Below are 115,343 nucleotides of genomic sequence, written 5' to 3'. Positions count from 1 at the left end.
CGCTGACCCGGATCGAAGCGAAGAAAGGCCAGTCCCTGCGGATCGTCTACACGCCGCGCATCGCCGACCCGTTACCCGCCGATCGCGAGTCCGTGTTCTACCTCAACGTGCTGGAGATTCCGCCTGTTTCCGACGAGGCGTCCGGCAGCAACCACCTGCAGCTGGCGATCCGCACGCGGATCAAGCTGTTCTTCCGCCCGGGCCAGATGGAAGGCAAGCCGCGCGACGCCGCTGCCGCGCTGACTTGGCGACTGCTGCAGGATGGCGACGCCAGCTATCTGGTGGCGCACAACCCGTCCCGCTACCACGTGTCCATCAGCAGCGCCGAGATCGGCAGCGCTAAGACCGAAACGCCCGGCATGGTCGCCCCCGGCGACGAGCTGAAGCTGAAGCTCGGCGCACGCGCGAGCCAGGCCGGTCCGGTGAAGTTCGAATGGATCGACGACTACGGCGCGGCGGTCGAAGCCACCGCCACCGCCAACTGATGCCGAATTTTCCCGCCGAACCGACGCTGCCATGATCCTCGTGAATCACATGCTCCGCGCCATCGCGGCCTGCCTGGTCGGCGCGTGCTCGCAGGCGGCCTACGCGGACTGCACGACCAACCCCTACGAATGGACCTATGGGCAGTTCGACATCGATCCGTCAAATCCCGTATCGCAGTACCAGAAGCTGGAGACCACCCGCCAATTTTACTGCGCGGGTCCCGCATCATCCTTGTGGTTCGATTTGGGGGGAACCGGCGATTGGGTGCACAACGGGAACTTCGGATCCGGCTCGCGCTTCGTCCATCGTCAATACGCGGGCCTGGAGATCGGCTTGGGCTTCGAAGTGGGAGGGAGGCTCTATCCTATGATGGATAGGACCTTCCAGCTGATACACACGGGCCAGGGATCTGTCGTGCTTAGGTACGAGATCTGGTACCGGCCCGGCGTGGGTACGCCACTACCGCCGGGAATGAGCTACATCCCGGGTTTCAGGCTGCGCGGCGGTGGCGACTCGAGCGACAGCGGGCTCGCCCCGCGACTGACGTTCGGCAACCCGAGCACGTGCACGCTCGCCAACGTCAACCAGGCGCTCAAGGACATCCAGCCGACCAGCCTGTCCGCCGTCGGCGCCACCGTGGACGCCGCAGCCGACTTCACCATGTCGCTCAACTGCACCCTAGGCGCGGCGCGCCCGATCCGTCTCACGCTGACCGACGCCTCGAACGCGGCGAACACCGGCGAGGACCTGTCGCCGGCGTCGGGCTCCACCGCCAGTGGCGTGCGCCTGCAACTGCTGCGCAACGGCGTGCCGGTGCGCATGGGCGCCAACTGGACGCAGCGCTCCAGCGATGCCGCGCCCGCGTTCGGCGTGCGCTACAAGCGGGTAGGCGCGCTGTCGCCCGGCTCGGTCAACGCACGCGCGATCCTGCGCCTGGACCATCTGTAGCGCCGGCCTCAGGCCGGTCCTGGCGACGACGCGTCCGCCATTGCGCCTGCAGGCATCGCGGAGGCGCGGCCAGCGGCCCGCGCAAGATCGGGCATAGGCCGGCCGCGCCAGCGTGTCGCCGCCCAACAGTGGCATTGGATCCTGGCTGGAACCGGATTTCCCGCGGAAGTTCTTTCTTTGCGTGGGGCCGCCCGCTGCTCGCCGGCATTCGGCGAGTCCGCCGCCCGCGTGCCCCGATGAAGCCGCGATCGGCGCATCGCGCCGGCGTTCCGCGCTACGTCCGCCGCGCGCGGATTCCCGCGATGCTTGCAAACTCTTGTATGGCCCGGCGTGCGCCACGTGGGAAGACTGCTTCACCTCCAATCCCACGAAACCGCCTGCCATGCTTGCCGCTGCTAAGAAACTACTGCTGCTGATCACCGTGCTGTTCGCTTCCGACGCGCTCGCGCAATCCCGGCCTTGGTGGGAGCCGTACCGCGGGCATCGTGGATTCGAGGACGCGCTGTCGGTGTACGGCTTGAATAGCGCCGACCTCGATGCCGACCCGGAGCAGGCGGTCGATTGGTCCGGCGACACCGCCCACCCGCTGCATTGGCTGCACCGGACGCTACGCATATACGGGCAGGCGCACGCCGGCGCTTACCGGATCCCGGTCACCGAGCGCGCCGAGGACGAGCGCGCGCGGACCACCTCCAATCCGAGGAGCGGGCGCTTCCTCACCGAGGTGTACATGCAGCCCGGGGAAACCGCGCAGATTCGCCTGCCGGCGTCGCTGCCCAGGACCATCGCCTGTTACGCATCGCTTACTTCGAACTTCGACGAGGCGGCCAGCATCGCCGACACCAGAATGCTCGGGCCGGGGACGACCTGGTATACGGCGACCCGGCAGGGCATGCTGCTGATCGACTGCCGCGACGGAAGCAAGCGCATGGCGCACAGCGGCGAAGAGGTGCCGGTGGAGATCGGCACCGGGTCCCTGCGTCACGACGCATTCGTGTTCGGGCTCACGCCCTTCGAGGAGTGGCCGTCCATCGCCCGGCGCCCGAATCCGCTGGGTCAGGTGTTCATGTTCAACGGCCGCACCCGGTTCTACGTCCCCAAAGAGAAGGCCGCTGCGGCCGCCGGCATCGACATCGGCCGGCTCATGCGCGAGCACCTGGCGATGACCCTGGCATACGACCGCCTCAACGGGCTGGACGGCCATGCAACCGATCGCCTGCACTGGCCGAGCGCCGGGCTCATCACCGCTTCCTACGAGGGCTGCTGCAGCGCGACTTCCAGCGAAGGATTCGTGCGCATCGGCTTCAGAGGATATCCGGCCTCGGCCACCGACTGGGGCGACTGGCACGAGTACGGGCACCAGTACCAGATGGGCTGGTCGTGGCGGAACGCGTTGACCGAAGTGTCGGTCAACCTCTACTCGATCGCCGCGTGCCACTCTATCCACGGCGAGCGCGACGCTTGCCATCCGAACAGCCATGTTCGCCGTCTGGGGTGGAGCCGGGAGGCGGTCGGGGCTTATCTGCAGAGTGGCAAGCAGAGCAACTTCGACCAGATGGCCGGGGGCACGGAATTTGAACGCTTCACCCTGTTCGGCCAGTTGTGGCTGAGCCATCCCGACCTGTTCCGCCGCCTCGGCCGCGCCTATCGCGAAGCCTACGCGCGTGGGCAGGGCGCATCGCTGTTCGATACGGTCGCCAAGAAGAAGGACTGGTTTGTGCGCGAGACCAGCCGTGGCGCCGGGCGTGACCTGCGCCCGTACTACCAGCGCTGGGGTCTGGGATTCAGCACGGATACTCATCGGCAGGTCGCCGAGCTGCGGCTGCCGGCGCCGGTGCTGCCGGCGTTCGCGGCGCGGCACGCGCTGGCCAGCGCCGGTGGTCCCGCGCAGGCGGGCGGCACCGCGGTCAACACGTGGCTCAAGTGGGTCGGCTTCGTCACCTATGGCCAGAGCGAGGGCGACAGCGCGCTGGCGTGGTATTCGCGAGACGCCGAATCGATTCTCTTCGTGGATGCGCGCTCCTCCTCCGGAGTGAAGCAGCAGGTCGTCCTGATCGGCCAGCGCACGCAGGGAGGCTGCGCGAAGCCGCTGCACGTGACCCACCTGTGCTACGGCCAGCCCGGTCGTTTCGCTTACTCGGTCCGCTACGAGCCCGCGCTCAACGGCCACCTTCCACCCGGGCGCTACCAGGGAACCCTTCGGCTCGCCGCACGCGACCACATCGAGCGCTGGTGGGGAGGCGAGGTGACCATGGACCTCGACATCCGTGTGCCGTCGCGCCCGACGCCCTAGCGGGCCGGCCCGGCGCGAAGCCGTGGCGGCGCGCACGGCAAAGATCCGATCGGATGTTCGCAAGCGGCGGTGTCGATGTGCCGAGTCGAACTCGATGGAACTGACGCTAGCGAGATGACCGTGTCGACGGATCGCACAGTGCCCAACAGGCTATGCTCTGCTGGGGCCACATGACACCGGATGGCGTGGTGCAGTGGGAGGGGCCCGCCGACTACGGCGGCTACCAAGAGGCCCACGTTCGTTTCCGCTACAAGATCGAGGGTCTGCCGGCATGGACGAGCGACTCCACGTTTCGCGCCGCCTTCCGGGAGGTAATGAAAGTCATTGATGGGGCGGAAACGGAGGAGCCTGTCCGCAAGGTCAAGCTCACAAGCAACGGTGGGGAGACGGTGGGCCTTCGGCGTGCCAGTATCTTTTGAGGGTTGGCCGATGCGCGTTCTTCTTGCAGTAATCCTTTCCTAATTGGCGTTCTATGCCATCGGGCGACCAGTCAGCGGCTTGGTCCGCCTGCTGCTCCAACTCACCGTGCTGGGATGGCCTCCTGGCGCAATCTGGGACGGCTATGCCCTGGGTCGCTATGAGACGGACCAGAAGACCCGGAAGGCGCTCTCACGCTACGAGCTCCCAGTTCGCCGGCGCTAATTGGGATAGCGGCGCCATATTGGGTGATCTGTTAAGGGGCGGGACAAGGGCGCCCGCCCATTTTAAGCAACGCCTAGTGCAGCTGTTGACATGGACCCATGGCTACCCAAAAGAAATTCCCGGTTGCTGACTTCCAGGTCCGTGCCCGCGTGCCGAAGCAGGCTCAACGCAACGCGTTCGTTCGTAGCGCCACGACGTCTGTTCTGAGCACCTCGAAGGCCAAGAAGCGCCCCGATGGCGCCCCCGCGAAGAAGTTCATTCGGAAGAAGAAGCAGGCTGCAGTGTCGACGCCGAAAAAGGACGCAAAGGGGGCCACGGGAGAATTAATCAATTGTCCGTTCACGGCAGACTTCCATCCGCTCATGAACGCGATGATCTTTACCGTCATCGCCTGCGGATTCCGACCTCGCGCTGCACTTGAGGCCTGTGCTACCGGCGAAATCAGGGTGGGTAAGATCATCAAGCTAGGGCACACAGGTCTCGGCGCACAGACGGGCATTGCGGCAGTAGAGCGCTGGACTTTGAATCCGCGCGTATCGCCGGATTACCCCGTGATTGGAAATCCAATGCCACGGTGCTAGATAGCACCGCGCACCGGGCACCGCGCACCGAGCCACAAACACAGATACGGGCGAGCCTGCTTGCTGACATGCATGACCATCTCTGCGTAGCGGTCGCTCGTGAGTCCCTCGCTACAGACCCACACATGCTGCACGTGAACGATGGAGATTCCTAGCATAGATCTTTCAGTCGCACCCATGCGAGTTGTATAGCACTCACAAGCTTCGACGCGGGACGGCAATCGTCCACAAGAGCACGCCCGAGGCTATAGCCCCGGGCGGAACTTCTCCTTAGAATCGCCTACCTAGGCTAACCCCATAGATCAGCAAGTTCTGTTTTTCATCGGTAAGGCGTGCGGCCTGCAGGGTTGATGTCCCCGTCCAGGTGAGCCTGCGAGCATCACCGCGCAAGAACCAACGCTCCCCTAGTGCAAGGTCCATACCCAACACTAGCGCAAGCCCGTTGCTGCCCTCGACCTCAAGACTTCCATATCCGAGCTGAGCATTGGAACTGACATTGCTGACACTCACTTTGCCATAGCCAACGCCCACAAAGGGCGTAGCGACGATTCTTTCGCCGTCAATGGCTTTAAGAAAGTGATACTGCACACTTAGTGAGGCGTGGCGCGTACTGTAACGCGCCACGCCGACGTCCGGCCCGTTCTCCACGTCGATCTCTACAGAGCTTTCCGATGAACCTTTGCCCCACAATTCCAGTGCAACCCGAGGTGTCATATACCAGCTGATACTTGCGGCTGCCGAGCCGCGGTTTCCGCCGCGTTCGATCTCTGAGCCTGGCGGATACCCGTCACCCAACTGCACGGGGATCAAAGAGCTCTCGCCAGACTGTGACGCGTAACCAATGGTTGCAGCGAAGCGATGGGGGTCATCTTCCGTTGCCCAGCATGTTGGCGACGTCAAAAGAAGCGAAAGTGCGACAAGCGTGGATTTCATACGTGTCCTCAAGAAATGAATCGGCCTTTTCCCGTTCAACGCATCTTGTTTGCGAGCCAAGGAAAAGAAGGGTCGAGCTTGGGGACATGCGGCCGCTCAGCCGCACCTTACGCATCTTGGTACGGGTCCATAGGCCGGATTTGAATGCTTGAATGTAGCTAAGCGCGCATACCCCATCCAACAAAGTATGCCCGTCGGTAGACGCAAGCTATAAGATAAGTACGAATTGGCGAAACATGCAGGGGCCACGCGCAGGGTGTTTGCCCACGCACACGGCGGCGTGATCGATCACCTGCTTGGCCGTTTCGATTTTGGCTGTATTCGATAGTGCTTACCGTCCGTACGCAGCTCCGTGACGGCCGTAAAGCACGATTTGTAGATGTTCACTGAATCCGAAGCGATGCAACTTGGGCTCTAGAGCACTCCACTGCCAATGGCTGCATAGTGTCGAGCCGCGAGTCGATCACGCTAGCCGCTTAAGCCGGGGCGATAGAGTGCGACTGTCGACCTAACCATGGCATCTATGGTGAAGCGGTGCTGTTGAGTGGCACGCGCGGCCTGGCCCAGGGCTTGGCGTAGTGCGGGATCGGCTAGTGACCGAAGGCAGCTTGCCAGCTCAGCTTGACAGCCTGAAGAGAATAGAAGTCCATTGTAGCCGTGTTCAATCAACTCAGGTATGCCGTCGGTTCGTGAAGCAACGACTGGAATAGCCAATGACATAGCTTCCAATATTGGGAGAGCCGCTTTATCGGTCTGAGAGATATGCACAACAACATCCATTCCCTTTATTACTGAGATCACGTCATCCCGATAACCGCAGAGCGTTAGCTGGTCGAGCAGACCAGCCTTGTCTGCAAGACGGATAATGTGGTAAGCGTCATCTAGGTCCTGCGGCTCAATAATGTATAAACGAAAACGATCTCCCGCATCCCCCAAAGAACTCAAGGCTCGTAGTAGTAACCCGTAGTCGGCGGGAGATGACATTCGCCCTTGTAGCGCAAGAGCTACCTCTTCTTTTCTTATACCGAGCCGATTGCGTGATCTCGCGCGCTCGTAAATGGTAATCGGCGGAAAGCACGCCACGCCGCTGTCAATGCGACTAATCCTTGTCGGGGAAAGCCCCCTAAGGATGAGGTCACTATAAATTGCGTCTGAGGTGGCAACTAATTTCTGCTGTCGATACAGTCCTTTCAAGCTATCAAGCATATGTACTGTACACATGGAAGTGGATTGCGCTAGGCGCGCAACTATCGCGCCATACATCGCGCCACGATTGCAATGGGCGTGGATCACGTCGAATTGCCGAGCACGCGCGAGCTTGTAAAGCGTCCAGTATGCATTGGGGTCAAAGACGCCACGGAGCGCCAGTGTGACCACCTCTAAGCCCGCTTGCTCTGCACAATCATGTAGCCAAGCATTTGGTCGGAGAGCAAGGCAGACTTGATGGCCAAGGCTTCGCAAGCCTGAACTGAGCGATAGCACATGACGCCCCACATCACCCGTGGCGCCTGCGTGCTGGATCTGCAGGACGTTAAGCCGCTTTATAGACATTTAACCACCGAGTGTGAAAGCAAGACTTTGCTCGAGACATCTCTCGCGCTCCATACGAATCCTTGGAGATCTACATGCTCGTGGCTACTTTGCGCGAACCTACTAGATATGGCTACAGAGGAGGCATGAGCACGGTTTCCGTCCGCGAAGTACCCCTGCTTGTAGTGGTCTATGCAAGCAGATGTGAATCGCCCGCCTGCAGTCTTCCGAACTGGTAGGTCTGATTCATGAGCTCTCGGAAGGACTGCTCGGCGAAACGCGTGATACTCTATGTCTGGCGGTGGGCGCCGCACTCAAGCAGGGCAAGGCAGTGATCGACGTGGCGTTGATCCGGTGCCTCAAATGGATCAAGCCCTCCCGCCGGCTAAAGCGTCCGACCCGCACGCACGCCGGCCGACGAGCAGCGCGCCGCCGCATGTGGTGCACTCATTCCCAGCCGCTGCGTGGCGAGATTTGTTCCTCTTAGCTAGCCCGCCGCGCGCATGCCGATGGTGTGGGACTGCATGTGTTTGTGCAGCGCACCTTCGGGACGTGGCAGATCTGGAATCGGGACATCGATCGGAACTCACCCGCGGAGGCGGTCAGGCTCGCCTCGGCGCTCATGGGCGTGCCGATTTGCTGCCTGGAGGAACTCCTCGTGCGACGGTTTTCCGGGCTTCTCTATCCGCCAGTTTCTGCCGACGGCACCCTGCCATGGCTGGCCCCGGCAGGGATTTAACACCTGACCCGCGGGCACCACGGGTCAGCCTTTTGCCCACAGTGCCTACAAGAGTGAGGTTATGCGCGCCTGGTGAGGCGTTTGGCGTGGATGGTGCATTGTCTGCCGCATGAGGTAGCGCTGAGCGATGCCTGTCCCCGTCGCGCCTCCGTACCGAGCTGAGGCGCTAACCCGCTAGTAGCGCTTCTCCACATTGAGCAAAACGCCATGGTCAGTATCACCTCCTGTGCCGAAGAGGCCTCGATACTCCACACGTAGACTGAAATCGCGCTGGAGCACGAAGCGGGCGCCCAACCCAATCACTGCGCGAGTGCGGTCAAAGCCGAGGAGTCTTAAACTGTACATGTCCTCATCTGCGGCTTCGGCATAGTTCAGCCTTGCTGTGCTGTCGGATTCAATATCTCTCTGGATCTCTAAGCGCACTTGGGGGCTGAAAGACCCCCAGCCGACATCGTTTCGCCATTCCATTCGTGAACCAAGGCTTGTAGTGAGGGCGCCTATGTTCTGGGGTGCAAATGTCAGCGCATAGAGCGCGTCTGCTCGTTCTGTAAATGTATCCAAGCGGGCTCTTTGTCCATCAAGCCTCGCGTAACTCGTCACAGAATAGGCGTCTCTCCGACGCTCAATTCCTGCCGACAAAGATACAAGCCTTTGTGAGCCACTACGCGAGCTGACAGCGAGCGCACCGCTGTCTAGGGCACGCCTGATGTCAAAGCTGAGGCTCTGGTAGCCCAGTAGGCCGCTCAGGTAAACCTCATCCGTTACGTGAAACTTGAAGTACCCGGCGACGGTGGCTGCGTCACCTTCCACCTGACTGCCATTGAATCCCACCTCTGCGGTTTCCCGACCGAAGCCGAGTACGGCGCCGAGGGCAAGGCGGTCGGTGAAATAGTAGTCGGCCCCTAGCGTAATGCCGTCCGTTTCAAAGGCCACATTGCTTGCGCCGCGTCCATCTGCATTGCCTGACCTGATACTGCCCGCTGACCACAGGTGCAGCGAACTTGGCGTACTGTCGTCCTCGTAGACTTCAGGCGGGAGGTCCGGCGGCGCGTATGGCACGGGAGCAGAACACCTCAGGCCATCGCCTGCACGGTCAATGCACGGGCTGCTCTGAGAAAATGCAATGCCGTTACTGAACATTGCAGCGGACGACGAGGGGCCAGACAAGCCTTCAATCCGTCTCTGGATGTTGTCAGCTTGCGTCATTGCAAATCTGCGAACCGACTGAACTTGCGCTTCCAGCACGCCTCGGACTTCCGGGTCCCTGGAAGGATCTGGTCGACTGTGGACGTCTAGTTGGTAGGACCTTGAGCCTGTGAATCCCAAGGCATCAATTGCCATGATTACCAAGGTGTAAGCTCCACTTACCCTCGGCGAACCGTAAAGTCGGCCATCCGAATCGAGTTGAAGTCCTTCTGGAAGCATTCCACTCTCAAGTGCGTAAACGTAAGGTGCCGAGCCGCCGCTAGCGACAAATTTCTGTTCATAAGGCGCTAATACTGTTCCATCCGGCAATCGCTCGGGCGTGATCACTATGACAGGCGCGAGAATCGTTAGCACATAGGGGTGCGAGACCACCCCAGCTGAACCAGTAGTACTATCGTTCACCATGATGGTGAAAGCGAAGGAGCCAGCCTCGGTCGGGACGCCTGTGAGTATTCCGTTTGCTTCATCTAAACTCAGCCCGGTAGGGAGTTCCCCCCTGGCGACAATGTAGCGATAAGGCGACAGTCCGCCGGATGCGACGAACGTCTGTGAGTACGCCAGCCCGGCTTGTCCAGATGTCAGTACGTCAGGCATCAGAATTAGGGTCGGTGCAGCTACCTCTAATGCGAAGCGACCGGTACCCACTTGTCCGTTGGCGTCGGCAGCACTGATTTCAAACACGAAGGAGCCGGCTTGTGTCGGGGTCCCGCTAAGCGTGCCCGAGGCCTCTAGCAGAAGGCCGGCTGGGAGCTCACCCGAGCTGACCACGAATGTATAGGGCGCCAATCCGCCGAACGCCGTAATGAGCTGCGCATAGGGCGCGCCGGACGAACTAGGCGGTAGAACGTTCGGCGACAGAATAATGCTCGGTGGACTTATGGTGAGGGTATAGGTTTGACCGATCACGACCGAGGGAGAAGTGCCAGTATCCGTCGCTGCAACCTGAATCGGGTAATCTCCGACGCCCAGAGGCGTACCCGACAGCACATTGCCACTAAAACTCATACCCGGGGGGAGCGGCCCGGTTAGAGAGTACGTATAGGGGCCGATGCCGCCGGACGCGCTGAATACTTGTGCATAGGCAACGCCATAGGCTGAGGTCAGCACGCCAGAGGCTGGCGATAAGGCTAGCGTTGGCGCTTCCACCGTGAGCGTGAACGTCCGGCTCGCGGTGAAGGGTCCGTCGCCGATACTTGCATCGGTCACCTCCACTTCCAGCATGAACGTTCCAGCCGCAATTGGGGTGCCCGATATGATAAGGCTATCTGAGTTGACATCGCTCAGCAGAAGCCCCGCCGGCAATCCCCTGACGGATTGGCCGCCGTAGGGTTCAGATCCGCCTTGCACCGAGAAGATGAGAGAGTAAGGATCCCCGACGCGAGTGGTCAGTGGACCAGTTGCTTGGATGGTAATGTTAGGCGGCTGCACATCGATCGTGATCAGCGCAGCCGCTGATGTACCAATGGCATTACTGGCGCTGTAAGTAAATGTGTCCCTGCCAGCAAAGTCGCCGACTGGCTGATAATAAACTTGGAGTCCATCGACCCGGACCGTGCCGTTGCTAGGTGGTGCCACCACCGCAACAGAAGTGGGACTTCCACCCGTGATAGGTAGTGGCACGAGAGTCGTTGATGCGCCGTACGCTAGAGTCAACGAAGCCGGATTAGCCACCGGCGCCCGATCGACAACCTCAATTGTGAAGTTCTGTGTAGCGGTGTAGGGCCCCTGGCCCTGCGTGGAATCTCTTACCTCAACCGTGAAGGTAAATGATCCTTGCGAGTCCGGAGTTCCGGAGACGACTCGTGTGGCGCCTTCAAGGCTGAGGCCGCCAGGCAGGGCTCCGGATATGACCCGATATATATAAGGGGCCGACCCGCCGGTAGCTTCGGGCAGCTGGGTCGCATAATTAATACCTATTTGCGCCGCCGGGAGCGGGCTGCCAGCGAACACGATACTGGGTGAATCGACAGAGAGAGTATAGCTACGCGAACCGACGACCCCGTTGGCATCCGTAGCACTTGCCGTGAAGCTGAACACTCCATCAGCCCGGGCAACCCCCTCTATTCTGTTGTCCACAAGTGAGAGGCCGACAGGGAGTGAGCCAGAAGAAATCTGGAACACATAGGGAGCAATGCCTCCATTCGCAGCGAGCACTTGCGAGTAAGCAACCCCGACAGTCGCGGAAGAGATAACGTCCGGAGTAACAATTACGGCAAAATCGTCGTTGATGATAGTTACCGCACTGGTGCCGGAGGCGATAGTGGCATTGACTGGATCGCTCAGCTGGATCTGGAAGGCCTCATCTGCTTCGACATTCGTGTCACCGAGGATGTCCACGACCAGGCTTTGGGAGGTTTGGCCTGATGCGAAGGTCAGCCTGCCGCTGGTAGCCACGTAATCCGACCCTGCCGAGGCGGCACCATCAAGGGTGTCGTAGCCAACACTGATTGGCTGGGCGCTGGGTGCGCTGAGTGTCACGGCAAGGGATTGGCTCTGAGTTCCACTATCGCCCTCGGTGACCGAGCGGCTCTCAATGCTTAAGGTCGGCGCGTCGTCGTCATCCACGATGGTCCCTTGGGCTTGAGCATCGATCACCGTAGCCCCGATCACATTGGTGATGTTGACGGTGAAAAATTCCGTCGGCTCATTCAGCAGATCGCCGTTGATCTGCACGTTGAAGTCCAGACTGGTCTGTCCCTGGGGGATGGCCTGTCCGGAAAGGCCGTTAGCGACGTAATCCTCTCCTGCGGTAGCTGTTAGGTCGGCAGTTGCGATGTCAAAGCTCACTCCCCCCGGCCCTGCCGGCTGGGATAGGGTGACAGTGAACTGGAGGTTGGTGGTGCCGGCGTCGCCCTCGGAGGTAGACGCATCGGCGATGGACAGGGCCGGCACATCATCATTAGCGATGGTGCCTGTCGCCTGAGCAGGCGTACCGAGCAGGTATCCGGTGCCGCTGCCCACCGTGACGATGACCGTCTCATCGGGTTCGATGACAGCGTCGGCCGTAGGTGTCAGATCCAGGTTCACTGAGCTGGCGCCGGCCGGGATCAGCAGGGAGGTGGGCGCGGTGTAGTCGCTACCACTGGTCGCGCTTCCGCTGTAGTCAAGAGGGAACGTCAGCGCGGCCGGTGTCGGTTGGTCTAAGGCAATCGTATAGACCAATGGAATGCCAGCATTCTCAACCACGGAGTTGGGTGCTACTGAGATCGTCGCGGCCGGGAGATCGGTGTCGGTGATCGTAGACACGACGGTGTCCGGACTACCTATGAAGTAGGAATCGCCTTGGAGAAGTGATACCTCCACCGATTCACTCGATTCGACGATCGAATCGTTGAGTACGTCGACCACAAATGTGGCTGAGAGTGCGCCAGCGGGGATCGCAACTATTGCTGGGCCGCTAATGTCGTCGCCCGCGGATGCCGATCCGGCGTAGCCTAAGTTGACACTAATCGGCACGATCGGCGGCCGGTCCATATTAATTGTATAGTAGAATCCGACTCCCTCATTCTCATCCACCGTCTGGCGATCCACCTGAAGCGTCAGGGTCGGCTGGGGGTCGTCGTTTAGTAGTGTAATGATGCCTTCAGAATTTCCTACGGTCGCGTTAATTGCCGCGCTAATACTCACAGAAAAGAACTCGTCAGGCTCAACTCGTGTGTCGCCTACGATGGGCACGAAGACAATCGCGAAGTCGTCGCCTTCCGATATGACGGGCTGGCTATTCACTTCCACATAATCGCCATCAGCGAGAGTCGCGGTGCCGTCTGAAGATCGTATGGAAAACCTTACGCCGCCTGGAGGAGCGGGGGCGCTTAGTCTGACGATCAACAACAACGGTTGAGTCCTGTCACCTTCGGCGCGGGTAACATCAGCGACATTAAGCTCGGGAACTTGTGCGAGCGCTTCCGCCGGCATGTTCGCTACGAGTAAAGCAGCCATGAGAAAGGGCACAAATCTCAATGCACGCGCTACGACTTCCATAGCTATTCCTTGAGCACGACAACTGTTGCGATTCGGCCGCTATTCCGGCCGCCCCATTACCGCGATAACGTCATTGCGGAGCACCATGCTAAGCAGAGCGGAGACTAGCGCGCTCTACTACGATTCACCATCCTGCGTGGCAGACGAGCACGCACATGCCGCATGCAATGAGACTTTGGTCCGCTCATAAGTCAATTATTGGACTGAATTAGGGACATCGTCACATTATGTGGCCGAGTCTTAAACGCCGCCAATTGGTGTGCCTGAGGCTGCGGACACACACGTGACGCTCTCATTGCAAGCGGCGTTTCTGGGGCCCTTTAGCCCCGCAACATAGCGGCATCATGATCAAAGGCGGCGCCCGGCGCCCGGCGCGCTCAAGCGGTGGGGTGGACGAGCAAGGCCACTCAGTCGCACTTCTCTGAGCGAGTCGCATCCTCTTCGAACAGTGTCACCCGCCTCAACCCGGCCCAAATCTCCGCCAGTTCACGGCATTGGGAATCGGTCAGGATGGAAAAAAGCCGCGAAGTCATCCTCTGACCCAGGGTACACGCGTCATTGCCGTTCCAGAGGGCGGACGTGATACCGAGTGCGTCCCAGAATCGAGCCAGCCTGCGGTGTTGCACAGTCCCAGTGTCTCCGGTCCCAATGGCGCGCCCGCCGCAAGCTTTTCGACGGCACGCACGTCCGACACTGCATTGTGGGCGGCCTTGGGGTCGTACCTCAGTTTGGGCTTGATGACGCCCCTGGCGGCCGACACGGTTGCCTCGGTCGCACCCGCCTGTGTATAAGTGGCGGGCGACCCCGCTCCGGGCAACAGCGACTAGACCGTGATCGAATGCTTTAGCCTCAGCATCACCGTCAGCTGCGGGGAGGCTTCGAAGTCGCCCGGGCAGCGCTCGCCAAGGGAAATTTCCACTCAAGTGTCACGACGCGATACGGCCTGCCATCTATCAACAGTGCGGAATCAGAAACGTCGCTTGGTCGGATGTGCACGTGCGTACGGAGTAATGAACAAGAGGGTCAAGAGTAGAGCCGGCTCTGTAGCTCGATCCGCGGCGAACGAGTGCGAGCGTCTGATGACGATCAATCCTCACTGGGATGCAGGGATGAGGAAGGTGTCTGAGCAATCGCATAGTTAGAGAAATCAGCGTCCGCGCGTTCTGAGCAATGGCGGGATGTTGACACGCGCCGGGAATGGAGCGCGCCAAATACCTCGCCGTTGTCCACTGCGTTGGCACATCGCCATTCAACTCCGATAACCGAAACTGCGTAAGCAGGGCTAGGTACCCGTACAAATCGCCCCTCCAAAGGAGTGATGCAGGGTCTCTCGCGGGGAAGAAAATTACTTGCCCGTCGCTACAGGCGGGCAGTTCGACGCGCCGATGCGACAGTAGGTATGACGGCTCACATTCGTAGGTCTCTATGAGCTCGCGAAGTCTAGATGGTGTATAGCTCCTCGTCTCCAGCAAGTGAAACGGCCATCGGCTTGCTTCAGCAAAGACTGGGCAGTGATCGGCGATGCGGGCCTCGCGCTTTCGAGTAAGGACGCCGCCGCGAAGCGCAGCGCTCCTGTCAGATCGACACTGTGACGCGTCACTAGGGAGCTGTGCGAGCACGGCCAGGAGCACGCGCTCCCTAAATAAATCGACCTTTGACTTGGGTGGACGCCCTCGCCGAGCAGGGGCCAACTCGGTGAGTTCCGAATGCACCGTATTCATCAAATAAATGCACCTCAAAAGGCGAATTAATTCTGGGTGCGGAAGATGAAGCTTTGCAACTAGGCTGGGCTCAACGGCGGGCGACACGAAATGTCTGGTGCTCGTGTCTGCACGCTTGGCATGTGGCTGCGCTATCCAGCGGACATCGTCGAGCTAGCTAGCGCTTTGGAAAGCTTAAGGAAAACAGGAGGATAGCGTGGATACGAGCTGAGACACCCCGTCGCGGGGAAAAAGAAAGCCCGCAAGGCGCCAACCGAGCGGGCAATCTGATTTCGTACACATTCGCTAAGTCCGGAATCTCCCCCTTATTGAACGCCCTGTCAAGCGCTTCTAGCGCTTGGCACGGGCTCCCTATGCCTAAGCCGGCTAGACCGGTGGGAGGTCGTTGTGGACAAGATGGAGATTGGTGGACCAGATGAGCATACGCGCCGTGGCATCTACGCCGCTGCGGGCCTTACACACGAGAATGTCCGAAGCGTGGAGGAGGCAATCAATGGGTCGTGCCAGAAGCGTGTAGGCGCGGGCGCGCTGACCAACGTCGTAACCAGGTTCGACTTCGCAAAGAACCGCCGTCATAGAACGGTCGAGAGCCACACGTGTGAGCTCATTCATGCCTACGAACTTGAGCAAGACCCCAATGTCCTGGGCTACTACACGCAGGTGCCATGTGTAGGGATAACCAGGGTAAGACCGGATGGACGATCACACGTAAGCTCCGCTCACATCGACTTTCTCGTAGTCAGAAAGTGCGCAATCGAGCTCGTTGAGTGCAAGCAGGAAGAGTGGCTCCACAAGGCGCTCAGCGCGCATCATCCCGACTGGTCTCAAGTACAGGGAGGATGGACATGCACGCCTTACGAGGAGTGGGCGAAAGCACGAGGAATCCAGTTCAAAGTTTGGGTAGGACCAAGACACCCGGCCATCTATCTGCAGAATCTGACCGCAATCTACGATGCAAAGCGCCTGGATTGCACCGACTATGAGATGCGAGCCTGTGACACAGCGAGACGTCTCATCGAGAAGAGGCCTCAAAGCATTGCTGAGCTTCAGAACATATCGGCTGGCTTCACCAGTAGAGTCGCACTCCTAATGCTGGCGCAGGCTTATGCATTCGGCCCCTGCAAGTCAGTGTCCATCAGCCAGCAATCGAAGTTCTATCTCTTTCCGACGTTAAGCCAAGCTGAGATGTATGCAAACGCTGTCGCCGCCAAAGTGTCGGACCGGCTCAGATCGCTTGAGGAGCTTGGCGATGAAACACTGACCGCATCACGGACAGATCTGGAGAAGGCAAGGCTGCGCCTGGAGAGGGTTGATCGGTATATTGGTGGGCTGGATCTTGCGCCGACCAAGAGCGTAAAGCGGCTCGCGAAGATCGTTCAGCAGGCGAGGAGTGAGGGTGCGTCAGCCCTTGCCGCATGTCTGACCCGGTACCACGCCTCTGGCAACAAGATTCCGAGGCTGCCCGACCAGTACGTCGCTCTTAGAAGGAAAGTTGTCGATGAGTACTGGAACAGGGGGCGGTTAAGTTGCCAAAGAGACGCATGCCATATCTACTCTGGCGAGTGTGAGCGACTGGGAATTCCGGTTGCCGGCCTCACGGCGCTTATGAAAGAAATAAGGGAGCAGAACCCTCAGCGGCATGCACTCGCGTCTGGGGGCATGCGGTCGTTCCAGCGTGTCCGAAGGAACACGGATCCAAGGTACACGTCCGCAGCACCACTTGGTTATGGCGAGATTGCCCATATCGATTCAACGCCGATCGATATGAGAATGGTCGACGGATCCACCGGCGACATACTGCATCTCAGTGCAACTTTCTACATTGCGATCGATGGCTGTTCTGGCTATCCACTCGCATTCGTCTTGATCTTCGGCCCCTCTCGAACCGAGGGCTTGGCGATCTTGATGCGGCAGATCGTACGCCGTCACGGCTTCCTTCCCAGAACCATTCACGTCGACCGAGGGCCGGAAAACACGTCGAAGTGGATGGAGAAGTTCTGCGAGGGAACGATATCCGTGCGCTACTCGCCAACCGCTGGAAGTGCATGGAATCAACTTGCCGAGTCAGCGAACAAATATGCAAACACTCAGGTGTCACATCGCCTATTTGGAAGCACCCTTCCGGACAGCAAGGGGAGATCGGTTGATGGAAAGTACAAGAGTCTCAAGACGGCGAGAATGAGCTTTCTTGAGGTGAACGAGCTCATCGAGAAGTATGTCTATGGCGATATGCCTCACTCTCCGGGCGGTGACAACCTTTCACCCATTGAGCGGCGTCAAGCAAGCTTGGATCAATTTGGCTGCATGGGCGCGAAGCGACAGATCAATGACGCTTTCCTTCTTTCCACTGCTATTCCCTTGGGAGGGGCTATCAGGCTGACTGAAAGAGGATCGATCAGGATCGAGGAGGGGGTCTATACCAGCATGGAGCTTCAAACCGAGATTAAGGGGCGCCGAAAAGTTGAAGAAGCGCTAATCGACTGTGAGGATCCTGCAATCTTATACATCAGGATCGGTGACCGCTGGCTAAAAGCCTTCCATCGACGTGTACAGAGTGTGGCGAGCGAGGATCGCTTAGAGAGGATCTTTGATATGTGCTACGCACCAACTGCGCGTAGGCTGAGTAGAGAGGTTAAGAGGCTACTTCGGAAGCAGCTCCACGACAGAATTGAGCAAGCTAAGACGAATAGCTTGGCGAAGGTCGATGATGCGATTCGTCCGAAGAATACACCAGGGAACATAAAGGAAAAGACGTGTAAGCCCGATCTAGATGGCCCCCTCTTTGACAGTGAGGGCTGAGTCATGGCGCTTACCCTTCATCCGCACTACAGTCGCCCACGGAAGCGGTTTGGTGCGGCGTTGGACAATCTAATGCCGGGCCGAATGATATTCATAATCGGCCCCACGGGTGTCGGAAAGACCACGCTTCGCCGCTCTGTCATGCGGGAAGTATATGGACATCCAAAGCATTGGCCGAAGGGCAAGATCCCCGCCATTGAATGCAGCGCAAGACTTCCTTCAGAGTCTTACTTCAGCTCTTTCTCTCTAGCGAAGTCCCTACTCAAGCAGTTGCGTGTGCCGACCCTGCGTTGGTTTGAAGACAACGGAAAGTCGACGCTTCCGGCAGATGTCCTGAAGGGGCTTGAAGCGGCGGGCGACTGGTGGGGCGCCAGAGAGGGGCGAAAGCTTACTGAGTCGGACACATGGGACTGTGTCGAACAGATGCTCCGAGCAAGAGCATGCGGCGTGATATCAATCGATCAGGCGAACTCGTTTCTTAAGAATCGGGCAAACAAACGGCCCACCGATCATACGCTACATCTTATGGCATTTGCTGAGGAGGCCAACATAAGCTTCATCATGACGGGCGTGCCAGAAGTAGTGAGGATGTGGTCGATTCACTCTGAGCTAAGACGTCGCGTAGATGTCATCTGGGTGCCGCCATACAGTGAGAGACGGCCAGAGGATAGACAGGCTTTCGCGACGCTGATCCGCTCACGTGCCTCGCACTACCCGAACTGTGATGTGCGAGCGCTGCTGCGCTACGACGCGGAAGTTCTTGCCGCCACCGGGGGCGTCATCGGAGAGCTCGACAAGCTTCTTGAGCGTGCGTCGGCACTCGCTTTGGAGGAAGGTGGTGGTGCAATAAACTGGTCCCGTGTAGAGCGCTCGATCTACTCCCAGAACGACCTCGAAACCATGTGGAACGACATCCACATGTTTGAGGAGGCTATGGCCGCTGGTTCAGTTTCTGCCCGGTCATCTCAGATCAAGGAATTCTGGGAGTGAAGAGCCCAGGGCGCGGATATTCTTGGACGCCACTTCCTCCACTCGAGCTGCATGGCCTCGGCACCAGTGCGGTCGAGTCGCTCGATCACTATTTGGCGAGGCTCACATGGATTGCCGGGATTCGGGCATGCGATGTCTTGGCTGGCTGGCGTGCCAGCGGTATGCCTCCTGTCTCGGCAATCTGTGGACCAGGGTATGTGTATCTGTCATCCATAGCAGATCTTAAGAGAGCTACCGGCGTCGAGAGTTTGCACTGCGGCACTGTCTACAACCTCGGCGGGATCACTGAGCGCGGACTACGGGGTTTGGCTCAAAGAGAAAGGCGCTGGTGCCCAGTGTGCTTGAGGGACTGGGATCACGAAACCTCGTATGAGATGTTGGCATGGCATTTCCATCTTGTGACCCGCTGTCCTTTACATGACTGCATTCTTCTTGCGAAATGCCAGTGGTGCGGCCAGCCGCAAGGTACAAGGATTTCGTACGCATCGAGACGTCACTGTGTTCACTGCAGAGCGTCGCTAAGCGGGAAAGGGGCATGGTCAAAGATGTCGTCGGAGCAAGCCTGGGCGCAATCACAAATGCTCGACATCTTGCAGTTCTGTGGCGACCCGAACTCGGCGAGATTGAAGGACTCGTCATTCACGATGCTGGCGTCGACAATCCTAACGGGAGTTCTCTTGGCTGATGATGCATCAGAGAAAGCAAGGCAAGTAGTTGCCAGGGTGGGGGCCGCAACAAATGCTCCTTCGCTCGACTTCGAGCTCTTGCTTAACATGTGCGCGCTGCAGGGGGTCCGGCTGTGTGAAGCTCTCCATGACCCGCTAGGGGGCTCATCTAAGCCTTTCCTGTCTATGTGGGAGACCTTCCGGCTCATCGATCTAAGGGTCGATAGCAGAAAGGTTCGCTCGCAGGTGTTTGAAGCCCTCCTCAGCGAGCTTATAGAGTCCCCTAATAGCCGGCCGTTGCCCTCCCTGTGGCTTCTAGCCCAGGAGCTTGGGTTAAGCGAACATGCTGAAGCTCGCTATCGAACGGCTAACTGGCGACGGTACGGTCTATCCTGCCTCGCGAGATCAAAAGAAAAGGAGGTGCAACAGCGCGTCGATGCGGCCTTTGCAAAGATCTCTAGGTTGGCTGGTAAAGATGGACGCTTGACGGCCGACTCGCTGACGCGTGAGAGGGTTGCGCGCCAAGCCATTGACGATAAGAAGCTCAGCCGGGAACTAAAGCTTGCGATCGTGAACTCCTACTGGGAAATCAGAGAGCGATGCCTTTCGATGCTGCAGACGGCTACTGCTTCTCCTCGGGGCAATGTCTAGCGCTGCACTTCAGGGCAGACAGCGCCGGCTCAGCGCGGCTCACGCTGCGCTGAGCATGGTTTGAGGTGCTCAATAGTCACGGCAGCTTCCGAGCTAAAGCGGACATCGGACCTTCAAACGTTAGACGCGGGAGCCGCGTCTACTAAGATTCGGACTTTGCAGATAGCCAGCTTGATAGCGCTTGATCTGCGAGACTGCCAGCATCGGACGCCGAAGGCTGGCTTTGGTCTGTACCGCCATCCCATGAAGCACAGCGATAACGAAAGTAGCCAGTACTTCGGCGTCGGCTGACTTAGGCAGATCGCTTCGATCAGCTTCGGGTCAGTATAGGGCCTCATCTCGCCTAATCGCGTACCTGATCCGTGGCAGGCAGCGCCGCTATGCGAGTCGGCTTGAGGAATGCGTCATCTTACTGGTTGGCGACGATCCAAGTGCAGTCGCAAGCGAGAACCCGCATATCCGCCGCCAAGGAACAGGAGAAGTGCGTCCGTCAGGCGCCAGCTCATTTCGCGCGAGATGACGCAGACCTTGGCGAGCCCTCGCAGGCGCTTGAGCTTTGCCGGGACGAGGAAGGTGACCGGGCTATCCCGGTAGTACTTGGACAACACCACTGCAGGGCACCGGCGGCGTGGCGATTCCAGCGAATTCAGCATCGCTTTGAGCGCCGGAACGCTGTCTACGACCGTTGCCTCTGCAAACCACTGTTCGTTGGCCTCTACGTCGAGCAGGCCAACCTCAGCGATGAGGTCGGGGACCAGGCCCGGTACGCTGACCGGCGGGGGAGGCTGATCAGCGTGCGCGATCGCCGTGAGGCGGATGGCCACCCCTGGCGTAGGTTGAGCTTGTACCAACACCATCTCTACGCGCCAACGCCGGCCCGGCAGGCTGCTATCAGCCGTCTCCACCTGCAGGGCCCACACCCCTGCCCACGCCACCGCTATGGCCGTGTTCTTGCCATCGGCGGAGCGTAATTCGAAGCCGTCTTGTCCGCCGTCGGCGACTCTTATCCCTTTGCGGGCGAGCCAGTCGATGGCCACCGTTCTAGCCCGGTCGAGACTGTCCGGGATCGCCAGCCGAGCCTCCAACGCCATGACCGGATCGGCGCGGGTTGAGTGCGTTGCGGTGCGGGGCGTGGGGGACAGCTTGCGCCAAGTGGGCTTGCGAGCCTGCGGCGTGATGGGCTCTACAGCCGCAGCAGGTGGCTCTGCCACGCGGTCAACGGGAAGGTCCAGCACCGGGTCGGCAGGAAGTGCCGCCGCCACGGGCAACGATGCAGAAATCAGCCCCTGAATGGCGTGAGCCAGCGGATGGCGAGCAAATTTGAGCGCATCGGCCGCTTCGCCCGCGTTGGGCGTGTAAACGCCCTCCCAGAGGGTGCGGTCGGAAATCAGGCGCCGTCTGGCGTGCCGGGTTTGCCGCAGCTGCAGCTGCAGCTGAAAGCGCTGCAAGCGCCGAATCAACGCGCTCTTGCCGTGCCACGGCACATCCCGAATCTGTTGGGCCAGTTGGACCGACTGATGGGCCCACTGTTTGATCGCTGCATCTGTTGGCGGCAGGGCCAGAGATTCGCGCTCAAAGTGAGCTATGAGCTCGTCCAAGGCGCGAGTAAGCGCAGCCTTGGCAGCTTTCGGGTCCGTGCCAGAGGTAGCAGCATTTTCCAGGGCCATGCGCTCCCTCGCAGATGACCTCTAACATCCCAAAGATAGCCGCTTCCCGTCACGACTCAAGACGGGCCCCTTGACGGCTAGCCTAAATCAAGTGGAAGCATTCTAGGCGAGTTGCATTTGCTTTGGAAACGAGCCCGCGGGGGTATAACTCTCCACTCAGAGCCCACCAGGTTGCGCAATTCCGGCCGTGTCTCGACCGCGGGCGCGTGTCGGAACGGACTAGGGCGTCTGAAGGTTTTTCAAATGGTTAAGAACGCGCTGGGCGCGCAGCATATCGGTGGAGTATTTGCTTACAACCGCTGCACAGATCTTGGGCTCGCGGGGCGTAAGCTCTTGCAGCTCCACCCACAGCGCCAGCTTCTTTGCCCGAAATTCGTCCACCTGAGCATTTTCTTGGCGCTGGCGTGCTTTTTCCTGCTCATGGCCTAGACCTGACATGCGCGTGAGAATGGCCGAACGTGCCAGGTCATACAGCCTGTAATCGACTTGCCTGCTCATATCTGATCCACGACCCTAGCGGCCCAATTGGACAAGTCTACTCCTGCCGCGGGCGCGCATCGGACATTCGGCCCGGCTAGAGACTCAGTCCCCCATCCTCAAACACTGCCTCGCTGAGATCTGGACTATTCTCGTTGGCGTGGTCAGGTCGCCTAAACCTACCATCAGTCGTCAGGCGGGGAGCTTGAGGAATCCGAACGGTAGTAGGAGAACGGATGGACGTTGAGGTAGCAGCAAAGCTTTCCGCAATAGGCTTTGGCGGCATCACAGCATGGGTAACGATCCTAGGACTGCTTAAGGCCAGACGCAGTCAACTGCGCGAGGACTATTGTTTCGCGCGCGAATTCATGGGTGACCTGCGAACAGTACCCTCAGACTCAGAATTTCTGAAGCAGCGCGGCTGTCATGCGCTGACTGGAAATTCAACGCTCGAATACCGGACGCTCAAATATTTGTGGGGCCTGGAGAATCCGTCCCAGGCCAGCAACGATTACTCACTTGGTTTCAAGTAGTTGGAACATCTCCGGACCATAACTCCCCACGATTCTTTGCAGTTCAAAGCGCCGTACCATTTGGCCTGGCGGCGTAGAGCGCGGAAGCTGGTTTATCTGGGTCGTTACATGGTCATGTACACATTGGCCTGCAGCCCGTTACTGCTAAGCGTTTTTGGCGTTTGGCACGGGACATCGCCCTTCATCGACCTGCTCGTCACCATCCCAGTATTCCTGCCCCTGGCGTTCATGGAATTGAAAGAGCGCGTCCGTATTCAACGAGCGGAGCGATTAGTCAGGAATCAGAAGCGCGTCACCCCGACATCGGCGGAGTAGGCCGTTAACGTAAGGCCCCAGTAGATCTTCAGCTATGGCCGAAAGCACATCTGAGGCCTGCGACACTTTGTCAGGTCGGGCAGGCGCCGTCAGCTGAGTCCAATTACCTCTCAATCGGGGGCAGCTTCGGTATCACCGCCTGAACCCGCCAAGAGAACTGACCCCGCGATACCGAGCTCTATAGCAGCGCCTGTCAACGGTCGTGGACCATAGTTTGGTCCTCCCGGATTGACCATAGTTGGGCCCTTTGGTCGCAACTATGGTCTTCCGTTCACGGGAAAATCCCGATCTTGTTTTGTGGGTGAGTCCCCTTATACTCCCCCCCACTATAGTTGGTCGTCGCCATGCCGCATTCGCCCGCCGACAAGAAGAAAGCGCTCACGCGCGTGAGGCGCATCCGCGGTCAGCTGGATGCGCTGGAGCGCGCGCTGGAGGAAGGCGCCGACTGCGCACCCGTGCTTCAGCAGCTCGCCGCCGTGCGCGGTGCGGTCAACGGCTTGATGTCGGAAATCCTGGAAAGCCACCTGCGCGAGGAGTTCGCGCATCCCGCCTCGACGCCCGAACGGCGCCAGGCCGGCATCGATGCCGCCGTCGCGCTGGTGCGGTCCTATCTCAAGTAAGCCCCTTTCAAGCAAGCAGGAGTGCCGCCCATGAAATCCCGTGCCGCCGTCGCCTTCGCCGCAGGCGAACCGCTGAAGATCGTCGAGATCGATGTCGCCCCGCCGCAGAAGGGCGAAGTGCTGGTGAAGATCACCCACACCGGCGTCTGCCACACCGATGCGTTCACCCTGTCGGGCGAGGATCCGGAGGGCCTGTTTCCGGTCGTGCTGGGCCATGAAGGCGCCGGCATCGTCGTGGAAGTGGGTGAAGGCGTCACCAGCGTGAAGCCGGGCGACCACGTGATCCCGCTGTACACCGCCGAGTGCGGCGAATGCCTGTTCTGCACGAGTGGCAAGACCAACCTGTGCACCTCGGTGCGCGCCACGCAGGGCAAGGGCGTGATGCCGGACGGCACGTCTCGCTTCTCCTACGAAGGCCAGCCGCTGTACCACTACATGGGCTGCTCCACCTTCAGCGAGTACACGGTGGTCGCCGAGGTGTCGCTGGCGAAGATCCATCCCGAGGCGAATCCCGAGCACGTCTGCCTGCTCGGCTGCGGCGTCACCACGGGCATCGGCGCCGTGCACAACACCGCCAAGGTGCAGGAAGGCGATTCGGTCGCCGTGTTCGGCCTGGGCGGCATCGGCCTGGCGGTGATCCAGGGCGCACGCCAGGCGAAGGCCGGCCGCATCATCGCCATCGACACCAATCCGTCGAAGTTCGAGATGGCCCGCCAGTTCGGCGCGACCGACTGCGTCAATCCGAAGGACCACGACAAGCCGATCCAGCAGGTCGTCGTCGAGATGACCGGCTGGGGCGTCGACCATTCCTTCGAGTGCATCGGCAACGTCAACGTCATGCGCGCCGCGCTGGAATGCGCGCACCGCGGCTGGGGCCAGAGCGTCATCATCGGCGTGGCCGGCGCGGGACAGGAGATCAGCACGCGCCCGTTCCAGCTGGTGACGGGACGGAAGTGGATGGGCACCGCGTTCGGCGGGGTGAAGGGCCGTTCGCAGTTGCCGGGCATGGTCGAGGACGCGATGAAGGGCGAGATCGAACTCGCGCCGTTCGTCACGCACACCATGCCGCTGGACGACATCAACGACGCCTTCGACCTGATGCATGAGGGCAAGTCGATCCGGTCGGTCGTGCATTACTGACGCTCGAGCCCCTCTCGCTTCGGGAGAGGGGTTGGGATGAGGGTCCGGCGGCTTCGCGGCGCTCGGACCTCGCGCCTGCTGCAGCGTCCACGGATGTTCGCCCTTCCCGCTTCGCCCACCCTCATCCGGCGCTTCGCGCCACCTTCTCCCGGCGGGAGAAGAGAACACGGGAACCACCATGACACTCCAGCGCATCGAACACCGCGCCATGCACGGCGGCTGGCAGGACGTCTACGAACACGCATCCCGCACCCTCGGCTGCACGATGCGGTTCGCCGTCTACCTGCCCCCGCAGGCCGCAACGCAGACCCTGCCGGTGCTCTACTGGCTGTCCGGCCTGACCTGCACCGAACAGAATTTCATCACCAAGGCGGGCGCGCAGCGCTACGCCGCCGAGCATGGCGTGATCCTGGTCGCGCCGGATACCAGTCCCCGGGGCGATGACGTGGCCGATGCCGACGGCTACGACCTCGGCAAGGGTGCCGGCTTCTACGTCAATGCCACACAGGCGCCGTGGGCCGCGCACTACCGGATGTACGACTACCTCGTCAATGAACTGCCGGCGCTGGTCGAGGCGAACTTTCCGGTCAACGACGCGCGCGCGATCAGCGGTCATTCGATGGGCGGGCACGGTGCATTGATGATCGCGCTGAAGAATCCCGGCCGCTATCGCAGCATCTCGGCGTTCTCGCCGATCGTCGCGCCTTCGCAGGTGCCGTGGGGCGAGAAGGCGTTGGGTGCCTATCTCGGCGAAGATCGCGAGACATGGAAGGCGTACGACACCGTCGCCCTGATCGCCGGAGCGCCGGAACGCTTGCCGCTGCTGGTCGACCAGGGCGACGCCGACGAATTCCTGCAGACCCAGTTGAAGCCGGAACTGCTGCAGGCGGCAGCCGACGTCGCAGGCCATCCGCTGACGCTGCGCCTGCAGCCTGGCTACGACCACAGCTATTACTTCATCGCCAGCTTCATCGGCGAGCACATCGCGCACCACGCGAAGGCGCTCCACGCGTAGGGCGGGCTCAAGCCCGCCGTCGGGGTCATTGCCTCCCCCGTGATGGCGACGGTGGGCCAAGGCCCACCCTACGATGCGTAGCGTGCGCCATGCGCATGACCGCAACGATCCGACACCCGTGCCCACGTGCGCGCGGCGCACGCTACGTGTAGTCGGTGTAGGCGAAGCGTCCGTCGCGCAGTTCGGTGTCGCCCTGGGTCAGCGTCAGTGGCGTGGCGAACATCGGGCCGGCCGACACGCAGGTGTGGAATTCGCCGTTCTCACCGCAGGGGTCGACGGTGGGTGGCAGCGCGCGGAGCAGGGTTCCATCGAATGCACGGCCGGCGAAGCGGGCGTCGAGCTGCCGCGTATCCACGCAACACAGGTGCGCGGTCAAGCCGCCTTCGATCATCTCTTTCGCCAGCGCCGCCGTGTCGGCGCCGAACAGCGGCGTCATCGCCTCCCAGCCGATTCCGGCCAGGTGGCGCACGCGGTACGTGCGGATGTCTTCCAGGAACAGGTCGCCGAACGCCACCGTGCGCAGGGTGGGCCAGCGTCGTGCGGCGTCGGCCAAGGCATCGGCCATTGCGCGTTCGTAGTCGTCGTTGCCGCAGGCGGCTGGAATCATCGCCTCGATCAGCGGCAGGCCGGTGGCGCCGGCCTGCGCGTGCAGCACGCTGCGGCGGATGCCCTGCATGGAGACGCGGTCGTACTCGCGGGTGATCGTGGTCAGCAGGCCGACCACCTCGACATCATCGCGCTGGCGAAGGACGTGCAGCGTCCACGCCGCGTCCTTGCCGCCGCTCCACGCAAGCAGGACCGGCAGTCGCGCGCCGCTCACGCGGCCGAGACGTCGCGAAGCTCCCACGCGTGCCCGGCCAGCAGACGCAGGCGATGCTTCAGCACCTGGCCGGGAATCGACGAAGTCGCCACCAGCAGGATGCTCAGGTCGTCCTGCTGTCCGCGCACGGTGGCGCCGTCGTCGGTCACGCCGAGGCCGGGATCCACTTCGTCGGGTTCTTCCTGCCGCGCGCGCCAGCGCTCGAACAGCTGGCTGGTGCGCAGCGCGTGCTGCAACTGCGCGGCGAACTCGTCCGCGCCATGCGCGTCGAAACTGAAAGCCGGATCGCCGCCGCGTGCGCGGCCGGGATCGGGCAGGCTGATGTAGTAACGGACGGCCATGGCACCCCCGGTTGAAACCCGGGGGATAGCGTATCGCCGGCGCGTTAGCCGGCCGTTACGCCACCTTGAACGGAGCCGGCGGCGCGGCGAAGGCGGCGACCACCGCCCCCTTGCCCACGTTGACCATGCCGGTGAGGCTCATCACGCTCTCGAACACCTCGACCTTGTTGTTCTCGCAGATGTCGCGCAGGCGCTGGTAGCCGGGCAGGGCGCGCAGTTCCGACAGTTCGCCGCCGTAGCTCAGGCACAGGGTGGGCGTCATCAGGCCGGCCATCACCCGGTTGCCGGTGAACTTGAACATCTGTTCCACCGCATTCTCGAAGCCCTTGATCTTGGCCACCGGCTCCGTGTTGCCGGCATGGCCGTACAGCACCGGCTTGATGTCCAGCGCGCTGCCCAGCGCGGCACTGAGCAGGCCGACGCTGCGGTCGCCCTTGGTGCGGGCGCGGTTGCGCAGGTAGTAGAGGTCGCGCGGGATCATGTAGCCGTGCGTGTTGTTGGCCAGTTCCTCCAGGCGCTCGCGGATCTGCTGCACGCCGGCGCCGGCGTCGCGCATGCGCACGGCTTCCACAGCGGTGATGCCCTGCGCGGCGAACAGGTTCTGCGTGTCGATCACGCGCAGGGCGAACGGCGAGTTGTGGCCCGCGGCCTGCCGCACCGGCTTGTAGTCGTTGAGGATGGCGAAGCTGGCCTGCATCGCGTTCTCGTGGATCGGCGAGCGCGTCTTGGTGATCGTCATGCAGAACACGTGGTCGTAGTCGATCACCAGCCGGCCGAGGAACAGGTCGCGGATCTGGTTGACGGTGAACGGCGTGGTCTCGGCCTCGTGGCCGCGCTCGGCCACGTGCGCGTGCAGGAAGCTCAGCGTGGCCTGCTCGTCGCGATGGTCGGCCAGCACGGCCTCGCCGATGCGCACGGTGATCGGCAGGATGACGATGTTGTGTTGTTCCAGATACTCGAGCGGCAGGTCGCACGCCGAGTCCACGACGATTCCAATGCGCATCTAGCCCCTCCCGGCATTCGTCGCATGTGCATATGTAGCCAACGCCGGAAAACTAGCGGAGAACAGCGGGCAAGTCGCTGGATAAACGCATGAAGTGTGCGGCGCGTCACTCTTTCCGGGCGCCGGTCCGCTCGCAAAACGAGCCGATGGTCAGGTGCGCGACGGGGTACAGCCCGCACTGCTTGTGTGAGCCGGGTCACAGATCGATCCGGCCATGGCTTGTTCCGTCCGGGACCCGGCCCGACACTCGCCGCATAGGGAAGGGGCAACATGACGCAGCGGTGGGGGTGGTTACTGCTGCTGCTGGCCCTGCTGCCGGTGGGCGCGCGTGGGCAGGACATCGCGCGGATCGACCGCATCCAGCCAGGGGCGCTGGAACAGCAGGCCGGGCAGCGTGCCGGATTGTTTTCGGAACGTCGCTTCGACGGCGCCGCCGCCGAGGTGCGCGCGGTCGGCAACGGCGAGTGGCGGGTGCATCCGCGGCCCGGCGTTGTCGAGCCGTTGCTGGTCTTCTACCACCCGTACACCGCGCGCGTGACCGTGCAGGACCCCGCCGGCGGCCCGCCGCTACGGCAGGACATCTTCCGTCCCGACCTCGATCCCCGCTACAGCCGGCGTGCGCTGGTGTTCCCGCTGGCCGGCGACGGGCCGGTCGACGTGAAGGTGGAAGGCGCGCGTTATCCGCTGCGGATCGCGGTGGAATCCGCCCCCGCCTACGCGGCTGCCGACCTGTGGCACGTGCGCCTGGTTCTGCCGGCCATCGGCATGGTGCTGGGCGTGTCGATGGTGATGCTGCTGTTCTGGGCCATGCTGCGCGAGCGGGTCTACCTGCTGTACGCCGGCGCCATGCTGTTCCAGTGGCTGTATGCGATGTGCTCCTACGGCGAAGCGTATGCCTGGCCCGGCCTGTCGGTGCTGGCGGGCCTGGGCGCGCAGGGCATCTGGCTCTCCGGCACGCTGGCCACCATCCTGCTGGTGCTGCTGTGGCTGGACTACGCCGCCCTGCGCCAGGCCGCGCCGCGGCTCTCCCTGGCGATGCGCACCATCGGCGTCTACGGCTGCGGTGCCACGCTCGTGCTGCTGCTGTCGCCGTGGCCCGCCGACAAGGCCTGGTTCCCGAGCGTCGCCAACGCCCTGTTCCTGCTGACCAATGCCGTCGCGCTGGTCACGCTGGTGGTGGCCTGGTGGCGAGGACAGCGCCACGCCGCCTACGTGCTGATCGCCTGGGTGCCGTTGCTGGTCTTCACCATGACGCGCGCGTTCCGCTTCAGCGGCGGCGAACGGCCCGAACCGTGGCTCGAATACGGCCTGCCGTGGGTACTGGCGTTCACCGCCGTCGTGCTCGCGCTGGGCCTGGCCGACCGCATGCTGACCTTCCGCCGCGAGCGCGACAGCGCCAAGGCGCATGCCGAGCGCGATGGCCTGACCGGCATGCTCAATCGCGCCGCGATCGAGCACCGTCTCGACTGGGCGCTGATCGAACGCCTGCGCGAACACATCCCGGTCTCGTTGCTGTTCATCGACCTGGACCACTTCAAGCAGGTCAACGACCGCCATGGGCATGCCATCGGCGACGCCTGCCTGCGCGCGGTGACGCGCGCGGTCAGCCAGCAGTTCCAGTACGGCGACCAGCTCGGCCGGCTGGGGGGCGAGGAGTTCGTACTGGTGCTGTCCGGCGTCGAGCTGCGCACCGCCATGCGCATCGGCGAAGACGTCTGCGCGCGCATCCGCCACGACTGCGCGCATGTGGAGGGCGTGGCCGTGCACGTGACCGCCAGCATCGGCGCCGCGCAGGCGCGCGACGGCGATACCGTGGCGTCGCTGATCGCGCGCGCCGACCAGGCGATGTACGTGGCCAAGCGCGCCGGCGGCGACCGCGTCGTCGCCGAGGACGCGCCGGCGCATGGCGGCGAGCGCCTGCAGGCGCCCGTGGACGCCACCGTCGACTGAGGCGCCGCGCCTACTTCGTGTACGCGCGCGGCAGCGGTCCGGCCTGTTGCAGGTAGCGGTCGCGCAGTTCGGTCTGGCGCGAGCGCATCGGAATGGCCCGTCCGCCCAGCCACAGCTGTTCCGCCGTGTGGGCCACGTCCAGCGGATCGCCGCTCCACAACACCAGGTCGGCCAACTTGCCCGGCGCGATGATGCCCACGCGGTCGCCCACGCCGAACGCCTCCGCCGGCACGCGCGTGAGTCCGGCCAGGCCGTCTTCCCATGGCAGGCCGTTGGCCACGGCATTGCCCGCCAGCTGGCGGATCTTGCGTGCGTTGTGCGAGGCGTCGCCGGCCTGCGAAAAGCTGACGCTCACGCCGGCGGCATCCAGCCGCGCCGCGTTCTCCAGCGACGCGCCGATCTGGTCGAAGTCGGCCGGCAGCGCGGCCAGCGCGTCCACGAACACCGGCACCTTCGCCTGCGCCAGTTGCGGCGCCAGCTTCCACGCTTCCGCACCGCCGGCGATGGCGATGCGCACGTTCTCGCGTTGCGCCCAGCGCAGCAACTGGCGGATGTCGGCCGCGCGGTGCACCTGCGCCACGATGCGGCCATTGCCGGCCAGGTAGCGCGCCAGCGTGGCGCGGCCTGCGGGCGTCAGCAGCGCATGCGGCGAATCCACCGGCACGCGGCCGCGCGCTTCGGCCACCATCTGGTCCAGCAGCATCCACTGCGCCGCGCGCGACTTGCCGGCCAGCTCCGCACCGCCGCTGCCCAGCCGCACGAACAGCGCGCGCGGACCGACCGGATCGGCACTGCCGTCCAGCCGCATCACCCCGCCCTGGCCGGCGATGAAGGAACCGCCGGTCGACGCGGCCAGCAACGTGAAGCCAATGCCTTCCACCCGCGACACCGGAATCAGCACCGACGCCGGGTTGTAGGCCAGCGTCACGTCGAACTCGGGACGCATCGGCTGGTCTTCCAGCGTCACCGCGGCATCGACGGTGGACGACTCGCCGGACACTTCCTCCACACCGATCTCGGTGATGCCGCCGAAGAACGCGGGCGTCAGCGGACGGCCGTTCGCCTCCACCACCGTCGCACCGGCGACGGCCAGCCCCGTGCCGACCGCCTGCACCACCCCATTGCGCACCAGCACGTCCGCGTTCTTCAACGTGCCCTGCGGACCGGCGGTGTGCACGGTGGCGTTGCGGATCAGGATGTTCTGGGCGAAGGCGGTGAGAGAGGTCGACGCCAGTGCGATTGCGACGGCGAGTGATCTCACCGTCATCCCGGCGAAAGCCGGGACCCAGTGCCTTTTGCTGTCAGTACCGCAGCACCCATCGAAAGTCGCTGGGTCCCGGCCTGCGCCGGGATGACGGGAGGAAAGATCATGGATGCGCTTCACGGCATCACCTCCTGCCCCAGCATGAAGTCCGACACCGGTTGCCTGCTTCGGTCGTTACGGTCGTAGAGGCGCGCGCCGTCGATGTAGACCTGCTCGGCCTTGGCGTACACGCTGAAGGGATTCTGGTTCCACACCACCACGTCGGCCATCTTGCCGGCCTCCAGCGTGCCGGTGCGCTCGGCGATGCCCAGCGACTTGGCCGCATTGCTGGTCACCCAGCGGATCGCGCGCTCGGGCGCGATCTCGCCCATGCCGGCGCGGCGCGCGTTGGCCATCACCTTCGCCGCCTCCTGGTTGAGGCGCTGGATGCCCTCGTCCGAATCCGAATGCACGATCGCGCAGCCGTTGGCGGGACGGTCGACCAGCGCAATGTTCTCCTGGATGCCGTCGAAGGCCTCCATCTTGAAGCCCCACCAGTCGGCCCACAGCGCGCCGCACACGCCGTCCTGCGCCAGCCGGTCGGCCAGCTTGTACGCCTCCACGCCGTGGTGGAACGCGGCCACCTTGAAGCCGAACTCCTTCGCCAGGTCGAGCATCGTCGCCATCTCGTCGGCGCGGTAGCAGTGGATGTGCACCAGGATCTCGCCGTTGATCGCGCCGGCCAGCGTGTCCAGCTTCAGGTCGCGCTTGCCGCCACTGTCGCCGCCGCTGTCGGCCTTGTCGTCGCCGCTGGCGCGTTCCCACCAGCGCTTCTTCTTCGGCTGCTGCGGCTTGGGCGCGTTCTTCTTCAGGTATTCGCTGGCATCGATGAAGGCCGCGCGGTACCCGGCCACGTTGCCCATGCGCGTGGCCGGGCCGGCCTTGCCGCCGTACACGCGCTTGGGGTTCTCGCCGCAGGCCATCTTCAGGCCCCACGGCGCGCCCGGGAACTTCATGCCCTGGTAGCTGGTGGACGGCACGTTCTTCAGCGTCACGCCGCGACCGCCGACCAGGTTGGCCGAGCCGGGCAGGATCTGCATCGACGTCACGCCGCCGGCCAGCGCGGTGTGGAAGCCCGGGTCCTGCGCCCAGATCGAATGCTCGGCCCACACGTTCGCCGTCACCGGCGCGGTCATCTCGTTGCCGTCGCTGTGCGCCTTCACCCCGGGGCTGGGGTATACGCCCAGGTGCGAGTGCACGTCGATCAGGCCCGGCGTCACCCACTTGCCGGTCGCATCGATGCGCGTGGCGCCTTCGGGCGCGGACAGGCCGCGTCCCACCGCCGCCACCTTGCCGTCGGCCAGCAGCACATCGGCGCCGTCCAGGCGTTCGCCGGTGCCGGTCAGCACGGTGGCGTTGGCCAGCAGCACGGGACCGGACGCGAGCGGCGTGTAGGTGCTGGGGTAGGGATCCTGGGTGAAGCGGGACGTCGGTGTGGCGGCCAGGGCGCTACCGCCCAGTGAGGCCAGGACCAGCCCGGCCAGCAAGGTCATTCGCATGGTGTATCCCCCGGAACAGACCGGGAACCTAACCGGCGGAGCCGCCGCTTGCCAAGTGCGTGCGTCGCAGTCGTGCCAGAATCGCCGCACAACAACAAGAAAAAGAGGGTTCCATGAAGGACAAGAGCGAGATCGTCGACAACTGGCTGCCGCGCTACACCGGCGTGCCCCTGGACCGGTTCGGCGAGCATGTGCTGCTGACCAATTTCGGCGGCTACCTCAACGTGTTTTCGCAGCTCACCGGTGCGCCCATCGTGGGCCTGGACCGGCCGATGGCCAGCGCCACCGCCGACGGCATCACCATGATCAACTTCGGCATGGGCAGCCCCAACGCCGCCACCATGATGGACCTGCTGTCGGCCATCATGCCCAAGGCGGTGCTGTTCCTCGGCAAGTGCGGCGGGCTGAAGCGCAAGAACCAGCTGGGCGACCTGGTGCTGCCCATCGCGGCGATCCGCGGCGAGGGCACCAGCAACGACTACCTGCTGCCGGAAGTGCCGGCGCTGCCCGCGTTCGCGCTGCAGCGCGCGGTGTCCACGATGATCCGCGACCTGGGCCACGACTACTGGACCGGCACGGTCTACACCACCAACCGCCGCGTGTGGGAGCACGACACCGCGTTCAAGGAGCGCCTGCGCGCGATGCGCTGCATGGCCATCGACATGGAAACGGCCACCGTCTTCGCCGCCGGCTTCGCCAACCGCATCCCCGTGGGCGCGCTGCTGCTGGTCAGCGACCAGCCGATGATCCCGGAAGGCGTCAAGACCGAAGCCAGCGACGCGAAGGTCAGTTCCTCGTTCGTGGAGAACCACATCACCGTGGGCATCGAGGCGCTGAAGTTGATCCGCCGCAATGGGAAGTCGGTGCGGCATCTTCGGTTCGATGAGTGAGTAGAGCAGTGGTCAGCGAGCTGTACAACCCCATCACTGTTGTAGGGGTTGATTGCGCAACAAAGCCGTCAAAAGTGGGAATGGCCCTCGGCTCTTTTGACGGACAACACCTAACGTTGGTTGACGCGAAGGTTGGCTCGTCCAGTGTCAAGCCGGTCGACGTTGTCGCAACATGGATCAAAGGAAAAGCTCAATCCCTAATCTGTCTCGATGCACCTTTAGGCTGGCCAGTGAGGTTGCGAGAGGCTCTCCATGATCATCAGGCGGGTGCCACGCTCAACCATTCGGCGAACGATCTTTTTCAGCGACTTACCGACAAAGAGATTTGCGAGCGATTGAAAAAGCGCCCCCTTGAAGTGGGTGCTGATCGCATTGCCAGAACGTCGAAGTCGGCGTTGGATTTTCTCGGTGAGCTATCAATCTCCGTTGGACGCTCTATTGAACTCGCGTGGGACCAAAATCCGTGGCAAGGCGTGCGAGCAATTGAGGTGTATCCAGCAGCGACACGTCTTTCCTGGGGGCTTAAGCATGCATCAAGCGACGTTTTGGCCCAGCACTGTTGCTTTGGGGGCATCGACGTCAATCTGCTGAACAATGGTCACATCAATGATGCGGTCGTTTGTGCCATTGCAGGCAAAGAGTTTCTTCTTCATGAGGCAGTCCGCCCTTCCGAGGAGCAGAAGGAAATAGCGATGCGTGAGGGTTGGATATGGGCTGGCCGTAAGCCAGATGAGATTAAGAGGTAGGATGCGGTCCATGAACGAAGCCAACGACGTCATCACCTTCTGGAAGAACGCCGGCTACGAGAAGTGGTTCGCCAACGACGATGCGTTCGACGCCGAGTTCGACCAGCGTTTCCGCGGGCTGCACTTCCGCGCGGCGCGGCGCGAGCTGGAAGGCTGGATGGGCGATGCGGACGGCGCGCTGGCGTTGATCCTGCTGCTGGACCAGTTTCCGCGCAACTGCTTCCGCCAGAGCGCGCATTCCTACGCCACCGACGGGCTGGCGCGTCACTACGCCGCGCGGGCCATCGAGGCGGGGTTCGACACGCAGGTCGATCCGGCGCTGAAGATCTTCTTCTACATGCCGTACGAACACTCGGAAGCGCTGGAGGACCAGCAGCGGTCGCTGGACCTGTTCCATGCCACCAGCGACGCCAACTACATCAAGTACGCGCAGCTGCACTACGACCTGATCGCCCGCTTCGGCCGTTTCCCGCATCGCAACGAGGCGATGGGGCGCATCTCCACGCAGGAAGAGCGCGACTACCTCGCCAGTGGCGGGTTCTCCGGCTGACGTAGGGTGGGCCTTGGCCCACCGGTGCCATGCGGGGCGAGGTACGTGGTGCGCGTTCCGTGGCGGTGGGCCAAGGCCCACCCTACGCGGCTGGCGGCGGGCGGATTCGCCGGGTGAAGTAAGGTGGGCCAGGGCCCACCCTACGAGGCATCTTTCCGTTGTGGGAGCGACGTCAGTCGCGACCGGGGCGAACGGTGGGGCCGTCGCGACTTACGTCGCTCCCACACCTTCCAGGCTCCCACACCTTCCAAGGTGCCGCGCCCAACAAATGAAAAGGCGGGCCAGAGCCCGCCCTTCCGGGTCCTGCCCGACGCGACTCAGTACTTGCTGATCGTGCCGTCCACGTCGTCGGCCCAGGCGTTGATGCCGCCGGTGATGTTGTGGACGTTCGAGAAGCCGAGCGCGCGGAACTCTTCCGCCGCCTGCTGGCTGCGGCCGCCGCTGCGGCACAGGAAGGCGAGGGCGGTGTCCTTCGGCAGCGCTTCCAGCTCGGCGCGGCCGTTGCCGTCGAAGGTCTTGAAGGGAAGCTTCACCGAGGCGATGGCGCGCTCGTCGGCCGGGCGCACGTCGACCAGCAGCACCTCGCTGGCACGGACCTTGGCATCGGCGTCCATCGGCGACAGCGCCTGCACCGGCCTGGGCGCATTCGGGTTGTCGATGGCCAGGCCCTTGCCGCGGATGTCGTCGACCCAGTCGATGGTGATGCCGTCGGCGCGGCGCGCGCTGGCCAGGTCGAACTGCACGCGCACGCCCGCGGATTCGGCGGCGATGGCGTTGGCGTCGAACTGCGCCAGCTGGAAGTTGGGCTGGAACTGCGCGTTGATCGACAGCGCCAGCGCGGCACCCGGGCCGGCGTCGGCCACGGCGTTCTGCAGCATCCCGGCCGCGGCCGGGGTGATGGTGATCGCCGGCGGCGTACGGTCCGGCGCTTCCAGCCCCAGCAGCGTGGCCAGTTCGCCGGAGTTGGTCATCTGCTCGATGATGTCGCTGCCGCCGACCAGTTCGCCGTCGATGTACAGCTGCGGGATGGTCGGCCAGTCGCCGTAGACCTTGATGCCTTCGCGGATTTCCTGGTCGGCCAGCACGTTGACGTGGGCGTAGTCCACGCCCAGCGCCGATAGCGCGCCCACCGCCTTGGCCGAGAAGCCGCACTGCGGCATGGTCGGCTGGCCCTTCATGAAGAGCACCACGCGGTTGGACTGCAAGAGGGATTCGATGCGCGAGCGCAGGGCGGGGTCGAGGGACATGAACGGCTACCGGTAAGCGGGAAGGGGATTTTACGCCCCGTGGCATCATGGGGCATGAGCACGCCAGGAACACTGCATCGTCCGCCGCGCCATCCCGGACTGATATTGGGCCTGCTGGCGCTGTCGCAAGTGGGCGTGGCCTGGCTGTGGTGGCGGTCCGGCTGGACGGTCGGCCTGCCCGCGATGATGGCCACGCACCTGCTGGTGGTCTGGGCCACGCTGTATCCGCGCGCCACCGTGTTCTGCCCGGCCCTGTCGCGGCTGCCGACCGCCGAGGCCGTGGTGTGGCTGACCATCGACGACGGTCCGTCGGCCGACACCCCGGCGATGCTCGACCTGCTGGACCGGCATGGGGCGAAGGCGACCTTCTTCCTGGTCGGCGAACGCGCACTGGCGCACCCTGAGGTGGTGCAGGCCATTCACGACCGCGGGCACGGCATCGGAAACCACAGCGCGACGCATCCGGACAGGCGGTTCTGGCGGCTGGGGCCGGGCGCGCTGGAAGCGGAGATCGGACGCAACCAGTCGATCCTGACCGCGATCACCGGCGAGACGCCGCGCTGGTACCGCAGCGTGGTGGGCATGACCAACCCCTTCGTCGGCCTGTCGCTGAAGCGCCACGGCCTGGCGCGCGTGGCATGGAGCGCGCGCGGCTTCGACGGCGTCGACTGCCAGCCGGATCACGTGTTCGCGCGGATCACCCGCGACATCGCCCCCGGCGCCATCGTCCTGCTGCATGAAGGCGCCGCGCACGGACACAACGTGGCCATCCTGGCGCAGCTGCTGGCGTGGCTGGATGCGCAGGGCTATCGCACCGTGTTGCCGGAACCGGATCCGGTACCCATGACGGATATTGCGGCCGCGTAGCGTGCGCCGTGCGCACGACCCGCGATGACAGGTTCACGCGCGGCGGTCATGGCGCGGTGAGAGTCCATGCGTTAGCGGTCGATCCACGCGTCGTGCGCATGGCGCACGCTACGTGGGCGATCGCGCAGCCCGTGGGCCCTAACCCTTCTCCCTCCGGGAGAAGGTGGCGCGAAGCGCCGGATGAGGGTGTGCGCGCCGCCGGACCATCACCACTCCGCCAGCCCTCACCCCAACCCCTCTCCCGGTGGGAGAGGGGCTCAAACGCTGCGCGCACGGCGCATGGATCTGTCAGCGCTGCGCATGAATCCATCACCTCGCGTCGTGCGCATGGCGCACGCTGCGTGGGCGATCGCGCAGCCTGCGGTCCCTAACCCTTCTCCCTTCGGGAGAAGGTGGCGCGCAGCGCCGGATGAGGGTGTGCGGGCCGCCGAACTGTCGCCACTCCGCCGACCCTCACCCCAACCCCCCTCTCCCGCAGGGACTTCCTACGGTCGCCGGTGGGAGAGGGGCTCAAGCGAGCAAATGATGCGCGATCGGGAACGCGAGCCGCGTCCATTCGGTATACATGGCGGCGGACGGGTGCAGGCCGTCGGCGGCGAGCATCGCCGGTTCGGCGCCGCGCGCGCGGCTGACCGGGGTGATGTCGACGAAGGCGACGCCGCGTTGCGCGCAGACCTCGCGTGCGGCGAGGTTGTAGGCATCCAGCTCGCGCGCGATCTGCGCCAGGTCGCGGCCGGACTGTGCGGCGAACGGCGTGACGCCCCAGTCGGGGATCGACAGCACCAGCACGCGGTCGGGGCGGTTGCGGGCGAAGCCGACGGCGCGCCACAGCAGCGCAGCGAACTGGGTGCGGTACTCCTCCACGCTGCGGCCACGATACTGGTTGTTCACGCCGATCAGCAGGCTGACGAAATCGTGCTCGCCCAGCGGCTCGGCGGCGGTGATGGCCGCCTCCAGCTCGTCGGTGGTCCAGCCGGTGGTGGCGATGATGCGCGGATCAGCAACAAGGATGCCCTCCATGCGCAGCTGCCGCGCCAGCTGCATCGGCCAGCGGCCAGCGTCGTCCACGCCTTCGCCGATGGTGTAGGAATCGCCGAGCGCCAGGTAGCGCAGCTCGGTGGTGAGGGCGGTGGTATGGGGGGCGGCGATGGTCGTCATGGAGCCTGCCTGTGGGAGCGACGTAAGTCGCGATGGACCCTCCGGATGCCGTCTCGCGACTTACGTCGCTCCCACAGCAACCCCACGACCGACATCCGGCTTACGCCGCCGCCGGCCGCGACTTGCCCTTGATCGGCACGACCTTGGTGGCGGCGTCGGCGCGACGCGACAGGGCGCGGTCGATGCGGGCGAAGACGTCGTGCATCGTGGCCGCTTCCGGCAGCAGGGTGACGCGGAAATGGTGGCGGTAGGGCACATTGAAGCTGGACCCCGGCACCACCAGCACGCCTTCGGTATCCATCAGTTCCAGCGCGAACGCGTGGTCGTCGAAATTCTTCGCGGCATCGCCGATCACCGCCGGGAACGCGTACAGCGCGCCGGCCGGGTTCACCAGTTCCAGGTGCGGGCTCGCGTCGCACGCCTCGATCACCGCACGACGGGTCTCGTACAGGCGGCCGCCGGCTCCGCACAACGCGCTGATCGTGTCGGGGCCGTTCACGGCGGCCTCGATGGCGTACTGGCCGGGCACGTTGGCGCACAGGCGCAGCGCGCTGAGCAGGTCCATCGCATGCAGGAAGTCGCGCACCACGTCGCCGTGGCCGGAGACCACGCCCCAGCCCACGCGCCAGCCGCAGGCGCGGTGCACCTTGCTCAGGCCGCTGAAGGTGATGCAAGGCACGTCGCCGGCCAGCGGCGCCACCGGCACGAAGGTCGCGCCGTCGTACAGCACCTGGTCGTAGATCTCGTCGACCATCAGCAGCAGGCGGTGCTTCGCGGCGATGGCCACGATGCGTTCCAGCAGCTCGCGCGGATAGGTCGCGCCGGTGGGGTTGTTCGGGTTGATCAGCACGATGGCGCGCGTGCGCGAACTCACCAGCTGTTCGATCTCGCTGGGATCGGGCAGGAAGTCGTTGTCCGGATCGCAGCGGTAGTACACCGGGCGGCCGTCGTTGAGGATGGTGGCGGCCGACCACAGCGGGTAGTCGGGCGACGGCACCAGCACTTCGTCGCCGGGATTGAGCAGCGCCCGCAGCGACAGGTCGATCAGTTCCGACACGCCGTTGCCGACGAACACGCGGTCCGGGTGCGCGTCCGGCGTGCCGCGCTTGGCGTAGGCCGCCGCGATGGCCTCGCGCGCCGAGGGCAGGCCCTGCTGGTGCGTGTACGGGTCGGTGCGGCCCATGTCGTCGGCGATCGCGCGCTGCAGGTGTTCCGGTGCGCGGAAACCGAATGCGCCCGGGTTGCCGATGTTGAGCTTGATCAGCTTCTGCCCCTGCGCTTCCAACTCGCGGGCCCGCCGTGCCAGTTCGCCCCGGATCTCGTAGCGGACTTCGGACAGGCGCTCGCGGGTGGCGAGCGGTTTGACGGGCGGAGTGGACATGGCGGCGACCGCAGGCGGGCGGAAAACGGAAGGAGGGGCAGCTTAACGGATATTTCGCCCGCCTTGGCCCGCTGCCGCCGGCCCGCGTCTAGAATGCGCGCCATGCCCGAAACCCCCCTCCCCAACGTGTCCGACGTCACCCTTCTACGCGCCATCGGCTGGCCGTACACGGGGGAACCGACGGATGCGGCATGGCGCGAGGCGATGGCCGCGCATCCGCACGCCACTCCGGCGCGGGTGAGCGAGCAGCACCGCTCCGGCTACGTGGTCGCCGATGCGCCCGGCGTGGGGGTGAAGGCCGAATCGCTGCCGGAGTGGCAGCGCCCGCGGTTTCCCGCCCACGAGCGCCCGGCCGTCGGCGACTGGGTGTTACTGGAAGACGCGGCGTCGAAGCGCCCGCGCATCGTCGCGCTGCTGCCGCGCCACACCGGCATCAAGCGCGGTGCCGCCGGCGAGCATTACCACCAGCAGGTGATCGCGGCGAACATCGATACGGTGTTCATCGTCTGCGGCCTGGATGCCGACTTCAATCCGCGCCGCATCGAGCGCTACCTGCTGCTGGTCGGCGGTGGCGGTGCGCAGCCGGTCGTCGTGCTGACCAAGGCCGACCGTACCGAGTACGCCGACGACGCGATCGAGGTGCTGGCCGACCTCACCGCGCAGGGCGTGCCGGTGTTCACCGTCAACGCCAAGGACCCCCAGAGCGTCGCGCAGCTGGCGCCGTGGCTGGCGCCGGGCCATACCGTGGTGCTGGTGGGCTCGTCGGGCGCGGGCAAGTCCACGCTGACCAACACCCTGCTCGGCGACGAGCGCATGAAGACCGGCGAAGTGCGCGAGAGCGATTCGCGCGGCCGCCACACCACCACGTACCGCGCGCTGATTCCGTTGCCGGCGGGCGCCTGCCTGATCGACACGCCCGGCATGCGCGAGCTCAAGCCCACGGGCGAGGAAGACCTGGCCGACGGCGGCTTCGCCGACATCGAGGCGCTGGCCGAGCAGTGCAAATTCCGCGACTGCTCGCACGACCGCGAACCCGGCTGCGCCGTGCGCGCGGCGATCGAACGCGAGGAACTGGACGAAGGCCGCTTCCTCAATTACCTCAAGCTGCGCGACGAAGTCGCCGCGGCGGCCGACAAGCTCGCTTCGCGCCTGGCCGACAAGGCGAATGCCAAGGTGCAGAACAAGGCGTTGAACAGGCGGCTGACGGACAAGTACGGGAAGCGATAGCCCGTCGTAGCCGAGCTTGCTCGGCTGCGCGATGTCTGGCCTCAAGGGTGACGGTTCGAGGATCAGCGGAGCAAGCTCCGCTCTACGAGAGCAAAGGCCGCTTCAATCCCACAGATTGATGAACCCCGTGATGATCAGCGCATTGGTGAAGTCGATGAAGAACGCACCCACCAGCGGTGCGACGAGAAACGCACGCGGGGCCATGCCGTAGCGTTCGACCAGGGTGCGCATCACCGCCATCGCATTGGCGGTCGTGCCGAGCATGAAGCCGATGAAGCCGCCGCCCATCACTGCCGCGTCGTAGTCGCGGCCCATCACCCGGAACACCACGCCGCAGAACAGCGCCACCAGCACCACCTGCAGGACCAGGTTGACCAGCAGCGGCGCGGCCAGGCCGGCCAGTTCCCACAGCTTGAGGTTCATCAGCGCCACCGCCAGGAACAGCGCCAGGCAGACGTTGCCGATCAGGTCGGTGGTCGCCACCGGCAGGCCGATCCAGCCGGTGCGGTCGTCGAGGTAGCGGATCGCCGCGCCGACCATCATCGCGCCGACGGTGGCCGGCAGGGTCAGGCCGATCGCGGCCAGGCCCTGACTGACGCCGGCGCCGGCCCACATGGCCACCAGGATCACCACGATGCTCTTCAGCGCGGCGTGCTCGCGCGTGGCGAAGTCCACCGTGTCGCGCGCACCGGCGGGTTCGGCCGAGGATTCGTCCGGTGCGCCCAGGCGCACGCCGCCGTACAGCTTGTGGCGGCGGATCAGCACCGTGGCCACCGGCCCGCCGAGCAGGCCGCCGCAGAGGATGCCGGCCATCGCGGCCGCCACCGCGATCGTGGCGGCGCCTTCCACGCCGGCCTGTTCGAACAGCGGCGCGAACGCCAGTCCGGTCGCCGGGCCGCCGGTCAGCGTGGTGGACCCGGCCAGCACGCCGAACAGCGGATGCAGGCCGAAGCCCATCGCCACCGCCATGCCCAGCAGGTTCTGCGCCACGGCGAACGCACTGGCCAACAGCAGGAACATCACCACCTGCCGGCCGCTGAGTTTCAGCAGGGCCACGCTGGCGTTGACGCCGATGGTGGTGAAGAAGGCGATCATCAGCGGCGTCTGCAGGCTGGTGTCCAGCGTGAACAGCGTCACCTCGTAGCGGCGCGCGACCAGTACCGCCAGCGCCACCACCAGCCCGCCGATCACCGGCGCGGGCAGGTTGTACTTCGAGAACAGCGGGACCACGCGGCAGAGCGCATAACCCAGGAGGAGCGCCAGGCCGGCGAAGGCCAGCGTCTGCACTGCATCGAGCTCCAGCATGCTGCCCCCGCAACCGTTGAAGAGCCCCGAGCATAGTCGAGCTTCCACCGCTTGTGCGGACCGGCGCGCTAGAGTGGCGGCAGGGAGGAGCCCCATGCAGCCTGACATCGCCCATCACGCCGCGCTCGATGCGCGCCTGGTCAAGGCCGTGCGCGGCATCAAGCTGCTCAGCCTGGCGAGCTGGCCGGCGGACGTGCAGGCGCCGTTCCTCGACGGATTCGCGCGCGGACAGCCGCAGCTGCCGGTGATCGCGTATCCGCGCCTGGACTTCGGCGAGGCGCGCCGCGAGCTGGCCGCCATCGCCGCCGCGGCCGACGCGCAGCATCCGCTGGGCGGCTACCTGCGCGATTCCGTACACAGCTGGGACATCGCCGCCCAGTTGCTGGAATCGCTGGGCACCTCGGCCGTCACCACGCACTCGATCGCGCTGTTCGGTACGCCGGAAGCCTGCCTGCCCGGCGGCGGGCCGACCACGCGCGACGCGGCCGGCCACTTCATCGCCATCGCCAACGAGCTGGACCACGAACTGCTGGCGCCGGAAGAACAGGTGCCGGTGTCCGCCACCGCGCTGCAGCTGCAGTTGCAGGCCGACCTGGACGATTTCTTCGACGGCCGCGTCATCACCGTGGAACTGGACCGCCAGCTGATCGCCAAGGCCGCGGCCGGCGCCACGCGCATCCGGCTTCGCCACGGCGCCGCCTTCAGCGACTACGACCGCCGCCAGCTGCTGCAGCACGAAGCACTGGTGCATTCGCTGACCGCGCTGAACGGTCGCCAGCAGACCGTGCTGCCGAGCCTGGCGCTGGCCTCGCCGCGCGTCACCGCCACCCAGGAAGGACTGGCGACGTTCGCCGAGCAGATCACCGGCAGCATCGACATCGAACGGATGAAGCGCATCAGCCTGCGCATCGAAGCGGTGGCGATGGCGCTGGCCGGCGCCGATTTCATCGAGGTGTTCCGCTACTTCACCGATGCGGGCCAGAACCCGGCCGAGAGTTTTTCCTCAGCGCAGCGCGTGTTCCGCGGCGTGCCCACGTCGGGCGGCGCGGCGTTCACCAAGGACACGGTCTACCTGCGCGGATTGATCGGCGTGCACACGTTCTTCCGCCGTTCCCTGCAGCAGGACCGGCTGCGGCTGTGCCGGCGGCTGTTCGCCGGCAAGATGACGCTGGAGGACGTGGCGACGTTCGAGCCGATGTTCGAGGCCGGCGTGCTGGCGGCGCCGCGCTGGCTGCCCGACTGGGTGAGCCGGGCCAACGGGCTGGCCGGCATGCTGGCGTTCTCGCTGTTCGCCAACCGCATCCGCCTGGACAAGCTGTCGGAAGACGCGCCCACGCTGTCGTGAGCCACACACCGCGATGCCGGCATTCCCGCCGATGCCTCGGTCGCCGGCCCGGCCCTAGCGACAAAGTGCTAGCCGCGCCCGTGCGTGCCGATGGCACACTGGCGGCATGAGCGCGCCCGCCATCCTCGTTGCCGACGACCACCCGCTGTTCCGCACCGCGGTGATCCACGCGCTGCGCGAGGCATTGCCCGGCGCGTCGGTGACCGAAGCCGCCAGCGCCGCCAGCCTGGGCCAGGCCCTGGAGGCGCGGCCCGACACCGACCTGGTGCTGCTGGACCTGAGCATGCCGGGCGCGCACGGATTCTCCGCGCTGCTGCATGTGCGCGGCGAACATCCAGAAGTGCCGGTGGTGGTGATCTCGTCGAACGAACATCCGCGGGTGATCCGGCGCGCGCAGCAGTTCGGCGCGGCGGGCTTCATTCCCAAGTCCTCGCCGGCCGAGACCATCGGCGAGGCGGTGGCGGCGGTGCTCGACGGCGGCGCGTGGTTTCCGCCGCTGACGGTCGAACGCTCGGAGCAGGACGCAGCGCTCGCCGCGCGGCTGGCGCAGCTGACGCCGCAGCAGTTCCGCGTGCTGCTGTGCCTGGCCGACGGCCTGCTCAACAAGCAGATCGCGCACGAGCTAGGCCTGGCCGAGAACACGGTGAAGGTGCATGTCACCGCCATCCTGAAGAAACTGGAATGCCACAGCCGCACCCAGGCGGCGGTGCTGGTGAAGTCGCTGGAACCGGAAGGTCCGCCGGTCGAGTGAGGCGGCTCAGCGCGCGCGGCGCACGTGCAGCTGGGTCATCAGCGCACGCAATGCCGCCGGCTTCACCGGCTTGGCCAGGAAACCCCAGCCGCGCTCCAGCGCCAGCGCGCGCAGCGCCTCGTCGCGCTCGGCGGTCACCAGGATCACCGGCGGCGCACTCCCCCAGCGTTCGCACAGGCGCGTGTAGAGCGTCGGTCCGTCGGTGTCGCCCAGGCGTACGTCGAGCAGCAGCAGGTCGGGCGATCCGCCGGCGGTCGCCGCCTCCAGCGCGGCGTCGGGACCGGCCGCCAGTCCGACCTCGCATTCCCAGCGCTCGAGCAGCGCGCGCGTGGCGTCGCAGACGCGCGGGTCGTCGTCCACGCACCACACGTGGCGGCCGCGCAATGGCGAGCCATCGTCGACCTCGGCCGGTGGCGATGTCGCATCGGCGATGACGGCGCCGGCGACGCCACGCGGCAGGTCCACCCAGAACACGCTGCCGCGCCCCAGGTGCGAGCGCAGGCCGATGCGGTGGCCGAGCAGACGGCCGATCCGTTCCACGATCGCCAGGCCCAGGCCCGCGCCCCGGTCGTTGGCCACGCCGTCGTTGAGGCGGCGGAACTCCTCGAAGATCTCCGCCTGCAGGCTCTCCGGAATGCCCGGCCCCTGGTCGTGCACCTCGATGCGCATGCGATCACCGGTGTGGCGCACGCCCAGCAGCACCCGCCCGCGCGGGGTGTAGCGGATCGCGTTGGAGAGGAAGTTCTGCAGGATGCGGCGCAGCAGCGCCTCGTCGCTGCGCACGACGGCGCGCGTGCGCACACTGTCCAGTATCAGCCCGCGCTCCGACGCAGCCATGCCGAACTCGCGCGCCAGCGTGTCCAGCAGCGGCGCCAGCGCGAAATCGCGCACCCGCGTCGGCAGCGCGCCGGATTCCAGCCGGGCGATGTCGAGCAGGCTGTTGAGGATGGCGTCCTGCGCGGCGAGCGCATTGTCCACATGGTCGGCGATGCGGCGCGCGTCGTCGTCGTGCAGGCGGCCGCGCAAGGCGGAGACGAACATGCGCGCGGCGTTCAGCGGCTGCAGCAGGTCGTGCACGGCGGAAGCGACGAAACGTGTCTTGTAGCGGTTGGCGTTCTCGGCGGCGCGGGTGGCCTCGGCCAGTGCGCGCGTGCGCTCCTCCACGCGGTGTTCCAGTGCGTCGGCGAGCGAGCGCAGTTCGCGCGCGGCGTTCTTGTAGCTGGTGATGTCGGCGTAGCTGGTGACGAAGCCGCCGTCCGGCAGCGGATTGCCGCGGATCTCCAGCACCACGCCGTCCTCCTTCTCGCTCTCGCGCATGTGCGGCTTGCCGCTGCGCAGGTGGTCGAGGCGGCGCTGGATGGCGTCTTCGATGGGACCCGGTCCCAGCAGGCCACGGCGCGCGTTGTGGCGGAACACGTCCTCGATCGGCCGGCCGACGTGGATCAGGTCGGGCGGGAAGCGGAACAGCTCCATGTAGCGCGAGTTCCATGCCACCAGCCGCAGGTCGGCGTCGATGATCACCACGCCCTGCGGCAGGTGTTCGAGGCTGCGGCTGAGGCCGGCGTCGGCCGAGCGCGCGGCTTCGACGATGCCGTCCTGCGCCGTGCGCAGTTCCTGCGCGTGCTGCTGCAGCACCGCTTCCAGTTCCTCACGGCTGCGCCGCTGCAGCAGGGCGATGCGGCGGCGCTGCTGCATGAAGAGTGCGAGGAACGCCAGCGCCAGCCAGCCGCCGCCGGCCGCCAGCGCGGCGCTGCGTCCGGCGGTGGTGATCGCCGAGGCGTCGTGCAGCAGATGCAGCTGCCAGCCTTCGGCCGGCAGCGCGATCGACTGCCACAGCACGGCGCCGGGCAGCGCGGGATCGCGCAGCTGCACGCGCCGCGCGCCCTCCTCAGCCGCCGACAGGTCCTGCACCTGCAGCGGGCGCAGGGTCTGGCGCGCGTACTGGCGCGTGGCAGTGAGCTCGCGGCGGTCGGCATCGGTCAGCGGCCGCAGCGTGCGATAGCGCCAGGCATCCTGGCTGGCCAGGAAGATCACCCCGTGCGCATCGCTGACCAGCACGATGTCCGGGGTCTGCAGCCATTCCTGTTCCAGCGCGTCGAGCTCGATCTTGATGACCACCAGGCCGGTGACCTCGCCGTCGTCGCCGGCGATCGCCTGCGACAGGAAGTAGCCGGGCTCGCCGGTGGTCAGGCCGATGCCGTAGAACTGGCCGCGCCCGTCGCGCAGCGCCTGCTTCACGTACGGCCGGAAGCTGTAGTCCTCGCCGACGTTGCTGGTGGGCTCGCGCCAGTTGCTGGCGGCCAGTGCGATGCCGCGGCGGTCGATCAGCGTCAGCGTGGAGGAGCGGGTGACGCTGTTGGCGTCTTCCAGCCGCCGGTTCAGCGCGTTGCGGCGCGCATCGTCGACCGGCGCGGTCAGCGCGGCGCGCAGGTCGGGATCCTGCGCCAGCACCTGCGGCAGCGTGCGGTAGCGGTCGATGCGCTGCTGCAGCGCCTGCGCGTGCAGGTCCAGCTGGCGATCCAGCTGCGCGGTCTCGGCGCGCTGCGCACGCGCGCCGGCCCAGTGGTAGGCCAGCGCCATCACCAGCGCGGTACCGCCGAGGATCGCCAGCGCGGCGAGCAGGATCAGGCGGTGGCGGCGGGCGCGCAGCATGGCGCAAGTCTACGGCGGCGCCGCTGCGTGCGCGGCGGCTAGTACCAATAGGTTATCGGTACCGCGGCGATGCAGGGGTACAACATGCCGGCCCCGATCCCGTGGGCGACGCCATCCGCCCCGGAGTTCCGCCATGCATCTGGCCGATACGCCTTTCGTGCCGCCACCGAAGCAGCCGCTCTACAGGCAGTTGTACTTCCAGGTGATCGTGGCGATCGTGCTGGGCGCGCTGCTGGGCCATTTCGAGCCGGCGCTGGCCGAATCCATGAAGCCGCTGGGCGATGCCTTCATCAAGCTGGTGAAGATGATCATCGCGCCGGTGATCTTCCTGACCATCGTCACCGGCATCGCCGGCATGACCCACCTGCGCACGGTGGGCCGCGTGTTCGCCAAGGCGATGGCGTACTTCCTGTTCTTCTCCACGCTGGCGCTGGTGATCGGCATGGTCGTCGCGCACGTGGTACAGCCCGGCGCCGGCATGAACATCAACCCGGCCGACCTCGACCAGTCCGCGGTGCAGGACTACGTGCAGAAGTCGCACGAGCTGTCGCTGGTCGGCTTCCTGATGGACATCATCCCGAAGACGCTGGTCAGCCCGCTGGTGGGCGACAACATCCTGCAGGTGCTGTTCGTGGCGGTGCTGTTCGGCCTGTCGCTGGCGCTGGTCGGCGAGAAGGGCCGTCCGGTGCTGAACCTGCTGGAGGCGCTGACCACGCCGGTGTTCCGCCTGGTCCACATTCTGATGCGTGCCGCGCCGATCGGTGCGTTCGGCGCCATCGCCTTCACCATCGGCAAGTACGGCGTGGGCATGCTGGTCAACCTGGCGTGGCTGGTCGGCTCGTTCTACATCACCTCGTTGCTGTTCGTGATCGTCGTCCTCGGCCTGGTGTCGTGGTGGTGCGGGTTCTCGATCTTCCGCCTGATCCGCTATCTGAAGGCCGAACTGCTGCTGGTGCTGGGGACGTCGTCGTCCGAATCCGCGCTGCCGTCGCTGATGGAGAAGATGGAGCGCGCCGGCGCGTCGAAGTCCGTCGTCGGCCTGGTCGTGCCGACCGGCTATTCGTTCAACCTCGACGGCACCAACATCTACATGACGCTGGCCGCGCTGTTCATCGCGCAGGCCACCAACACCGAGCTGAGCCTCGGCCACCAGATCATGCTGCTGCTGGTGGCGATGCTGAGTTCGAAGGGCGCCGCCGGCGTCACCGGCGCCGGTTTCATCACGCTGGCCGCCACGCTCGCCGTGGTACCGGAAGTGCCGGTCGCCGGCATGGCGCTGATCCTGGGCATCGACCGCTTCATGAGCGAATGCCGTTCGCTGACCAATTTCACCGGCAACGCGGTGGCCACGCTGGTGGTCGCGCGCTGGGAGAACGCGCTGGACCGCGATGCGCTGGCGCGTGCGCTGGGCGGGCCATCCGCCCCGATCGCCGCCGCGCCGGATCCGGCCGCAGGCCCGGGCGACCCGACACGACTCACGGCCGACTGACGCCGGCCACACCACGTCTTCAGAGGAGGGACTGAACGATGCATGCCTTGAATCCACGCCGCGCCCCGTTGCGCAGCAGCCTGACACTGGCCTTGCTGGCGGTGATCCACGCCGCGGCGGCACAGGACGCCACGCCGCCGGCCGAACCGGTGCCGCAATCCGCCACCACCGAAGAGGCGACCAACCTCGACGCGGTGGTCGTGGTCGGCTCGCATATCCAGGGCGCGTCCACGACCGATGCGCTGCCGGTGATGGTGGTGGGCGCGGAACAGATCGATGCTGCCGGTGCGATCTCCGGCGACGAGCTGATGCGCACCATCCCGCAGATGGGCGACGTGCTGTTCGATGCATCCAACAACCCGCAGACCAGCAATGCCGCGCGCGGCGACGTCAATTCGGTCAACCTGCGTTCGCTGGGCGTGGGCAACACGCTGGTGCTGCTCAACGGCCGCCGGCTGGTGCAGCACCCGACCAGCCAGGGCACGTCCGACACCGGCACCGTGCCGGTGCAGAGCTTCAACTCGAATGCGCTGCCGGTGTCGGGCCTGGACCGGATGGAGATCCTGCTCGATGGCGCAGCGGCCATCTACGGTGCCGACGCGGTGGCCGGCGTGGTCAACACCGTGCTGCAGACCGACTTCGACGGGGTCAGCGCCAGCACGCGCTACGGCGGTGCGGAAGGCACCGGCATGAACGAGTGGGAGGTCAACCTGTTCGCCGGCCGCAACTTCGACCGCGGCAATGTGTCGGCGTTCGTCAACTACACCGACCGTTCGGAACTGATGGCGGAGGACCAGGATTTCACCGCGACCGACGATCTGCGTGCGCTGTTCGCCGACTACCCGGATTTCGCCGGCCTGGCCGCGCTGGATGGCCGTTCCTCGCACACGCCGTGGGCGCGCCTGAGCGTGGGCCCGCGCGCGGTGATCCGCTCCAACGGTACGGCGGTGACCAACACGGCCGGCGCGTTCCGCATCCAGCCGTCGAGCTTCGGCTGCGGCGTCAGCCTGGGCAACGATCTCTGCCTGGCCAGCGGCAACCACAACTTCAACACCACCAACCGCGAGATGCGCTACGACACGCGCTACGGCACCAGCGTGCGGCCGTCGGTGGAACGCATCAACCTGTTCCTGACCGGTCACTACGACGTGGGCGACAACGTCGAGGCCTTCGGCGAGGTCGGCTTCTATCACGCCGTCAGCGAGGCCACGCAGCCGCCGGTGGTCAACCTCAACAGCCTGTGGATTCCGGCGACCAATTACTGGAACCCGTTCGGCGCGGCCACGCTGCCCGACGGCACGCCGAACCCGAACCGCCTGCCCGGGCTGACCGGCGTGCCGGCGGCCGGCCTGCCGGTGCAGATGAGCAACTACCGCTACGTCGACACCGGCTTCCAGCGCGTGCGCGTGGAGAACTACCAGGCGCGCTTCCTCGCCGGCCTGCGCGGCGACTGGAACGGCTGGAGCTGGGAAACCGCGCTGCTGTACTCCGAGGCCGAAGCCGAAGACCGTTCGCCCAACATCAACATGACCCTGCTGCAGCAGCAGCTGGCACTGGCCACGCCGGACGCCTACAACCCGTTCAGTGGCGGCTGCGTGGCCACGCCGACCTACGGCGACTGTTCGCCGAGTTCGCAGGCGGCGATCGACGGCATCGTGTTCGACCTGGTACGCGAGTCGCGCACCACGCTGACGATGGCGGATTTCAAGATGAGCCGCGGCGACCTGTTCTCGCTGCCGGCCGGCGATGTCGGCATCGCCTTCGGCGCGGAAGCGCGCCGCGAGACGCAGCGCGACGACCGCGACGCCAACCTCGACGGCACCTACACGTTCACCGACATGGTCACCGGCGAGACCAACCTCAGCAATGTCGCGGCGGTCAGCCCAAACCCCGACACGCGCGGCTCGCGCAACGTCGGCTCGGCGTATGTCGAATTCGCGGTGCCGCTGGTGTCCGAGGACATGGGCATTCCGCTGGTGCATCGCCTGGACATGCAGCTGGCCGGACGCTACGAGCACTATTCCGACTTCGGTTCGGTCGCCAAGCCCAAGGTGGCGCTGGCGTGGGACCTGGTGGACGGCGTGCGCCTGCGCGGTTCGTACTCGGAAGGCTTCCGTGCGCCGAACCTGGAGCAGACCAACGCCACCCAGTACGCGCGCCTGGCCAGCGGCGTGGACCACATCCGCTGCGAAGCCGACCTGCGCGCCGGCCGCATCGCCTCGTTCAGCGAATGCGGCCAGAGCACCTCGGGCGCGTCGCTGCTGGTGGCGGGTAATCCGGACCTGGAGCCGGAAGAGAGCACCAACACCTCGTTCGGCGTGGTGTTCCAGCCGACCTTCATCCCCGAGCGCTTCGGCAACTTCACCTTCACCGTCGACCGCTGGAAGATCAAGCAGGAACAGATCGTCGGCCTGCTGGGGGCGCAGACCGCGCTGACAGTGGATTACCTGGCACGCGTGGGCGGCGGCAGCAATCCGCTGGTCGTGCGCGAGGCGCCCACGCAGGAAGACATCGACGCCTTCGCCGGCACCGGCATCGACCCGGTGGGCCGCGTGGTCGCCATCAACGACCGCTTCATCAACCTGCAGCCGCAGACCGCCGGCGGCCTGGACTTCGGCGTGGACTGGTCGCTGCGGCGCACGCGCTTCGGTTCGTTCTCGGTCAACCTCAATGCCACGCGCCTGCTGGAGTTCACCCGCGATCCGGGCGACATCGTCAACACGCTGTATGCGGCGCGCGCGGCAGGCACCATCGATCCGCTGACCCCGTTGCCGGACTCCACCCAGCTGATCGGCCAGAACGGCCGGCCGGAATGGCGTGCCAGCGGCTCGCTGACCTGGAACCTGTCCGCCTGGCGCGTCGGCTATTCGGCGCAGTACATGAGTTCGTTCGAGCAACCGCAGCTGCTGGGCATCTCGGGCGATCCGTGGGTGGTCGACCAGCGCCTGACCCACAATCTCTACGGCCAGTACCGATTCGCCGACGGCACCGCCGTGCGCCTGGGCGTGCGCGACCTGACCGACGAGGGCCCGTCGCTGGCCGATGGCGGTTACCGCGGTTCGCTGCACAATCCGTGGGGGCGCTACTGGTACGTCAACATCAGCCGCTCGTTCTGAGGAGGACGCAGGCACGATGCGAAGCATGAGCCGTCGCTGGATCGCCACCGTGGTCGCCGTACTCGGCACGGCCGCCCTGCCTGCCGGGGCGGCCGATGCCGACGGCGTGACGAGCTTCGCGCCGGTCGCCTGTCCCGCGTCGGTCGGCGCCCAGGTCGATTGCCATGAGGCGCAGGACGGCAACGGTGCCTGGCTGCTGGTGGCGATGCCGCGCACGTGGAACCGCCGGCTCATCGTGCACGCGCACGGTGGCCCGCGACTCGGTACACCGGAGGCGGGCGATTCGGCGGAAGACCTCGATCGCTTCGCGGTGATGGTGCGCAGCGGCTATGCGTGGATCGGCAGCACCTACCGCCGCGGCGGCTATGGCGTGCGCATGGCGGCCGCCGATGTGGACGTCAGCCGTCGCGTGTTCTGGTCGCGCTGGGGTCGTCCGGAGCGCACGCTGCTGCATGGCCAGTCATGGGGCGGCAACGTGGTGGCGAAGGCGGCCGAACTGTACGCGCTCGACCTCGACGGGCGCCCCAACTACGACGGCGTGCTGACCACCAACGGCCTGCTGTTCGGCGGCACGCGCGGCTACGGCTTCCGCGCGGACCTGCGCGCGGTCTACCAGTACTACTGCCGCAACCATCCGGCCGCCGATGAAGCGCAGTATCCGCTGTGGCAGGGCCTGCCTGCCGGCGCGAAGATGACGCGCGACGACCTGCGCAAGCGCGTGGATGCCTGCACCGGCGTCGACCGGCCGGCCGCGGAGCGCACACCGGCGCAGGCGGCGAACCTGCGCGACATCCTCGCCGTCACCGGCGTGGCCGAGCAGCAGCTGGTCGCACACCTCGCCTGGGGCACCTTCCACTTCCAGGATCTGGTGCAGAAGCGGCTCGGCGGCCGCAATCCGTTCGACAATGCGAATACGCAGTACCGCGGCTCGCGCGATGACGCCGCACTCAACGCCGGCATCGAGCGCTTCCACGCCGATCCCGCCGCCGTCGCGCAGCTCGCCTACGATGCCGACCTGTCCGGGTTGATCGTGCTGCCCACGGTCACCGTGCACGCGCGCCACGACCCCACCGTGTCCTACCAGGCCGAGGCGGCCTACAAGGCCACCGTGGACGCCGCCGGCCGCGGCCACCTGCTGCTGCAGGCGCTGACCGACGAGCGCGACCACAGCCGCCTGCAGGACACCACGTACGCCAGCGCACTGCGGGTACTCGAGCAGTGGCTGGACAGCGGCAAACGGCCCGCTCCCACCGCGTTCGCGGAGACCTGCGGTCGCGTGTCGCAGGCACGCGATACCTGCCGTTTCATCGCGCCGTGAGCGGGCGATGCATGACCATGGCGTGACGCAGCGCCGCAACCGGCCGGGTCCGGCCCCGGCGGGGAAGGGGTAGAATCGCCGCTCCCCCGCCTTCATCACAGGCACCGTTTCCGCAATGACGAACGACGATTTCAAGCAGGCCGCGCTGGAATACCACCGCCTGTCTCCGCCCGGCAAGATCAAGGTGTCTCCCACCAAGCCGATGCTGACCCAGCGCGACCTGGCGCTGGCGTATTCACCGGGCGTGGCCTACGCCTGCGAGGCGATCGTCGAAGATCCCAGGGCCGCCAGCGAGCTGACCGCGCGCGGCAACCTGGTGGCCGTGGTCACCAACGGCACCGCCGTGCTGGGCCTGGGCAACATCGGCGCGCTGGCCGGCAAGCCGGTGATGGAAGGCAAGGGCGTGCTGTTCCAGAAGTTCGCCGGCATCGACGTGTTCGACATCGAGATCGACGAGACCGACCCGGACAAGCTGGTCGAGATCATCGCCTCGCTGGAGCCGACCTTCGGCGGCATCAACCTGGAAGACATCAAGGCGCCGGAGTGCTTCATCGTCGAGCGCAAGCTGCGCGAGCGGATGAAGATCCCGGTGTTCCATGACGACCAGCACGGCACGGCGATCATCGTGGGCGCGGCGGTGGTCAACGCGCTGGAAGTGATCGGCAAGAAGATCGGCGACGTGAAACTGGCCACCAGCGGCGCCGGCGCCGCCGGCATCGCCTGCCTGGACATGCTGGTGGCGCTGGGCCTGAAGCCGGAGAACATCCTGGCCTTCGACCGCGACGGCGTGATCTACACCGGTCGCCCGCACCTGGACCCGGACAAGGCGCGCTATGCGCGCGACACCGACAAGCGCACGCTGGCCGAGATCGTGGAGGGCGCGGACATCTTCCTGGGCCTGTCGGCCGGCGGCATCCTCAAGCCGGAGATGGTGGCCACGATGGCGGACAAGCCCGTCATCTTCGCCCTGGCCAATCCCAATCCCGAGATCTCCCCGGCCGATGCCAAGGCCGTGCGCCCGGACGTCATCATCGGCACCGGCCGCAGCGACTACCCTAACCAGGTCAACAACGCGCTCTGCTTCCCGTACATCTTCCGCGGCGCGCTCGATGTCGGCGCCACGGTCATCAACGAGGACATGAAGGTCGCCTGCGTGCACGCCATCGCCAAGCTGGCGCGGCGCGAGGCCTCCGACCTGGGCAGCGCCTACGGCGACGACGTGCCGTGCTTCGGCCCCGAGTACCTGATCCCGCGTCCGTTCGATCCGCGCCTGCTGGTGGAAGTGGCGGCCGCGGTGGCGCAGGCGGCGATGGACAGTGGCGTGGCGCTGCGTCCGATCCCCGACATGTGGGCCTACCGCGAGAAGCTGGGCCAGTTCGTCTACCGCACCAGCCTGATGATGAAGCCGGTCTACGACCGCGCGCGCGCCGACAAGAAGCGCGTGGTCTACGCCGAAGGCGAGGAAGAGACCGTGCTGCGCGCGGTGCAGACGGTGATCGACGAGGGCCTGGCGTTCCCGATCCTGATCGGCCGGCCGGACGTGATCGAGGCGCGCATCCAGCGGCTGAGCCTGCGCATGCGCGCCGGGGTCGATTTCGAGCTCACCAACCAGGACGACGACCCGCGCTTCAACGACTACTGGCAGCACTACCACGCGCTGACCTCGCGCCGCGGCGTGACGCCGGCGGCGGCGAAGAACCTGATGCGCTCGCGGCCCACGCTGATCGCCGCGGTGATGGTGGCGCGTGGCGAAGCCGACGCGATGATCACCGGCATCGTCGGCCGCTTCCACAAGAAGCTGGGCTACGTGCGCAGCGTGATCCCGCTGGACCCGGGCGTGCAGTCGACCTCGGCCATGACCGGCGTGATCAACACCCAGGGCGCGTACTTCTTCCTGGACACGCACGTGCAGGACGACCCGACCGCCGAGCAGATCGCCGAAGCCACGCTGCAGGCGGCCTACCGCCTGAAGCTGTTCGGCATCGAGCCGCGCATCGCGCTGCTGTCGCACTCCAACTTCGGCAGCCACGAGACGCCGGGTTCGCTGAAGATGCGCAAGGTCCGCGAACTGTTGCTGAAGCGCAAGCCCGACCTCAACGTCGACGGCGAGATGCAGGGCGACACGGCGTGGGACGAGATCCTGCGCAACCGCATCATGCCGGGCAGCACGCTGAGCGGGCGCGCCAACCTGTTCGTGCTGCCCAACCTGGATGCGGCCAACATCGCCTACAACATGGTCCGCGTGGTGACCGACGGCGTGGCGATCGGCCCCATCCTGATGGGCATCTCCAAGCCGGTGCACATCCTGACCACCAGCGCCACGCCGCGCCGCGTCATCAACATGACCGCCATCGCCGCGGTCGATGCGCAGATCCGCCTGCAGCGCGAAGCCGAGCGCAACGGGCCGGGTTGAGCGATCCGGCATGAGGAAAAGAAAACGCCCCGAATGGGGCGTTTTCTTTGGCAGGCGTTCGGCTGTTGTGGGAGCGACGTCAGTCGCGATGGGCTACCGGTAAAGCCTCATCGCGACTGACGTCGCTCCCACATTCCCAATCACTCTTACCTGTCAACCCTCGTCTTCGCCATCCAGGATCCGACGCTGCAGCGCATCCAGGTAGGCATCGGCATCGGCGCTGGACTCGAAGATCTCGTCCATCGGCACGGCCTGCACGATCTCGATGACCTTGCGGATCTGTTCCTGCGGATGCACCACCAGCAGGCGGCCTTCGTGCGGGGCCAGCGCCTTGCGCGCCTTCAGGATGCTGCGCACGCCGGCGCTGCTGATGTAGTGCAGGTGCGCCAGGTCCAGCACCAGCGCCTGCGGGCGCGCGGCCAGCATCGGTGCCAGCGCTTCGTCGAGCTGCGCGTGGCTCTGCGTGTCCAGCCGCCCGAACAGCAACACGTATTGGTTGCCGTTGACCGGCGGGTAGACCTCAATCTCCAGTGTCATCGGGCATCTCGGTGAAACGGATCTGCCGGGTGGGGGAGCCCGGGCAGGCAGGGAGGCGAGGCTGGATCGTAAATCAAATGTGAGGTGAGCGTGCGGCGCGAAGGCGACGCTCAGTCGTCGTCTTCGCCCGCCTCCAGCACCCGGCGCTGCATCAGGTCCAGATAGGCGTCGGCTTCCGCGGTGGACGAGAAGATCTCGTTGAGCGGCACCGCCTTGACCATGTCCAGCACCTTCTGGATCTGCGGCTGCGGATTGACCAGCAGCACCTTGCCGCCATGCGGCGCCAGCGTCTTGCGCGCCTTGAAGATGGAGCGGATGCCGGCGCTGCTGATGTATTCCAGCCCGGACAGGTCCAGCACCAGCGAGTGCAGCTGGCGGGTCAGCAGCGGCGCCAGCGCCTCGTCGAGGTCTTCGTAGGTGTGCGTATCCAGGCGGCCCCGCAGGTCGGCGCGCTGGCTGCCCTTGCCGGGAGGATGGAACTCGATGGACAGGCTCATGCGGAGGTCTCCTCGGTGGGGATGCGCAGGGACAGGCGCAGGATGTTGTAGTTACCCATTCGCTGATACGAGGCCATTTCGGCCACCTGCCGCACCAGGTGCAGGCCCAGGCCGCCGGTCGGCCGGTCCAGGATGTCGGCGTCCAGGTCCGGCGCCGGTTGTTCCAGCGGGTTGAACGGGGCGCCGCTCTCGCGGAACTCCAGCGTCAGCAGGTGGTCGCGGATGGCGATGTCCACGCACAGCTCGTGTTCCTGCGCGTCCACGCGCGACGGGTCGCCGTGCTCGATGGCGTTGCTGGCCAGTTCCTCGACGATCAGCCGCACGTCGCCCTGGATGGCGCGGCTGACGCCGTTGTTGGCCAGCACGGCTTCCAGCGAGGCGTTGAGGTCGTCCACGCGTGCGTGCTCACGCGGGATGAAGAGGCGCATCTGCATCGGCGGTCTCCTGGGTTGACGGAGCTTCGGGGGAAGCGGAGGGGCTGTCCAGCCGGCGGCGGATGGCCAGCGCGGTGATGTCGTCCGACTGCGGGGCCGGGTCGGTAAATGCGTGAACCCGGGCGATCAGCGCCTCGCACTGTTCGCGCGCGGTGGCGCCGGGCTGCAGCGCGCCGGGAATGCGCTCGGGACCGAACGCCACGTTGTCGACATCGAAGGCTTCGGTGATGCCGTCCGTCCACGCCAGCAGCGTGGCGCCGGCCGGCAGCTGTCCGGACCACAGCGGGAAGACATCGCCCACCTCGAAGCCCAGCGGCGGCCCCGGCTGCACCGGCAGCTCCTCGTGGCGACCGTCGGCGTGCAGCAGCAGCGGCGCGTCGTGGCCGGCGCTGGCCAGCACGCAGGCACCGCTGCGCACGTCCACGCGCCCGCACAGCACGGTGGCGAACATGCAGGCGTCGTTGCCCTGCACCAGTCGGCGCGAGGCCTCGGCCAGCACCCGCTCCGGCGAAGGATGCAGGCTGGCCGCCACCTCCAGCACGGTGACCGTGCGCGCCATGAACAGCGCCGCCGGCACGCCCTTGTCGGAGACGTCGCCGATGGCGAACCACAGGCCGTCCGGATCGGTCTGGATGAAGCAGTAGAAATCGCCGCCGACCGCCTTGGCCGGTTCCAGCCGCGCATAGGCTTCCAGGTGCGCGTGCTCGCGGTCGATCACCCGGCCGGGCGGCAGCATCGCCTGCTGGATCTCGCGCGCGATCGACAGCTCGCTCTCCAGTTTCTGCCGTGCCGCCGTCATGTCCTCGATCTCGCGCAGCTGCTGCCGGATCGAGCCGCGCGCGTGCTCCAGCGTGCGTGCCATCTGGCCGACCTCGTCGCGCCGCTGCGCGTGCGGCACCGGCGTGGCGTAATCGCCCTGCGCCAGCCGCGCGGCCGCTGCCGACAGGCCTTCCACTGGCTGGCTGATGTGGCGCGCGAGCTTGCTCACCACCAGCATGCAGACCAGCGCCAGCAGCGTGCCGATCGCCACCAGCAGCCACAGCGCCTGCGCCAGGCGATCGGTGATCAGGTCGTACGACTGCGCCACCAGCAGGCTCCAGCCGCTGTCGCCGATCGGTTCCACCACCGTGTAGCGCCGCTCGCCGGTGATGGCGTCTTCGTGCACGTGCTGCAGGTGACCGCGCACGCGCACCGCCTGCGCGGCCTCGCGCAGGTCGCTGCGACCGGCGCGGGCGATGTAGTCGTCCAGCGTCTCCAGGCGCTCGACACCGACCTCGGGATTCAGCGCCAGCGTGCCGGCCGGCGCCACCAGCGACACCCGCCAGCCGGGCAGGTGCGCCAGCGAGTCGATCGGGTCGGTCAGGCTGGCCAGCGGCAGGTCCAGGCTGACCATGCCGCGCGTGCGCGCACCGCGGCCGGGTTCGCGCAGCGGCATGTTGTAGGTGACCATCCACACGTCGCCGGCGGTCCGGTTGAGGTAGGGCTCGGACCACCAGCCGCCGGGCGAGGCGACGGTGCGCTGGTACCAGCCCTGGTCGCGGAAGGGATAACCGTCGGCGACGAAGTCGCGGTCGCGTCCGTCGCTGGCCACGTAGCGGGCGAAGGCGACATCGCCGCGTTCGCGCGGTTCCAGGATCAGCAGCCCGCCGGCGCAGCCCGGCGTGGCCTTGACCATCGCGCGCAGCGTGGTGACCAGTTCGTCGGGCGACAGTTGCGCGCTGCCCACCAGGTCGGACATGCCCTGCGTGGTGATGGTCACCACGTGCAGCGCACCGTCGAGCCGCTGGGCGGCTTCCTGCGCGGTCGCGTGGGTGTCGCGGCGCGCGTCCTCCAGGATCATGCGGCGCGCGAACCCCGCCAGCGCCAGCACCAGCAGCACCAGCAGCACCACGTTGACCAGGCCCGCCCACAACGCGATGCGCGTGCGCAGGCTGCTGCGCCAGTGCGCGGCACCGGCATCCTGCACTGGCACGATATCGTTGGGCACTGCATTGCGCATGCCGATCCCGATCGCTGCCTTCCCCTGGACGCCGATCATACGCCCGCGCCGCGTGCTGCATCGCAATACGCGAAAGGTCTGATTTTGGTGTGGTGGTTGTCCCGGGACAGGCACGCAATGTCCTCTCCATACGCCTGCGTAGCCAGGTCCCGCGCGGGGTGCGTGCGTTACACTTCAAGGCTCTACAAGAACGGCACCGCCGCGCCCCACGCGTGGCGCAACAGGAGTGGGAATGAACTGGTTGAACGACATGTTGCAGAGCGATCCGGATCCGCAGGAGACCCGCGAATGGATCGATTCCATGCAGGCGGTGATCGAGAAGAACGGCGCCCTGCGTGCTCACCAGTTGCTCGAAGGCATGGTCGAGGTCACCCGCCGCGCCGGTGCCTACCTGCCGTTCTCGCCCACCACCGAGTACGTCAACACCATCGCGCCGCAGAACGAGGCCAAGAGCCCCGGCGACGCCGCGCTGGAATGGCGCATCCGTTCGATCATCCGCTGGAACGCGATGGCCACCGTCGTGCGCGCCAACCGCAAGCCCGGCGACCTCGGCGGCCACATCGCCAGCTTCGCCTCCGGTGCCACGCTGTACGACGTCGGCTTCAACCACTTCTGGCGCGCGCCGAGCGACAGCCATCCGGGCGACCTGCTGTTCATCCAGGGCCACAGCGCGCCCGGCATCTACGCGCGCTCGTTCCTGGAAGGCCGCATCAGCGAGCAGCAGCTCGACAACTTCCGCATGGAAGTCGACGGCCAGGGCATCTCCTCCTATCCGCATCCATGGCTGATGCCGGACTACTGGCAGACGCCCACCGTGTCGATGGGCCTGGGCCCGCTGGCGGCGATCTACCAGGCGCAGTTCATGAAGTACCTGGAGCACCGCGGCCTGATCGAGAAGTCCGACCGCAAGGTGTGGTGCTTCATCGGCGACGGCGAGAGCGACGAGCCGGAAACCCTGGGCGCCATCGCGCTGGCCGGCCGCGAAGGCCTGGACAACCTGATCTTCGTGGTCAACTGCAACCTGCAGCGCCTCGATGGCCCGGTGCGCGGCAACGGCAAGATCATCCAGGAGCTGGAAGGCGTGTTCCGCGGCGGCGGCTGGAACGTCATCAAGCTGCTGTGGGGCAGCTACTGGGATCCGCTCCTGGCGCGCGACACCGATGGCGTGCTGAAGAAGCTGATGATGGAAACCGTCGACGGCGAGTACCAGAACTGCAAGGCGTTCGGCGGCAAGTACACGCGCGACAACTTCTTCGGCAAGTATCCGGAGACGGCGGCGATGGTCGCCAACCTGTCCGACGACGACATCTGGCGCCTCAACCGCGGCGGCCACGATCCGCACAAGGTCTACGCGGCCTACCACGAGGCGGTGAACACCAAGGGCATGCCCACGGTGATCCTGGCCAAGACGGTGAAGGGCTACGGCATGGGCTCGGCGGGCGAATCGCTCAATCCGACCCACCAGACCAAGAAGCTGGACGACGAGGCCATCCGCACGTTCCGCGACCGCTTCAACATCCCGGTCACCGACAAGCAGCTGGAAGAAGCGTCGCAGATCCCCTTCTACCACCCGGGCGAGGACTCGCCGGAAGTGCAGTACCTGAAGGCGCGCCGCGCCGCGCTGGGCGGCTACCTGCCGCAGCGCCGCCGCAAGGCCAGCGAGTCGTTCGAGACGCCCAAGCTGGAGGCCTTCGACCGTCTGCTGAAGAGCACCGGCGACCGCGAGATCTCCACCACCATGGCGTTCGTGCAGGGCCTGAACATCGCGCTGCGCGACAAGCAGGTGGGTCCGCGCCTGGTGCCGATCGTCGCCGACGAGGCGCGCACGTTCGGCATGGAAGGCATGTTCCGCCAGATCGGCATCTACGCGCCGTTCGGCCAGAAGTACAAGCCGGTCGATGCCGACCAGCTGATGTACTACCGCGAGGACCAGTCCGGCCAGGTGCTGCAGCAGGGCATCAGCGAGCCGGGCGCGATGTCGTCGTGGATGGCGGCGGGCACCAGCTATTCGGTCAGCAACGTGCCGATGCTGCCGTTCTACATCTACTACTCGATGTTCGGCTTCCAGCGCATCGGCGACATCGCCTGGCAGGCGGCGGACATGCGCACGCGCGGCTTCCTGCTGGGCGGCACCGCGGGTCGCACCACGCTCAACGGTGAAGGCCTGCAGCACGAGGACGGCTTCAGCCATGTCGTCGCCGGCGGCATCCCCAATGTGCGCAGCTACGACCCGACCTTCGGGTTCGAGGTGGCGGTGGTGCTGCAGCACGGCATGCAGAAGATGCTGCAGGAGCAGGTGGACGAGTACTACTACGTCACCCTGATGAACGAGAACTACACCCACCCGGACATGCCGGCAGGCGCGGCCGAGGGCATCATCAAGGGCATGTACCTGCTCACCGACGCAGGCAAGCCGAAGAAGGGCGAGCTGCGCGTGCAGCTGCTGGGCAGCGGCACCATCCTGCGCGAGGCGATCGCGGCGGCCGAGCTGCTGGACAAGGATTTCGGCGTCACCGCCGACATCTGGTCGTGCCCCAGCTTCAACGAGCTGCGTCGCGACGGTTTCGACGCCGAGCGCTGGAACCGCCTGAACCCGGAAGCGAAGACGCCGCGCAAGCCCTACGTGACGGAACTGCTGGAAGGCCGCCAGGGTCCGGTGATCGCCGCGACCGACTACGTGCGCGCCTACAGCGACCAGATCCGCGCGTTCGTGCCGGCCTCGTACACGGTGCTGGGCACGGACGGCTTCGGCCGCAGCGATACCCGTGCCAACCTGCGTCGCCACTTCGAAGTGGACCGCTACTACATCGCCCACGCCGCCATCGCTGCGCTGGCGAAGGAAGGCAAGATGACCGGCAAGGACGTCGCCCGCGCGATCAAGCAGTACAAGATCGATGTGGACAAGGCGAACCCGGTCACCGTGTGATGTCGCACACTCCCTCTCCCGCGTGCGGGGGAGGGAGCAGTCGTAGAGCGGAGCTTGCTCCGCTGCTTCGCGATTCCTCGGCGTGACGATCGCCATCGCGGAGTCGAGCAAGCTCGACTCTACGTCCGGTGCTCTGGAGTGGGGGCGAAGGCAGTCGGCACGGTTGGCGTGTCTCCGATAAAAAAGCGGCCCATGGCCGCTTTTTTGTTGCCCGACCGATTGACAGCCCGTGAACCACGGTTCACAGTTCCGGCCAGATCGACGTCATCGATGACGCTGCATGATCGAGGTCAGGAAGACGCGGCTGTTCGAGGAATGGTTCGTCGCACTGCGCGACCGGTAGGCGAGGATGCGCATCCAGGCGCGGATCGATCGGCTGGCGTTCGGCAACCCGGGACAGCACCGCGTGCTGACCGGCGGGGTGTGCGAGATGAAGATCGACTGCGGCCCGGGCTACCGCGTTTACTTCGCCCGCCGCGGCGATGCCTGGGTCGTGCTGTTGTGTGGCGGCGACAAGGCATCGCAGCGAGCGGACATCAAGATGGCGTTGGCGTTGGCGTTGGCGGACGCGTTGGAGAACTGACATGGCACTGAAGACCACGCCCTGGGATTCGGCGGAATACCTGAAGTCCGAGGCGGACATCACCGCCTATCTGGATGCCTGCTTCGAGGAGGCCGGCGATGATCCGGCGTTCCTGGTGCATGCGCTGGGTGTGGCGGCGCGCGCGCGCAACATGAGCCAGCTGGCGCGCGATACCGGACTGACGCGCGAGGGCTTGTACAAGGCGCTGTCCAGCAGCGGCAACCCGAGCTTCGGCACGGTGCTGAAAGTGGCCGATGCGATGGGCTATCGGTTCGCGCTGGTCAGCAAGCAGGCCAAGCCGAGCGGCAGGGCGCGCACGCGTGCGGCGGCACCGGCCGCGCCGGGCGGCGCAGGCAAGCGGCGTGTCGCGCAGGCCAAGCCGCGATGAGTACCCGCACCACCCGGCGTCGTGCTGCGTGGGCATGACGCTGACCCTCGACCACCTGCGCCGCTATGCCGTCGCGCGCAGCCTGTTCAAGCCGACCACGCTGCCGCGGGCGATACAGCGGCTGGGCTTCGTGCAGGCGGACCCGATCCGGGCGCCGGCGCGCGCGCAGGATCTGACGCTGCGCCACCGCGTCGCCGGTTATCGCGCCGGCGATCTGGAGAAGCGGTATCCGCGGCTGCCGCTGGAAGAGGACTTCTTCGTCAACTACGGCTTCCTGCCGCGCGAGCATCACCAGCTGATGCATCCGCGCACGGCCCGCGAGGCGTGGACGCCGGCGCACCGGAAGCAGGCGCAGGCGGTGCTGGCGTTCGTCAGCGAGCGTGGCACGGCGCACCCGCGCGAGGTGGATGCGCACTTCGGGCACGGCAAGACGACCAACTGGTTTGGCGGTTCGTCGAACGCGAGCACGCAGTTGCTGGATGGCATGCATTACCGCGGCCTGCTGCGGGTCGCGCGTCGCGAGGGCGGTACACGGGTCTATGCGCCGCGTATCGGTGATGCCTCACCGGTCGCGATGTCCGAGGCGGAGGCGCGCATGGATGCGTTGCTCGACATCATCGTGCGCAAGTACGCGCCGTTGCCGGCGGCGAGCCTGGGCCAGTTACTGGCCTATCTGCGTCGCGGGGTGCCGCAGTGGGAAGGCCTGCGTGCCGGGGTGCTGAAGCGGGCGCGCCAGCGGTTGGGCAGGGCACGGGTCGAGGGGGTGGACTGGTACTGGCCGGCGGACGAGGATCCGCGCTCGCGGCGCTGGAAGCCGGATGACCAGGTGCGGCTGCTGACCCCGTTCGATCCGGTGGTGTGGGACCGGCGGCGGTTCGAGATGTTCTGGGGGTGGACGTATCGGTTCGAGGCGTACACGCCGGCGCCGAAGCGGAAGCTGGGGTACTACGCGCTGCCGGTGCTGTGGGGTGAGCGGGTGATTGGGTGGGGGAATCTCAGTGTGGTCGATGGGGAGTTGCGGTCGACGTTGGGGTATGTGGATGGGCGGGGCTCGCGGGATGCCGCATTTCGTCTCGCGCTCGAAGAAGAGTTGGATCGTGCTCGCGCCTTCCTACGGTTGGAAGAATGAGGCAGTTACTTCATTCTGGCAGTGGGTCAAGATGTTCGAAGGATAGCTGGCTCGCGCGATCAAGCATCACAGTATCAACGCGGGTAAGCCGAGTCAGGGTAGGGTCTGATAAGAATGTGGGCCGGTCACTGAGCTCCCAATTTCTCGGGCTTGCGTTAGCGGGTTGGATTCGAGCAAACTCATATGGCGCACCCCGTTAGGTGTTTAAACTCCGTCTACAGACAGAGATGGAATTTCAAGGTTAGCTAGTACGGCTACGCGGCGCACAGTGACGCTATGTGACGCCCAGTGTAAGAGTGAAAACGGCGGGGTGCGCTACTCAATGAAGTTGGCCGATCTTCAAAAAGCGCATGACTATGCGTCCCTGAGCTACTTGCTTGGGTTGTCTCCATCACTACTGAAGAGCCATTTGTATGGAAATTCAGGCTACTCAGTGTTTCCCATCGCGAAGAAATCTGGCGGCGTGCGCCTGATCCAGGCGCCCAACAAGCGTCGTCGGTATATCCAGAAAAAATTCGCGTCGGTCTTCAATGAAGTCTACCGAGCAGGCGAATTTGCACATGGATTTGTCGTGGGCCGTAGCGTTAGGTCAAACGCCCTTCCTCATGTTGGGGCTAGAACGCTCATCAATATTGATTTACAAGATTTCTTCTCTTCAATCACCTTCAAGCGAGTCCGAGGGCTTCTTCTAAAATCTCCATTCTCGCTTCAATGGAACATCGCGAACATTGTTGCGCAAGCTTGCTGTCATGAGGGAGTTCTGCCGACAGGGGGGATCACTTCGCCGGTACTGTCGAACATTATTCTGGCGCGCCTCGACAAGAGGATTTCCTCGCTCGTACTGAGGCTGGGCGGGGACTACTCGAGATATGCAGATGATTTGAGTATGTCGTTTGATCGGCCGTTGGCTCAGCTATCAAGCTTGGTTCGTATCGATAGCGTAGGAAATCTCTCTCCCGGAGGAGCGCTCTCGGAGATCATCAGCGAGGAGGGATTCGCGATAAATCTCGCTAAGCTGAGAGTCTCGCAAAGAGGTGCCAGAAAGATCGTCACCGGTCTCGTAGTCAACGAGAAAGTAAGTGTGCGAAGAGACTGGTACTTGAAGGTCGAGTCGAAGGTCTATGCCGTCGAAAAGTTTGGTTGGAACCAGGTTGCTAAGTCGGAGTATCCAGAAGAACCAGATCAGGGTATTGCGGTTCGGATGCTGATGCGTCGATTACACGGAAAGCTATCTTTCCTCAAAATGGTGCGGGATCCTGGAGACTCTGTGAGCGCTGATTTGGCGCACCGTTTCAATCGTCTTCATGGAGATGCAAGGCTGAGAGTTCCAAGTGTGGAGATCATAGCCAGGGATGATCGTGCGTCGAGAGGGGTGTTTGTAGTGCTTTGCTATGTCGCTCCCACCAAGACATACGTTATGACTAGTGATCAAGGAACGGCATTCTGTGTCCAATCAGGACTAATCATTACCGCAGCCCATGTAGTTCTCGATGGCGTAAAACTCTTTCCGCACGTCTATGTAATGAACGAAAGGACGAAAGTGTTGGAGGAGTGCGACGTTCTGGCGCATTGTGCGAAATCCGACATAGCAATACTAAGAGTTAAGTCAGGTGCGGTGGATTTTGAGAGGCATCGATTCAAGATAGGAGTAGCAGTTGAGTCTGGGCACGTAGTCACTTCGGTGGGCTATCCTGACTATGCGTACGGAAATCATGCGGCGCACCAGAAGCATCAGGTTGTGAAGAAGTTTGTAGCAAGCACGGTTGCAAAGGCTCAGATCAACGGCGCTATTCAGGGAGGACTGAGCGGCGCACCTTTGCTGGGTCAGGACATGAAGGTTCTGGGGATAGTGCACAAAGGAATTTTGGCTGCCGGAGGAATTCCTGAAATGATTGAGGTAGGGGAGTTGAGGAAGCTGGCCAATGCGCACTCATTGTCTTTGGAGTAGCACAGACTTTGCGCGATTAGTAGTCGGGCTTGACTAGTTTCGATGTATTTAACACGTAAGCTTCTTCCCGCCAGCGAGCGCCGCAGCCGCCATCGCATTCCGGCATTCCCTCACTGGAGTTCCTGCATGTCCCGTCCCCTCGCGCCCGCCGGGCGCCTGTTCGCTGTCGCCGCCTTCATCGAAGGCTTCACCTGGGCCGGGCTGCTGATCGGCATGTGGCTCAAGTACGGGCCGGTGGGCAACGAACTGGGCGTGAAGATCTTCGGGCCGCTGCATGGCGGCGCGTTCCTGTTCTATGTCGTGGCCACGGTGTTGTCCGCCCTGCGCCTGCGCTGGCCGTGGTGGGCGACCCTGCTGGCCGTGATTGCCGCCGTGCCGCCACTGGTGACCGTGCCGCTGGAGATGTGGTTCCGGCGGATCGGGTTGCTCAGCGCACGCATCTGATGCTCCGAGGTGGCGGGCCGAGGCCCGCCCTACGATGCTGTGCTGGGGTTGGTGGTGCCGGTGGAGATGGGGTTCCGGCGGATCGGGTTGCTGGGTGCGCGCGTCTGACATCCAGAGGCGGTGGGCCGAGGCCCACCCTACGACGGAGGGGTGCGGGGTTCGCATAGACTGCGTCGCCCCCTTGTCGTCCGTGCGCCCATGAGCCCGCCGTCCCGCCTGTCCGAACTGCGCCTGCTGCTGGGCATCGAGCGCAACACCACGAGCCACGGAGAGAAGTGGATTTCCGGCATCGGCGCGCTGCTCGGCATCGTGGCGGTGTACTGGCTGACCCGCTGGACGTTCCCCGAATACGCGGCCGGTGCCGTCGGCGGCGCGCTGATGGTCACCTCGATGGGCGCGTCCGCCGTGCTGCTGTTCGCCGTGCCGCAGGGGGCACTGTCGCAACCATGGGCCGTGGTGGGTGGGCACCTGCTGTCGGCCTTCATCGGCGTGAGCTGTCAGAAACTGTTCCCCGGCCACGCCTGGACCGCCGCCCTCGCGGTCGGCCTGGCCGTGTTGGGCATGTACTACCTGCGCTGCATCCACCCGCCCGGCGGCGCCACCGCACTGGCGGCCGTGATCGGCGGGCCGGATGTGCACGCCCTCGGCTACCACTTCCTGCTGATGCCGATCCTGATCAACGTCGTGGCGATCATGGCGATGGCCATCGCTTTCAACGCGTTGTTCCCGTGGCGCCGCTACCCCGCGCACCTGCATCGCCGCCGCGAAGCCAAGCGCATCACCCAGCCCGCGCAGCGCCAGTTCGAACTGACCCAGGAAGACTTCGCCGCGGCGATGGAGCAACTCAACTCCTACGTCGACATCACCACCGAGAACCTCACCGAACTGCTGGAACTGGCCAAGCAGCACGCCGAGAAGAACATCACCCACCCGCAGGACATCATTCCCGGCCGCGCCTACAGCAACGGCAAGCTGGGCAAGCTGTGGAGCGTGCGGCGCGTGCTGACGCAGGAAGAGATGCCGGCCGACGCCGGTACCGACCAGCTGCATTACCAAGTGATCGCCGGCGAACACGTGGGTCGCGCCGGCGCCTGCAGCACCGGTGAATTCCGCGACTGGGCCCGCTTCGAGGTGGTGCCGCAGGGCCGCGGGCGCTGGATGAAGGCGGAGTAGCGCGGACGCCGCCGCTCAGGGCAGCCTGCGCAGCGCGTGATCGGCCTGTTCGCACACCACCAGGGCGCCTTCCTCGGTGACGGTGCCGGTGGCCTGCACGCGGTCGCCGGCCTTCAGCGATGGCACGTCGTCCGGTGGCGGCGCCTTGCACAGGTTCCAGCGCGCCGGCAGGTGCACGTCGACCTGGCCATTGGCGCTGGCGATCTTCACTATCGCGCTGCCGTCGTAGGTCCACGGCGTGGTGTCGACGCCGACGATGCGGCCGGTGACCGTGGCTTGCTCGCCGGCGGTGAACGCACCGCCCGTGGGCGTGGACGCGGGCGTGGTCGCGCATGCGGCCAGCGCCAGCAGTGCGGCGAAGGGCAGGGCGCGGACGCACCGCAGCGGGGTGGGATGCATCAGGCGTGCAGTCATCAGGGGTGCTCCGGAAAAGGCGGACGCATTGTCCGCCGCGTGCGTTACGGCTCCGTCGTGGTCGCCGGGGCGCCTGCGTCCTTCGGGCAGCGCGGAATGCCCGACCCCACCACGCAGGCGATGCAGCACTCCTGCTTCTCCGTCGCCTCGATGCCCGGCGCGTCCTGCGCCGGCGGCAACGCGCCCGGCAGCTTCGCCAGCTGCTCCGGCGACTTCAGCCGCAGGATCGCCGCCCAGTCCTGGCGGTTCATGTTGCAGGCCGCCTCGTTGTCGGGCGCACACAGCGTGCCGTCGCCGATGCGCAGCGGCAGGCCACCCCAGAATTCGCCGTTGCGGTTCAACGGCAGCATCCGCATGGTCACGGCCTGCTGCACGTTGCCGCCGATCGCATAGGCGGTGTTGTCGTTGTTCGGGTTGACCGCCACCACGATGTCGCAATGCATGTCCAGCGAGCTGCCGCTGCGCAGCAACGGCAGTAGCCCCTCGTGGCCGAACAGGCGGCCGGACTGGCGCACGTAGCAGATCAGGTCGCCGACCACCGGCTTGGCCTTCGCCACGTCGATCACGTCGAAGGCGTTGGTCGCCGGGTTCTGGTACGCCGCCTGCACGTAGCTGAAATGGCGGCTTGACCCGCGGAAGCCCGGCACCCGCGCTTCGCGCATCACCCACGAAATGAAGGCGGCCGACCACGGCGTGTCCACCACGAAGCCGCGGCAGGCTTCGGCCTGCGGTCCGGTGGCGGAGGCATACAGGCAGTCGGTCGCACCACGGCGGTGGCCGATGGCGGCGAGCAGGCCACTGTCGCGCCAGTAGCGGGCGACGCGTTGCCAGGCGCGGTCGTCGCCGATCGATAGCAGCGACGCCTCGGCTTCCATCATCGGCGCGTTCGCCAACCGGCCGTTGCGGTCGATGAAGGGGCGGTACCACATCAGGTGCTCGCGGCAGGCGACCGCCGCGATGCGGGTGGCCACGTCCGTCGGGGTCTGTTGCGACAACTGCGGGCAGGCATCGGCCGCATACGCGGCACCGGAGGTCAGCAGCAGGAGGGGCAGCAACAGCCATGCACGCATCGGCAGATCCTTGGGGAAGCGGTGTTCGTTCATACGCATCATGCCGCATCGGCAGGACACGACGTCATCACGTGGAATGAAGATATCGGGTCGTCCGCGCGCGGTGGCCGCACGCGGTGCGGGAACGGTAAGCTCGCCGTCGTTCCCGTCGCCCGGATTCCGCGTGCCCTTCCTCCTGCGTGTACTGCTGTTGTCGGCCCTGGCATGGGGCGCCCATGCGGCCGGGCCAGACCGGCGCATCGCCATCACCATCGACGACCTGCCCTGGCAGCGGATGGACAGGACGCCGCCGGCGGACCTGGCCTCGCGCCACGCACAGCTGATGGCGCAGCTGGAGCAAGCCGGCGTGCCGGTGGTGGGATTCGTCAACGAGGGCAAGCTGGAGATCGACGGCCAGGTGCAGCCGGCGCGCGTGGCGATGTTGCGCGACTGGCTGGACGCCGGCCATGAGCTCGGCAACCACACGCATGGGCATCCCGATCTGCATGCGGTGGGATTGCCGGCGTTCCAGCAGGACATCCTGGATGGCGAACGCGTGCTGCGGCCGCTGCTGGCCGAGCGCGGGCAGGTGCCGCGCTGGTTCCGCCATCCCTACCTGCGCGCGGGCCGCACGCCGGAAGACCGCGCGACGCTGTCCGCCTTCCTCGGCGAACATGGGTACCGCATCGCGCCGGTGACCGTCGACAACGGCGAATGGGTGTGGGCGTTCGCCTACGCCAACGTGCTGGACGGTCGGCCGGATACGCCCGCACGCGCGGCCACGCTGGAGCGGCTGCGGCGCGGCTACATCCCCTACATGCTCAACAAGGTCGACTACTACGAAGCGCAGTCGCAGGCGCTGCTGGGGTACGCGCTGCCGCAGGTGTGGCTGCTGCACGCCAACGAGTTGAATGCCGTCGCCTATGCAGAGCTGGTCGCCGGTGTGCAGCGGCGCGGCTACCGCGTGGTGACGCTGGACGAGGCGCTGCGCGACCCCGCCTACGCACGCGGCGAGGGCGGCTACAACGGCCGCTACGGGCCCAGCTGGCTGCACCGCTGGGCGATGGCGGAAAAGAAGCCGAAGGATTTCTATGCGGGCGAGCCGGTGGTGCCGGGCTGGGTGCTGGCGCTGGCCGGCGTGGCGTCGGAGTAACGCGCGCGGTGCGGGCCATCCGCGTCGACCTTCCCCAGGACACAGGAGCCAACGCATGCAGAAGAAGGTGGACCTGTCGAGCTACCGCGGCTATCTGGTGGAAGTGGTGCTGCAGCGCGCCGACGATAGTCAGCCATGGTCGCCCGCAGTGCGCGTGCGCCGGACCGCGGGCGGTGGCTGGAGCGAAGACCTGTGGCTCGCCGACGCGCGCGATTACTTCACCTGCTACGACGCACTGGCCGCCTGCAAGGCGCAGGCGCAGCGCGCGATCGACGCGCAACGGCAGACCGGCACCGGCTAATCGTCGCGCCGCAGCGTCGCCAGTTTCAGGAACGCCTCGTGCTGGTAGCGGCTCATGCGCAGCTGCTGGCCGGTGTCCATGGTCACCACGTGGTAGCCGTTGAACCACGGATGGATGTCCCGGACCCGGCGCACGTTGATGATCGCCGAGCGGTGCACGCGGGCGAAATGGCGGGGGTCCAGCCGCGCGGCCAGGGCCGTCATGGTCTCGCGCAGCTCGTGCACGCGGTCGGCCAGGTGCAGGCGCACCGTATTGCCGCTGGCCTTGATCCAGACGATGTCGTCCACGTCCACCAGCACCACGCGCTCGTCCTCGCGCACCGGCAGCCGCTCCAGATAGGCGTCGCGCTGCTGCAGCGAGGCCAGCGCCTGCAGGATGCGCGCCGTCGTGTCCGCATCGGCGCCGCGCGGCGTGGCGAGCCGCTGCTTGACTCGTCGCAGCGTCTCCGCGAAGCGCTCGCGGCCGAAGGGCTTGACCAGGTAGTCCACCGCGTTCGCCTCGAAGGCGCGCACGGCGAACTGCTCGTAGGCGGTGACAAACACGGTGGCCGGCATGCGCGCGGCGCCGATCGTCGCCACCACGTCCAGGCCGGTGATGGCCGGCATCTGGATGTCCAGGAACACGAGGTCGGGCGAAAGCTCGCGGATCGCCGTCACCGCCGACACACCGTCGCCGCATTCGCCGGCCAGCTCGAAGTCCGGATCCTCGCGCAGCCGCCGCACCACCGCCTGCCGTGCGATCGGTTCGTCGTCGACCACCAGCGCCGTGAGGCTCATGCGGGCACGTGCTCCGGCAGCGCATCGTCGTCCAACGCGTGGAACGGCAGGCGCAACCGGCAGGCGACGCCGCGCGGCACCATCAGGTCGAGCCGCAGGCTGGCATCGTCGCCATAGAGTTCGCGCATGCGCAGCCGCGTGTTGGACAGGCCGATGCCGTGTCCGCCGGCATGGCCGCCTTCGTCCAGCGTGCTGTTGTGGTTGCGCACGTCGATGCACAGCGTGCCGCCTTCGCGCCGGCAGTCCACCTCGATGCAGTCGTCGCCGACGTGCTGGCCGATGCCGTAGCGGATGGCGTTCTCCACGATCGGCTGCAGCACCAGGCTGGGCACGGCTGCGTCCAGCACGTCGGGGGCCACGTGGATGCGCGTGGTCAGGCGGTCCTTGAAGCGCCGCCGCTGGATGCCGAGGTAGAGCTCGAGCAGTTCCAGTTCGCGCCGCAGCGGGATCTCCTGGCCGTCATAGTCCTCCAGGAACGCGCGCAGCAGTTCGCTCAGGCGCAGCAGCATGTCCTCGGCCGACAGCGTGTCCTCGTCGAGCAGGGTGATGATGGCGTGCAGCGTGTTGAACAGGAAGTGCGGCTGCAGCTGGGTCTTCAGCACCTGCAGGCGCGACTGCGCGAGTTCCGTGGCCAGGCGCGTGGCTTCCAGTTCCCGGCGCGACTTTTCCGCCTGGAAATGCAGCAGCTGCTGCACCGCCAGCAGCGCCCAGTAGGCGAGCAGGCCGGTGGCGAAGTGCTTGCTGACGAACTGGGTGAACTGGTCGCCGATGCCGGCCGGTTCGAACAGCGCCGACACGAACGCGCCGATCACCATCGCCAGCAGCGTCACGCCCAGGCTGTAGCCGACATGCCGGAGCAGCGCGCGCAGCCGCAGCGGGAACGGGATGGGATGGCGCTCGCCCAGGCGGAAGACCAGCGGCGCCAGCGCGGCCCACGTGAGCCACTGCACGGCCGACCAGCGCAGATAGGTGCCCGGCGACCACAGATGCGCGTTGACCGCATCGTGGACGCAGCCCTGCATGGCGAACACCAGCACCACCAGCGACCACAGGGCCAGGTAACGGGACAGGCGGACCTCCAGCGTGCCCAGACGGATCTTCATGCGTAGCTCCTGATCGGCGAGCGCATCGTAGGGCGCCGGCGCGGATGCGGGAAGGCGCAGAAGGCACCCGCTACGATTGGTCACGACGGCACGACGATTCGTCCCGGATCGGTTGCCGGGCGAGCAGGGGCGGCGCGAGATGCGGGGGCCCCGGACGTCATCCCGCGTCACCGGTGGCGCCCTTCCCGCCGGAGATCACGCCATGCGCCGTCTGTCCGCCCTCGTCCTGTCCGCCGCCCTCGCTCCGATCGCCGCCGCTGCGGCCGAACGCACGCATACCCTGTACCTCGTCAACCGCGCGCACGATCGCATCGTCGCGGTCGCGACCACACCGGCCGGAGGCACGGCATGGAACGAATTGCTGCGTGGCGCCACGCTCGCGGGCGGGGGCGACACCGCCACGCTGCAGCTGGCCAGCGACCAGTGCGTGCACGACGTGAAGGTGGAGTTCGTCAACGGCCGCCGCGCGCTGTATCCCGCGCTCGACCTGTGCCGTCACCGTGGCCTGCGCATCCCGCCGTTGCCGGCGAGGGACACGCAGGCGGCGATAGCCGTTCGGCGCGACGGGACGAGCGGCGCGTTGTCCGCCGAGGATTGACGCCCGCGGGCATCGCCTGCCTCAGGCGGCCAGGTCCAGGACGACGCGGCCTTCGATCGTGCCGGCGCGCATGCGCGCGAACACGTCGTTGATGTCTTCCAGCCGCGCCGTCGTCACCGTCGCCGCCACCTTGCCCATGGCCGCGAACGCCAGCGATTCCTGCAGGTCCAGCCGCGTGCCGACGATGGAGCCCCGCACGGTGATGCCGTTGAGCACCATGCCGAAGATGTCGAGCGGGAACTGCCCCGGTGGCAGGCCGTTGAGCGAAACCGTGCCGCCGCGGCGGACCATGCCGATGGCCTGCTCGAACGCTTTCGGCGAGACCGCGGTGACCAGCGCGCCATGCGCACCGCCGATCTCCTTCTTCAGGTAGGCGACCGGGTCGGTCGTCTTCGCGTTGACGGCGACGGTGGCGCCCAGGCGGCGGGCGAGGTCGAGCTTGGCGTCGTCCACGTCGACCGCCGCCACGTTCAGGCCCATCGCCTTGGCGTACTGCACGGCCATGTGGCCGAGGCCGCCGATGCCGGAGATCACCATCCAGTCGCCGGGCTGCGTGTCGGTGACCTTCAGGCCCTTGTACACCGTCACGCCCGCGCACAGGATCGGCGCGATCTCGACGAAGCCGATGTTGTCCGGCAGGTGGCCGACATAGTCGGCGTTGGCCAGTGCGTATCCGGCGAAGCCGCCGTTGACCGAGTAGCCGGTGTTCTGCTGCGTCTCGCACAGGGTTTCCCAGCCGCCCAGGCAGTGTTCGCAATGGCCGCAGGCCGAATACAGCCACGGGATGCCGACGCGGTCGCCTTCCTTCACGTGCGTCACGCCGGTGCCGACCGCCGCGACGTGGCCCACGCCCTCATGGCCGGGGATGAACGGCGGCGCCGGCTTCACCGGCCAGTCGCCCTCGGCGGCGTGCAGGTCGGTGTGGCAGACGCCGCAGGCTTCGATCTTCACCAGCAGTTCGCCGGCTGCCGGACGCGGTACCGGCACGTCCTCGATCGCCAGGGGTGCGCCGAACGCGCGTACGACGGCGGCTTTCATGGTGGTGTCCATCCGCGACCTCCTCGGGGTTCCGGGAGCCCACCGTAGGCCGAGGAAAGGAGGACCACATTGATCGCGATCAACCCCGCACGGCGAAGGACGACCGTCGGTCGGCCGCCCGGCGGGTTGGCGACCGGCGGCCACGGCGGTTACCGTCGGCGACACTCCCGCACGCAGCACAGGCCGCACCATGGGCACACGCACGCCGGCCACCGACGTGGACACCTTCCTCGGCACGCTGGCGCACCCGCAGGAGGCCGCGCTGCGCCGCCTGCGTGCGGTGATCCTGGCGACCGATCCGCGCATCGGCGAGGGCATCAAGTGGAATGCGCCCAGCTTCCATGTCGACGGCCGCCACTTCGCGACGATGCAGCTGCGGCGCGCCGACCGGCTGCTGCTGGTATTGCACCTGGGCGCGGGCAAGCGCGTGCTGCCGAAGGACGCCATCGCCGATCCGCAGGGACAGCTGATGTGGCTCGGCGCGGATCGTGCGACGTGGTCGTTCGTGGACCGCGAGGACGTCGAGGCGCGAGCCGCCGGCCTGCAGGACCTGCTGCGGCAGTGGATGGCGCACCTCTGAGGACCGTTCCGCCCGGCCCACCCGCACCGACGGCGTGACCGGCGCCACACGCGGCACGACCATCGACACAGGTCCGTGACGGTCGTGACGGCGACACTGGTCTCCCGCCACCGGAGCCGTGCCGATGAAGACCGCCTTCTCCTCGTTGCTGCTGCTCGCGCTGTCATGCGCGCCGCAGCCGGGCCGTGCGCAGGACACCTGCCCCGACCGCAGCGCCTATGCGCCGGCGCGCGAGATCGTCGCCGACCTGCAGCGCATCACCGCGCCGGAGGGCGTGCAGGAGGAGTACGCGGTCGAGATCGGCGGCATCCGCCAGTGGGTGAACGTGCGCGGACAGGACCGCGACAATCCGATGGTGCTGTTCGTCCACGGCGGTCCGGCGTCGCCGATCATCCCGACGCTTTGGCAGTTCCAGCGCCCGCTGGAGGAATACTTCACGGTGGTGAACTACGACCAGCGCGGCGCGGGCAAAACGCTGGTGCTGAATCCGCAGGAGGCGGTGGCGGACACCCTGCGCATCCAGCGCTATGTCGACGACGCCATCGCGCTGGCCGAATACCTGCGGGCCCGTTACCGCCAGCGCAAGCTGGTGCTGATGGCGCACAGCTGGGGCACGGTGGTGGCCATGCACGCGGCGCTGCAGCGGCCCGACCTGTTCCATGCCTATGTCGGCATCGGCCAGGTGATCAACGTGCGCACCAACGAGCGGGTGAGCTTCGACTACGGTCTGCGCACGGCACGCGAGAAGGGCAATGCCGAGGCCGTGCGCGAGATGGAAGCCATCGCGCCCTATCCCGGCGACCGGCCCATCACCCGCGAGCGCATCGTGATCGCGCGCAAGTGGCCGCAGTTCTACGGCGGGCTGAGCGCGTACCGCGCCGAGTCCCGGTACTTCTTCCAGGGCCCGCGCCTGTCGCCCGACTACGACGATGCCGCGCGCTGCGCGATCAATGCCGGCAGCGTGTTCACCCTGGGCCGGCTGCTGGATGAGTTCCTGCAGGTCGATTTCACCGGCGTGAAGGACTTCCCTGTTCCGGTGGTGATGTTCATGGGCCGCCACGACTACACCACGCCCTCCGAACCGACCGCGGCGTGGTTGGCGGAGGTGCGCGCGCCCTACAAGCAGGGCGTCTGGTTCGAGCACTCGGCGCACATGATCCCGTGGGAGGAGCCGGGCAAGACGCTGGTCAGCCTGCTGCAGCACGTACGGCCGCTGGCGGAGACGGGCGGAGCGGGCGCCGCGACGCCCTGAGCGGACACGGATAGCGCCGACCCGGGCGCAGAATTCGGCGCGGAAATGCGGGATAGTGCGGCGCAGTCCCCCCGCCCGCGCCGCCGTTCGCCCGCATGACCGACCCCGTTCCGCCCGCCGGCCGCGTGCCGCGTCCCTCATCGCTGAGACGACAGTTCGCGCGCGCGGTGGTGCTGGCGGCGCTGCTGCCCGCCGCATTGCTGGGCGTGGTGGAACAGATGCGTTCCTACCGGGCCGAGCAGCGCCATGTCGGCGAACGGCTGGAGGTGAGCACCATCCTCAGTGCCACGGCGGTGGAGGATTTCGTCGGCATGCATCAGGCCGGTGTGGCGCTGGTGGCCTCGATGAGCGACCAGCACACCGACTGGCCGGCGCGGCTGGCGGAGCTGCGCCGGCGCTATCCCGGCTTCAGCAGCGTGCTGGTCACCGATGCGGATGGCACGGTGCAGGCATCGCAGCCGGTGCCGCCGCGCGCACCGGCCATCAACGTGGCCGATCGCGACTACTTCCGCATGTCCCGGCAGACGGGTGCGCCGTTCGTGTCCGATGCATTCCGCGGCCGTCGCCTCAGCCACGATCCGCTGGTGGCGGTGGCGGCGCCGTGGCAGCAGGACGGCGCGTTCGCCGGCGTGGTGCAGGGTTCCATCCGCGTCGACACCTTCACCGGTCCGCGCGTCGCCGCCATGCGCCGGCGTGGCGTGGAAATGCTGCTGCTCGACCGCGACCTGCGCGTGATCCGCGCGACCGAGGGGCTGCCGTACCGCTTCCAGCAATCGCTGGCCGGCAGTGCGCTGCTGGCCGGTGCCGGACAGGGCTCGCGCGAAACCGAATCGCGTCGCGTGCGCGACGCGATGGCCGACGGCCGCGCGGCCTGGGTGTCGCAGGCGACGCTCTCTTCGGGCTGGACGCTGGTGCTGCTGGTGCCGGACACCCTGCTGACGGGCACGGTGGGGCGTCGCGCGGTGGCGACCGCGGTCCTGCTGGTGCTGATCGCCGCCGGCGTGTGGCTGGCGTACGCGTGGCAGATGCGGCGCCTGGACGGTGCGCTCGCGCAGCTGTCGGACGCGCTGCACGCGCTGGCGGTGCACCGGCGGCCCAGTGCCGCGGCGCCGCTGCCGGAAGAATTCGAGCCGGTCGGGCGCGCAGTGGGCGAGCTGGCGGAACAGCTGGACGCCGCGCACCAGGACCTGCGGCGCGCGCTGGACGAGCAGAGCGAGCTGTCGCTGTCGCTGCAACGCACGCTCGAGCGCCGCGAGCAGGACGTGGACCGGCGCACCGCCGAACTGCGCCTGGCCAACGCCGAACTGGACCGGCTCAACCGCATCGATCCGCTGACCGGCTGCCTCAACCGGCGCGGCCTGCAGCATGCGCTGGCGCCGCTCGGCGACGAGGCCGGCGAACTGCTGGCGCCGCTGGCGGTGATCGCGCTGGACGTGGACCACTTCAAGGCCTTCAACGACCGCTACGGCCACGCCGCCGGCGATGGCGCGCTGCGCCGGGTCGCGGGCGTGGTCGCCGGTGCGCCGCGCCGCTCGCACGATGCCGCCGCGCGCACCGGCGGCGAGGAGTTCCTGATCCTGCTGTCGCAGGCCGACACCGACGAGGTCGCCGAGGTCGCCGAACGCCTCCGTGCGGCCGTGCAGGCGCTGGCGATCGCGCATGCGGATTCGCCCTGGGGCGTGCTGACCGTCAGCGTCGGCTGGGTGCGCGCCGATGCGGGCGCCGACTACGCGCAGGCGTTCCTGCTCGCCGACGAGGCGCTGTACCGCGCCAAGCACGGCGGACGCAACCGGGTGGAACGCGAGTAGGTCTGCAGCCGCCGAGGTTCGACAGCATCCGCGCGCGTCTCAGCGCACCACCGCCAGCCGCCGCGGCGGCGGTTCCTCGCGCTGGAACAGCACGCGTTCGGGCCGGTGCAGTGCGTAGCCCTGGCCGTAGTCCACGCCCAGCGAACGCAGCGCGTCGCAGATCTTCGGGCTGGCCACCCATTCGGCGACCACCTTCAGTCCGCGCTGGTGGCCGATCTGGGCGATGGCGCTGACGATGGTGCGGCTCATCGGGTCGGTCTCGAGGTCGCGGATGAAACTGCCGTCGATCTTGATGAGGTCCGCCGGCAGGTTCTTCAGGTAGCCGAACGAGGACATGCCGGCACCGAAATCGTCCAGCGCGATGCGGCAGCCGACGCGACGCAGGCGCTCGATCACGCCCACCACCTTCAGCAGGTTGCGCACCGCGACCGTCTCGGTGATCTCGAAGCACAGCGCGTGCGGCGGCACCGCGTATTCGGTGATGCGGGCGAGGATGAAATCGGCCAGGCCTTCGTCCTCGATGCTGGCGCCGGACAGGTTGATCGCGCACGTGCCCAGGCGCATGCCCGAGTGGTGCAGCTGGCTGAAGTGCGCCAGCGCGTTGCGGATCACCCAGCGGTCGATCGCCGGCATCAGGCCGTAGCGTTCGGCGGCCGGCAGGAACGCGCCGGGCAGCACGATGCCGCCGTCCTCGTCGCGCAGCCGCAGCAGCAGTTCGATGCTGGTGGCGGTGTCGCGGCCGTCAAGGGGCACGATCTCCTGGTAGTCCAGCAGCAGGCGGTCCTGTTCCATCGCCCAGCGCAGGCGGTTGGCCCATTCCATTTCGCCGTGGCGGCGCGTGGTCTCGTTGTCCTCGCGGTAGAGGTGCACGCGGTTGCGGCCGTTCTCCTTGGCCAGGTAGCAGGCGGTGTCCGCCCAGGCCAGCAGATCCTTGAGCGTGGGTTCCTGCTGGTCGATCACCACCACGCCGATGCTGGCGCTGACGGTGTAGGTGCGGTCCTGCCAGACGAACATCAGCGCCTCGATGCGTTCGCGCAGGCGCTCGGCCAGGGCCTGCGCGCCCTCGGCGTCCACGTGGAAGGCCATCAGGCCGAACTCGTCGCCGCCCAGCCGCGCCAGCACATCGCCGCCGCGCAGCTGCTGGCGCATCGCCAGCGCCAGCTGCGCGAGCAACTGGTCGCCGGCCATGTGGCCGGAGATGTCGTTGATCAGCTTGAACTGGTCCAGGTCGATGTACAGCAGCGCGCACGGATCGCAGACGGCGCGCCCCTTGCGCTCGCTCAGGGCTTCCTCGACGCGGCGCTCGAACTCGCGCCGGTTGCACAGCTCGGTCAGCGCATCGTGCGTGGCCTGGTAGCTGAGGCGTTCGGTCAGCTCGCGCTGCTCGGAGATGTCGGTGGCCACCATCAGCAGGTGCGGCGTGCCCTCCATGTCGACCTGCGCGATGGAGGCGCTGGCCCAGAACGCGCCGCCCTCCGGGCTCAGCAACACCGCCTCCAGGTTGCCCCAGTCGTCGCCGATGGCCGCCGCGTCGCGCGCGCGCGCCTGCAGCTGCGGATCGGAGAACAGCGCGGACAGCGGCAGGCCGGTCGGGTCGCCCAGGCGCAGGCGCGCGGCCTGGTTGGCGTAGGCGATGCGGCCGTCGCGCGCGTCGGCCAGCAGCACCAGCGCGGGCAGCAGTTCGTTGAGCGCGCGGAAGCGCAGTTCGCTCTCGCGGTACCGCTGGCTCATCTGTTCGCCCAGCGCCACGGCGCGCCGGCGCGTGGTGGCCAGCGACCACGCCAGCGCCGCCAGCAGCAGGCTGATCACGCCGCCGCCCGCCAGCACCGCCTGCAGGCGGCCGGTGTCCAGCGGCTGCGGGCGCGGTTGCATCTCGATGCGCCACTGCCGGCCGCCGAAGTCCAGCCGGCGCACCTGGGCCGGCAGGTCGGCGGCCACGGGCGTGGACGAGTCGTAGAACGGATGCGCGTCGGCGGTGGCGTCGTAGACGCGCACCCGGAACGCGTCCAGCACGGGACCGGCCATGGCGGCTTCGACCAGCGGCTGCACGCGGATGCCGATGGCCAGCGCGCCGATCTCGCGTGCGCGGCGCTGGTTGGGCGAGGTGGGCGTGGGGCCGTCGGAATACACCGGCAGGCGCAGCGTCACGCCCAGCGGGTTCTGCCCGGCCGGCGTGGTCTGGCGCAGCGGGAAGGGCGCGGAGATCACCACCGTGTCGGTGTCGCGGGCGCGCAGCAGCGCCGCCAGATTCGCCTTCTGGGTGACCATGTCGAAGCCGATCAGCGAGGTGTTGTGCTGGTAGGGCGCGACGAACTCGTAGCGGTACGACACGTGGTCGGCCAGCGGCTGGTCCGCCGGCGAGCGTCGGGCGAAGGCCAGCGAGGTGTAGGTGCCGGGCGCGAGCGGGCTGCGCAGGCTGGCGTGGTACTGGCTGAAGCGCGCCTGGTCCATCTGGTCGTTGGCCAGGAACACGGTCTGCATGGCGCGCAGCATGGACGCCGCCTGTTCCAGCGGCACCCGCAGGCGCGAGGCCCCGGCGTCGGCCAGGGCATGGCGCGCGTCTTCGGCGCGCTGCTGCAGGTCGCGCCATTCGCGGTGGGCGACGATGCCCGTGCAGGCCAGGCCCAGCAACAGCACGGCCGCCGCCCATGCCAGCGGCGGCAGGCCGCGGCGGCGGGAGGGCGGGGGCGCCGGAGCGTCACCGGGGTGTAGGGGGGTGGAATCCACCTGCGGGCCTTGATCCTGCGTGATGGGAGGGCGGTCGGCCCGGCCTGTTTCCTGGGGAAGCAGGCTTCGTGCCAAACCGGCCGAGTGCCGGAACACCGGATCCGGGGCCTTCCGCGGGGACCGACAGGTCCCGTGTGCGCTGCGGAAGGACCGTATGGGTCACTATCGGCCCCGGGGTGACGTTCTTGACGCGGGTGGCCGGTCGTCGGCGCCGCGCTAGGCGAGCGGCTGGATGGGCGAGGAGGTCCGCAGACGTCCGCTGACGGCGGCGCGGGTCGGCGGGCGGGCGGTCTCCAGCGCCTCCAGCGCCTGCGCCAGCAGCGCCAGGTCCTGCAGCACGCCCAGCTGGTCGACCAGCCGGCTCACCTGCCGCAGGCCCGGTGCGGGTGGGCCGTCCGCCGGTGGCCGGACATGCAGCTTGCGCAGGGCGGTCAGCTGCATGCGCAACCGGCGCGAGCGGCGACGCCACTCGTGCAGGTCGTCGACGCGGCCGGAGCGTATCGCCTCCGCCTGGGCGCGTGCCTGCCGCCGTTGCGAGCGCGCCAGGGCCTGGCGCAGGTCGTCGCGACGGAGCCGGTGCCAGGGCAACTGCTGCAGCCGTTCCGCCTGCCGATGGGCCAGCGCCTGTCGGCGGACGAAACCCGGATCGTCCCGCAGCGCCCCGGCCAGGCGGTGCCGCTGTCGCTCGGCCAGCCGCGGCAGCAGCGCCTCCCAGGCAGCGCGTTCGTCGGCGTCGGTGGTCTCCTCCGCCAGGTGCCGGGCGGTCTCCTGCACCACCTGTCCGTCCCGCAGCGCCGACAGCGCCCTGGCCAGCGTGCGCAGGTCGTGGTCGATCGCGTCGACGGCCTCGCGTCCCAGCGCGCGCCGGCCCAGCGCCAGCAGCGAACGCAGCCGGCGGACGCTCTTGCGCGCCTCGTGCACGCCCGCCGGGTCGGCCGGCGCAACGGCCAACGCCGACGCCAGCGCGCGGGCGTCGCCCGCCGCGAGCGCGGCGGCCCGTTCGCCGATGGGTGCGGAAGCGGTGCGCGGGCTCATGGCGATCCACCCCGGCGGGAAAGTGACACTCCGCGACAGTCTAGGACGGGAGGCCCGGGGTTTTGCCGGCCGGGGCGACTGAACGCCTGCCGCTCGTCGGCACGGCGCGGGCTTGGCGTCGCGACCTCGAAAAGGTATAAATCGTTTATACGATTTACAGGTGCGCCATGGCAAAGTCCCGCAAGACGCGCGAAGCCGGCGGTTCCGACGCCGGAAACGCCGCCCCGGCCAGGCTGGTGCGCGACAGCTTCACCATGCCGGCCGACGACTTCGCGCTGGTCGCGGTGCTGAAGGGCCGTGCGCTGCAGGTGCAGCGCCCGGCCAAGAAGAGCGAACTGCTGCGGGCCGGCCTGCACGCCCTGGCCGCGCTGTCGCCGCAGGCCTTGGCGGACGCGCTGGATGCGCTGGCGCCGGTGAAGGCCGGTCGACCGAAGAAGAAGTGACCCTCGCCGCGATCTGCGGCGGCCCCGTGTGTTGTGCGCAGGCGCCGTGGGCGCCCGCGATGTGCCTGTCCCGGATGTGTTGCCGATGAACCTTGCCGCTCTGTTCCGCCGCCACCGCGTGGTGGTCCTGCTGTTCCTGCTGCTGGCGCCGATGCTGGTGGCGTCGTCGCACCTGCCCGCCGGCCGCGAGGCCGGCATCGAGATGCGCGCCGGCTACCGCGTGCAGGACCTGGACTGGGTGGATCCGGCGCGCGGCCGCGCGGTGCCGGTGAAGCTGTTCTGGCCGGAGGCCGCGCGTACCGGCAAGGTGCCGCTGGTGGTGTTTTCGCACGGTATCGGCAGTGCGCGCGACGGCTACACCTACCTGGGCCACTACTGGGCGAAGCACGGCATCGCCAGCGTCCACGTGCAGCACGTCGGCAGCGACCGCGCGCTGTGGCAGGGCAATCCGTTCGGCCTCGTGTCCCGCTTCCAGCACGCCGCCGGCGCGGCCGAAGCGGTGGCACGCGTGCATGACCAGCGCTTCGCGCTCGACCAGGTGCTGGCCGGCGAATGGGGCGCGCAGGTCGACCGCGCGCGCATCGTCGCGGCGGGCCACTCGTACGGCGCCAACACCACGCTGATGGTGGCCGGCGCGCGCGTGGTCCGCGACGGCCAGGCCATCGAACTGCGCGATCCGCGCGTCAGCGCGGCCATCGTCATCTCGGCGCCGCCGTTCTATGGCGACGACGACTTCCGGCCGATCCTCGCCGGCATCACCATTCCCACGCTGCACGTGACCACGGCCGACGACATCATCCGCATCCCCGGGTTCGGCTCCGGCGTGGAGGACCGGCTGAAGGTGTTCGACGCCATCGGCGGTGCGCACAAGGTGCTGGCGGTGTACCGCCACGGGACCCACAACGTGTTCACCGACCATCGCTACTTCGATTCGCGCGAAGTCAGCGAGGACGTGAAGCGCGCCACCGAATCGCTGTCGCTGGCCTTCATCGACACGGTGTACGGCACGTCCACCGCCGGGCTGGCGCAGTGGCGCTCGGGCCACCGCGCGCTGCTGGCGCGGTACGAGACGCGCTGACTCAGGTCGCCGACCACACGGCCAGCTCGTAGCCGTCGGGATCGATGAAGTGGAAGCGGCGTCCGCCCGGGAAGGCGAAGATCGGCTTGGTGATGTGGCCTCCGGCTTGCTCCACCTGCGCCAGGCTGTCTTCCAGCGCGGTCGAATACAGCACGACCAAGGCGCCGCCCGGCTGCGGCGTGCCGTGCGCGAAGCCGCCGGTCAGGCGGCCGTCGCGGAACTCGCAGTAGTCGGGGCCGTAATCCTGGAACGTCCAACCGAATGCGTCGCCATAGAAGGCTTTCGATGCGGCGATGGATGCGACGGTGAATTCGAGATAGTCGATGCGGTGGTGCTGGTCGGCGCTGCTCATGCGGGTCTCTTTGTGGCTCAACGTTCGGAATGTCCGCTCTCATCGTAGTCGCGACGCTCGAACAGGTGCGGCTGGATCAGTTCGATGAAGGCGCGCGCCTGCGGCGACAGGAACTTGCCCTTGCGCACCACCACGCCGTAGCTGCGCGAGGGGAACCACTGCGCCAGCGAGCGTGCCGCCAGCCGGTCGCGGTCGGCCTCGCCCAGGCAGATCGACGCGATGATCGAGATGCCCATGCCCATGCTGACGTACTGCTTGATCACCTCCCAGCCACCGACCTCCAGCGCGACCGTGTAGGGCACGCGCGCCTGCTGGAAGACCAGGTCGACCAGCCGGTAGGTGATCAGCCGCTTCGGCGGCAGGATCAGGCCGTACGGCGAGAGGTCTTCCAGGCGCAGGTCGCGCTTCTTCGCCAGCGGATGGTCCGGCGGCGTGATCAGCATCGGCTCGAAGCGGTAGACCGGCGCGTAGCTGAGATCGGCCGGCACATCGAGCACCGAACCCACCGCCAGGTCCACGGCATCCGACCGCAGCAGGTCGGTGCCGTCGGCGGTGGCGGCGTTGTGCAGGGTCAGCTTCACCTCGGGGTGCTGCTGGCGGAAGTGCTCCACGATCTTCGGCAGCAGGTAGAGGATGGTCGAACTGTTGGCCGCCACGTTCAGTTCGCCGGCCTCCAGCCCGCTGACCTTTTCCCGGAACGTCGCGTCCAGCCCGTCCAGGCCCGCCACCAGCGGCTGGGCCAGTTCGTACAGCACCTGGCCTTCGCGGCTGGGGGTCAGTCGGCGCCCGCTGCGTTCGAACAGGGTGATCCCCAGGTCCCGTTCCAGTGCCTGCAGCTGCAGGGTGATGGCGGGCTGGCTGACGAAAAGCGCCTCCGCGGCCCGCGACACCGACCCCAGACGCACCGTCTGGCAAAAGGCGCGCAGGGGCTTCAGCCGGTCGGATTTGTAGGGAAATCGCGGGGTTGGCGCTTCTTTGGAGCTCACGTTCTAGTCAACTATAAGGCCGACTTATTTAGTGCATTGACAAAACTGTTTTGTCAAATAATTCGACGCGGGAGCACTGTGCGTCTCCAGCACGACGCCAGGAGACGCCCATGTCCGCCACCGCTTTCGCCCTGCCGCCGCGTGATACGCGCGCCGACCGCCCCACCCCCGGCATCGCCCTGACCGCCAAAGTGGCGGGCCAGGACGCCCTGCTGCCGCCCGGTGCGCTGGCTCTGCTCGTCTCGCTGCACCGTGCGATCGAACCGGAGCGCCAGGCCCGGCTGGCGGCCCGTCGCTCGCGACAGGCCTTCTTCGACGCGGGCGGCCTGCCCGACTTCCGCGACGACACCCGCAGCATCCGCGAGGGCGACTGGACCGTGGCCCCGGTCCCGACCGCGCTGCAGGACCGCCGGGTGGAGATCACCGGCCCGGTCGACCCGAAGATGGTCATCAACGCGCTGAACTCGGGCGCCAAGGTGTTCATGGCCGACTTCGAGGATTCCACCTCGCCGACCTGGCAGAACCTGCTGACCGGCCAGCGCGCGCTGATCGGGGCGGTGGCCGGCGACCTCACCTTCACCTCCGACGCCGGCAAGCACTACACGCTGAAGCCGCAGCACGAGCAGGCCGTGTTGCTGGTGCGCCCGCGCGGCTGGCACCTGGACGAGAAGCACGTGCTGATCGATGGCGCGCCGATCGCCGGCGGCCTGTTCGACATCGCCGTGTTCGCCTGGCACAACGCCCGCGCGCTGCAGGCCCGCGACCGCGGTCCGTATTTCTACCTGCCCAAGCTGCAGAGCATGGAAGAGGCCGCGCTGTGGGAGACCGCGCTGTCCCACATCGAGGCGGCGCTGGGCCTGCCGCACGGGCAGATGAAGGTCACCGTGCTGATCGAGACGCTGCCGGCGGTGTTCGAGATGCACGAGATCCTGCACGCGCTGCGCGACCGCATCGTCGGCCTGAACTGCGGCCGCTGGGACTACATCTTTTCCTACCTGAAGACCTTCCGTCGCCACGCCGACAAGGTGCTGCCCGAGCGCGGCCAGGTGACCATGACGCAGCCGTTCCTGAAGGCGTATTCGGAACTGCTGATCCAGACCTGCCATCGCCGCGGCGCCCATGCGATGGGTGGTATGGCGGCGCAGATCCCGATCAGCAACGACGAGGCCGCCAACGAGCAGGCGATGGCGCGCGTGCGCGCCGATAAGCTGCGTGAGGTCACCGCCGGCCACGACGGCACCTGGGTGGCGCACCCGGCGCTGATCCCGGTGGCGAAGGCGATCTTCGACGAGCACATGCCGCAGACCAACCAGCGCGGCGTGCTGCGCGAGGACGTGGCGGTGACCCGCGACGACCTGATCCGGCCGTCCGCCGGCACCATCACCCGCGCCGGCTTCGAAGGCAACGTGGAAGTCTGCGTGCGCTACCTGGCCGCGTGGCTGGATGGCAAGGGCTGCGTGCCGATCCACTGGCTGATGGAAGACGCCGCCACCGCCGAGATCTCGCGCGCGCAGATCTGGCAGTGGCTGCACACCGCCGACGTGCACCTGTGCGACGGCACCCAGATCGATTACGCGCTGCTGCAGCGCACGCTGGCCGCGCTGCCCGCGAAGCTGGGCGACCACGCGCGCCTGCCCGGTGGCGAGCGCATCTCCGAAGCCATCGCCCTGCTCGACCACCTGAGCCGCGCCGACGAGCTGGCCGACTTCCTGACCCTGCCCGCGTACGACCGCATCGATTGATCGAAGGCCGGGATTCGGGAAGGGGGAATCGGGATTCGTAGCGCCCACCCATCACGTCCTGCCAGGCCATCCGCAACGAACTGAAGCACCCCACATCACGGAGCATCGCCATGAGCACACAACAACAGCAGATCGACGCCATCCAGCAGGACTGGGACCACAACCCGCGCTGGGCCGGCATCAAGCGCGACTACGCCGCCGCCGATGTCGTCCGCCTGCGCGGCAGCCTGCAGCCGGAATACACCCTGGCCCGCCGCGGCGCCGAGAAGCTGTGGAAGCTCGTCAACGGCGAAGCCAGGAAGGGCTACGTCAACGCCTTCGGCGCGATCAGCGCGGGCCAGGCGATGCAGCAGGCCAAGGCCGGCCTGGAAGCCGTCTATCTGTCCGGCTGGCAGGTGGCCGCCGACGGCAACACGTCCGAGACCATGTATCCCGACCAGTCGCTGTATGCGTACGACTCGGTGCCGACGATGGTCCGCCGCATCAACAACACCTTCCAGCGTGCCGACGAGATCCAGTGGAAGAATATCTGCGACGGCAAGATGAGCGAGCAGGACGCCATCGACTTCTTCCTGCCCATCGTCGCCGACGGCGAGGCCGGCTTCGGTGGCGTGCTGAACGCCTACGAGCTGATGAAGAACATGATCGTCGCCGGCGCCGCAGGCGTGCACTTCGAGGACCAGCTGGCCGCGGTGAAGAAGTGCGGGCACATGGGCGGCAAGGTGCTGGTGCCCACGCAGGAAGCGGTGCAGAAGCTGCAGGCCGCGCGCCTGGCCGCCGATGTGCTGGGCGTGCCGACCATCGTGCTGGCGCGCACCGACGCCGAAGCCGCCAACCTGCTGACCTCGGACTTCGACGCCAACGACCAGCCCTTCGTCACCGGTCAGCGCACCGCGGAAGGCTTCTACCGGGTGAAGAACGGCCTGGAGCAGGCGATCAGCCGCGGCATCGCCTACGCGCCTTACGCCGACCTGGTGTGGTGCGAGACCGGCACGCCCGACATCGGCTTCGCCCGCGAGTTCGCGCAGGCGGTGCATGCCAAGCATCCCGGCAAACTGCTGTCGTACAACTGCTCGCCCAGCTTCAACTGGAAGAAGAACCTGGACGACGCGCAGATCGCCCGCTTCCAGGACGAGCTGTCGGCGCTGGGCTACAAGTATCAGTTCATCACCCTGGCCGGTATCCACATCAACTGGTTCAACACCTTCAAGTTCGCGCACGACTATGCGCGCGGCGAGGGCATGAAGCATTACGTCGAGCAGGTACAGGAAGCCGAGTTCGCCGCCCGCGAGAAGGGCTACACCTTCGTCTCGCACCAGCAGGAAGTCGGCGCCGGTTACTTCGACGACGTCACCACCGTCATCCAGGGCGGCAGCTCCAGCGTCACCGCGCTGAAGGGCTCCACCGAGGAGGAGCAGTTCTACGAGAAGGAAAAGGCGGCCTGACTACCGTCGCATGGATGTCCGAGAAGGAACGCCGGCTCAAGCCGGCGTTTCGCTTGGTGCGGACCTCAGCTGGCCTCGGGAGCATCCGTGCTCCATGGTCGGCCCAGCGGAGGCACGACGTCGCTGGGCTGGAGGTTGCGCATGGGAACGCGCAGCCGATGCACCTGGGGTCCGTTGTGGGTGAACTCGACCACGTCCAGATAGAGCGCGCCCAGCCGGTTGCGCTCAAGGAGTGCCAGGAATGCCTCCTTGCCGATGTCATCGTCGATCGGGACATAGGACACGGCGGTCTCGCGATGGCGCAACAACAACGTCATCCAGCTGCGTGCGTCCGCCTTGTCGCTCAGGCCGGTGATCGCGCCAGGCCGGAACTTGACCTCGAACTCCCCGCTTGCGGTATCGCCATGTGCGAAGCGACTTGGTTTCAGCTGGTCGAAGCGGAAATGTGGAGCGTGAAGCACGATCGGGCCGTCCAGCAGGTTGCGGACTTCGAATGCGATCACATTGCGATACTGCGGGTGTCCGGTTTCCAGCCGGAACACGGAGTGCACCGAGACCTTCTGCACGGACTGCTTGCGCATCGACAGCAACAGCCGGCCGATCACCGCCGCGATGGCGACAGTCAGGATGTTCCAGATGCCCGCATCGTTCACGCGAGCAAGGACGGCGTGCGTGGCGGCGTGCGTGGCGGGCAGCAACCACAGCACGATGGCGGCGACCGCGATCAGCAACAGTGCAATGCTGCCAAGGGTACGGAGCTGGATCTTCACGGTGGATGCCCCTCGTGATCCCCGTTGACGCGAATGAGCGGAGGCCGACCGTCTGGCGCGCGGGACTCGCCAGACGGTGGCCTTGTCAGCCTCTTACTTCTTCACTTCCTGCGTATGCCGCTTCAGCGCCTCAGGCAGGCCCAGCACGCCATCGGCGCCGGTCGGCACGCTGATGCTGGAGCCGGTCAGGTCGTTGCCGATCGGCTCGGCCCGGCCACCCAGGCATTGGGCGAGGAAGCCTTCCGTCACGGCGTTGAACGCCTTGCTGTTTTCCGGGCGTGCGAAGCCGTGGCCCTCGTCGGGGAACAGCACGTAGGTCACCGGGATCTTCTTCGCCGTCATCGCCTTCACGATCTGGTCGCTCTCGTCCTGCCTCACGCGCGGATCGTTGGCGCCCTGGCCGATCAGCAGCGGCTTCCTGATCCGGTCGGCATACGTCAGCGGCGAACGCTCGGTCAGCCACTTCCTGCCGGCCTCGGTGCGCGGGTCGCCCATGCGCTTGGCCAGCTGTTCAAAGAAGCTGGCCCAGTACGGCGGCACGGTACTAAGCAGGGTGTTGAGGTTGGACGGCCCCACGATGTCCACGCCGCAGGCGAACGTGTCCGGCGTGAAGGTCAGGCCGGCCAGCGTCGCGTAGCCGCCGTAGCTGCCGCCCATGATCGCGACCTTGTCCTCGGTGGTGACGCCCTGTTTCACTGCCCACTGCACGGCGTCGATCAGATCGTCGTGCATCTTGCCGGCCCACTCGCCGTTGCCGGCATTGGTGAAGTCCTTGCCGAAGCCGGTGGAGCCGCGGAAGTTCACCGACAGCACCGCGTAGCCGCGGTTGGCCAGCCACTGGTTGTAGCTGCCGTAGCCGTAGGAATCGCGCGCCCACGGTCCGCCATGGACCAGCAGCACCAGCGGCACCGGCGCGTCGGCCCTGCCGTCGTTGTCGGCATCGGCGCTGCGTGGCAGGGTGAGGTAGCTGACCAGCGTCTTGTTGTCGCGCGAGGCGATCTCCACCGGCCATTGCGGCACCAGCGGCTTGCCGTCCAGCTTCGGCCGCGCGGAAAACAGTTTGGTCAGCGTGCCGGTCGGGCGGTCGTAGCGGTAATAGACCAGCGGTGCTTCGGCCGCCGAGTAGGCGACGATCCAGGTCGTGTCGTCCAGCGTGCGCGTGTTGACGGACACATCGCCCGGACCGATCGCTTCCAGCTTCTCCAGGTCGGCGCGGATCGCCGGGTCGACCACTTTCCATTCGTCGCGCAGGTAGTCGACCGACACGGCCTGCACCTTGCCCGTCGCCGGGTCGGCCAGCGTGCCGCCGACGTCGGCGCGCGCGTCCTCCAGCACCAGCGTGCGCCGGCCGCTGGCCACGTCGATGGCGAACAGCGCCGCCGTGTTGCGGCCGCGCGAATCGGTGAAGTAGAGCGTCCTGCCGTCCAGCGTCAGGCCGCCCGGGCTGGTGGTCAGCACGTCCTCGAACGGGATGTCGTCGAACTTTTCCCAGCCCCCCTTGGCATCGCGCTTCAGCACGTCGGCGCCGCCGTCCGGGCGCGAGCGCTGCGCATACTTGAGGGTGTAGTCGGCGTCGGCGATGTAGCCGGCGATCTGCGCCTCGTTCTTCTCGAGCAAGGTGCGCGTGCCCGTGGCCAGATCGACGCGGTAGAGATCGTGCCACTTCGGGTCGCGGTCGTTCATGCCGACCAGGATCGTGCCGGGCTGTTTCGGGCTGACGCCGACGACCTGGGCCGTGGTCTTCGGGAACGGCGTCAGGTCCTTCGCCTGACCGGTCTTCAGGTCCACCGCATACAGGTGGAAGTCCTCGTCGCCGCCGCTGTCGCGCAGGTAGAGCAGCGTGTCGGGCAGGTAGGACCAGAAGTAGCTGCGGATGCCGCGCGCCTTGTCCTTGGTCACGGCCTTCGCCTGCGCAGGGTTGTCGGCAGGCGCGACCCAGACGTTGAGCACGCCGTCGACGGCGGCGACCCAGCTGAGGTACTTGCCGTCGGGGCTGATCTGCACGTTGGCCCGCTCGGGATTGCCGAACAGCGCGTCGCGCGCGATCAGTTCGGTGCCGGCGATGCGGTCGGCGGGGGAGGGGGCGGCGTGGGCAGCGAACGAGGCCAGGATGGCGGCCGAGAGCAGGAGGAGAGGCAGGCGGGTCGGAGCTGGGCGCATGGAAACCTCACGGGGCTGTGGTGATCGGCCACCTCAGGAAGGTGCCGACGAACGGCGGCACTGGACGCGCAGGGGGCCGCCGGATAATGTCACAACAGGATCCGCAAAGTTCAGGAGACGTTTATGCGCAAGATGCTCGCTGTCATCGCCCTGCTGGTCCCGCCGTTGGCATGGGCCAACGACATACATCCGAACATGGATGCCCAGGCCATCCTCCAGCAGCAGCAGGAGATCCGGGCAGAAATCGACAGGCCGGGTGGCCGCTTCAAGCACCTGACCCCGGAAAAACGCGAAACCCTGCTGGCGGAGCAGGGCAAGATCAGCACGCTGCTGGAGGGCAAGCGGTCCCTGCAGGACCTGTCGGAAAGCGACCGTATCCTGGCGTTCAACGCGCTCGAAAGCGTCGAGGGGATCCTGAACCAGGCCGAAGACGACCGCATGGTCTGCGAGCGCGTCAAGCCCGTGGGCAGCAACCGTCCCAAGACGGTGTGCCTGACGGTCGCCGAGCGTCGCGCAGCGCGCGAGCAGGCCCAGCGCGACGTGTCCAACCGGACACAGAGCTGCTTCAAGGGACAGGACAACTGCATCTGACGGTCTGACATGGCGGGTCGCGGCCTGCGCCCTGCCCCTCGCGCCGCAGCCTAGGGCGAGGCGCCGGTAGTGGCGCCGTCACGCGTCTTCCAGGAGATACGTCATGCCTATTCGCTCGCGCCTTGCAGCCGCCATCATCGGCACGATGCTGCTGCTTCCATTGGCCGCAGCCGCGGAATCCCTGTCCGACATCCGGCAGCAGCAGGAGAAGATCAGGGATGACCTGGCCAACGGCGCGTTGAAGCTCGACGCCGACAGGCGGCGGATCGTCGAGCAGGAACAGCGCGTCGTGTTCGACCTGGCCGACGCGTCGGAGACGCTCGACGCGCTAAATCCCCGACAGCGCATCGGCCTCAGGAACGCGCTGCAGAAGATCGACGCCGCGCTTTCCCTGGCGGATGGTGCCGAAGAAGACCGCGAAGTGTGCTGGCAGGAGCGGCGCACGGGCAGCAAGCTCACGACCACGGTGTGCGGCACGGTGCGCGAGCGGCAGCAGGCGAAGGAAGGCGCTCGTGATTACCTGCAGCGTCCTCGGATCTGTGCTCCCCCGGGCTGCGGCGCGTCGCCCTGAGCCGAGTGGAGCGCGCCGCAAAGCCCCGCGCATAACGCGAGACGCGGCTCACGGATTCTGGAGCGCGTCGATGCCCCGGTACGACAGCGCTTCGGTGAGATCCGGTGTGGCGATCTCCGCGCGGTCCGCAAGATCGGCGATCGTGCGCGCTACGCGCAGGATACGGTGCAGGCTGCGCGCGGACAGTTGCAGGCGCTCGACGGCGCGCTCCAGCAGGGCCTGGTCGCGTGCCGACAGGCGGCAATGCGCCATCGTCTCGGCCTGGCCCATGCGCGCGTTGGCGCGTCCGCAACGCGCAAGCTGCCGTTCCCGCGCGGCCACTACACGCGCCTGCACGGCGGCGCTGCGTTCGCCGTCCGGCGCATCCGGCCGCAGTTCGTGCGGTGGCAGCCGGGACACGTGGACGTGCAGGTCGATGCGGTCCAGCAGCGGCCCCGAGAGTCGGCTGCGGTAGCGGCGAACCAGGTCCGGCCCGCACCGGCAGCGTCCGCTGGGGTCTCCCGCCCAGCCGCAGGGGCATGGATTCATCGCCGCGACCAGCTGGAAACGTGCGGGAAACTCGGCGGTCCGTGCGGCGCGGGACACGGTGACGGTGCCGGATTCCAGCGGTTCGCGCAACACCTCCAACGCGGCGCGCGACCATTCCGGCAATTCATCCATGAACAGCACGCCGTTGTGCGCCAGCGAGATCTCGCCCGGCCGCGGCTGCGCACCGCCGCCCACCAGCGCCACGGCACTGGCCGTGTGGTGCGGCGCGCGATAAGGGCGTTGCCGCCAGCGTGCCGGGTCCAGCCCGCGCCCGCTGACCGAGGCGATGGCCGCGCTTTCCATCGCTTCGGCATCGCTGGCCTCGGGCAGCAGGCCGGGCAGGCGCGAGGCCAGCAGGGTCTTGCCGCAGCCCGGCGAGCCGATCAGCAGGAGATGGTGGCCACCGGCGGCCGCCACTTCCAGCGCGCGGCGCGCCTGCGCCTGTCCGCGCACGTCGGCCATGTCGGGAATCGTCGAGGGCAGCGCGGGTGGTGCGACAGCGGAAGGCAGCACCTTGCGGCCTTCCAGCAGCGCGCAGACTTCCAGCAGCGTGCGGCCGGTGAACGCGTTGCCTTGTCGCGCCAACGCCGCTTCCGGCCCGCTGGGTTCGGGGACCACCAGGGTGCGGCCACTGGCAGCGACCGCCAGGGCGGCCGGGAGCACGCCATCCACCGCGCGCAGTTCACCGGTGAGGCTCAGTTCGCCGAGGAATTCGTAGTCCGCGAGGGTCTCGCGACGGATCTGTCCGCTGGCCGCCAGGATGCCCAGCGCGATCGGCAGGTCGAAGCGGCCGCCGTCCTTGGGAAGATCGGCCGGCGCGAGATTCACGGTGATGCGGCGCGTGGGGAATTCGAACTGCGCGCACAGGATCGCGGCACGCACGCGGTCGCGGGCCTCACGCACCGCGGCTTCGGGCAGGCCGACGATCTGCGTGGACGGCAAGCCGCCCGACAGATGCACTTCTACCCGCACCGGCGGCGCGGACACGCCCGCCCGTGCCCGGCTGTTCACCAGGGCCAGACTCATGGCGAAGGGGTCAGGACTGGGCGGGCATGCCGGCCAGCTGGGCTTCCAGCGAGGCGACGGTACGTTCCAGCGTTTCCAGTTTCTCGCGGGTGCGCAGCAGCACGGCCTGTTGCACGTCGAACTCCTCGCGCGTCACCAGGTCCAGTTTGGCCAGTCCCGCCTGCAGCGTGGACTTGAAGGTCTGCTGCAGTTCTTCCTGCGAGTCGCGCAGGCCGGGCGGCACCAGCTGGCTGAGGCGGCGGGCGAGGTCGTCGATGTGGTTGAGGTCGATCATGTGGGGTCTCCGGCAGTGCATCGAGCTTGCGGGTCGGGCACGCAGGCGCGCCATCGGCATTCGCTGCGCAGCGCTGTCGGAAAAGTCCGGGCGGCGAGACAGCCATTGAACCGCGACACGTCCCGCGCCGCAACCGTGCGCTGCCGTGGCGCGTTATCCTGCGCCCAGCATCCATGGGAGCACCCTGCATGAAAATGGTCATGGCCATCATCAAGCCGTTCAAGCTGGACGACGTGCGCGAGGCGCTGGCGGAAACCGGCGTCGCCGGCATCACCGTCACCGAGGTGAAGGGGTTCGGCCGGCAGAAGGGCCACACCGAGCTGTATCGCGGGGCCGAGTACGTGGTGGACTTCCTGCCGAAGGTGAAGCTGGAGGTCGCGGTGACCGACGACCAGGTCGAACTGGTCGTCGAGGCCATCGTGAAAGCCGCCGGCACCGGCAAGATCGGCGACGGCAAGGTGTTCGTCTACGACCTGGAGCGGGTGGTGCGCATCCGCACCGGCGAGTTGGATGCGGATGCGCTCTGAGAACGGAGTTCTGCGATGACGCAGCCCAGCGGGTTCGATGGTCGTCTGGCGAAAGCGCTTGCCTGGCTGGAACGGTCCGGCATCCGGCGCAGCACGTATGCGCCGCCGATGTTCCGGATGCTGTGGAAGGCGGGCATCCGGCTCCCGCCGCCCCACATGAATGGTTTCGTCGTGAATGCGGTCGTGATGGGCGGCTTCTTCGCCACCTTCTGGGGCCTGATCATGTGGCTGGCGCTGTGGTCGTGGCAGGACAGGCCATTCGTCGCGGTGGTTGCCGTATCGTTGGGCGCCGGGGCGCTGTTCGGCCTGATCATGGCGGCCTACCTGGCCGCGCAGGCGCGCCACTACCAGGTGCCGCGCTGGTCGACGTTCACGTCGGAGTGACATCGTAGAAAAGAAAAAGCCCCGCGTCGCGGGGCTTTCCCTGTGTGTCGCGATCGGGATGCGGTTTACTCCCCCAACGCCTTCGCCACGAACGGTGGTGCCACCAGCACGCCCGTGTGCAGGTGCGCGGTGTAGTACAGCGTGTCGAACGGCTTGGCCTGCGCGTCCGCCTGGCGGAACGCGAAATCGAAGCCCGCCTGCTTGCTGGCCACCGTCACGCTCCACCAGCCGGTCGGGTAGCACGGCTGCGGGAACGGCAGCGTCTTGAACGACTGGAAGCCGGCCTTGCCCATCTCCGCGCGCATGTCCTTGATCAAGTCCAGCAGCGCCAGCGGCGATTCCGACTGCTGCACCAGCAGGCCGTCGGGCTTCAGCGCGCGGTAGCAGCTCTCGAAGAACGCCTTGTTGAACAGGCCTTCCGCCGGACCGACCGGATCGGTCGAATCGACGATGACCACGTCGACACTGCCGGGCTCGCAGTTGGCCATGTAGGCCACGCCGTCGTCGAACAGCAGTTCGGCGCGCGGGTCGTTGTTCGATTCGCACAGCTCGGGGAAATACTTCTCCGCCATGCGTGTGACCTGCTCGTCGATATCGCACTGTGTGGCCTTCTCCACGCCCGGATGCTTCAGCACTTCGCGCAGCGTGCCGCAGTCGCCACCGCCGATGATCACCACGCGCTTTGGCGCGGCGTGGGTGAACAGCACCGGGTGGCTGATCATCTCGTGGTAGAAGAAGTTGTCGCGCGTGGTCAGCATCATCGCGCCGTCGATCACCATCAGCTTGCCCCAGTCGGTGCTGTCGTAGATCTCGATCTTCTGGAACGGCGACTGCACTTCGTCCAGCTTGCCGGTGGTGCGGAAACCGATGGCGGAGCCGGTGTGCGAGAAGTGTTCGATGAACCAGGTGTCGTTGGCGGTCATGGGATGTCCTTGAGGCAAGTGATTTCCCTTCTCCCGCCGGGAGAAGGTGGCGCGCAGCGCCGGATGAGGGTGCGGTGAGTGCAGCGACTTCCCGATGATCTGGACTTCGCCTAACCCTCACCCCAACCCCTCTCCCGGCGGGAGAGGGGCTTGAGCGCGGGCGCGCATTGTAACGGACCCATGTGACCGCAGCCTGTAGAATGCGCGTCCGCGCCGCCGTGGACCCTCCGCTGCGGTACCGACGAACGCGTCGCCACGCGCCAGCCCAGCGAATAGCCATGACTTCCAGCCCCCTCTGGTCCACCGACCACGCCCGCAAGACCTACTCCGTCCCGCACTGGGCCGAAGGGTATTTCGACGTGGACGCTGCCGGCCGCATCGTGGTGTCGCCGAAGGGCGCTCGGGGGCCGCTGATCCCGCTTCCCGAGGTGGTCGACGCCGCACGCGCGCAGGGTGCGCAGCTGCCGCTGCTGGTGCGCTTCCCCGACATCCTCGGCGACCGGCTGGGCAAGCTGCAGGCCGCGTTCGCGCAGGCGCAGGCCGACTGGGACTACCGGGGCGGCTACACCGCGGTGTATCCGATCAAGGTCAACCAGCACCGCGGCGTCGCCGGCACGCTGGCCTCGCACGCGGGCGAAGGCTTCGGCCTGGAGGCCGGCAGCAAGCCCGAGCTGATGGCCGTGCTGGCGCTGTCGCGTCCGGGCGGGCTGATCGTCTGCAACGGCTACAAGGACCGTGAATACATCCGCCTGGCGCTGATCGGCCGCAAGCTGGGCCTGCAGACGTTCATCGTCATCGAGAAGCCGTCCGAACTCGCGCTGGTCATCGAGGAGTCGCGTGCGCTGGGCGTGAAGCCCGGCCTGGGCGTGCGCATGCGCCTGGCGACGCTGGGCGCCGGCAAGTGGCAGAACAGTGGCGGCGACAAGGCCAAGTTCGGCCTGTCCCCGCGCCAGGTGCTGGACCTGTGGAAGCAGCTGCGCGAGGCCGGCCTGCAGGACACGCTGGGCCTGCTGCATTTCCACATGGGGTCGCAGATCAGCAACGTGCGCGACATCGCCAATGGCATGCGCGAGGCGACGCGCTACTTCGTCGAGCTGTCGAAGCTCGGCGCGACCATCAGCCATGTCGACGTCGGTGGCGGCCTGGGCATCGACTACGAAGGCACGCGTTCGCGCAGCTACTGCTCGATCAACTACGGCATCGGCCAGTACGCCAGCAATATCGTGCAGCCGCTGGCCGAGGCTTGCGAACAGCACGGCCTCACGCCGCCGCGCATCGTCACCGAATGCGGTCGCGCGATGACCGCGCACCACGCGGTGCTGGTGGTCAACGTGTCGGAAGTCGAGCAGGCACCGGAAGGCCGCGTGCCGCCGTCGCACGACGACGAACCGTCGGTGATCCGCCACCTGCGCGAGATCCATGCCGAACTGGATACGCGTCCGGCCGTCGAGCTGTTCCACGAGGCGCAGCACCACCACAGCGAAGGCTTGTCGCTGTACGCGCTGGGGCAGATCGACCTGGTCCACCGCGCCCGCATCGACGACCTGTTCTACGCCATCGCGCATGCCGTGCGTGCGCGCCTGAGCAGCGACGAGCGCAGCCACCGCGACCTGCTGGACGAGCTCAACGAGCGGCTGGTCGACAAGTACTTCGTCAACTTCAGCGTGTTCGAGTCGATCCCCGACGTGTGGGCGATCGACCAGGTGTTCCCGATCGTGCCGATCGAGCGCCTGGACGAAGCGCCGGCGCGCCGCGGCATCATCGCCGACATGACCTGCGACTCGGATGGCATGGTCAAGACCTATGTCGAGAACGAGGGCCTGGATTCCTCGCTGCCGCTGCATGCCATGAATCCCGGCGAAAGCTATCGCCTCGGCATCTTCCTGGTGGGCGCCTATCAGGAAATCCTCGGCGACATCCACAACCTGTTCGGCGACACCGATGCGGTGGAAGTCAGTGCCGATGCCGGCCACGGTTACTTGATCACCCAGCAGCGTCGCGGCGACACCACCGACGTGATGCTCGATTACGTGGGCTACCGGCTGGACGACCTGCGTGCGGTGTATCGCCAGCGCGTGGAAGGCGCCGGATTGCCGGCGGCGGAATCGCAGATGCTCGCGGATGCACTGGAAGCCGGCCTGACGGGCTACACCTACCTCTCGGACGAACCGCTGGCGTAGCGTGCGCCGCGCGCACGACCTCGCGCGATGCGGGGTTCCACGCGACGTGCGCATGGCGCACGCGACGTGCGGCCGGACTCGTTCGCCCGTGGCCCTGTTCAAGGCCACGCGGTGCCGCCGCAGCAGGCCGGCACCACCTGCAGCAGCATCGTCAGCAGCCGCACGAGCAGCCGGCACGGCAGCAGTTCCAGGCTCATCGCGAGCCTCGCGGTTCCGCCCTCACGGGTCCTTCCTTCCGGCGTCCCGCAGCAGCGCCAGTTGCAGTTCCACACGCTTGAACTCGCGCAGCATGCGGTTGGCTTCCAGGTGGCTGCCCAGGAACGATTTCATGATCATGGTGAACTGGAACAGCACGATGGCCAGCACGCCCCACTGCACGGCGGCCAATGCGTCCGTCGCATGCCAGCTTCGCCACAGCGACACGCCGAAGCCCGCGAAGGCGATGATCCCGCACAGGTAGGCGACCCACACCACCCACCCCAGCGAACCGCGGAACAGGCCGAACGCCTGCGAGAAATAGCCGGGTTCGCCATGCCGCGCCAACAGCGCGCGATCCTCGGCAGAAAGCGTCTGCTTGATCAGGTCGTCAGTCTTGTCCATCGGAGCTTCCTTCCAGTCGCGCGCGGATCTTGCGCCGCGCATGCATCAGCCGGGTCTTGACCGTTCCCGGGGGCACGTCGAGCGCGACGGCGATTTCCGCCACGCTCAGGTCTTCCAGGTAGAACAACGACAGCGCCGCGCGCTGGGGCGCGGGCAGGCCCTGCATTTCCGCCCTGACGATGGCCAGCTCCGACGCGCGTTCGCCCGCCTCGTCCTGTTCGCCTGCCATCACCGTGTCGAGCTCGGCATCCACCAGGCGAGTGCGCTCGACCTGCCGTCCTCGGATCGCACGCGCGCAGCGGCGGGTCACGATGCGGAACGCCCAAGCCGGAAAGGCCGCGATGTCGTCCAGGCGGCGCAGGCCGCGCACGATCTCGAGCCACGCCTCCTGCACCATGTCGCGGGCGAGGTCCGGATGACCGGTCAGGCGCCACGCGTGGCGCAGCAGACGCGGCTGCCAACGCGTGACCAGACGCTCCCACGCCGCACGGTCGCCCGTGCGGGCGGCTGCAGCGAGGTATTCGTCCAGTATCCGTTCCGTATCCCGCTGCACGCGAGGGCCCCTCTATCCGTCTGTCGGGAGTGAAGGTGCCGGATCGGGCGGAAACGGTTCAATCCGGCGGGGAGACATCGCCGTGCGGCTGGCGCAGGTGCTCCGCCTGGCGATGGTTTTGACAACGCGGATCATGTTCGTCGTTCCCGCGTATGCGGGAACCCGGTGTCTTTGCCTTCATTGGCCCGAAGTCGCTGGGTCCCCGCCTTCGCGGGGACGACGGTCGTTATCCGGACCTACCCTGGGTGTCGCGATGTACCTGGAACCCCGCAAACGACTGCGACACCGGCATGATCTCCAGCCGGTTGATGTTGAGGTGCGGCGGCAGTGTGGCGACGTAGAAGATCGACTCGGCGATGTCCTCGGCAGTCATCGGGTTCGCGCCGGTATACAGCTTGTCGGAGGCGGCCTGGTCGCCATGCGTACGCACCAGGGTGAATTCGGTTTCGGCCATGCCGGGCTCGATCGTCGTCACGCGCACGCCGGTGCCATGAAGGTCGCTGCGCAGGCCGAGCGAGAACTGGCTGACGAAGGCCTTGCTGCCGCCGTAGGCGTTGCCGCCCGGATACGGATACACGCCGGCGACCGAACTGATGTTGATGATCGCGCCCTTGCGCTCGATCAATTGCGGCAGCAGCCGGTGCGTCAGCACGACCAGCGCGGTGACGTTGGTGTCGATCATCGTGCGCCAGTCCGACAGCAGCGCGTTCTGCGCCGGCAGCGTGCCCTGCGCCAGGCCGGCGTTGTTGACCAGAAGGTCGATGTCGCGGAAACCGTCCGGCAGCGCGGCGAGGGCGGCGTCCATCGCCGCTTCGTCGCGGATGTCGAACGCGGCGGCGTGCACCGTGTCGGCACCGACGTCATCCACCAGTGCCTGCAGGCGTTCGGCGCGGCGCCCGGTCGCGATCACGCGCCAGCCGGCGGCCGCGAAACGACGGACTGCGGCGGCGCCGAAGCCGGAGGTGGCGCCGGTGATGAGGGCGGTGCGGGTCATGGGAATTCCTTGGCGGAGGACGACGGAATGCGGTCAGCGCCGCGCGGCGCGGCGCGCATACCAGCGTGCGCCGAGCCAGGTGCCGAGTGCGGCGGCTGCAACGGACAGCGTCGCGCTGAGCGCGTTGGTGCGCAGCAGGTAACCGAGCGGATAGGCGATGTCCGAGGCCGCGCCGGCGATCCCGGCCAGCACCGACAGCGTCGCGGCCCACACGGCCAACGTCAGGCCGACGGCGACGATCAGGAAGCGGTGGCCGGCCAGGGCGCCGCCCAGGCCCATGCAGAGGGCGGTGACGACGTAGCTGACCGGCGTGAGGAATCCCCAGCGGGTCTGCACCACCTCCTGCCAGGCCGACGGCAGCATGCGCCCGACCAGCCACGAGGCGACGAGCAGCGACACCATCGCGGCCGCCGTCGCCATCACCAGGCGCTGCCAGGGCGGCCGCGCGGGACTCACTGCGCCTTCACCGCCATCGCCGGCAGTCCGCCGCTGGCGAGCTTCTGCTTCGCTTCGGCCAGTTCGCTGGCGGTGCCGTACGGCCCCATGCGCACGCGGTAGACGGTCTTGCCGTTGATCTGCGCTGATTCGACACGGGCGCTGAGGCCGAGCATGGCGATCTTGGCCTTGGTGGCCTCGGCATCGCCGGAAGCACCGAACGCGCCGGCCTGCAGGATGTAGCGCGCGCCGGTGTCGGCACTGGCGACCGTGGGGATGGGCCGGGGTGCGGCGGCGGTGTCCGACGCACGCGGTGTCTCTACCGCGCGTGCGGGTGCGCTTTCGTTGAGCGGCGTCGGTTGCGCCGCGGCAGTATCGGCCGGTGCCGTGGCGACCGGCGTGGTCGCCTGGCCGTTGAGGGCGGCACGCGCCTTGCGGGCGTCCTCCTCGCGCGCGCTGGCGGCCAGTTCCGCGTCGGACATCTGCACTTCCTTGCCGGGCAGCAGGGTGTAGAAGTCGTACTGGGTTTCCTTCGCCGCGGACTCCTCGGTCGTGGCGGCGGTGGCGGGCGTGTCGTCGGCAGGGGCGTCGGGCACGACGGCCTCGACATCGGCGCTGTCGATCGGGGCCGGTTGCGCGTCCGGGTTGGGCTGCGGACGGAAGAAGCCGTCGCCGTCCTTCTTGCCCAGTCCCGGGACGATGAAATACACCGCCAGCCCGATCAGCAGGCCGAGGATCAGCCACACCCACGCCGGGGTCGCGTGGCCGGAATTACGGGTGGCCTGGTTCTTGCCGCGCCTTGCTGCCATCTACTGCTCTCCGCTCACATCTTTTCGGGCGCACTGACGCCCAACAGGTCCAGTCCGTTCGCCAGCGCCTGACGGACCGCCAGTGCGAGCGACAGGCGCGCATTGCGCTCGGCGTCGTCGTCGATGAGGATCGGTTCGCCGTCGTACCACGCCTGGAAAGCATAGGCCAGTTCGCGCAGGTATTGCGCGATGGCGTGAGGTTCCAGCGAGAGGCCGGCGGATTCCACCACTTCCGGATAGCGCGACAGTTCCACCATCAGCGCCAGCGAGCCTTCGTCCGTGAGCGCCGGCAACGCGGCGATGCCGACGGCCTGGTCGTAGGGAGCCAGGCCCTTCTCCTCCACGCGGCGCAGCAGGCTGCAGACGCGCGCATGCGCGTACTGCACGTAGAACACCGGATTGTCCTTGCTCTGCTCGCGCGCCAGGTCGATGTCGAAGGTCAGCTGCGAGTCCGGCTTGCGCGCGATCAGGAACCAGCGCGTGGCATCGGCACCGGCCTCTTCGATCAGGTCGCGCAGGGTCAGGTAACTGCCGGCGCGCTTGGACAGCTTCACTTCCTCGCCGCCGCGCATCACCGTGACCATCTGGTGCAGCACGTACTCCGGATAGCCGGGCGGAATGCCTTCGCCCAGCGCCTGCAGGCCGGCCCGGACGCGGGCCAGCGAACCGTGGTGGTCGGCGCCCAGCTCGGTGATCGCGCGTTCGTAGCCGCGCTGCCACTTGGATAGGTGGTAGGCCACGTCCGGGACGAAGTAGGTGTACGTGCCGTCGGACTTGCGCATCACGCGGTCCTTGTCGTCGCCGAAGTCGGTGGACCGGAGCCACAGCGCGCCGCCTTCCTCGTAGGTGTGGCCGGAGGCGACCAGCTTGTTCACCGCTTCCTCGACCTTCCGGTCGGCGTACAGCGAGCTTTCCAGGAAGTAGCGGTCGAACGACACGCCGAACGCCGCCAGGTCGAGGTTCTGCTCGCGGCGCAGGTAGGCCACGGCGAAGCGGCGGATCGCGTCGAGGTCCTGCGGATCCCGTTCACCGGTGACCACATGACCTTCGACCTCGACCGAGTCGCCGTCGAGGTAGGCCTGCGCCACGTCGGCGATGTAGTCGCCGCGGTAGCCGTCTTCCGGCCAGCCCTCGCTGTCGGGCGTCAGGCCGAGCGCACGCGCCTGGGTGGACTTGGCCAGGTTGTCGATCTGCACGCCGGCATCGTTGTAGTAGAACTCGCGCTTGGCGTTCCAGCCGTTCGCCGCCAACACGCGGGCGATGCAGTCGCCGATCACGCCGGCGCGGCCGTGCCCGACGTGCAGCGGACCGGTCGGGTTCGCCGACACGTACTCCACGCCCACGGTGCGGCCCTGGCCGCTGTCGTTGCGCCCGTACGCCGCGCCCTGCGCCAGCGCGGCCGCGACTTCGCGCTGGTAGGCGCCGGGACTCAGATGGAAGTTGATGAAGCCGGGGCCGGCGATCTCGACCCTGGCCACGTCCTCGCTGGCGGGCAACGCGGCGACCAGCGCGGTGGCGAGGGCGCGCGGATTGCTGCGTGCGGCCTTGGCCAGCAGCATGGCGGCGTTGGTGGCGAAGTCGCCGTGCTCGCGGGTCTTGGGTCGCTCGACCACGAAATCCGGCGTGGCGGTGTCGGCCGGCAGGGTGCCGGCGGCGCGCAGGGCGTCGATGCCCTGGGCGATCAAGGCGCGGAGGGAAGCTTTCACGGAAGACCGTCGTGTTGCGTGGGAACCGCCTATTCTAGGTTTTCCCGGTCGCCGCGTGGGATCGGCGCGGTTCAGCCCGCGGCGGAGGCATCAGACCCAGCCGCGCGCCGCCATCGACTGCGGTGGCCCATCGCCGATGACGAAATGGTCCAGCAGGCGCACGTCCACCAGCGCCAGCGCCTGTTTCAGCCGCTGGGTCACCGCGCGGTCGGCGGCCGAGGGTTCCGCGCAGCCCGAGGGATGGTTGTGTCCCACGATCAGCGCCGTGGCGTTCATGGCCAGGGCGCGCCGCGCCACCTCGCGGGGGTGTACCTCGGCGCTGTCCACCGAGCCCTGGAACAGCTCCTCGAACGCCAGCACGCGATGGCGGGTATCCAGGAACAGCGCAGCGAAGACCTCGTGCGGCCGGCCGCGCAGGCGTTGGGCGAAGTAGCGCCCCGCCGCCTCCGGATCGCCGATGGCGTCGCCACGCGCCAGCGACGCGTGCAGCAGGCGGGTGCCCAGCTCTAGCGCGGCGGCCAGCACACAGGCGCGGGCCGGACCGAGCGCGGGCAGGGCGGTCAGTTCGGCCGGCGGGCGCTCGAGCAGGGCGCGCAGCGGGCCGTGGTGGGCGAGCAGCTCGCGGGCGGTGGCGACCGCGTCGCGCCCACGCAGGCCGGAGCCCAGGAAGATCGCCAGCAGCTCGGCGTCGCTGAGGCTGGCAGGCCCGCGGGCCAGCAGCTTTTCACGGGGACGTTCGTCCTGGGGCCAGTCGCGTATGTGCATGTGGCCATCCTCGACGGACGGCGCACGCCGCGGCATCGGGGCGCGGGGGGCGTTCGGGTAAGCTAATCGCCTGTATCGACGTAGGAATGGGCCGACGTGAGTGGATCGGACAAGACACAGGGGCTGGCGGGGCAACGCCTGCTGCTGTGCGTGGGAGGCGGGATTGCCGCCTACAAGGCGCTGGAACTGGTGCGCCGGCTGCGCGATGCGGGGGCCGACGTGCAGGTGGCCATGACCGCGGGCGCGCAGCAGTTCGTCGCCCCGTTGAGTTTCCAGGCCCTGTCCGGCCAACCGGCCCGCACCACGCTCTGGGACAGCGCCGCCGAGCAGGCGATGGGGCATATCGAACTGGCGCGCTGGGCCGACCGCGTGATCGTCGCGCCGGCGACCGCCGACCTGATCGCGCGCCTGGCGCACGGCCTGGCCGACGATCTGGTGACCACCCTGTGCCTGGCGACCACCGCGCCGATGACGATTGCGCCGGCGATGAACCATCGCATGTGGCAGCACGCGGCCACGCAGGCGAACGTCGCCACGTTGCTGGGCCGTGGCGTGCAGGTGGTGGGTCCGAACGACGGGCCGCTGGCCGAAGGCGAGTCGGGCCCCGGCCGCCTGGCCGAGCCGGCCGAGATCGTCGCCGCGCTGGCCGGCGGGGCGGCGAAGGCATCGCCGGTGCCGCAGGACTTGGCCGGGCTGAAGGTGGTGGTCAGCGCCGGCCCGACCTACGAGGACCTGGATCCGGTGCGCTACCTGGGCAACCGCAGCAGCGGCAAGATGGGCTTCGCGGTTGCCGCCAGCGCCGCCCGGCGGGGCGCCAGCGTCACCCTGGTGGCCGGTCCCGTGCATCTGCCCACCCCGGCCGGCGTGACCCGGGTGGACGTGCGCTCGGCCGCGCAGATGCACGCGGCCGTGTTCGCCGCCCTGCCGGCCGACCTCTACATCGGCGCCGCCGCCGTGGCCGATTACACGCCGCGCGAGCCGGCCGCCGACAAGATCAAGAAATCCAGCGAATCGCTGGCGCTGGACCTGGTGCGCACGCCCGACATCCTGGCCGAAGTCGCCGCGCAGAGGCAGGCGCTGAAGCTGGTGGTCGGCTTCGCCGCCGAAACCAACAACGTGGCCGAATACGCCCGCATGAAGCTGGACGCCAAGCGGCTGGACATGATCGTGGCCAACCGCGTGGGCATCGCCGATGGCGGGTTCGAGAGCGACCAGAACGCGATGACCGCCTACTGGAAGGAGGGCGAGCGCAGTTTCGCCTCCGCACCGAAGACGCAGCTTGCCGACGACCTGATGGACCTGATCGTGGAGCGACTGAACGCATGAGCGCAGAGCGCAAGGTGGAAGTGAAGCTGCTGGATCCCCGCTTCGGCGACGAATGGCCGCTGCCGGCCTATGCCACCGAGGCCAGCGCCGGCATGGACCTGCGCGCGGCGCTGGACGCCCCGCTGGTGCTGGAACCGGGCGACGCGGCGCTGGTACCCAGCGGCATCGCCCTGCACCTGAGCGACCCGCAGCTGTGCGCGGTGGTGCTGCCGCGCTCCGGCCTGGGCCACCGCCACGGCATCGTGCTGGGCAACGGCACCGGCCTGATCGATGCCGATTACCAGGGTCCGCTGCTCATCAGCGTGTGGAACCGGGGACACGAGAGCTTCACCATCCAGCCCGGCGACCGCATCGCCCAGGTCATGGTGCTGCCGGTCGTGCGCGTGAGCCTGCAAGTGGTGGATACTTTCGCCGACAGCGCACGGGGGACGGGTGGCTTCGGCCACACCGGCGTGCGGTGACAGGGGACAAACCGATGAACACGACGAGCGAGAACCGCCTGCGGATTCCCGTGGGCGACCTGCGTGGCGCGTTGCCGAAACTGGCGGTGCTGCTCGGCCTGCTGGCGGGGCTGCTGGCCTGGAGCGGCGTCCGCCAGTGGCGGGATGCCGGCCAGCTGGAAGACGTCGAGCGCGCGCGGGACCAGGCGGTGCAGGCCGTGCAGGCCAGCCATGCCGCCCAGGTCCGGCTGCTGGAGCAGCGCCTGGCCTCGGCGCCGGTCAAGGCGGCGCTGGCCGCGAACGACCTTCCCGCCGCGGTGGCCGCGGTGCGCGATGGCTGGGCCGGCGTACGCCAGGTCGAGATCTTCGACGGCGCCTTGACGGCGGCCTACGCCGACGCGGCGACCTTCGGCTACAGCCGGCTCGCCCTGCTGGAAGCCGGGATGCAGGGCGACGCCGTCGCCGCCCGCGTGGTGAAGGAGGGCGATCAGACCGTATTCGGCATGGCGGCGGCCGTACCGCAGGGCGTGCTGTATGCCAGCGTGCCGCTGGCACGGCTGACCGAAGCATTCGATGGCGTGGCCATGCCGGCCGGCGGCTATCTCGCGCTGCGCCAGGGCGGCTATTCGATCCAGCAGCGCGGCAACAGCCAACTGGCCGACGGTGCCGAACGCATGGCGCATGCGGTGGGCAAGACCGGTTTGCGCGTGGCGACCGCTGTCCCGGACAGCGAATCCGGCCCGCTGGGCCTGGGGCCGATTGCGGCGCTGGTGGTGGCTGTCTTGCTGGCCATGCTGGCGATCGCGGCCGTGCTGGCGGCGCGTGGTGGTATCGGCCTGGGACGATTTGGAAACAAGGGAGCAGAGATGAGCGACATGGATGAACCGACCCTCGGCGAAGCGCTGCTGCGCGATCCGCCGCCCGCCGCCGGCGCGCGCGCGCCGGTCGCCGACGAGGGCGACGGCAGCGATGCCTACCGGCCGTCCGAGGGCAAGGCGGTCGACGTGGACCCCGGCATCTTCCGCGCCTACGACATCCGCGGCATCGTCGGGAAGTCGCTGAGCGTCGAGGTCGCCGAACTGATCGGCCTGGCCATCGGCTCGGTCATGCGCGACGAGGACCTGGCCGATATCGTCGTCGGCCGCGACGGCCGCCTGTCCGGTCCGGACCTGGCCGGCGGACTGATCGAAGGCCTGCGCAAGGCGGGCCGCAACGTCATCGACATCGGCTTGGCGCCCACGCCGGTGGCGTATTTCGGTGCCTACCACCTGCGCGCGGGCAGCTGCGTGGCGGTGACCGGCAGCCACAATCCGCCGGACTACAACGGGTTCAAGATCGTGGTGGGGGGGCAGACCCTGTCGGGCGATGCGATCACCGACCTGTACGAGCGCATCCGCGACAACCGCCTGTACGTGGCCGGCGTGCCGGGCGACCTGCAGCAGCGCGACATCGCCGCCGACTACATCCAGCGCATCGCCGACGACGTGCAGCTGGAGCGTCCGCTGAAGATCGTGGTGGATGCCGGCAACGGCGTGGCCGGCGACATCGCCCCGCAGCTGCTGGAGGCGATCGGCGCGGACGTGATCCCGCTGTACTGCGAAGTGGACGGCACGTTCCCGAACCACCATCCGGACCCCAGCGAACCGCACAACCTGGAAGACCTGGTGCAGACGGTGAAGCGCTTCGACGCCGACATCGGCCTGGCCTTCGACGGCGATGGCGACCGCCTGGGCGTGGTGACCAAGGAAGGCGCGATCATCTTCCCCGACCGCCTGCTGATGCTGTTCGCCGCCGACGTGCTGGAGCGCAATCCGGGCGCGCTGATCATCTACGACGTGAAATGCACCGGCAAGATGCAGGGCTGGGTGCTGCGCCACGGCGGCACGCCGATGATGTGGAAGACCGGGCATTCGCTGATCAAGGCTAAGATGCGCGAGACCGGTGCGGAACTGGCCGGCGAGATGAGCGGCCACTTCTTCTTCCAGGAGCGCTGGTACGGGTTCGACGATGGCCTGTATGCGGCCGCGCGCCTGCTGGAGATCCTGGCCAACCGCAGCGAGACGCCCTCCGAAGTGCTGGCCGAATTGCCGGACGGCGTGTCCACGCCGGAGATCAAGGTCGACGTGGTGGACGGCACGCCGCACGCGATCGTCGAGCGCTTCGTCGCCGGCGCCGAATTCGAGGGCGCGCGCCTGTCCACGATCGACGGCCTGCGCGCGGACTGGGACGACGGCTGGGGGCTGGTGCGCGCCTCCAACACCACGCCGATCCTGGTGCTGCGCTTCGAGGCCGACGACCACGCGGCGCTGGAGCGGATCAAGGGCGAGTTCCGCGCGCGGCTGCAGGCGCTGGCGCCGGAGCTGAAGATGACGTTCTGACCGCTCGCGCGTGTCGGGCCACTACGAAAACGCCGGGCAATGCCCGGCGTTTTCGTGTGCGGTCAGGTACGTGTCCGCGCGAACGCCTTACCGGCGGGCGGGAGAGGGAGGTTTCGGCGTGGCGGTGTTCAACGCGGCGTCTTCGGCCTGTTCGGGCGTGACGCCCTTCATCGCGCGGAAACGCTGCAGGATGTCGGCGATCTCCACGTCCAGGTCCGCGCGCTGCTTCTCGAAACTCTGCTGCAGGCGACGCGTGCGCACCAGTTCCGCGTGGCGCTGCTGGATGGACGCGGCCATCTCCTTCGGTACCGGCTGGCCCGCCAGTTCGCGGTCGCCGGCGGTCTGCAGCAGGGTGATCAGGCCATCGCGCAGGCTGATGGCGTTGTAGCTGGCGGTGCGGACGTTGTTGTCGACGATGGCCGTGCGTTCGTTGAAGACGCGGCTGAGTTCTTCTTCGCTGCGGTACGAGAGCAGCATCGCGGCGTCGGTGCGCCGGCGCATGTCGGCGGCCGCGGCGTCGATGAGCTGCTGCTGGGCCGCGATGGCGGCCTGCGCGCGTTCTTCGTCGGTCAGGGCGCGCTCCACGCCGCCGGTGCGCAGGCCGCTGGCGGCGCTGATCTCCTCGCGTGCGGCGTTGACGGCATCGGGCGGCAGCGCATCGCTGCAGACGCGCTGGCCCTTCTCTTCCCAGCAGAAGAGTTTCTTGGTGGCCGGTGCGGCACCCTTGTTGCCCTGGGCATGCGCCAGGGGCGCGGCCACGAGCAGGGCGGCGAGCATGTAGGAAGTACGGACGGTCATGGCAGTCCCCAACTGCGGTCAGTCCCGGGTCGCGCTGCCGTAGCGGGCCCGATAGGCCAGCAGGTCGTCGCGATGATGGACAAGGTCGGCGCTTTCGCCGGCAAATGCAAGCAGGTCGTGCAGGTTGGCCACGGCCACCACCGGCACGCCGGTTTCGTCGGCGACCGACTGCGCCGCCGAGCGGCGCTCGCCCGCCGTAGCCGGTTCGCCCAGCACTTCCTGGCGGTCGAGCGCGACCACGATCCCGGCCGGTACGCCGCCGCCGGCGCGGATCAGGCCCAGCGCTTCGCGGATGGCGGTGCCGGCGGTGATCACGTCGTCGACGATCAGCACGCGACGGTCCTCCAGCGGTGCACCGATCAGCAGGCCGCCTTCGCCATGGTCCTTGGCCTCCTTGCGGTTGAACGCCACCGGCAGGTCGCGGCCGCGGCGGGCGAACTCGCAGGCCAGCGCGGTCGCCAGCGGGATGCCCTTGTAAGCCGGGCCGAACAGCAGGTCGAACTGCAGCCCTGCGGCGTCCACCGCATCGGCATAGCAGGCGGCCAGCCCGGCCAGCCGCGCGCCGCTGTCGAAGCGGCCGGCGTTGAAGAAATACGGACTCTGCCGCCCCGATTTCAGCGTGAACTGGCCGAAACGCAGCGCCTGCGCGTGCAGTGCGAGCTGGAGGAAGCGGGCGTGATGGTCGGACATGGGCGAGAGGCCGGGATGGGAGATTCGGGATGACGGGAGGGGTAAGAGCATAGCTCGTCCGGACGCAGGCCTTCGGGCCCATGCGGTACGCTTTGCGAATCCCGACTCCCTAATCCCGCATCCCGGCTCCCCCATGCGCATCATCAGCTTCAACGCCAACGGCCTGCGCTCGGCGGCCACCAAGGGCTTCTTCGACTGGTTCACCGTGCAGGACGCCGACGTGCTGTGCGTGCAGGAAACCAAGGCGCAGGAGCACCAGCTGGCCGGCCCGGAATTCCTGCCCGCGGGCTACAGGGCCTGGTTCCGCGACGCCACCACCAAGAAGGGCTACAGCGGTGTGGCGATTTACGCCAGGCGCGAGCCCGACGAGATCCGCACGGCCTTGGGCTGGCCGGACTTCGACGAGGAAGGCCGCTACATCGAGGCGCGCTTCGGCGACCTGAGCGTGGTGTCGTTCTACATCCCGTCCGGTTCGTCCGGCGAGGAGCGCCAGGGCTTCAAGTTCAAGGTCATGGACTGGCTGGCGCCGGTACTGGACGAATGGCGCCGCAGCGGTCGCCACTACGTGCTGTGCGGCGACTGGAACATCGTGCGCAGCCGCCTGGACATCAAGAACTGGACCAGCAACCAGAAGAACTCCGGCTGCCTGCCGCCCGAGCGCGACTGGCTGAACGGCCTGTGCGTGGACGACGGTGGCTGGGTCGACGCCTACCGCGTGCTGCACCCGGAAGGGCAGGACTACACGTGGTGGAGCAACCGCGGTGCGGCGCGCGCCAACAACGTGGGATGGCGGATCGACTACCAGTTCGTCACGCCCTCGTTGCGCGACCGTCTGAAGGCCTGTTCGATCTACCGCGAGCAGCGCTTCTCCGACCATGCCCCCTTCACGGTGGACTACACCTGATGACGACCTCTGCCAGCGAACAGCCCGGCAAACCCTCGGTCTGGCGCGCGTTCGCGCAGCCGTCGGCGTGGACCATGTTCTTCTTCGGCTTCGCCTCCGGCATGCCGTTCCTGCTGGTGGCCGGCACGCTGGCGTACTGGCTGACCGAGAACGGGCTGGAACTGAAGAGCATCACCCTGATCGCCAGTGCCGGCCTGAGCTACACGCTGAAGTTCCTGTGGGCGCCGCTGGTGGACCGCTGGCGCCTGCCGCTGCTGGGGCGGCTGGGGCAGCGACGGGGCTGGCTGCTGCTGGCGCTGGCGATCGTCATCGTCGGCCTGCTGCTGATGGCGCACCTCACGCCGACCCGGCTGGCGCCGTTCGTCTGGATCACGCTGATGACGGCGTTCGCCGGCGCGACGCTGGATATCGCGGTCGACGCGTACCGGATCGAGATCGCGCCGCAGGAATCGCAGGGCGCGTTGCTGGCCACGTATTCGCTGGGTTACCGCATCGCGCTGATCATCACCGGCGCGCTGGCGCTGATGCTGGCCGATGTGGTGCCGTGGCCGACGGTGTACCAGGCGATGGCCGGCTTCATGCTGGTTCCGGTGGCGGCGGTGCTGCTGTCCCGCGAGCCCGACATCGTGCGGATACGCATGACCACCTGGCGCGCCGGCTTGCAGGAAGGCGTGGTGGAACCCTTCATCGACTTCTTCCGCCGGTTCGGCAGCGCACTGGCGCTGGCGCTGCTGGCGTTCATCCTGCTCGCCAAGATCTCCGACCAGTCGCTGGGCGGCGGCATCATGGCGCCGTTCTATCTCAGCCAGGGGTTCACCAAGACCGAGATCGGCGCGGTGTCGAAGATCTGGGGCGTCTGGGTTGGCCTGGTGGGCGTGTTCATCGCCGGCATCGCGATCGCGCGCTGGGGCGTGAAGTGGCCGCTGCTGGCCGGCATCGTGCTGGGGGCGATCAGCAACCTGCTGTATGTGTGGCTGATCGGCGCCGACGGCGATGTGTGGAAACTGACGCTGGTGATTTCCGGCGAGAACCTGGCGCAGGGCTTCCAGGGCACGACACTGGTGGCGTTCCTGTCGGCGCTGGTCAACCAGCGGTTCACTGCCACCCAGTACGCCCTTTTCTCGTCGCTGGTGATGCTGCCCGGCAAGTTGCTGGGGGCGGTGTCGGGCGGCATCGTGGAACAGACCGGGTACGGCGTGTATTTCTGGATCACCGCCCTGGTGGCGGTGCCGGCGGTCGCCCTGTTCTTCTGGCTGTCGCCACGCATCCGGTTCGGCAGCGGGCACGAGGCCGCGACGGGCGTGGACATGCCTGCGGCCGATACGCGGCCTTGAGCGACTGCGCTACAGTTTCCCCGGGGCAGCAGGGGAAGGATGGAATGACCGACATCGTGCTGAGGGATGTGGACCCGATCCTGGCCGAACGCATCCGCCGGGTCTCGCACGCCCGTGGCTGGCCGATCCACGACACGATTTTCAACCTGCTCGAGCAGGGCCTGTTCGTCTGCGAGGCGGAAGTCCGCGGCGGCTTCGATGACCGCGAGGTCAACGCGCTGGCCGAGGCCATCAGCGCCTTGCGGGAGGTCCCGGCGGGCAAGGGCTTCTAGGCCGGATACACCGTGCCCAGCACGCGTCGCCCCGACGCCCCGGTGACGGCAGGCAGGTTGCCGGGCCGGCCGGCCAGGGTTTCGCGGGCCAGCCACGCGAAGCCCATCGCTTCCACGTAATCCGGGTCCAGGCCGTGGGCGGCGGTCGACTCCACCACCGCCTGCGGCAGGTAGGCCGCCAGGCGCGCCATCAGTACCGGATTGCGCACGCCGCCGCCGCAGGCCAGCACGCGGCGGGTGTCGGGCTGGGACATGTGCAGGGCATCGGCGATGGTGCGCGCGGTGAGGTCCAGCAGGGTGGCCTGCACATCGGCCGGCGCGAGGCTGGTGTCTTCCATGCGCGCCTGCAGCCAGTCCAGGTGGAAGTGTTCGCGCCCCGTGCTTTTCGGCGGCGGCAGCGCGAACCACGGGTCGGCCAGCAGGCGGGCGAGCAGCGTCGGGTTCACCTGTCCGCTGGCGGCGAAGGCGCCATCGGCGTCGTAGGGGCGTCCGGTGTGCCGCTCGCACCACACGTCCATCAGCGCGTTGGCCGGGCCGGTGTCGAAGCCGCGCACATCGCCTGCGGCCGGCAACAGCGTGAAGTTGGCGATGCCGCCCAGGTTGAGTGCCGCGCGATCTTCGTTCGACGACCCCAGCAGCGCGGCATGGAAGGCCGGCATCAGCGGTGCGCCCTGGCCGCCTGCGGCCACGTCACGACGACGGAAGTCGGCCACGGTGGCGATGCCGCAGCGCTCGGCGATGACGTTGCCGTCGCCGAGTTGCCAAGTGAACGGGGGATCGCCCTGCGGACGATGGCGCACTGTCTGCCCGTGCGAGCCGATCGCCCGCACGCGGCCGCGTGGCACGCCGGCGGCCTGCAGCAGGGACAGTGCCGCCTCGGCGAAGGCCAGCGCGATGCGCCCGTCCAGCATGCCGAGGTCGTCCAGCGACACCGTGTCCGCACCCTGGCCCAGCGCGACCAACTGCCCGCGCAGCGTGGCATCCCAGCTGAAGGTGTTGCCATGCACCAGTTCGCAACGCAAGGTACGGCCTTCGCCCTCGAAGCGCACCAGCGCGGCATCGATGCCGTCGGCACTGGTGCCTGACATCAGGCCCAGATAAAGCTCGGAAGCGGTCGAGGCGGACGTGTGGGTCATGCGGGATCGTCAGGCAATGAAAAAGGCGGGACAGTGTCCCGCCTTTTCACGCATCCCGCCATGCGCGGCGATCAGCCCTTGCGTGCGGCCGGTTTCGCGGCGGCCACCGTGGCCGGCTTCTTGTCTTCGGCGGACGGGCCGACATCGGCATAGATGATGTCTTCCACCGTGCGGATGCGCGCCAGCGCATTGGCCGTGTACGTGCGGAAGGCAGCGAGCTGCGCGCCGGTGAGCGGTTCCGGCGGCGGCATCGTCACCGACAGCGGATTGCGGTGCACGCCGTTGATGCGGAATTCGTAATGCAGGTGCGGGCCGGTCGACAGGCCGGTGGTGCCGACATAGCCGATCACCGTGCCCTGCGCCACGCGCTGGCCCTGCTTGATCTTGCCCAGGCGCGACATGTGCGCGTACAGGGTGGTGTGCCCGCGGCCGTGATCCAGGATCACGGTGCGTCCGTAGCCGCCCTGCCAGCCGGCGAACTGCACGCGCCCGTCGCCCGCGGCCATGATCGGCGTGCCGGTGGAGGCGGCATAGTCCACGCCCTTGTGCATGCGCATCGTGCCGAGCACCGGATGGCGACGCGCACCGAACTTGGAGCTCATGCGCGCATACGCGATCGGCATGCGGATGAAGTTCTTCTTCAGCGGCCGCCCTGCGGCGGTGAAATACTCCGGCTTGCCGCCCGGACGGGTGAAGCGGAAGCCCGAATGCAGCTTGCCGTCGACGGTGAAGGTGGCGGCCTGCACCGGGCCGGTGCTGATCAGCTCGCCCTCGCGCCAGGTCTGTTCGACCACCACGCTGAAACGGTCTTCCGGGCCGAGGTCCGAGTTGAAGTCGATGTCGTACTTGAAGATCTCGTCCGTCATCGAGTTGATGTTGGCGGACGTCAACCCGGCCTTGCGCGCCGAGCGGTTGAGCGACCGTCCCACCTTGCCGCTGAGCACCACGGTGCGGGTGGTGGTCTCGCGCGCGATCACGCGCTCGGTGATCTTGTCCTGGCCCACCACCAGCTCGACGCGGTGGCTGGGGTCGCGGTCGTACCGCAGCGTGCGCAGGCCACCGGTCACCGGCAGGTCGAAGGCGATTTCGGAGCCGGGCTTCAGGCGGGTCAGCGCCTTCTTGGCGTCGGCATTCTCCAGGATGCGGTGCAGCGTGGCGGCCGGAATGCCCAGCTCCTCGAAGATCGCCCCCATCGTTTGCCCCGGCTTCACCCGCACCACTTGCCAGCTGTCGCCGGCAATGCCCTCCTGGCGCGCGGCCGACAGGTCGGGCAGATCCAGCAGCAGGGTGTTGCGCGGTTCGGACACCGGCGCCTGGATCGCGCTGGAAAAGCCGGGCACGATGGTGGCCATCAGCACGCCGATCGTGGTGAACAGGCTGGCATGGATCCAGTGGCGGCGCGTCCATCGCCCTTCGGGCAGATGTCGCTTCACGGCGCTATCGCGAAGCACGCCGAGGCGCTCGCGGAACAGTTGCTTGCGGCTGTTGCCGCCCCCATGAGTTTGCATCAAGGTTGCACCCCGGGGCCAAGGCAAAGCCCCAATCGGCGTACCATAGACACGCGAAGACTTCGCGTCAAACCATTGAGTCAAATAGCTTTTTTGATTGGTATCACTGTTTACTTTGTTTTAACGGCGCCTTCACCTCACTGACTTGGCCTTCACGTGGCCGCCCCTACTGGAACCGCTATCCCGTGTCCTCCGCAGAAGCTCTCGACCTGATCGGCCGTGGTGCCGACGAAATCCTCAAGCCAGAAGATCTGGAGGTCCGCCTGAAGCTGGGACGTCCGCTGCGCGTGAAGGCGGGCTTCGACCCCACCGCCCCTGACCTGCATCTCGGACATACCGTCCTGCTGAACAAGATGCGCCAGTTCCAGGACCTGGGGCATCAGGTGATCTTCCTGATCGGCGACTTCACCGGCATGATCGGGGACCCCACCGGCAAGAATGTCACCCGCAAGCCGCTGACCCGCGAGGATGTGCTGGCCAACGCGCGGACCTACGAGGACCAGGTGTTCAAGGTGCTGGACCGGGACAAGACCGAGGTCCGCTTCAATTCCGAATGGTTCGGCAAGATGGGGGCGGCCGACATGATCCGCCTCGCCGGCCAGCACACCGTGGCCCGCATGCTGGAGCGCGACGACTTCGCCAAGCGCTACGCCGCCCAGCAGTCCATCGCCATCCACGAATTCCTCTACCCGCTGGTGCAGGGATACGACTCCGTGGCGCTGCAGGCGGACGTCGAACTCGGTGGTACCGATCAGAAGTTCAATCTGCTGATGGGCCGCGGCCTGCAGGAGCATCACGGCCAGGCGCCGCAGATCGTGCTGACCATGCCGCTGCTGGAAGGACTGGACGGCGTCAACAAGATGTCCAAGTCGCTGGGCAACTACATCGGCGTCAGCGAGCCGGCCATCGACATCGTCACCAAGACCATGAAGATCGGCGACGACCTGATGTGGCGCTGGATCGAACTGCTGAGCTTCGAGATCGGTGTGGCGGAAGCGGCGGCGCTGAAGATGTCGGTCGAGCAGGGCGAACTGAACCCGCGTGACGTGAAGCTGCGGCTGGCACGCGAGTTGGCGACCCGTTTCCACGATGCCGCCGAAGCGGAGAAGGCCATTGCCGGCTGGCATGCCGTCGTCACGGGCCAGGGCGACACCTCGTTGCTCGAACTGAAGGACGTCGTGGTACCTGCGGAAGGTATCCGCATCGCGGCGCTGCTGACGGCCGCCGGCATCACGCCCAGCAATTCGGAGGCGAACCGCAAGCTCAAGGAGCGCGCGGTAAAGCTGGAAGGCGAAGTGGTGGAAGATGCCGGTCTGCACCTCGCGCCCGGCTTCGAAGGCGTTCTTCAGGTGGGCAAGCGCAACTTCGCGCGCGTTCGCCTGGTGGCCGCCTGAGCAACGGAGACCTCTGCAGGAATGCCGGTCGACGCCGTGTGAATTTTTCTTCTCCACCCCCTTCCAAAAGCTGACAGAACCGGCCATACTTTCCCTCCCCCGACGCACGGGGCCTTGCCGGACCGG

General features: G+C 66.8%; 95 protein-coding genes and 2 pseudogenes (1 of these 97 running past the window's edge). 53 read left to right on the top strand and 44 right to left on the bottom strand.

From position 1 onward, the window contains the following. From VGN58_RS16220 to VGN58_RS16200, 5 genes are all read left to right on the top strand, one after another. Positions 1 to 485 carry the 3' portion of a fimbrial biogenesis chaperone gene (locus VGN58_RS16220; protein WP_327484209.1) on the top strand. The gene continues 244 nt to the left of window position 1, outside the view, so 485 of the gene's 729 nt are visible here — the last part of the coding sequence; the start codon falls outside the window, past its left edge; the stop codon is at positions 483 to 485. Between the two features lie 31 nt (positions 486 to 516). Then, positions 517 to 1,434, top strand: coding sequence for a hypothetical protein (locus VGN58_RS16215; protein WP_327484208.1), 918 nt, complete (start codon positions 517 to 519; stop codon positions 1,432 to 1,434). Between the two features lie 382 nt (positions 1,435 to 1,816). Then, on the top strand, positions 1,817 to 3,727 hold the full coding sequence (locus VGN58_RS16210) for a M60 family metallopeptidase (protein WP_327484207.1): 1,911 nt from the start codon (positions 1,817 to 1,819) through the stop codon (positions 3,725 to 3,727). Between the two features lie 170 nt (positions 3,728 to 3,897). Continuing rightward, positions 3,898 to 4,146, top strand: a complete 249-nt coding sequence (locus tag VGN58_RS16205; RefSeq protein ID WP_327484206.1) for a hypothetical protein — start codon at positions 3,898 to 3,900, stop codon at positions 4,144 to 4,146. A 321-nt stretch (positions 4,147 to 4,467) separates the two neighbouring features. After that, on the top strand, positions 4,468 to 4,950 hold the full coding sequence (locus VGN58_RS16200; RefSeq protein WP_327484205.1) for a hypothetical protein: 483 nt from the start codon (positions 4,468 to 4,470) through the stop codon (positions 4,948 to 4,950). A 270-nt stretch (positions 4,951 to 5,220) separates the two neighbouring features. On the opposite strand, the gene VGN58_RS16195 is transcribed toward VGN58_RS16200, so the two are convergent. From VGN58_RS16195 to VGN58_RS16185, 3 genes are all read right to left on the bottom strand, one after another. Continuing rightward, positions 5,221 to 5,883: an OmpW/AlkL family protein gene (locus tag VGN58_RS16195; RefSeq protein WP_327484204.1), complete on the bottom strand. Its 663-nt coding sequence runs from the start codon at positions 5,881 to 5,883 to the stop codon at positions 5,221 to 5,223. 468 nt (positions 5,884 to 6,351) lie between these two features. Then, complete coding sequence (locus tag VGN58_RS16190; RefSeq protein WP_327484203.1) at positions 6,352 to 7,434, bottom strand: glycosyltransferase; 1,083 nt, start codon at positions 7,432 to 7,434, stop codon at positions 6,352 to 6,354. A gap of 892 nt (positions 7,435 to 8,326) precedes the next feature. Continuing rightward, entirely contained in the window at positions 8,327 to 13,339 is a 5,013-nt protein-coding gene (locus tag VGN58_RS16185) for a putative Ig domain-containing protein (protein ID WP_327484202.1), read from the bottom strand. 2,108 nt (positions 13,340 to 15,447) lie between these two features. On the opposite strand from VGN58_RS16185, the gene VGN58_RS16180 reads away from it, so the two are divergent. The 3 genes from VGN58_RS16180 (at position 15,448) to VGN58_RS16170 (ending at position 20,165) form a co-directional block, all read left to right on the top strand. Further along, positions 15,448 to 17,859: a transposase family protein gene (locus VGN58_RS16180; RefSeq protein WP_327484201.1), complete on the top strand. Its 2,412-nt coding sequence runs from the start codon at positions 15,448 to 15,450 to the stop codon at positions 17,857 to 17,859. A 3-nt stretch (positions 17,860 to 17,862) separates the two neighbouring features. Further along, complete coding sequence (locus VGN58_RS16175; protein WP_327484200.1) at positions 17,863 to 18,849, top strand: AAA family ATPase; 987 nt, start codon at positions 17,863 to 17,865, stop codon at positions 18,847 to 18,849. A 578-nt stretch (positions 18,850 to 19,427) separates the two neighbouring features. Beyond that, positions 19,428 to 20,165, top strand: a complete 738-nt coding sequence (locus VGN58_RS16170; RefSeq protein ID WP_327484199.1) for a hypothetical protein — start codon at positions 19,428 to 19,430, stop codon at positions 20,163 to 20,165. A 404-nt stretch (positions 20,166 to 20,569) separates the two neighbouring features. Here VGN58_RS16170 and VGN58_RS16165 read toward each other — a convergent pair whose 3' ends face one another. Together VGN58_RS16165 and VGN58_RS16160 are read right to left on the bottom strand one after the other, a co-directional pair. Next, complete coding sequence (locus VGN58_RS16165; RefSeq protein WP_327484198.1) at positions 20,570 to 21,832, bottom strand: hypothetical protein; 1,263 nt, start codon at positions 21,830 to 21,832, stop codon at positions 20,570 to 20,572. Positions 21,833 to 22,051: 219 nt separating this feature from the next. After that, on the bottom strand, positions 22,052 to 22,330 hold the full coding sequence (locus VGN58_RS16160; protein WP_327484197.1) for a hypothetical protein: 279 nt from the start codon (positions 22,328 to 22,330) through the stop codon (positions 22,052 to 22,054). Between the two features lie 215 nt (positions 22,331 to 22,545). Here VGN58_RS16160 and VGN58_RS16155 point away from each other — a divergent pair, with 215 nt between their 5' ends. From VGN58_RS16155 to fghA, 4 genes are all read left to right on the top strand, one after another. After that, positions 22,546 to 22,842: a hypothetical protein gene (locus tag VGN58_RS16155; RefSeq protein WP_327484196.1), complete on the top strand. Its 297-nt coding sequence runs from the start codon at positions 22,546 to 22,548 to the stop codon at positions 22,840 to 22,842. 659 nt (positions 22,843 to 23,501) lie between these two features. After that, complete coding sequence (gene frmR / locus VGN58_RS16150) at positions 23,502 to 23,777, top strand: formaldehyde-responsive transcriptional repressor FrmR (protein ID WP_327484195.1); 276 nt, start codon at positions 23,502 to 23,504, stop codon at positions 23,775 to 23,777. Between the two features lie 30 nt (positions 23,778 to 23,807). Continuing rightward, the gene (locus VGN58_RS16145; protein ID WP_327484194.1) at positions 23,808 to 24,917 is read left to right on the top strand and encodes an S-(hydroxymethyl)glutathione dehydrogenase/class III alcohol dehydrogenase; all 1,110 of its coding nucleotides are present in this window, start codon (positions 23,808 to 23,810) and stop codon (positions 24,915 to 24,917) included. 178 nt (positions 24,918 to 25,095) lie between these two features. Further along, the gene (gene fghA / locus VGN58_RS16140) at positions 25,096 to 25,932 is read left to right on the top strand and encodes an S-formylglutathione hydrolase (protein ID WP_327484193.1); all 837 of its coding nucleotides are present in this window, start codon (positions 25,096 to 25,098) and stop codon (positions 25,930 to 25,932) included. A gap of 142 nt (positions 25,933 to 26,074) precedes the next feature. Here the strand turns inward: fghA and VGN58_RS16135 are convergent, their stop codons facing one another. Genes VGN58_RS16135 through VGN58_RS16125 form a run of 3 tightly spaced genes read right to left on the bottom strand, consistent with a single transcriptional unit; the run spans position 26,075 to position 28,096 of the window. Further along, a complete protein-coding gene (locus VGN58_RS16135; RefSeq protein ID WP_327484192.1) occupies positions 26,075 to 26,752 on the bottom strand; it encodes an ATP-binding protein in 678 nt (225 codons plus the stop codon). After that, a complete protein-coding gene (locus tag VGN58_RS16130; RefSeq protein WP_327484191.1) occupies positions 26,749 to 27,093 on the bottom strand; it encodes a hypothetical protein in 345 nt (114 codons plus the stop codon). The genes VGN58_RS16135 and VGN58_RS16130 overlap by 4 nt, the downstream gene beginning before the upstream one ends. A gap of 55 nt (positions 27,094 to 27,148) precedes the next feature. Next, the gene (locus tag VGN58_RS16125) at positions 27,149 to 28,096 is read right to left on the bottom strand and encodes a DegV family protein (protein ID WP_327484190.1); all 948 of its coding nucleotides are present in this window, start codon (positions 28,094 to 28,096) and stop codon (positions 27,149 to 27,151) included. A gap of 270 nt (positions 28,097 to 28,366) precedes the next feature. Between VGN58_RS16125 and VGN58_RS16120 the strand changes: the two genes are divergently transcribed. Then, positions 28,367 to 30,046: a diguanylate cyclase gene (locus tag VGN58_RS16120; RefSeq protein WP_327484189.1), complete on the top strand. Its 1,680-nt coding sequence runs from the start codon at positions 28,367 to 28,369 to the stop codon at positions 30,044 to 30,046. Between the two features lie 10 nt (positions 30,047 to 30,056). Here VGN58_RS16120 and VGN58_RS16115 read toward each other — a convergent pair whose 3' ends face one another. Both VGN58_RS16115 and VGN58_RS16110 read right to left on the bottom strand, forming a co-directional pair. Continuing rightward, positions 30,057 to 31,307: an amidohydrolase family protein gene (locus tag VGN58_RS16115; protein WP_414710808.1), complete on the bottom strand. Its 1,251-nt coding sequence runs from the start codon at positions 31,305 to 31,307 to the stop codon at positions 30,057 to 30,059. A gap of 119 nt (positions 31,308 to 31,426) precedes the next feature. Continuing rightward, the gene (locus tag VGN58_RS16110) at positions 31,427 to 32,848 is read right to left on the bottom strand and encodes an amidohydrolase (protein WP_327484187.1); all 1,422 of its coding nucleotides are present in this window, start codon (positions 32,846 to 32,848) and stop codon (positions 31,427 to 31,429) included. Between the two features lie 113 nt (positions 32,849 to 32,961). Here VGN58_RS16110 and VGN58_RS16105 point away from each other — a divergent pair, with 113 nt between their 5' ends. The 3 genes from VGN58_RS16105 to VGN58_RS16095 are packed head-to-tail and all read left to right on the top strand — an operon-like array spanning position 32,962 to position 35,034. Further along, complete coding sequence (locus VGN58_RS16105) at positions 32,962 to 33,738, top strand: AMP nucleosidase (protein WP_327484186.1); 777 nt, start codon at positions 32,962 to 32,964, stop codon at positions 33,736 to 33,738. Positions 33,739 to 33,746: 8 nt separating this feature from the next. Then, on the top strand, positions 33,747 to 34,484 hold the full coding sequence (locus VGN58_RS16100) for a DUF429 domain-containing protein (protein WP_327484185.1): 738 nt from the start codon (positions 33,747 to 33,749) through the stop codon (positions 34,482 to 34,484). After that, a complete protein-coding gene (locus VGN58_RS16095) occupies positions 34,468 to 35,034 on the top strand; it encodes a DUF924 family protein (protein WP_414710807.1) in 567 nt (188 codons plus the stop codon). The genes VGN58_RS16100 and VGN58_RS16095 overlap by 17 nt, the downstream gene beginning before the upstream one ends. Positions 35,035 to 35,351: 317 nt before the next feature. Here VGN58_RS16095 and grxD read toward each other — a convergent pair whose 3' ends face one another. Then, positions 35,352 to 36,281, bottom strand: coding sequence for a Grx4 family monothiol glutaredoxin (gene grxD, locus VGN58_RS16090; RefSeq protein ID WP_327484183.1), 930 nt, complete (start codon positions 36,279 to 36,281; stop codon positions 35,352 to 35,354). Positions 36,282 to 36,320: 39 nt separating this feature from the next. On the opposite strand from grxD, the gene VGN58_RS16085 reads away from it, so the two are divergent. Then, a complete protein-coding gene (locus tag VGN58_RS16085; protein ID WP_327484182.1) occupies positions 36,321 to 37,148 on the top strand; it encodes a polysaccharide deacetylase family protein in 828 nt (275 codons plus the stop codon). A 510-nt stretch (positions 37,149 to 37,658) separates the two neighbouring features. Here the strand turns inward: VGN58_RS16085 and VGN58_RS16080 are convergent. Together VGN58_RS16080 and VGN58_RS16075 are read right to left on the bottom strand one after the other, a co-directional pair. Then, on the bottom strand, positions 37,659 to 38,306 hold the full coding sequence (locus tag VGN58_RS16080) for an SGNH/GDSL hydrolase family protein (RefSeq protein ID WP_327484181.1): 648 nt from the start codon (positions 38,304 to 38,306) through the stop codon (positions 37,659 to 37,661). Between the two features lie 100 nt (positions 38,307 to 38,406). Further along, entirely contained in the window at positions 38,407 to 39,687 is a 1,281-nt protein-coding gene (locus VGN58_RS16075; protein ID WP_327484180.1) for a pyridoxal phosphate-dependent aminotransferase, read from the bottom strand. Positions 39,688 to 39,780: 93 nt separating this feature from the next. Here VGN58_RS16075 and rsgA point away from each other — a divergent pair, with 93 nt between their 5' ends. Then, the gene (gene rsgA, locus VGN58_RS16070; protein WP_327484179.1) at positions 39,781 to 40,914 is read left to right on the top strand and encodes a ribosome small subunit-dependent GTPase A; all 1,134 of its coding nucleotides are present in this window, start codon (positions 39,781 to 39,783) and stop codon (positions 40,912 to 40,914) included. A 102-nt stretch (positions 40,915 to 41,016) separates the two neighbouring features. On the opposite strand, the gene gltS is transcribed toward rsgA, so the two are convergent. Next, positions 41,017 to 42,219 (bottom strand): sodium/glutamate symporter, encoded by a 1,203-nt coding sequence (gene gltS, locus VGN58_RS16065; protein WP_327484178.1) that lies wholly within the window; start codon positions 42,217 to 42,219, stop codon positions 41,017 to 41,019. Positions 42,220 to 42,313: 94 nt separating this feature from the next. Here gltS and VGN58_RS16060 point away from each other — a divergent pair, with 94 nt between their 5' ends. Beyond that, positions 42,314 to 43,564, top strand: a complete 1,251-nt coding sequence (locus tag VGN58_RS16060) for a flavohemoglobin expression-modulating QEGLA motif protein (RefSeq protein ID WP_327484177.1) — start codon at positions 42,314 to 42,316, stop codon at positions 43,562 to 43,564. Positions 43,565 to 43,670: 106 nt separating this feature from the next. After that, positions 43,671 to 44,315 carry a response regulator transcription factor gene (locus tag VGN58_RS16055; RefSeq protein ID WP_327484176.1) on the top strand — a complete coding sequence of 215 codons (645 nt, stop codon included), beginning with the start codon at positions 43,671 to 43,673 and terminating at the stop codon, positions 44,313 to 44,315. Between the two features lie 6 nt (positions 44,316 to 44,321). Here the strand turns inward: VGN58_RS16055 and VGN58_RS16050 are convergent, their stop codons facing one another. Beyond that, positions 44,322 to 46,964 carry a hybrid sensor histidine kinase/response regulator gene (locus VGN58_RS16050; protein WP_327484681.1) on the bottom strand — a complete coding sequence of 881 codons (2,643 nt, stop codon included), beginning with the start codon at positions 46,962 to 46,964 and terminating at the stop codon, positions 44,322 to 44,324. A gap of 136 nt (positions 46,965 to 47,100) precedes the next feature. On the opposite strand from VGN58_RS16050, the gene VGN58_RS16045 reads away from it, so the two are divergent. The 4 genes from VGN58_RS16045 to VGN58_RS16030 all read left to right on the top strand — a co-directional run bounded on the left by VGN58_RS16045 (position 47,101) and on the right by VGN58_RS16030 (position 55,303). Then, the gene (locus tag VGN58_RS16045; protein ID WP_327484175.1) at positions 47,101 to 48,456 is read left to right on the top strand and encodes a dicarboxylate/amino acid:cation symporter; all 1,356 of its coding nucleotides are present in this window, start codon (positions 47,101 to 47,103) and stop codon (positions 48,454 to 48,456) included. A gap of 47 nt (positions 48,457 to 48,503) precedes the next feature. Next, on the top strand, positions 48,504 to 51,572 hold the full coding sequence (locus tag VGN58_RS16040; RefSeq protein ID WP_327484174.1) for a TonB-dependent receptor plug domain-containing protein: 3,069 nt from the start codon (positions 48,504 to 48,506) through the stop codon (positions 51,570 to 51,572). A gap of 25 nt (positions 51,573 to 51,597) precedes the next feature. Beyond that, positions 51,598 to 52,890, top strand: a complete 1,293-nt coding sequence (locus tag VGN58_RS16035) for a hypothetical protein (RefSeq protein WP_327484173.1) — start codon at positions 51,598 to 51,600, stop codon at positions 52,888 to 52,890. Between the two features lie 115 nt (positions 52,891 to 53,005). After that, positions 53,006 to 55,303 (top strand): NADP-dependent malic enzyme, encoded by a 2,298-nt coding sequence (locus VGN58_RS16030; protein ID WP_327484172.1) that lies wholly within the window; start codon positions 53,006 to 53,008, stop codon positions 55,301 to 55,303. 153 nt (positions 55,304 to 55,456) lie between these two features. On the opposite strand, the gene VGN58_RS16025 is transcribed toward VGN58_RS16030, so the two are convergent. The 4 genes from VGN58_RS16025 to VGN58_RS16010 form a co-directional block, all read right to left on the bottom strand. Then, positions 55,457 to 55,840, bottom strand: coding sequence for an STAS domain-containing protein (locus VGN58_RS16025; RefSeq protein WP_327484171.1), 384 nt, complete (start codon positions 55,838 to 55,840; stop codon positions 55,457 to 55,459). Between the two features lie 110 nt (positions 55,841 to 55,950). After that, positions 55,951 to 56,337, bottom strand: coding sequence for an STAS domain-containing protein (locus VGN58_RS16020; RefSeq protein ID WP_327484170.1), 387 nt, complete (start codon positions 56,335 to 56,337; stop codon positions 55,951 to 55,953). After that, positions 56,334 to 56,771 (bottom strand): ATP-binding protein, encoded by a 438-nt coding sequence (locus VGN58_RS16015; RefSeq protein ID WP_327484169.1) that lies wholly within the window; start codon positions 56,769 to 56,771, stop codon positions 56,334 to 56,336. The genes VGN58_RS16020 and VGN58_RS16015 overlap by 4 nt, the downstream gene beginning before the upstream one ends. Continuing rightward, entirely contained in the window at positions 56,743 to 58,770 is a 2,028-nt protein-coding gene (locus tag VGN58_RS16010) for a SpoIIE family protein phosphatase (protein WP_327484168.1), read from the bottom strand. Before VGN58_RS16010 ends, VGN58_RS16015 begins: the two co-directional genes overlap by 29 nt. Before the next feature lie 232 nt (positions 58,771 to 59,002). Here VGN58_RS16010 and aceE point away from each other — a divergent pair, with 232 nt between their 5' ends. The 7 genes and pseudogenes from aceE (at position 59,003) to VGN58_RS15975 (ending at position 67,361) form a co-directional block, all read left to right on the top strand. Continuing rightward, positions 59,003 to 61,696 (top strand): pyruvate dehydrogenase (acetyl-transferring), homodimeric type, encoded by a 2,694-nt coding sequence (aceE, locus tag VGN58_RS16005; RefSeq protein WP_327484167.1) that lies wholly within the window; start codon positions 59,003 to 59,005, stop codon positions 61,694 to 61,696. A gap of 280 nt (positions 61,697 to 61,976) precedes the next feature. After that, positions 61,977 to 62,279, top strand: a pseudogene (locus VGN58_RS16000) (type II toxin-antitoxin system RelE/ParE family toxin). Position 62,280: 1 nt separating this feature from the next. Further along, positions 62,281 to 62,559: pseudogene (locus VGN58_RS15995) on the top strand (addiction module antidote protein); the annotation flags it as partial. Between the two features lie 136 nt (positions 62,560 to 62,695). Then, entirely contained in the window at positions 62,696 to 63,796 is a 1,101-nt protein-coding gene (locus tag VGN58_RS15990) for a DNA glycosylase AlkZ-like family protein (protein WP_327484680.1), read from the top strand. Between the two features lie 322 nt (positions 63,797 to 64,118). Next, on the top strand, positions 64,119 to 65,744 hold the full coding sequence (locus VGN58_RS15985) for a reverse transcriptase domain-containing protein (protein WP_327484165.1): 1,626 nt from the start codon (positions 64,119 to 64,121) through the stop codon (positions 65,742 to 65,744). Between the two features lie 126 nt (positions 65,745 to 65,870). Beyond that, positions 65,871 to 66,188, top strand: a complete 318-nt coding sequence (locus tag VGN58_RS15980; RefSeq protein ID WP_327484164.1) for a DUF3817 domain-containing protein — start codon at positions 65,871 to 65,873, stop codon at positions 66,186 to 66,188. A gap of 198 nt (positions 66,189 to 66,386) precedes the next feature. Beyond that, positions 66,387 to 67,361, top strand: a complete 975-nt coding sequence (locus VGN58_RS15975; RefSeq protein ID WP_327484163.1) for an HPP family protein — start codon at positions 66,387 to 66,389, stop codon at positions 67,359 to 67,361. Between the two features lie 15 nt (positions 67,362 to 67,376). Here VGN58_RS15975 and VGN58_RS15970 read toward each other — a convergent pair whose 3' ends face one another. Together VGN58_RS15970 and VGN58_RS15965 are read right to left on the bottom strand one after the other, a co-directional pair. Beyond that, the gene (locus tag VGN58_RS15970; RefSeq protein ID WP_327484162.1) at positions 67,377 to 67,775 is read right to left on the bottom strand and encodes a hypothetical protein; all 399 of its coding nucleotides are present in this window, start codon (positions 67,773 to 67,775) and stop codon (positions 67,377 to 67,379) included. Between the two features lie 44 nt (positions 67,776 to 67,819). Next, positions 67,820 to 68,887 carry a DUF2272 domain-containing protein gene (locus VGN58_RS15965; RefSeq protein ID WP_327484161.1) on the bottom strand — a complete coding sequence of 356 codons (1,068 nt, stop codon included), beginning with the start codon at positions 68,885 to 68,887 and terminating at the stop codon, positions 67,820 to 67,822. Positions 68,888 to 69,008: 121 nt separating this feature from the next. Here VGN58_RS15965 and VGN58_RS15960 point away from each other — a divergent pair, with 121 nt between their 5' ends. After that, the gene (locus VGN58_RS15960; protein ID WP_327484160.1) at positions 69,009 to 69,977 is read left to right on the top strand and encodes a polysaccharide deacetylase family protein; all 969 of its coding nucleotides are present in this window, start codon (positions 69,009 to 69,011) and stop codon (positions 69,975 to 69,977) included. 55 nt (positions 69,978 to 70,032) lie between these two features. Beyond that, a complete protein-coding gene (locus tag VGN58_RS15955; RefSeq protein WP_327484159.1) occupies positions 70,033 to 70,278 on the top strand; it encodes a hypothetical protein in 246 nt (81 codons plus the stop codon). Here VGN58_RS15955 and VGN58_RS15950 read toward each other — a convergent pair. Both VGN58_RS15950 and VGN58_RS15945 read right to left on the bottom strand, forming a co-directional pair. Further along, positions 70,275 to 71,054, bottom strand: coding sequence for a LytR/AlgR family response regulator transcription factor (locus VGN58_RS15950; RefSeq protein ID WP_327484158.1), 780 nt, complete (start codon positions 71,052 to 71,054; stop codon positions 70,275 to 70,277). The two genes, VGN58_RS15955 and VGN58_RS15950, sit on opposite strands and share 4 nt — an antisense overlap. Further along, a complete protein-coding gene (locus tag VGN58_RS15945; RefSeq protein WP_327484157.1) occupies positions 71,051 to 72,157 on the bottom strand; it encodes a sensor histidine kinase in 1,107 nt (368 codons plus the stop codon). Before VGN58_RS15945 ends, VGN58_RS15950 begins: the two co-directional genes overlap by 4 nt. Positions 72,158 to 72,359: 202 nt before the next feature. Here VGN58_RS15945 and VGN58_RS15940 point away from each other — a divergent pair, with 202 nt between their 5' ends. Continuing rightward, positions 72,360 to 72,755, top strand: coding sequence for a hypothetical protein (locus VGN58_RS15940; RefSeq protein ID WP_327484156.1), 396 nt, complete (start codon positions 72,360 to 72,362; stop codon positions 72,753 to 72,755). 21 nt (positions 72,756 to 72,776) lie between these two features. Here VGN58_RS15940 and adhP read toward each other — a convergent pair whose 3' ends face one another. Beyond that, on the bottom strand, positions 72,777 to 73,805 hold the full coding sequence (gene adhP / locus VGN58_RS15935; protein WP_327484155.1) for an alcohol dehydrogenase AdhP: 1,029 nt from the start codon (positions 73,803 to 73,805) through the stop codon (positions 72,777 to 72,779). A 178-nt stretch (positions 73,806 to 73,983) separates the two neighbouring features. Between adhP and VGN58_RS15930 the strand changes: the two genes are divergently transcribed. The 3 genes from VGN58_RS15930 (at position 73,984) to VGN58_RS15920 (ending at position 77,433) form a co-directional block, all read left to right on the top strand. Next, positions 73,984 to 74,373: a DUF1801 domain-containing protein gene (locus VGN58_RS15930; protein WP_327484154.1), complete on the top strand. Its 390-nt coding sequence runs from the start codon at positions 73,984 to 73,986 to the stop codon at positions 74,371 to 74,373. A 124-nt stretch (positions 74,374 to 74,497) separates the two neighbouring features. After that, the gene (locus tag VGN58_RS15925) at positions 74,498 to 75,625 is read left to right on the top strand and encodes an alpha/beta hydrolase (protein WP_327484153.1); all 1,128 of its coding nucleotides are present in this window, start codon (positions 74,498 to 74,500) and stop codon (positions 75,623 to 75,625) included. A gap of 95 nt (positions 75,626 to 75,720) precedes the next feature. Continuing rightward, positions 75,721 to 77,433: a diguanylate cyclase gene (locus VGN58_RS15920; RefSeq protein ID WP_327484152.1), complete on the top strand. Its 1,713-nt coding sequence runs from the start codon at positions 75,721 to 75,723 to the stop codon at positions 77,431 to 77,433. Between the two features lie 39 nt (positions 77,434 to 77,472). On the opposite strand, the gene VGN58_RS15915 is transcribed toward VGN58_RS15920, so the two are convergent. Both VGN58_RS15915 and VGN58_RS15910 read right to left on the bottom strand, forming a co-directional pair. Then, the gene (locus tag VGN58_RS15915) at positions 77,473 to 80,160 is read right to left on the bottom strand and encodes a bifunctional diguanylate cyclase/phosphodiesterase (RefSeq protein ID WP_327484151.1); all 2,688 of its coding nucleotides are present in this window, start codon (positions 80,158 to 80,160) and stop codon (positions 77,473 to 77,475) included. Positions 80,161 to 80,376: 216 nt separating this feature from the next. Beyond that, entirely contained in the window at positions 80,377 to 81,195 is an 819-nt protein-coding gene (locus VGN58_RS15910) for a CHAD domain-containing protein (RefSeq protein ID WP_327484150.1), read from the bottom strand. A 167-nt stretch (positions 81,196 to 81,362) separates the two neighbouring features. On the opposite strand from VGN58_RS15910, the gene VGN58_RS15905 reads away from it, so the two are divergent. Beyond that, complete coding sequence (locus VGN58_RS15905) at positions 81,363 to 81,638, top strand: hypothetical protein (RefSeq protein WP_327484149.1); 276 nt, start codon at positions 81,363 to 81,365, stop codon at positions 81,636 to 81,638. A gap of 85 nt (positions 81,639 to 81,723) precedes the next feature. Continuing rightward, a complete protein-coding gene (locus VGN58_RS15900) occupies positions 81,724 to 82,716 on the top strand; it encodes a hypothetical protein (protein ID WP_327484148.1) in 993 nt (330 codons plus the stop codon). Position 82,717: 1 nt separating this feature from the next. Here VGN58_RS15900 and VGN58_RS15895 read toward each other — a convergent pair whose 3' ends face one another. Both VGN58_RS15895 and VGN58_RS15890 read right to left on the bottom strand, forming a co-directional pair. Beyond that, complete coding sequence (locus VGN58_RS15895; RefSeq protein WP_327484147.1) at positions 82,718 to 83,068, bottom strand: VOC family protein; 351 nt, start codon at positions 83,066 to 83,068, stop codon at positions 82,718 to 82,720. A gap of 17 nt (positions 83,069 to 83,085) precedes the next feature. After that, entirely contained in the window at positions 83,086 to 84,054 is a 969-nt protein-coding gene (locus VGN58_RS15890; RefSeq protein ID WP_327484146.1) for a LysR family transcriptional regulator, read from the bottom strand. A 110-nt stretch (positions 84,055 to 84,164) separates the two neighbouring features. On the opposite strand from VGN58_RS15890, the gene aceB reads away from it, so the two are divergent. Together aceB and aceA are read left to right on the top strand one after the other, a co-directional pair. Next, positions 84,165 to 85,796: a malate synthase A gene (gene aceB / locus VGN58_RS15885; protein ID WP_327484145.1), complete on the top strand. Its 1,632-nt coding sequence runs from the start codon at positions 84,165 to 84,167 to the stop codon at positions 85,794 to 85,796. A 110-nt stretch (positions 85,797 to 85,906) separates the two neighbouring features. Further along, positions 85,907 to 87,241: an isocitrate lyase gene (aceA, locus tag VGN58_RS15880; protein ID WP_327484144.1), complete on the top strand. Its 1,335-nt coding sequence runs from the start codon at positions 85,907 to 85,909 to the stop codon at positions 87,239 to 87,241. A 65-nt stretch (positions 87,242 to 87,306) separates the two neighbouring features. Here the strand turns inward: aceA and VGN58_RS15875 are convergent, their stop codons facing one another. Beyond that, complete coding sequence (locus tag VGN58_RS15875) at positions 87,307 to 88,011, bottom strand: hypothetical protein (protein WP_327484143.1); 705 nt, start codon at positions 88,009 to 88,011, stop codon at positions 87,307 to 87,309. 93 nt (positions 88,012 to 88,104) lie between these two features. After that, positions 88,105 to 90,171: a S9 family peptidase gene (locus tag VGN58_RS15870; protein ID WP_327484142.1), complete on the bottom strand. Its 2,067-nt coding sequence runs from the start codon at positions 90,169 to 90,171 to the stop codon at positions 88,105 to 88,107. Positions 90,172 to 90,294: 123 nt separating this feature from the next. Between VGN58_RS15870 and VGN58_RS15865 the strand changes: the two genes are divergently transcribed. Together VGN58_RS15865 and VGN58_RS15860 are read left to right on the top strand one after the other, a co-directional pair. Next, positions 90,295 to 90,762 carry a hypothetical protein gene (locus VGN58_RS15865; RefSeq protein ID WP_327484141.1) on the top strand — a complete coding sequence of 156 codons (468 nt, stop codon included), beginning with the start codon at positions 90,295 to 90,297 and terminating at the stop codon, positions 90,760 to 90,762. A gap of 145 nt (positions 90,763 to 90,907) precedes the next feature. Continuing rightward, positions 90,908 to 91,333, top strand: coding sequence for a hypothetical protein (locus VGN58_RS15860; RefSeq protein WP_327484140.1), 426 nt, complete (start codon positions 90,908 to 90,910; stop codon positions 91,331 to 91,333). Between the two features lie 48 nt (positions 91,334 to 91,381). On the opposite strand, the gene VGN58_RS15855 is transcribed toward VGN58_RS15860, so the two are convergent. Further along, entirely contained in the window at positions 91,382 to 92,887 is a 1,506-nt protein-coding gene (locus VGN58_RS15855; protein ID WP_327484139.1) for a YifB family Mg chelatase-like AAA ATPase, read from the bottom strand. Between the two features lie 10 nt (positions 92,888 to 92,897). Continuing rightward, positions 92,898 to 93,161 carry a ubiquinone biosynthesis accessory factor UbiK gene (gene ubiK, locus VGN58_RS15850; RefSeq protein WP_327484138.1) on the bottom strand — a complete coding sequence of 88 codons (264 nt, stop codon included), beginning with the start codon at positions 93,159 to 93,161 and terminating at the stop codon, positions 92,898 to 92,900. A 188-nt stretch (positions 93,162 to 93,349) separates the two neighbouring features. Between ubiK and VGN58_RS15845 the strand changes: the two genes are divergently transcribed. Continuing rightward, positions 93,350 to 93,688, top strand: coding sequence for a P-II family nitrogen regulator (locus VGN58_RS15845; RefSeq protein WP_241044881.1), 339 nt, complete (start codon positions 93,350 to 93,352; stop codon positions 93,686 to 93,688). A 15-nt stretch (positions 93,689 to 93,703) separates the two neighbouring features. Then, on the top strand, positions 93,704 to 94,072 hold the full coding sequence (locus VGN58_RS15840) for a DUF6404 family protein (RefSeq protein WP_327484137.1): 369 nt from the start codon (positions 93,704 to 93,706) through the stop codon (positions 94,070 to 94,072). A 65-nt stretch (positions 94,073 to 94,137) separates the two neighbouring features. Here the strand turns inward: VGN58_RS15840 and speE are convergent, their stop codons facing one another. Continuing rightward, positions 94,138 to 94,995 (bottom strand): polyamine aminopropyltransferase, encoded by an 858-nt coding sequence (gene speE / locus VGN58_RS15835; RefSeq protein ID WP_327484136.1) that lies wholly within the window; start codon positions 94,993 to 94,995, stop codon positions 94,138 to 94,140. 278 nt (positions 94,996 to 95,273) lie between these two features. Here speE and speA point away from each other — a divergent pair, with 278 nt between their 5' ends. After that, entirely contained in the window at positions 95,274 to 97,175 is a 1,902-nt protein-coding gene (gene speA / locus VGN58_RS15830; RefSeq protein WP_327484135.1) for an arginine decarboxylase, read from the top strand. A 219-nt stretch (positions 97,176 to 97,394) separates the two neighbouring features. On the opposite strand, the gene VGN58_RS15825 is transcribed toward speA, so the two are convergent. From VGN58_RS15825 to radC, 7 genes are all read right to left on the bottom strand, one after another. Beyond that, on the bottom strand, positions 97,395 to 97,775 hold the full coding sequence (locus VGN58_RS15825) for a DUF6768 family protein (RefSeq protein ID WP_327484134.1): 381 nt from the start codon (positions 97,773 to 97,775) through the stop codon (positions 97,395 to 97,397). Next, the gene (locus VGN58_RS15820) at positions 97,762 to 98,328 is read right to left on the bottom strand and encodes an RNA polymerase sigma factor (RefSeq protein WP_327484133.1); all 567 of its coding nucleotides are present in this window, start codon (positions 98,326 to 98,328) and stop codon (positions 97,762 to 97,764) included. Before VGN58_RS15820 ends, VGN58_RS15825 begins: the two co-directional genes overlap by 14 nt. Before the next feature lie 226 nt (positions 98,329 to 98,554). Next, the gene (locus tag VGN58_RS15815) at positions 98,555 to 99,322 is read right to left on the bottom strand and encodes an SDR family NAD(P)-dependent oxidoreductase (protein ID WP_327484132.1); all 768 of its coding nucleotides are present in this window, start codon (positions 99,320 to 99,322) and stop codon (positions 98,555 to 98,557) included. Between the two features lie 33 nt (positions 99,323 to 99,355). After that, positions 99,356 to 99,778: a hypothetical protein gene (locus VGN58_RS15810; protein WP_327484131.1), complete on the bottom strand. Its 423-nt coding sequence runs from the start codon at positions 99,776 to 99,778 to the stop codon at positions 99,356 to 99,358. Continuing rightward, a complete protein-coding gene (locus tag VGN58_RS15805) occupies positions 99,775 to 100,566 on the bottom strand; it encodes an SPOR domain-containing protein (RefSeq protein WP_327484130.1) in 792 nt (263 codons plus the stop codon). The genes VGN58_RS15810 and VGN58_RS15805 overlap by 4 nt, the downstream gene beginning before the upstream one ends. 14 nt (positions 100,567 to 100,580) lie before the next feature. Next, complete coding sequence (gene argS, locus VGN58_RS15800; protein ID WP_327484129.1) at positions 100,581 to 102,272, bottom strand: arginine--tRNA ligase; 1,692 nt, start codon at positions 102,270 to 102,272, stop codon at positions 100,581 to 100,583. Positions 102,273 to 102,362: 90 nt separating this feature from the next. Then, positions 102,363 to 103,037 (bottom strand): RadC family protein, encoded by a 675-nt coding sequence (gene radC / locus VGN58_RS15795; protein WP_327484128.1) that lies wholly within the window; start codon positions 103,035 to 103,037, stop codon positions 102,363 to 102,365. A 96-nt stretch (positions 103,038 to 103,133) separates the two neighbouring features. Here radC and coaBC point away from each other — a divergent pair, with 96 nt between their 5' ends. Genes coaBC through VGN58_RS15780 form a run of 3 tightly spaced genes read left to right on the top strand, consistent with a single transcriptional unit; the run spans position 103,134 to position 107,181 of the window. Beyond that, positions 103,134 to 104,363, top strand: coding sequence for a bifunctional phosphopantothenoylcysteine decarboxylase/phosphopantothenate--cysteine ligase CoaBC (coaBC, locus tag VGN58_RS15790; RefSeq protein WP_327484127.1), 1,230 nt, complete (start codon positions 103,134 to 103,136; stop codon positions 104,361 to 104,363). Further along, positions 104,360 to 104,824 (top strand): dUTP diphosphatase, encoded by a 465-nt coding sequence (gene dut, locus VGN58_RS15785; RefSeq protein WP_327484126.1) that lies wholly within the window; start codon positions 104,360 to 104,362, stop codon positions 104,822 to 104,824. The genes coaBC and dut overlap by 4 nt, the downstream gene beginning before the upstream one ends. A 14-nt stretch (positions 104,825 to 104,838) precedes the next feature. Beyond that, positions 104,839 to 107,181 (top strand): phosphomannomutase/phosphoglucomutase, encoded by a 2,343-nt coding sequence (locus VGN58_RS15780; protein WP_327484125.1) that lies wholly within the window; start codon positions 104,839 to 104,841, stop codon positions 107,179 to 107,181. An 87-nt stretch (positions 107,182 to 107,268) separates the two neighbouring features. On the opposite strand, the gene VGN58_RS15775 is transcribed toward VGN58_RS15780, so the two are convergent. Beyond that, positions 107,269 to 107,979, bottom strand: coding sequence for a hypothetical protein (locus VGN58_RS15775; RefSeq protein WP_327484124.1), 711 nt, complete (start codon positions 107,977 to 107,979; stop codon positions 107,269 to 107,271). A gap of 18 nt (positions 107,980 to 107,997) precedes the next feature. Next, entirely contained in the window at positions 107,998 to 108,669 is a 672-nt protein-coding gene (gene pyrE, locus VGN58_RS15770; protein ID WP_327484123.1) for an orotate phosphoribosyltransferase, read from the bottom strand. Positions 108,670 to 108,802: 133 nt separating this feature from the next. On the opposite strand from pyrE, the gene VGN58_RS15765 reads away from it, so the two are divergent. From VGN58_RS15765 to VGN58_RS15755, 3 genes are read left to right on the top strand one after another with little or no spacing between them, the layout of a single operon-like run. Continuing rightward, the gene (locus VGN58_RS15765) at positions 108,803 to 109,573 is read left to right on the top strand and encodes an exodeoxyribonuclease III (protein WP_327484122.1); all 771 of its coding nucleotides are present in this window, start codon (positions 108,803 to 108,805) and stop codon (positions 109,571 to 109,573) included. After that, entirely contained in the window at positions 109,573 to 110,907 is a 1,335-nt protein-coding gene (locus tag VGN58_RS15760) for an AmpG family muropeptide MFS transporter (RefSeq protein ID WP_327484121.1), read from the top strand. Before VGN58_RS15765 ends, VGN58_RS15760 begins: the two co-directional genes overlap by 1 nt. A 44-nt stretch (positions 110,908 to 110,951) precedes the next feature. Then, positions 110,952 to 111,179 carry a hypothetical protein gene (locus VGN58_RS15755; protein WP_327484120.1) on the top strand — a complete coding sequence of 76 codons (228 nt, stop codon included), beginning with the start codon at positions 110,952 to 110,954 and terminating at the stop codon, positions 111,177 to 111,179. Here VGN58_RS15755 and VGN58_RS15750 read toward each other — a convergent pair. Further along, a complete protein-coding gene (locus VGN58_RS15750; RefSeq protein WP_327484119.1) occupies positions 111,176 to 112,315 on the bottom strand; it encodes an anhydro-N-acetylmuramic acid kinase in 1,140 nt (379 codons plus the stop codon). The genes VGN58_RS15755 and VGN58_RS15750 overlap by 4 nt on opposite strands. 71 nt (positions 112,316 to 112,386) lie before the next feature. Beyond that, the gene (locus VGN58_RS15745) at positions 112,387 to 113,823 is read right to left on the bottom strand and encodes a M23 family metallopeptidase (RefSeq protein WP_327484118.1); all 1,437 of its coding nucleotides are present in this window, start codon (positions 113,821 to 113,823) and stop codon (positions 112,387 to 112,389) included. Between the two features lie 185 nt (positions 113,824 to 114,008). Here VGN58_RS15745 and tyrS point away from each other — a divergent pair, with 185 nt between their 5' ends. Further along, on the top strand, positions 114,009 to 115,217 hold the full coding sequence (tyrS, locus tag VGN58_RS15740) for a tyrosine--tRNA ligase (protein ID WP_327484117.1): 1,209 nt from the start codon (positions 114,009 to 114,011) through the stop codon (positions 115,215 to 115,217). Positions 115,218 to 115,343: the final 126 nt, after the last annotated feature.

This window comes from Pseudoxanthomonas sp. (genome assembly GCF_035999195.1).
Classification (GTDB): Bacteria; Pseudomonadota; Gammaproteobacteria; order Xanthomonadales; family Xanthomonadaceae; genus Pseudoxanthomonas_A.
Note: the sequence above shows the minus strand (reverse complement) of the source record. Positions and strands in the feature narration are given on the sequence as shown.

Bases quoted from the DNA above. Each gene is read 5' to 3' on its own strand.
- VGN58_RS15920 (WP_327484152.1), top strand. From the start codon at position 75,721: ATGACCGACCCCGTTCCGCCCGCCGGCCGCGTGCCGCGTCCCTCATCG.
- VGN58_RS16025 (WP_327484171.1), bottom strand. From the start codon at position 55,840: ATGACACTGGAGATTGAGGTCTACCCGCCGGTCAACGGCAACCAATAC.
- VGN58_RS16075 (WP_327484180.1), bottom strand. From the start codon at position 39,687: ATGTCCACTCCGCCCGTCAAACCGCTCGCCACCCGCGAGCGCCTGTCC.
- grxD (WP_327484183.1), bottom strand. From the start codon at position 36,281: ATGTCCCTCGACCCCGCCCTGCGCTCGCGCATCGAATCCCTCTTGCAG.
- VGN58_RS15985 (WP_327484165.1), top strand. From the start codon at position 64,119: ATGAAGTTGGCCGATCTTCAAAAAGCGCATGACTATGCGTCCCTGAGC.
- rsgA (WP_327484179.1), top strand. From the start codon at position 39,781: ATGCGCGCCATGCCCGAAACCCCCCTCCCCAACGTGTCCGACGTCACC.
- VGN58_RS15980 (WP_327484164.1), top strand. From the start codon at position 65,871: ATGTCCCGTCCCCTCGCGCCCGCCGGGCGCCTGTTCGCTGTCGCCGCC.
- VGN58_RS16200 (WP_327484205.1), top strand. From the start codon at position 4,468: ATGGCTACCCAAAAGAAATTCCCGGTTGCTGACTTCCAGGTCCGTGCC.
- VGN58_RS16015 (WP_327484169.1), bottom strand. From the start codon at position 56,771: ATGCAGATGCGCCTCTTCATCCCGCGTGAGCACGCACGCGTGGACGAC.
- VGN58_RS15940 (WP_327484156.1), top strand. From the start codon at position 72,360: ATGCGCCGTCTGTCCGCCCTCGTCCTGTCCGCCGCCCTCGCTCCGATC.
- VGN58_RS15745 (WP_327484118.1), bottom strand. From the start codon at position 113,823: ATGCAAACTCATGGGGGCGGCAACAGCCGCAAGCAACTGTTCCGCGAG.
- VGN58_RS15825 (WP_327484134.1), bottom strand. From the start codon at position 97,775: ATGGACAAGACTGACGACCTGATCAAGCAGACGCTTTCTGCCGAGGAT.
- VGN58_RS15965 (WP_327484161.1), bottom strand. From the start codon at position 68,887: ATGATGCGTATGAACGAACACCGCTTCCCCAAGGATCTGCCGATGCGT.
- VGN58_RS15900 (WP_327484148.1), top strand. From the start codon at position 81,724: ATGAACCTTGCCGCTCTGTTCCGCCGCCACCGCGTGGTGGTCCTGCTG.
- VGN58_RS15765 (WP_327484122.1), top strand. From the start codon at position 108,803: ATGCGCATCATCAGCTTCAACGCCAACGGCCTGCGCTCGGCGGCCACC.
- VGN58_RS16035 (WP_327484173.1), top strand. From the start codon at position 51,598: ATGAGCCGTCGCTGGATCGCCACCGTGGTCGCCGTACTCGGCACGGCC.
- VGN58_RS16030 (WP_327484172.1), top strand. From the start codon at position 53,006: ATGACGAACGACGATTTCAAGCAGGCCGCGCTGGAATACCACCGCCTG.
- dut (WP_327484126.1), top strand. From the start codon at position 104,360: ATGAGCGCAGAGCGCAAGGTGGAAGTGAAGCTGCTGGATCCCCGCTTC.
- VGN58_RS15905 (WP_327484149.1), top strand. From the start codon at position 81,363: ATGGCAAAGTCCCGCAAGACGCGCGAAGCCGGCGGTTCCGACGCCGGA.
- VGN58_RS15750 (WP_327484119.1), bottom strand. From the start codon at position 112,315: ATGACCCACACGTCCGCCTCGACCGCTTCCGAGCTTTATCTGGGCCTG.
- VGN58_RS16205 (WP_327484206.1), top strand. From the start codon at position 3,898: ATGACACCGGATGGCGTGGTGCAGTGGGAGGGGCCCGCCGACTACGGC.
- fghA (WP_327484193.1), top strand. From the start codon at position 25,096: ATGACACTCCAGCGCATCGAACACCGCGCCATGCACGGCGGCTGGCAG.
- VGN58_RS15815 (WP_327484132.1), bottom strand. From the start codon at position 99,322: ATGACCCGCACCGCCCTCATCACCGGCGCCACCTCCGGCTTCGGCGCC.
- VGN58_RS15950 (WP_327484158.1), bottom strand. From the start codon at position 71,054: ATGAGCCTCACGGCGCTGGTGGTCGACGACGAACCGATCGCACGGCAG.
- VGN58_RS15925 (WP_327484153.1), top strand. From the start codon at position 74,498: ATGAAGACCGCCTTCTCCTCGTTGCTGCTGCTCGCGCTGTCATGCGCG.
- VGN58_RS16185 (WP_327484202.1), bottom strand. From the start codon at position 13,339: ATGGAAGTCGTAGCGCGTGCATTGAGATTTGTGCCCTTTCTCATGGCT.
- VGN58_RS16160 (WP_327484197.1), bottom strand. From the start codon at position 22,330: ATGAGCAGGCAAGTCGATTACAGGCTGTATGACCTGGCACGTTCGGCC.
- VGN58_RS15945 (WP_327484157.1), bottom strand. From the start codon at position 72,157: ATGAAGATCCGTCTGGGCACGCTGGAGGTCCGCCTGTCCCGTTACCTG.
- VGN58_RS15975 (WP_327484163.1), top strand. From the start codon at position 66,387: ATGAGCCCGCCGTCCCGCCTGTCCGAACTGCGCCTGCTGCTGGGCATC.
- VGN58_RS16045 (WP_327484175.1), top strand. From the start codon at position 47,101: ATGCATCTGGCCGATACGCCTTTCGTGCCGCCACCGAAGCAGCCGCTC.
- VGN58_RS16210 (WP_327484207.1), top strand. From the start codon at position 1,817: ATGCTTGCCGCTGCTAAGAAACTACTGCTGCTGATCACCGTGCTGTTC.
- VGN58_RS16010 (WP_327484168.1), bottom strand. From the start codon at position 58,770: ATGCGCAATGCAGTGCCCAACGATATCGTGCCAGTGCAGGATGCCGGT.
- VGN58_RS15970 (WP_327484162.1), bottom strand. From the start codon at position 67,775: ATGACTGCACGCCTGATGCATCCCACCCCGCTGCGGTGCGTCCGCGCC.
- VGN58_RS16095 (WP_414710807.1), top strand. From the start codon at position 34,468: ATGAGATTAAGAGGTAGGATGCGGTCCATGAACGAAGCCAACGACGTC.
- VGN58_RS15930 (WP_327484154.1), top strand. From the start codon at position 73,984: ATGGGCACACGCACGCCGGCCACCGACGTGGACACCTTCCTCGGCACG.
- VGN58_RS15840 (WP_327484137.1), top strand. From the start codon at position 93,704: ATGACGCAGCCCAGCGGGTTCGATGGTCGTCTGGCGAAAGCGCTTGCC.
- aceA (WP_327484144.1), top strand. From the start codon at position 85,907: ATGAGCACACAACAACAGCAGATCGACGCCATCCAGCAGGACTGGGAC.
- VGN58_RS16060 (WP_327484177.1), top strand. From the start codon at position 42,314: ATGCAGCCTGACATCGCCCATCACGCCGCGCTCGATGCGCGCCTGGTC.
- VGN58_RS16215 (WP_327484208.1), top strand. From the start codon at position 517: ATGATCCTCGTGAATCACATGCTCCGCGCCATCGCGGCCTGCCTGGTC.
- VGN58_RS15780 (WP_327484125.1), top strand. From the start codon at position 104,839: ATGAACACGACGAGCGAGAACCGCCTGCGGATTCCCGTGGGCGACCTG.
- VGN58_RS16130 (WP_327484191.1), bottom strand. From the start codon at position 27,093: ATGGCCGTCCGTTACTACATCAGCCTGCCCGATCCCGGCCGCGCACGC.
- VGN58_RS16175 (WP_327484200.1), top strand. From the start codon at position 17,863: ATGGCGCTTACCCTTCATCCGCACTACAGTCGCCCACGGAAGCGGTTT.
- VGN58_RS15805 (WP_327484130.1), bottom strand. From the start codon at position 100,566: ATGGCAGCAAGGCGCGGCAAGAACCAGGCCACCCGTAATTCCGGCCAC.
- VGN58_RS16165 (WP_327484198.1), bottom strand. From the start codon at position 21,832: ATGGCCCTGGAAAATGCTGCTACCTCTGGCACGGACCCGAAAGCTGCC.
- VGN58_RS15755 (WP_327484120.1), top strand. From the start codon at position 110,952: ATGACCGACATCGTGCTGAGGGATGTGGACCCGATCCTGGCCGAACGC.
- VGN58_RS15865 (WP_327484141.1), top strand. From the start codon at position 90,295: ATGCGCAAGATGCTCGCTGTCATCGCCCTGCTGGTCCCGCCGTTGGCA.
- speA (WP_327484135.1), top strand. From the start codon at position 95,274: ATGACTTCCAGCCCCCTCTGGTCCACCGACCACGCCCGCAAGACCTAC.
- VGN58_RS15955 (WP_327484159.1), top strand. From the start codon at position 70,033: ATGCAGAAGAAGGTGGACCTGTCGAGCTACCGCGGCTATCTGGTGGAA.
- radC (WP_327484128.1), bottom strand. From the start codon at position 103,037: ATGCACATACGCGACTGGCCCCAGGACGAACGTCCCCGTGAAAAGCTG.
- VGN58_RS15855 (WP_327484139.1), bottom strand. From the start codon at position 92,887: ATGAGTCTGGCCCTGGTGAACAGCCGGGCACGGGCGGGCGTGTCCGCG.
- aceB (WP_327484145.1), top strand. From the start codon at position 84,165: ATGTCCGCCACCGCTTTCGCCCTGCCGCCGCGTGATACGCGCGCCGAC.
- VGN58_RS15775 (WP_327484124.1), bottom strand. From the start codon at position 107,979: ATGACCGTCCGTACTTCCTACATGCTCGCCGCCCTGCTCGTGGCCGCG.
- speE (WP_327484136.1), bottom strand. From the start codon at position 94,995: ATGACCGCCAACGACACCTGGTTCATCGAACACTTCTCGCACACCGGC.
- VGN58_RS16190 (WP_327484203.1), bottom strand. From the start codon at position 7,434: ATGTCTATAAAGCGGCTTAACGTCCTGCAGATCCAGCACGCAGGCGCC.
- VGN58_RS16170 (WP_327484199.1), top strand. From the start codon at position 19,428: ATGCTCGACATCTTGCAGTTCTGTGGCGACCCGAACTCGGCGAGATTG.
- VGN58_RS16125 (WP_327484190.1), bottom strand. From the start codon at position 28,096: ATGCGCATTGGAATCGTCGTGGACTCGGCGTGCGACCTGCCGCTCGAG.
- VGN58_RS16110 (WP_327484187.1), bottom strand. From the start codon at position 32,848: ATGCGAATGACCTTGCTGGCCGGGCTGGTCCTGGCCTCACTGGGCGGT.
- VGN58_RS15895 (WP_327484147.1), bottom strand. From the start codon at position 83,068: ATGAGCAGCGCCGACCAGCACCACCGCATCGACTATCTCGAATTCACC.
- VGN58_RS16155 (WP_327484196.1), top strand. From the start codon at position 22,546: ATGGACGTTGAGGTAGCAGCAAAGCTTTCCGCAATAGGCTTTGGCGGC.
- VGN58_RS15845 (WP_241044881.1), top strand. From the start codon at position 93,350: ATGAAAATGGTCATGGCCATCATCAAGCCGTTCAAGCTGGACGACGTG.
- VGN58_RS15760 (WP_327484121.1), top strand. From the start codon at position 109,573: ATGACGACCTCTGCCAGCGAACAGCCCGGCAAACCCTCGGTCTGGCGC.
- VGN58_RS15870 (WP_327484142.1), bottom strand. From the start codon at position 90,171: ATGCGCCCAGCTCCGACCCGCCTGCCTCTCCTCCTGCTCTCGGCCGCC.
- ubiK (WP_327484138.1), bottom strand. From the start codon at position 93,161: ATGATCGACCTCAACCACATCGACGACCTCGCCCGCCGCCTCAGCCAG.
- VGN58_RS16195 (WP_327484204.1), bottom strand. From the start codon at position 5,883: ATGAAATCCACGCTTGTCGCACTTTCGCTTCTTTTGACGTCGCCAACA.
- frmR (WP_327484195.1), top strand. From the start codon at position 23,502: ATGCCGCATTCGCCCGCCGACAAGAAGAAAGCGCTCACGCGCGTGAGG.
- VGN58_RS16145 (WP_327484194.1), top strand. From the start codon at position 23,808: ATGAAATCCCGTGCCGCCGTCGCCTTCGCCGCAGGCGAACCGCTGAAG.
- VGN58_RS15910 (WP_327484150.1), bottom strand. From the start codon at position 81,195: ATGAGCCCGCGCACCGCTTCCGCACCCATCGGCGAACGGGCCGCCGCG.
- gltS (WP_327484178.1), bottom strand. From the start codon at position 42,219: ATGCTGGAGCTCGATGCAGTGCAGACGCTGGCCTTCGCCGGCCTGGCG.
- VGN58_RS16020 (WP_327484170.1), bottom strand. From the start codon at position 56,337: ATGAGCCTGTCCATCGAGTTCCATCCTCCCGGCAAGGGCAGCCAGCGC.
- aceE (WP_327484167.1), top strand. From the start codon at position 59,003: ATGAACTGGTTGAACGACATGTTGCAGAGCGATCCGGATCCGCAGGAG.
- VGN58_RS16105 (WP_327484186.1), top strand. From the start codon at position 32,962: ATGAAGGACAAGAGCGAGATCGTCGACAACTGGCTGCCGCGCTACACC.
- VGN58_RS16055 (WP_327484176.1), top strand. From the start codon at position 43,671: ATGAGCGCGCCCGCCATCCTCGTTGCCGACGACCACCCGCTGTTCCGC.
- VGN58_RS16120 (WP_327484189.1), top strand. From the start codon at position 28,367: ATGACGCAGCGGTGGGGGTGGTTACTGCTGCTGCTGGCCCTGCTGCCG.
- pyrE (WP_327484123.1), bottom strand. From the start codon at position 108,669: ATGTCCGACCATCACGCCCGCTTCCTCCAGCTCGCACTGCACGCGCAG.
- VGN58_RS15860 (WP_327484140.1), top strand. From the start codon at position 90,908: ATGCTGCTGCTTCCATTGGCCGCAGCCGCGGAATCCCTGTCCGACATC.
- VGN58_RS16080 (WP_327484181.1), bottom strand. From the start codon at position 38,306: ATGACGACCATCGCCGCCCCCCATACCACCGCCCTCACCACCGAGCTG.
- adhP (WP_327484155.1), bottom strand. From the start codon at position 73,805: ATGGACACCACCATGAAAGCCGCCGTCGTACGCGCGTTCGGCGCACCC.